The 115,343-nt window shown below is 41.8% G+C and carries 95 protein-coding genes (2 of these 95 running past the window's edge); 49 read left to right on the forward strand and 46 right to left on the reverse strand.

Features of this window, described 5'->3' with window-relative positions:
- Positions 1-1,184, reverse strand: partial view of a GWxTD domain-containing protein gene (locus AAG747_RS10265; RefSeq protein WP_346821071.1) — the 5' portion only. The gene continues 73 nt to the left of window position 1, outside the view; only the first 1,184 of its 1,257 coding nucleotides appear in the window; it begins with the start codon at positions 1,182-1,184; the stop codon falls past the left edge of the window.
- Between the two features lie 432 nt (positions 1,185-1,616).
- On the opposite strand from AAG747_RS10265, the gene AAG747_RS10270 reads away from it, so the two are divergent.
- The 11 genes from AAG747_RS10270 (at position 1,617) to serA (ending at position 13,789) form a co-directional block, all read left to right on the forward strand.
- Positions 1,617-2,393 (forward strand): class I SAM-dependent methyltransferase, encoded by a 777-nt coding sequence (locus AAG747_RS10270; protein ID WP_346821072.1) that lies wholly within the window; start codon positions 1,617-1,619, stop codon positions 2,391-2,393.
- A gap of 143 nt (positions 2,394-2,536) precedes the next feature.
- Entirely contained in the window at positions 2,537-3,517 is a 981-nt protein-coding gene (locus AAG747_RS10275) for a Gfo/Idh/MocA family protein (protein WP_346821073.1), read from the forward strand.
- A 288-nt stretch (positions 3,518-3,805) separates the two neighbouring features.
- Positions 3,806-4,732 carry an ATP-binding cassette domain-containing protein gene (locus AAG747_RS10280; protein WP_346821074.1) on the forward strand — a complete coding sequence of 309 codons (927 nt, stop codon included), beginning with the start codon at positions 3,806-3,808 and terminating at the stop codon, positions 4,730-4,732.
- An 84-nt stretch (positions 4,733-4,816) separates the two neighbouring features.
- Complete coding sequence (locus AAG747_RS10285) at positions 4,817-5,542, forward strand: ABC transporter permease subunit (RefSeq protein WP_346821075.1); 726 nt, start codon at positions 4,817-4,819, stop codon at positions 5,540-5,542.
- Positions 5,543-5,591: 49 nt separating this feature from the next.
- On the forward strand, positions 5,592-7,115 hold the full coding sequence (locus AAG747_RS10290; protein ID WP_346821076.1) for a GldG family protein: 1,524 nt from the start codon (positions 5,592-5,594) through the stop codon (positions 7,113-7,115).
- Between the two features lie 24 nt (positions 7,116-7,139).
- Entirely contained in the window at positions 7,140-8,117 is a 978-nt protein-coding gene (locus AAG747_RS10295; protein ID WP_346821077.1) for a DUF4340 domain-containing protein, read from the forward strand.
- A 263-nt stretch (positions 8,118-8,380) separates the two neighbouring features.
- Positions 8,381-9,598 carry a glycoside hydrolase family protein gene (locus AAG747_RS10300; RefSeq protein ID WP_346821078.1) on the forward strand — a complete coding sequence of 406 codons (1,218 nt, stop codon included), beginning with the start codon at positions 8,381-8,383 and terminating at the stop codon, positions 9,596-9,598.
- A 27-nt stretch (positions 9,599-9,625) separates the two neighbouring features.
- Entirely contained in the window at positions 9,626-10,252 is a 627-nt protein-coding gene (locus AAG747_RS10305) for a hypothetical protein (protein ID WP_346821079.1), read from the forward strand.
- A gap of 99 nt (positions 10,253-10,351) precedes the next feature.
- Positions 10,352-11,596: an exodeoxyribonuclease VII large subunit gene (xseA, locus tag AAG747_RS10310; RefSeq protein WP_346821080.1), complete on the forward strand. Its 1,245-nt coding sequence runs from the start codon at positions 10,352-10,354 to the stop codon at positions 11,594-11,596.
- Positions 11,580-11,789, forward strand: a complete 210-nt coding sequence (gene xseB, locus AAG747_RS10315; RefSeq protein WP_346821081.1) for an exodeoxyribonuclease VII small subunit — start codon at positions 11,580-11,582, stop codon at positions 11,787-11,789. Before xseA ends, xseB begins: the two co-directional genes overlap by 17 nt.
- 104 nt (positions 11,790-11,893) lie before the next feature.
- Positions 11,894-13,789 carry a phosphoglycerate dehydrogenase gene (serA, locus tag AAG747_RS10320; RefSeq protein WP_346821082.1) on the forward strand — a complete coding sequence of 632 codons (1,896 nt, stop codon included), beginning with the start codon at positions 11,894-11,896 and terminating at the stop codon, positions 13,787-13,789.
- 74 nt (positions 13,790-13,863) lie between these two features.
- On the opposite strand, the gene AAG747_RS10325 is transcribed toward serA, so the two are convergent.
- Positions 13,864-15,342 carry a M28 family peptidase gene (locus AAG747_RS10325; RefSeq protein ID WP_346821083.1) on the reverse strand — a complete coding sequence of 493 codons (1,479 nt, stop codon included), beginning with the start codon at positions 15,340-15,342 and terminating at the stop codon, positions 13,864-13,866.
- 294 nt (positions 15,343-15,636) lie between these two features.
- On the opposite strand from AAG747_RS10325, the gene AAG747_RS10330 reads away from it, so the two are divergent.
- Together AAG747_RS10330 and AAG747_RS10335 are read left to right on the forward strand one after the other, a co-directional pair.
- Positions 15,637-16,296, forward strand: a complete 660-nt coding sequence (locus AAG747_RS10330; RefSeq protein ID WP_346821084.1) for a hypothetical protein — start codon at positions 15,637-15,639, stop codon at positions 16,294-16,296.
- 193 nt (positions 16,297-16,489) lie between these two features.
- Positions 16,490-17,434, forward strand: a complete 945-nt coding sequence (locus AAG747_RS10335) for a metallophosphoesterase family protein (protein ID WP_346821085.1) — start codon at positions 16,490-16,492, stop codon at positions 17,432-17,434.
- Positions 17,435-17,554: 120 nt separating this feature from the next.
- Here AAG747_RS10335 and AAG747_RS10340 read toward each other — a convergent pair whose 3' ends face one another.
- Both AAG747_RS10340 and AAG747_RS10345 read right to left on the reverse strand, forming a co-directional pair.
- Positions 17,555-18,181 (reverse strand): hypothetical protein, encoded by a 627-nt coding sequence (locus AAG747_RS10340; RefSeq protein WP_346821086.1) that lies wholly within the window; start codon positions 18,179-18,181, stop codon positions 17,555-17,557.
- A 100-nt stretch (positions 18,182-18,281) separates the two neighbouring features.
- A complete protein-coding gene (locus AAG747_RS10345; RefSeq protein WP_346821087.1) occupies positions 18,282-19,094 on the reverse strand; it encodes a metallophosphoesterase family protein in 813 nt (270 codons plus the stop codon).
- Positions 19,095-19,291: 197 nt separating this feature from the next.
- On the opposite strand from AAG747_RS10345, the gene AAG747_RS10350 reads away from it, so the two are divergent.
- Positions 19,292-19,462, forward strand: a complete 171-nt coding sequence (locus AAG747_RS10350) for a hypothetical protein (RefSeq protein ID WP_346821088.1) — start codon at positions 19,292-19,294, stop codon at positions 19,460-19,462.
- A 31-nt stretch (positions 19,463-19,493) separates the two neighbouring features.
- On the opposite strand, the gene msrB is transcribed toward AAG747_RS10350, so the two are convergent.
- Positions 19,494-19,937 (reverse strand): peptide-methionine (R)-S-oxide reductase MsrB, encoded by a 444-nt coding sequence (msrB, locus tag AAG747_RS10355; protein ID WP_346821089.1) that lies wholly within the window; start codon positions 19,935-19,937, stop codon positions 19,494-19,496.
- A gap of 484 nt (positions 19,938-20,421) precedes the next feature.
- On the opposite strand from msrB, the gene AAG747_RS10360 reads away from it, so the two are divergent.
- Positions 20,422-21,654, forward strand: coding sequence for a serpin family protein (locus AAG747_RS10360; protein ID WP_346821090.1), 1,233 nt, complete (start codon positions 20,422-20,424; stop codon positions 21,652-21,654).
- Positions 21,655-21,834: 180 nt separating this feature from the next.
- Here the strand turns inward: AAG747_RS10360 and AAG747_RS10365 are convergent, their stop codons facing one another.
- The 7 genes from AAG747_RS10365 to AAG747_RS10395 all read right to left on the reverse strand — a co-directional run bounded on the left by AAG747_RS10365 (position 21,835) and on the right by AAG747_RS10395 (position 27,581).
- Positions 21,835-22,308: a GNAT family N-acetyltransferase gene (locus tag AAG747_RS10365; RefSeq protein ID WP_346821091.1), complete on the reverse strand. Its 474-nt coding sequence runs from the start codon at positions 22,306-22,308 to the stop codon at positions 21,835-21,837.
- A 247-nt stretch (positions 22,309-22,555) separates the two neighbouring features.
- A complete protein-coding gene (thrC, locus tag AAG747_RS10370; protein ID WP_346821092.1) occupies positions 22,556-23,857 on the reverse strand; it encodes a threonine synthase in 1,302 nt (433 codons plus the stop codon).
- Between the two features lie 262 nt (positions 23,858-24,119).
- Positions 24,120-24,692, reverse strand: coding sequence for a carboxymuconolactone decarboxylase family protein (locus tag AAG747_RS10375; protein ID WP_346821093.1), 573 nt, complete (start codon positions 24,690-24,692; stop codon positions 24,120-24,122).
- A 68-nt stretch (positions 24,693-24,760) separates the two neighbouring features.
- A complete protein-coding gene (locus AAG747_RS10380; protein WP_346821094.1) occupies positions 24,761-25,531 on the reverse strand; it encodes an arylamine N-acetyltransferase family protein in 771 nt (256 codons plus the stop codon).
- Positions 25,532-25,576: 45 nt separating this feature from the next.
- Positions 25,577-26,230, reverse strand: a complete 654-nt coding sequence (locus AAG747_RS10385; protein ID WP_346821095.1) for a VOC family protein — start codon at positions 26,228-26,230, stop codon at positions 25,577-25,579.
- 106 nt (positions 26,231-26,336) lie between these two features.
- Complete coding sequence (locus tag AAG747_RS10390; protein WP_346821096.1) at positions 26,337-26,891, reverse strand: peroxiredoxin; 555 nt, start codon at positions 26,889-26,891, stop codon at positions 26,337-26,339.
- 210 nt (positions 26,892-27,101) lie between these two features.
- Positions 27,102-27,581: a Dps family protein gene (locus tag AAG747_RS10395; protein ID WP_346821097.1), complete on the reverse strand. Its 480-nt coding sequence runs from the start codon at positions 27,579-27,581 to the stop codon at positions 27,102-27,104.
- A gap of 402 nt (positions 27,582-27,983) precedes the next feature.
- On the opposite strand from AAG747_RS10395, the gene AAG747_RS10400 reads away from it, so the two are divergent.
- Positions 27,984-28,844, forward strand: a complete 861-nt coding sequence (locus AAG747_RS10400) for a FecR domain-containing protein (RefSeq protein WP_346821098.1) — start codon at positions 27,984-27,986, stop codon at positions 28,842-28,844.
- A gap of 9 nt (positions 28,845-28,853) precedes the next feature.
- On the opposite strand, the gene AAG747_RS10405 is transcribed toward AAG747_RS10400, so the two are convergent.
- Both AAG747_RS10405 and AAG747_RS10410 read right to left on the reverse strand, forming a co-directional pair.
- The gene (locus tag AAG747_RS10405) at positions 28,854-30,095 is read right to left on the reverse strand and encodes a LysM peptidoglycan-binding domain-containing protein (RefSeq protein ID WP_346821099.1); all 1,242 of its coding nucleotides are present in this window, start codon (positions 30,093-30,095) and stop codon (positions 28,854-28,856) included.
- Between the two features lie 275 nt (positions 30,096-30,370).
- Positions 30,371-31,909, reverse strand: coding sequence for a YifB family Mg chelatase-like AAA ATPase (locus AAG747_RS10410; protein ID WP_346821100.1), 1,539 nt, complete (start codon positions 31,907-31,909; stop codon positions 30,371-30,373).
- Positions 31,910-32,161: 252 nt separating this feature from the next.
- Between AAG747_RS10410 and AAG747_RS10415 the strand changes: the two genes are divergently transcribed.
- On the forward strand, positions 32,162-32,755 hold the full coding sequence (locus tag AAG747_RS10415; protein ID WP_346821101.1) for an LOG family protein: 594 nt from the start codon (positions 32,162-32,164) through the stop codon (positions 32,753-32,755).
- Between the two features lie 42 nt (positions 32,756-32,797).
- Here the strand turns inward: AAG747_RS10415 and AAG747_RS10420 are convergent, their stop codons facing one another.
- The 6 genes from AAG747_RS10420 to rplM all read right to left on the reverse strand — a co-directional run bounded on the left by AAG747_RS10420 (position 32,798) and on the right by rplM (position 36,525).
- Positions 32,798-33,376 (reverse strand): SiaB family protein kinase, encoded by a 579-nt coding sequence (locus AAG747_RS10420; RefSeq protein ID WP_346821102.1) that lies wholly within the window; start codon positions 33,374-33,376, stop codon positions 32,798-32,800.
- A gap of 303 nt (positions 33,377-33,679) precedes the next feature.
- The gene (tsf, locus tag AAG747_RS10425) at positions 33,680-34,513 is read right to left on the reverse strand and encodes a translation elongation factor Ts (protein WP_346821103.1); all 834 of its coding nucleotides are present in this window, start codon (positions 34,511-34,513) and stop codon (positions 33,680-33,682) included.
- 120 nt (positions 34,514-34,633) lie between these two features.
- On the reverse strand, positions 34,634-34,795 hold the full coding sequence (locus tag AAG747_RS10430; RefSeq protein WP_346821104.1) for a hypothetical protein: 162 nt from the start codon (positions 34,793-34,795) through the stop codon (positions 34,634-34,636).
- A 64-nt stretch (positions 34,796-34,859) separates the two neighbouring features.
- Complete coding sequence (rpsB, locus tag AAG747_RS10435; RefSeq protein WP_346821105.1) at positions 34,860-35,627, reverse strand: 30S ribosomal protein S2; 768 nt, start codon at positions 35,625-35,627, stop codon at positions 34,860-34,862.
- Positions 35,628-35,695: 68 nt separating this feature from the next.
- Positions 35,696-36,082, reverse strand: coding sequence for a 30S ribosomal protein S9 (gene rpsI / locus AAG747_RS10440; RefSeq protein ID WP_346821106.1), 387 nt, complete (start codon positions 36,080-36,082; stop codon positions 35,696-35,698).
- The gene (rplM, locus tag AAG747_RS10445) at positions 36,082-36,525 is read right to left on the reverse strand and encodes a 50S ribosomal protein L13 (protein ID WP_346821107.1); all 444 of its coding nucleotides are present in this window, start codon (positions 36,523-36,525) and stop codon (positions 36,082-36,084) included. Before rplM ends, rpsI begins: the two co-directional genes overlap by 1 nt.
- A gap of 740 nt (positions 36,526-37,265) precedes the next feature.
- Here rplM and AAG747_RS10450 point away from each other — a divergent pair.
- Together AAG747_RS10450 and AAG747_RS10455 are read left to right on the forward strand one after the other, a co-directional pair.
- Positions 37,266-37,394, forward strand: coding sequence for a hypothetical protein (locus tag AAG747_RS10450; protein ID WP_346821108.1), 129 nt, complete (start codon positions 37,266-37,268; stop codon positions 37,392-37,394).
- Between the two features lie 470 nt (positions 37,395-37,864).
- Positions 37,865-38,179 (forward strand): NTF2-like N-terminal transpeptidase domain-containing protein, encoded by a 315-nt coding sequence (locus AAG747_RS10455; protein ID WP_346821109.1) that lies wholly within the window; start codon positions 37,865-37,867, stop codon positions 38,177-38,179.
- Positions 38,180-38,288: 109 nt separating this feature from the next.
- Here the strand turns inward: AAG747_RS10455 and AAG747_RS10460 are convergent, their stop codons facing one another.
- Positions 38,289-39,491 carry a 3-dehydroquinate synthase gene (locus AAG747_RS10460; protein ID WP_346821110.1) on the reverse strand — a complete coding sequence of 401 codons (1,203 nt, stop codon included), beginning with the start codon at positions 39,489-39,491 and terminating at the stop codon, positions 38,289-38,291.
- A gap of 269 nt (positions 39,492-39,760) precedes the next feature.
- Here AAG747_RS10460 and AAG747_RS10465 point away from each other — a divergent pair, with 269 nt between their 5' ends.
- The 5 genes from AAG747_RS10465 (at position 39,761) to AAG747_RS10485 (ending at position 47,705) form a co-directional block, all read left to right on the forward strand.
- A complete protein-coding gene (locus tag AAG747_RS10465) occupies positions 39,761-40,816 on the forward strand; it encodes a PA0069 family radical SAM protein (protein ID WP_346821111.1) in 1,056 nt (351 codons plus the stop codon).
- 146 nt (positions 40,817-40,962) lie between these two features.
- Positions 40,963-41,514, forward strand: coding sequence for an acyl-CoA thioesterase (locus tag AAG747_RS10470; RefSeq protein ID WP_346821112.1), 552 nt, complete (start codon positions 40,963-40,965; stop codon positions 41,512-41,514).
- Positions 41,515-41,804: 290 nt separating this feature from the next.
- On the forward strand, positions 41,805-44,084 hold the full coding sequence (locus AAG747_RS10475) for an ATP-binding protein (RefSeq protein WP_346821113.1): 2,280 nt from the start codon (positions 41,805-41,807) through the stop codon (positions 44,082-44,084).
- A gap of 189 nt (positions 44,085-44,273) precedes the next feature.
- Positions 44,274-45,326, forward strand: coding sequence for a ferrochelatase (hemH, locus tag AAG747_RS10480; protein WP_346821114.1), 1,053 nt, complete (start codon positions 44,274-44,276; stop codon positions 45,324-45,326).
- Between the two features lie 165 nt (positions 45,327-45,491).
- Positions 45,492-47,705: an FG-GAP-like repeat-containing protein gene (locus tag AAG747_RS10485; RefSeq protein WP_346821115.1), complete on the forward strand. Its 2,214-nt coding sequence runs from the start codon at positions 45,492-45,494 to the stop codon at positions 47,703-47,705.
- 108 nt (positions 47,706-47,813) lie between these two features.
- Here the strand turns inward: AAG747_RS10485 and AAG747_RS10490 are convergent, their stop codons facing one another.
- Positions 47,814-48,110: a hypothetical protein gene (locus AAG747_RS10490; protein ID WP_346821116.1), complete on the reverse strand. Its 297-nt coding sequence runs from the start codon at positions 48,108-48,110 to the stop codon at positions 47,814-47,816.
- Between the two features lie 236 nt (positions 48,111-48,346).
- The gene (locus tag AAG747_RS10495) at positions 48,347-49,102 is read right to left on the reverse strand and encodes a DUF547 domain-containing protein (RefSeq protein ID WP_346821117.1); all 756 of its coding nucleotides are present in this window, start codon (positions 49,100-49,102) and stop codon (positions 48,347-48,349) included.
- 356 nt (positions 49,103-49,458) lie between these two features.
- Between AAG747_RS10495 and AAG747_RS10500 the strand changes: the two genes are divergently transcribed.
- Both AAG747_RS10500 and AAG747_RS10505 read left to right on the forward strand, forming a co-directional pair.
- On the forward strand, positions 49,459-50,190 hold the full coding sequence (locus tag AAG747_RS10500; protein WP_346821118.1) for a hypothetical protein: 732 nt from the start codon (positions 49,459-49,461) through the stop codon (positions 50,188-50,190).
- A 228-nt stretch (positions 50,191-50,418) separates the two neighbouring features.
- Positions 50,419-50,655, forward strand: a complete 237-nt coding sequence (locus AAG747_RS10505) for a hypothetical protein (protein ID WP_346821119.1) — start codon at positions 50,419-50,421, stop codon at positions 50,653-50,655.
- Between the two features lie 22 nt (positions 50,656-50,677).
- Here the strand turns inward: AAG747_RS10505 and AAG747_RS10510 are convergent, their stop codons facing one another.
- Positions 50,678-52,522 (reverse strand): ABC transporter ATP-binding protein, encoded by a 1,845-nt coding sequence (locus tag AAG747_RS10510; protein WP_346821120.1) that lies wholly within the window; start codon positions 52,520-52,522, stop codon positions 50,678-50,680.
- A 263-nt stretch (positions 52,523-52,785) separates the two neighbouring features.
- Here AAG747_RS10510 and AAG747_RS10515 point away from each other — a divergent pair, with 263 nt between their 5' ends.
- The 5 genes from AAG747_RS10515 to AAG747_RS10535 all read left to right on the forward strand — a co-directional run bounded on the left by AAG747_RS10515 (position 52,786) and on the right by AAG747_RS10535 (position 60,405).
- A complete protein-coding gene (locus AAG747_RS10515; protein WP_346821121.1) occupies positions 52,786-53,532 on the forward strand; it encodes an arylesterase in 747 nt (248 codons plus the stop codon).
- A gap of 105 nt (positions 53,533-53,637) precedes the next feature.
- On the forward strand, positions 53,638-54,354 hold the full coding sequence (locus AAG747_RS10520; RefSeq protein WP_346821122.1) for a DUF4197 domain-containing protein: 717 nt from the start codon (positions 53,638-53,640) through the stop codon (positions 54,352-54,354).
- 305 nt (positions 54,355-54,659) lie between these two features.
- Positions 54,660-58,109, forward strand: coding sequence for a caspase family protein (locus AAG747_RS10525; RefSeq protein WP_346821123.1), 3,450 nt, complete (start codon positions 54,660-54,662; stop codon positions 58,107-58,109).
- A gap of 412 nt (positions 58,110-58,521) precedes the next feature.
- The gene (locus tag AAG747_RS10530; protein ID WP_346821124.1) at positions 58,522-59,340 is read left to right on the forward strand and encodes a mechanosensitive ion channel family protein; all 819 of its coding nucleotides are present in this window, start codon (positions 58,522-58,524) and stop codon (positions 59,338-59,340) included.
- Positions 59,341-59,511: 171 nt separating this feature from the next.
- Positions 59,512-60,405, forward strand: a complete 894-nt coding sequence (locus AAG747_RS10535; RefSeq protein WP_346821125.1) for a DUF3078 domain-containing protein — start codon at positions 59,512-59,514, stop codon at positions 60,403-60,405.
- 52 nt (positions 60,406-60,457) lie between these two features.
- Here the strand turns inward: AAG747_RS10535 and AAG747_RS10540 are convergent, their stop codons facing one another.
- Together AAG747_RS10540 and AAG747_RS10545 are read right to left on the reverse strand one after the other, a co-directional pair.
- Positions 60,458-61,477, reverse strand: a complete 1,020-nt coding sequence (locus AAG747_RS10540) for an RluA family pseudouridine synthase (protein ID WP_346821126.1) — start codon at positions 61,475-61,477, stop codon at positions 60,458-60,460.
- 337 nt (positions 61,478-61,814) lie between these two features.
- The gene (locus AAG747_RS10545) at positions 61,815-63,464 is read right to left on the reverse strand and encodes a hypothetical protein (protein WP_346821127.1); all 1,650 of its coding nucleotides are present in this window, start codon (positions 63,462-63,464) and stop codon (positions 61,815-61,817) included.
- 312 nt (positions 63,465-63,776) lie between these two features.
- On the opposite strand from AAG747_RS10545, the gene AAG747_RS10550 reads away from it, so the two are divergent.
- The 10 genes from AAG747_RS10550 (at position 63,777) to AAG747_RS10595 (ending at position 83,006) form a co-directional block, all read left to right on the forward strand.
- Positions 63,777-64,151 (forward strand): hypothetical protein, encoded by a 375-nt coding sequence (locus tag AAG747_RS10550; protein ID WP_346821128.1) that lies wholly within the window; start codon positions 63,777-63,779, stop codon positions 64,149-64,151.
- Positions 64,152-64,837: 686 nt separating this feature from the next.
- On the forward strand, positions 64,838-69,232 hold the full coding sequence (locus tag AAG747_RS10555; RefSeq protein ID WP_346821129.1) for a PAS domain S-box protein: 4,395 nt from the start codon (positions 64,838-64,840) through the stop codon (positions 69,230-69,232).
- 159 nt (positions 69,233-69,391) lie between these two features.
- Complete coding sequence (gene prmA / locus AAG747_RS10560; RefSeq protein WP_346821130.1) at positions 69,392-70,216, forward strand: 50S ribosomal protein L11 methyltransferase; 825 nt, start codon at positions 69,392-69,394, stop codon at positions 70,214-70,216.
- 112 nt (positions 70,217-70,328) lie between these two features.
- Complete coding sequence (locus AAG747_RS10565) at positions 70,329-75,269, forward strand: hypothetical protein (protein ID WP_346821131.1); 4,941 nt, start codon at positions 70,329-70,331, stop codon at positions 75,267-75,269.
- A gap of 232 nt (positions 75,270-75,501) precedes the next feature.
- The gene (locus AAG747_RS10570; RefSeq protein ID WP_346821132.1) at positions 75,502-76,386 is read left to right on the forward strand and encodes a toxin-antitoxin system YwqK family antitoxin; all 885 of its coding nucleotides are present in this window, start codon (positions 75,502-75,504) and stop codon (positions 76,384-76,386) included.
- Between the two features lie 216 nt (positions 76,387-76,602).
- The gene (gene prfA, locus AAG747_RS10575) at positions 76,603-77,688 is read left to right on the forward strand and encodes a peptide chain release factor 1 (RefSeq protein ID WP_346821133.1); all 1,086 of its coding nucleotides are present in this window, start codon (positions 76,603-76,605) and stop codon (positions 77,686-77,688) included.
- Positions 77,689-77,863: 175 nt separating this feature from the next.
- Complete coding sequence (locus tag AAG747_RS10580; RefSeq protein ID WP_346821134.1) at positions 77,864-80,230, forward strand: TonB-dependent receptor; 2,367 nt, start codon at positions 77,864-77,866, stop codon at positions 80,228-80,230.
- Between the two features lie 33 nt (positions 80,231-80,263).
- The gene (locus AAG747_RS10585; RefSeq protein WP_346821135.1) at positions 80,264-81,373 is read left to right on the forward strand and encodes a PepSY-associated TM helix domain-containing protein; all 1,110 of its coding nucleotides are present in this window, start codon (positions 80,264-80,266) and stop codon (positions 81,371-81,373) included.
- Positions 81,374-81,765: 392 nt separating this feature from the next.
- Positions 81,766-82,227 carry a PepSY-like domain-containing protein gene (locus AAG747_RS10590; RefSeq protein WP_346821136.1) on the forward strand — a complete coding sequence of 154 codons (462 nt, stop codon included), beginning with the start codon at positions 81,766-81,768 and terminating at the stop codon, positions 82,225-82,227.
- Between the two features lie 119 nt (positions 82,228-82,346).
- A complete protein-coding gene (locus tag AAG747_RS10595) occupies positions 82,347-83,006 on the forward strand; it encodes a 2OG-Fe(II) oxygenase (RefSeq protein WP_346821137.1) in 660 nt (219 codons plus the stop codon).
- A gap of 122 nt (positions 83,007-83,128) precedes the next feature.
- Here the strand turns inward: AAG747_RS10595 and AAG747_RS10600 are convergent, their stop codons facing one another.
- On the reverse strand, positions 83,129-84,067 hold the full coding sequence (locus tag AAG747_RS10600) for an isoaspartyl peptidase/L-asparaginase family protein (RefSeq protein ID WP_346821138.1): 939 nt from the start codon (positions 84,065-84,067) through the stop codon (positions 83,129-83,131).
- 227 nt (positions 84,068-84,294) lie between these two features.
- On the opposite strand from AAG747_RS10600, the gene AAG747_RS10605 reads away from it, so the two are divergent.
- Positions 84,295-85,356, forward strand: a complete 1,062-nt coding sequence (locus AAG747_RS10605; protein WP_346821139.1) for a hypothetical protein — start codon at positions 84,295-84,297, stop codon at positions 85,354-85,356.
- Positions 85,357-85,523: 167 nt separating this feature from the next.
- Here AAG747_RS10605 and AAG747_RS10610 read toward each other — a convergent pair whose 3' ends face one another.
- The 14 genes from AAG747_RS10610 to AAG747_RS10675 all read right to left on the reverse strand — a co-directional run bounded on the left by AAG747_RS10610 (position 85,524) and on the right by AAG747_RS10675 (position 98,626).
- A complete protein-coding gene (locus tag AAG747_RS10610) occupies positions 85,524-86,231 on the reverse strand; it encodes a hypothetical protein (RefSeq protein WP_346821140.1) in 708 nt (235 codons plus the stop codon).
- Positions 86,232-86,236: 5 nt separating this feature from the next.
- Entirely contained in the window at positions 86,237-86,560 is a 324-nt protein-coding gene (locus tag AAG747_RS10615; protein ID WP_346821141.1) for a hypothetical protein, read from the reverse strand.
- Positions 86,541-87,200 (reverse strand): hypothetical protein, encoded by a 660-nt coding sequence (locus tag AAG747_RS10620; protein WP_346821142.1) that lies wholly within the window; start codon positions 87,198-87,200, stop codon positions 86,541-86,543. Before AAG747_RS10620 ends, AAG747_RS10615 begins: the two co-directional genes overlap by 20 nt.
- A gap of 5 nt (positions 87,201-87,205) precedes the next feature.
- Positions 87,206-87,529: a hypothetical protein gene (locus tag AAG747_RS10625; RefSeq protein WP_346821143.1), complete on the reverse strand. Its 324-nt coding sequence runs from the start codon at positions 87,527-87,529 to the stop codon at positions 87,206-87,208.
- Positions 87,510-88,172, reverse strand: a complete 663-nt coding sequence (locus AAG747_RS10630) for a hypothetical protein (RefSeq protein WP_346821144.1) — start codon at positions 88,170-88,172, stop codon at positions 87,510-87,512. The genes AAG747_RS10625 and AAG747_RS10630 overlap by 20 nt, the downstream gene beginning before the upstream one ends.
- 3 nt (positions 88,173-88,175) lie before the next feature.
- Positions 88,176-88,499 (reverse strand): hypothetical protein, encoded by a 324-nt coding sequence (locus AAG747_RS10635; RefSeq protein WP_346821145.1) that lies wholly within the window; start codon positions 88,497-88,499, stop codon positions 88,176-88,178.
- Positions 88,480-89,148 carry a hypothetical protein gene (locus AAG747_RS10640; RefSeq protein ID WP_346821146.1) on the reverse strand — a complete coding sequence of 223 codons (669 nt, stop codon included), beginning with the start codon at positions 89,146-89,148 and terminating at the stop codon, positions 88,480-88,482. The genes AAG747_RS10635 and AAG747_RS10640 overlap by 20 nt, the downstream gene beginning before the upstream one ends.
- Before the next feature lie 5 nt (positions 89,149-89,153).
- Positions 89,154-90,566, reverse strand: coding sequence for a coiled-coil domain-containing protein (locus AAG747_RS10645; RefSeq protein ID WP_346821147.1), 1,413 nt, complete (start codon positions 90,564-90,566; stop codon positions 89,154-89,156).
- Positions 90,567-90,622: 56 nt separating this feature from the next.
- On the reverse strand, positions 90,623-91,315 hold the full coding sequence (gene tssD, locus AAG747_RS10650) for a type VI secretion system tube protein TssD (RefSeq protein ID WP_346821148.1): 693 nt from the start codon (positions 91,313-91,315) through the stop codon (positions 90,623-90,625).
- Between the two features lie 365 nt (positions 91,316-91,680).
- Complete coding sequence (locus tag AAG747_RS10655) at positions 91,681-93,198, reverse strand: MoxR family ATPase (RefSeq protein WP_346821149.1); 1,518 nt, start codon at positions 93,196-93,198, stop codon at positions 91,681-91,683.
- A 573-nt stretch (positions 93,199-93,771) separates the two neighbouring features.
- Entirely contained in the window at positions 93,772-94,839 is a 1,068-nt protein-coding gene (locus AAG747_RS10660) for a response regulator (protein ID WP_346821150.1), read from the reverse strand.
- Between the two features lie 137 nt (positions 94,840-94,976).
- Positions 94,977-96,587 (reverse strand): sensor histidine kinase, encoded by a 1,611-nt coding sequence (locus tag AAG747_RS10665; RefSeq protein ID WP_346821151.1) that lies wholly within the window; start codon positions 96,585-96,587, stop codon positions 94,977-94,979.
- 201 nt (positions 96,588-96,788) lie between these two features.
- Positions 96,789-97,256 (reverse strand): response regulator, encoded by a 468-nt coding sequence (locus tag AAG747_RS10670; protein ID WP_346821152.1) that lies wholly within the window; start codon positions 97,254-97,256, stop codon positions 96,789-96,791.
- Between the two features lie 197 nt (positions 97,257-97,453).
- Positions 97,454-98,626: a sensor histidine kinase gene (locus AAG747_RS10675; protein WP_346821153.1), complete on the reverse strand. Its 1,173-nt coding sequence runs from the start codon at positions 98,624-98,626 to the stop codon at positions 97,454-97,456.
- Between the two features lie 573 nt (positions 98,627-99,199).
- On the opposite strand from AAG747_RS10675, the gene AAG747_RS10680 reads away from it, so the two are divergent.
- Positions 99,200-100,567, forward strand: a complete 1,368-nt coding sequence (locus AAG747_RS10680) for a TrpB-like pyridoxal phosphate-dependent enzyme (protein WP_346821154.1) — start codon at positions 99,200-99,202, stop codon at positions 100,565-100,567.
- 97 nt (positions 100,568-100,664) lie between these two features.
- On the opposite strand, the gene AAG747_RS10685 is transcribed toward AAG747_RS10680, so the two are convergent.
- Entirely contained in the window at positions 100,665-102,377 is a 1,713-nt protein-coding gene (locus AAG747_RS10685; RefSeq protein ID WP_346821155.1) for a PNGase F N-terminal domain-containing protein, read from the reverse strand.
- A gap of 136 nt (positions 102,378-102,513) precedes the next feature.
- On the reverse strand, positions 102,514-103,944 hold the full coding sequence (locus AAG747_RS10690) for a M14 family zinc carboxypeptidase (protein WP_346821156.1): 1,431 nt from the start codon (positions 103,942-103,944) through the stop codon (positions 102,514-102,516).
- Positions 103,945-104,171: 227 nt separating this feature from the next.
- Between AAG747_RS10690 and AAG747_RS10695 the strand changes: the two genes are divergently transcribed.
- The 3 genes from AAG747_RS10695 (at position 104,172) to AAG747_RS10705 (ending at position 108,756) form a co-directional block, all read left to right on the forward strand.
- The gene (locus AAG747_RS10695) at positions 104,172-105,482 is read left to right on the forward strand and encodes a D-alanyl-D-alanine carboxypeptidase/D-alanyl-D-alanine-endopeptidase (protein WP_346821157.1); all 1,311 of its coding nucleotides are present in this window, start codon (positions 104,172-104,174) and stop codon (positions 105,480-105,482) included.
- 283 nt (positions 105,483-105,765) lie between these two features.
- Positions 105,766-107,916: a ribonucleoside triphosphate reductase gene (locus tag AAG747_RS10700; RefSeq protein WP_346821158.1), complete on the forward strand. Its 2,151-nt coding sequence runs from the start codon at positions 105,766-105,768 to the stop codon at positions 107,914-107,916.
- A 129-nt stretch (positions 107,917-108,045) separates the two neighbouring features.
- On the forward strand, positions 108,046-108,756 hold the full coding sequence (locus AAG747_RS10705) for an anaerobic ribonucleoside-triphosphate reductase activating protein (protein WP_346821159.1): 711 nt from the start codon (positions 108,046-108,048) through the stop codon (positions 108,754-108,756).
- A 14-nt stretch (positions 108,757-108,770) separates the two neighbouring features.
- Here AAG747_RS10705 and AAG747_RS10710 read toward each other — a convergent pair whose 3' ends face one another.
- On the reverse strand, positions 108,771-110,597 hold the full coding sequence (locus AAG747_RS10710; RefSeq protein WP_346821160.1) for a MutS-related protein: 1,827 nt from the start codon (positions 110,595-110,597) through the stop codon (positions 108,771-108,773).
- 173 nt (positions 110,598-110,770) lie between these two features.
- The gene (locus AAG747_RS10715) at positions 110,771-110,992 is read right to left on the reverse strand and encodes a hypothetical protein (RefSeq protein WP_346821161.1); all 222 of its coding nucleotides are present in this window, start codon (positions 110,990-110,992) and stop codon (positions 110,771-110,773) included.
- 334 nt (positions 110,993-111,326) lie between these two features.
- On the opposite strand from AAG747_RS10715, the gene AAG747_RS10720 reads away from it, so the two are divergent.
- Together AAG747_RS10720 and AAG747_RS10725 are read left to right on the forward strand one after the other, a co-directional pair.
- Entirely contained in the window at positions 111,327-111,971 is a 645-nt protein-coding gene (locus tag AAG747_RS10720; RefSeq protein ID WP_346821162.1) for a hypothetical protein, read from the forward strand.
- Positions 111,972-112,221: 250 nt separating this feature from the next.
- Entirely contained in the window at positions 112,222-113,874 is a 1,653-nt protein-coding gene (locus AAG747_RS10725; RefSeq protein ID WP_346821163.1) for a UxaA family hydrolase, read from the forward strand.
- A 61-nt stretch (positions 113,875-113,935) separates the two neighbouring features.
- Here AAG747_RS10725 and AAG747_RS10730 read toward each other — a convergent pair whose 3' ends face one another.
- Positions 113,936-114,856: an SMP-30/gluconolactonase/LRE family protein gene (locus AAG747_RS10730; RefSeq protein WP_346821164.1), complete on the reverse strand. Its 921-nt coding sequence runs from the start codon at positions 114,854-114,856 to the stop codon at positions 113,936-113,938.
- 76 nt (positions 114,857-114,932) lie between these two features.
- Here AAG747_RS10730 and AAG747_RS10735 point away from each other — a divergent pair, with 76 nt between their 5' ends.
- Positions 114,933-115,343 carry the 5' portion of a 5-formyltetrahydrofolate cyclo-ligase gene (locus AAG747_RS10735; RefSeq protein WP_346821165.1) on the forward strand. It continues 129 nt past the right edge of the window, so the window shows 411 of its 540 coding nt (coding positions 1-411); its start codon is at positions 114,933-114,935; the stop codon falls past the right edge of the window.

Here is a 115,343-nt window from a genome sequence, read left to right on the forward strand (position 1 = left end):
TTATTGTTCCGGGCGAGTTCGTAGTGGTTGCCACTGAATAAGTTTTCCATCTTTTTAAATGAGAAAACCACTTCCTGCCCATTGTCCCGGTACATCCAGTTTTCGCCCTCCGGTGTATTTTCAATACGTTCCGGTTTGCCAAAAATGACATAGATGATCCCCCGGTCTGTTTTCCAGCCTTCTTTATAGGTTGTGAAATTTTTATTTGCATAGCCTACCCTGCGGAAATAAATACGGATCAGCTTGGCGGCATTTTCTTGAGAACCGGCAAGATTCACCCAGAAGTTCTCAAATACAGACTTCATCTTTTTGGCTTTCAACATGGAGTTCATCTCACTTCCGGTAGAAATGTACACCATGGATTTTATCAGCTTTTCCAGTTTTTTGTATTTGGGATAATCCTTTCCAACGACTTTTATGCCGATTCCCGTAGCTCCTGTAGTGTCTTCTTGCGCCAAATACAAAGCCTCTTGCGCCAAGCTTACCGGTACATTGGTTTTAACCGTAAGTACGGAGTCTATTTTCAACTCTTTTTGCGGATTGGCATAATCTACGGCCATGGGAGGAGGAGCCGGGTTGAAGTCATGAGTAAACCGGACCAAGTAAAGAGTAGTATCCTGCGAAGAGGTAAATACCAAGCTATCGCCCACCATGGTGAAAAGAGTGTGTTGTGGGTTACTCAAATTTTTGATACCGAAATTTACCTTGGGAGTATTGGGCAGATAGTTGAACGAACGGCTTGCCTTTAGGTTTTCTACCGTATCCACCAAGTTGATATGCACCTGTAAAGGCTGATCGCTTTTGGGCAGTGCAAGAGTGTAGTAAAACAGTTCATTGACTTGTTGGGTCACTTGCTGAGACAGTTGCACCGTATCCGTAAATTGAACCACACTGTCATTGGGATTTTGAACACTATAAAGCAAGTGCATGTTTGACAGGGAGCCGTCTTCCCTCATGGAGTACGGCTTAAAAGCGATTTCTACCGCAGTAGAAGTTCCCTTTTGAATAAGCTTTAGTTGTAAAAATAATTCGTTGGAAGCTTCCTGGGCTTTGATTTCGGCACTGAGGGGAAAATAAAAGCATATCAAACAAACTATCAGTTGAAAGCGGATCATATTGGAAAATTCTTTATAAATGGATGTTTTATTGGAACAGCGGGTATCGAATTTAGACGTTGATTGCATTTTATCACAGACTTATGCCCACTTTAAAAAATGGGTTTACTAACATAAGTATTAGAAGTTAAATTTAACAATTATCCTCATAGAATCATTTTATCTGGTATATTCTCACCACGATTTCTTCTCTTAACATATACGAACACCAAACTTGAAAAGAAGTAAAAAAATCAGATGGAATTTGATTAATTCAAGCTTGGCGGGCGAATCTTCCCCACATGCCTTATCTTTGGGCGATTTTAGAGGAACGAAACGGTAAGGCAGAGGTGGATACTGTGATGAATTGATTCAAATGAATGTTTTACCTATATTCATAAATGCTCGTCAGGATACACCGGGCATTTGGCAATAACCCCAAACTTGCAACTACCAAGAGGTTTGCTTTCTGTTTGCAAACTCTCAACTATTTAGACGCATTACTAATGTTAATCGATATTTATGTTTAGTACAACAGAAATCACCTCGCACGAAGAGCAAAGTGATAATGTCATTCATCAGCGCTTGTATTTTGCCTATGTGGAAGCCGCCAAGCGGATCAAGGGCAATGTGCTGGAGATAGGTTGTGGGGCCGGAAGAGGCTTGGAAACCATTATCAAGGCCAGTGATTCGTTCACTGCCATTGACAAAAATGAAAAATTACTCACTTTGCACGGGCAACAATATTTGCATTGCCATTTTCTTCACCAATCCGTGCCCCCTTTGGAAGGCCTGGAAGATAATGAGTACGATTACGTTTTGTCTTTTCAGGTGATAGAACATATCGAAGACGATGATTTATTTGTCAAAGAAATTCACCGGGTGTTAAAACCGGGAGGGAAAGCAATTATTACTACTCCCAACATTCATATGTCCCTGACACGCAACCCTTGGCATGTACGAGAGTATACGGCCAAACAAATGAAGGATTTGATGGGGCGCTATTTTGATAAGGTGGAGGTAAAAGGCATTACCGGAAACCATAAGGTGATGAAATATTATGAAGACAACAAAGCCTCTGTAAAAAAAATCACCCGCTTTGATGTGTTCAATTTGCAATACCGCTTGCCTCGCAAGTTCCTGCAAGTTCCTTACGATTTACTCAACCGGGTGAATAGGAAAAAGCTACAAAAAGGAAATGATGAGCTGGTACTGAGTGTAAAAGTGGAGGATTATCATTTTGCCGATTATGCCGAAGACGGGTTTGACTTTTTCTGCATTGTAGAAAAAAACGGATAGGCAATCATTAGCCAATGGATAATTGTTAGTATAAATATTGAACCGGGCAATGAAAGCAAGGTACGTTTGCTAAATGGTACAATTAAATTTAAAACTTACCTTCAACCCTTCATTCCCTCAATCTGTCAAACGTTTTTAAATTTATGAGTGAAGTAATCAAGTGGGGCTTTATCGGTTGTGGGGCAGTGACAGAATTAAAAAGCGGACCGGCTTTTCATAAAATACCCGGTTCGGAGGTGATTGCGGTAATGAGGCGGAACGCCCAAAAAGCGGAAGATTACGCAAAGAGGCATGGCATTGCCAAATGGTATACGGATGCCGAAGCGTTGATTCACGACCCGGAGGTTAATGCCGTGTATATTGCGACTCCTCCAGGTTCGCATGCCGAATATTGCAAAAAGGTGGCAGCAGCCGGAAAGCATGTGTATGTGGAAAAACCCATGGCCCGCAACCATGCCGAATGCCTGGAAATGCTTGAGGCTTGTGCTAAGGCCGGGGTAAAATTGTTTGTGGCTTATTACCGGAGAACCTTGCCTCACTTTTTATGGGTGAAAGATCAATTGCAAAAAGGAGCGATTGGAGAGGTGCGTTTGGTGAACTTAAAGCTTTATAAACATATTCCTTCTATCGATCATCAAACGGGAGAATTGATGTGGCGGGTATTTCCGGATGTAGCCGGAGGCGGGCATTTCTATGACTTGGCTTCCCATCAGTTAGATTACCTTGACTTTGCCTTGGGACCTATTGCGGAAGCTTCCGGAATTAAAAGCAATCAGGCAGATTGGTATCCGGCAGAAGACATTGTCATGGGGAATTTTCGCTTTGAGTCAGGCGTGTTGGGTACCGGGGCTTGGTGTTTTACCACCCATCAAGATGACCACCTTGACGAGATAGAAATTATCGGTTCCAAAGGGAAAATTCGTTTTTCTACTTTTGGCGAACCTCTGGTAAAATTATACCGAGAGGGGCACTGTACCGAACATCGCTTTGAACTCCCGGAAAATATTCAATTCTACTTAATTAAAAGCATTGTGGAGGAGCTTCAGGGCAAGGTTGTTTCTTGCCCCAGTACCGGAATCAGCGCTGCCCGGACCAATAGGGTAATGGAACAAATCTGTAGTTGAGAAAAGGAAATGGGAGGAAACGATGTACAGGTTAGGAATTATCACGAATGGTTTACAGCTGTCATTTTTTGTTTTCCTGATGAAATCACAGGGAGAACGGTTTAGTTTGGAGAGAAACAAGATCAACCGGACCATGGCTGCCCAGTGAAAATGTATTCGTGATAATGTTTCCTATTCGGCAATTCGTGCTTTTATTCTTCTATTTTTAACATTTTTTAATACCTTTTTTCTGGATAATTAATAAACCGCCTTATAAAATTGCAATACAACCAAATACCGTAAGGGATCATGGCTATTGTAGTTGAAAATTTGACGAAATTGTATGGTTCTCAAAAGGCGGTTGACAATATCTCCTTTGAGATCAAAACCGGAGAAGTAGTTGGTTTTCTGGGTCCTAACGGGGCCGGGAAGAGTACAACTATGAAAATGATTACCTGCTACATGGCTCCCAGCCAAGGCAGTATCCGGTTAGATCGGTTTAACGCCAGCGAGCAACCTGAAGAAATCAAAAAACGCATCGGTTACCTTCCCGAAAACAACCCGCTGTACACCGATATGGCAATTGTGGACTACCTGAAGTTTTGTGCGGAATTACAAGGGGTGGAGAAGGAGCAGCTTTCACAAAGAATCCGGGCAATGATCGAACTCTGTGGCCTTACCAGAGAGCGATACAAAAAAATCCATGCGCTATCCAAAGGGTACCGGCAACGGGTAGGCCTGGCCCAGGCAATGATACACGACCCGGAAATCCTGATTTTGGATGAACCCACTACGGGACTGGACCCTAATCAACGGATCGAAATCCGGAAACTCATCAAAGAATTGGGAAAGGAAAAGACGGTTATTCTCAGTTCTCATATCCTCCCGGAAGTGGAAGCAACTTGCGATCGCATTTTGATTATCAACCGTGGTCAAATCGTAGCGGACGGTAGTGCCGTTACTTTGCGCCAACAGGCACAGGGGCAAGAGCTATTGGAGTTGAATATTGAAGCCTCCAATGGAGCCGATGTCCGGGCGGCCTTGTTGGATTTGGCACCGGTAGAAACCGTACAGCCTGTGGAAGACAAACAAGGCTTTTTCCGTCTGCAAAGCAAACCCGATACGTCCTCCCGCAAGGCCATATTCGATTTATGTGTGGAAAAGCAATGGTACTTGATGGAAATGCGGGGCATCGAAACTCGCCTGGAAGACGTCTTCAGAGAGTTGACCAATTGATAGACATATTGGGTATAATATCTAATTGGGCATGGTCTTTTTCTGTTGAAAAACTGAGGCCGTGTCCGGGAAAACAGCGATAAAATGAAAAGCATTTGGATTATCACAAAAAGAGAAATAGCGTCTTATTTTGATTCTCTGATCGCCTATGTAATGATTGTGTTGTTTTTAGGCTTCAGCGGTTTTTTTACCTGGTTGTTTGGCAATCATATCTTTATGATCAACCAGGCCAGTTTACAGGTCTTTTTCAGTATTTCTTATTGGACCTTGTTCTTTTTTATCCCGGCCATTACCATGCGTTCCCTGGCAGAAGAAACCCGCTCCGGAACCATTGAATTATTGAGTACCAAAGCGGTTTCCGATCCACAAATTGTCAGTGGGAAGTTTCTGTCTTGCCTCCTGTTGGTGATTGTGGCTTTGGGATGCACACTGCCGTATTACCTTACCCTCCTCTTTTTAGGGAAAGTAGACCATGGGGCCGTAATGGGAGGGTATTTCGGCTTGGTATTATTAAGTGCCGCTTATATCAGTATTGGCATTTTTGCCAGTAGTTTGTCTAACAACCAGGTTGTAGCCTTTTTGTTAGCGCTTACCATCGGAATCTTTTTCCATGTGTTGTTTGATGTCATGGCGGCAAGCTTTACGGGTGTAATGGGCGAAATTTTGAATTACCTCAGTGCCCGCGCCCATTTCGAATCTATTTCCCGGGGGGTGCTTGATTCGCGCGACTTGATTTATTTCTTCTCCTTGGCAGGCATGGGTTTACTGCTTTCTCAAACTATGTTGTCAAGAAGAAACTGGCAGGGATAGCTCCTCCCAATTCATCTTAACTAATCATTGTTTTGACTTGTAATAGACGATGCTGACTAAAAGAAATATCATAACAAAGTTAGGACTGTTAACCGCCATAATCGTACTGGTTAATTTAATTGCCAGTAAAGCTTTTTTGAGATTGGATTTTACGGCAGATCAGCGCTATACCTTGGACAAGGCCACAAAGGATATCCTGAGTGATTTGGAAGAGGTCATCACCATCAAAGCGTATTTTTCCGAAGATTTACCCCCTCAGCTTTTGAGCAATCGTCAGGATTTTAAAGATTTGTTGATCGAATATGAAAACCGCTCGGGAAGTCAGATTGTGTATGAATTTATCAATCCCAATGAAGATGAGGCGGCCGAACAAAAAGCCCAACAAACCGGAATCAGTCCCTTGCTAATCAATGTGCAGGACCGGGATCAGGTGAAACAAATGCGCGCATATATGGGGGCGGTGGTAGAAACCGGTGACCGGAAAGAAATCCTCCCGGTTATCCAACCGGGAGCTGCCATGGAATACGACTTGACAACTGCCATTAAGAAACTTACGGTGGTGGACAAGCCTAAAGTGGCTTTTCTACAAGGCCATGGAGAACCCTCCATGTATGCCTCTCAACAAGTAGTACAACAGTTGTCGGTATTGTTTGAGGTAGAGCCTTATACCTTATCGGATACAGCGGAAATCCCTGCTTTTTACAAGGCCATCGCTTGGGTGAGCCCTCAGGATACCGTACCGGACAGCCATTTGATGAAATTGGACAATTATTTGAAAACAGGTGGAAGTATTTATCTCGCTTACAGTGGGGTGCAGGGCAATTTGCAAAGTAATTCCCTTACCAAGGCCCCGGATATTGGTTTGAAAGGCTGGCTGGAGGATAAAGGGATTCACCTGGGAAGCAACTTTGTCATTGATGTGAGTTGCGGTTCGGTCAGTGTACAACAACAGCAAGGGCCTTTTGTCTTTAATACCCAGGTAGAGTTTCCCTATTTCCCAATGATTGCCAAGTTTGCCGATCACCCGGTGTCCAAAGGACTGGAATCGCTTTTTTTACCTTTTGTAAGCGACCTTCAGATTAATCAGGATACAAGCAATACTTTGGTGACATATACACCCTTGGCCTTTACTTCAGAGCGCTCCGGTTTAGTCCCGGCTCCTGCGATGTTGGATATAAACCGGGAATGGACGGCTCAGGATTTTAACCAGACAGCCCAGCCTGTTGCCGTGGCCTTGGAAGGACAACTGGTAGGTAATACTCCATCGAAAATAGTGATGATTGCCAACGGGCAGTTTGCGGTAAACGGGGCACAAGGAAACCAGGCAGTAAATCCGGACAATGTCAATTTCACTGTGAATGCCATTGATTGGCTGGCAGATGATACCGGGCTGATCGACTTGCGTACCAAAGGGGTTACTTCCCGTCCTTTAGATCCATTGGAAGAAGATACCAAAGCATTTTTGTCCTATGCCAACGTTCTGGCTCCGATTGCTCTGATTATCCTGTATGGAATGCTGCGCAGACAGCAGTATCTAAACAAACGAAGACGCTGGATGGAAGGAAATATTTGACCAATTAGTAACTTCTGAAATTATATGAAACTATCTAATCGTAAACTACTGGGGATTCTATTTGTGTTACTAGCCATCTATGCAGGCATCCGGTTTTGGGGAGGTACATCCCGGAGCAAAACATTGAAAGAAACTTTAGTGAATATTCAGAGGGACCGGGTAAGCCGGGTGCTGATCGATAAAGGCGGGGAACAATTGGAGTTGATAAATCAGGACAACTCATGGAAAGTGAAATTGGACAATGGGAAGTATGCCCAGGCCATGGAAAGTAGTGCAAAAGAGCTCTTGAGTAATCTGGCCTCCATTCAACCAAGCCGGCTGGTGGCGAAACGTGCAACCCAATGGAAGGACTATCAGGTAGATTCGACAGGAACCCGGGTGCAAGTGTTTGAAGGTGAAAAACGTACCTTGGATATCGTTTTAGGCCGCCTGGCCATGAAGGCCCAGCCACAAAATATACAACCGGGAATGTACGGGCGGCAACAACAGGCATTTTATAGTTTTGTACGCTTACAAGGAGACGAAAATGTGTATGCCGCAGATAATTTTATGAGCTTATCCGTCAGTACAAAAGCAGATGCTTATCGTAATAAAAAGCTGTTGACCTTCAACCGGGATTCCATTCATCGGGTAAGTTTTCTTTTGCCGGATGAGAAATCCTTTGTACTGGAAAAAACAGCAGACAAACAATGGGAAATAGAAGGTCAACAAGCCGATTCAGTCCATGTTGAGCATTATCTAAGTGAGTTGGCTTATGTAAACGGACAGGCATTTGCGGATGGGGTAAATCCGGAGGGTTTTACCAAAGCAGCGTATTCCTTATTGATTAACGAGGAAGGAAAACCCGAACCGGTACAAGTTCATATTTTTGAGCATCCCCAATACAAGTTTATTCTTAATTCCTCTGAGAATAAAGAAGCGTATTTTGCCGATCCGGATTCACTTCTTTTTAAACAGATAGTGAAGTACCCGTTAGATTTTATCAAACAGGAAACGAATTGATAACGTCCTCAGGTTATGGACAGACTGTCCGAATGAAATGTAAATATGTTCAAAGAGGATCCTCACTCAGAAAACTGCTCCACCTAATTTACTCATTGGCCATACCTTGTAACTTGAACGAATCAAGAAGTTAAAATCATTGCTTCCTCAGGCCCAATGCTATTCTACAATGAATGCCATTGGGTTCTGTTTTTTTTAAATAACTGGAAGGCTGTTCAGAAAAGAAATAATATCTTTGAAAGAGTAACGAAAACTCACTCACCATGCACTCCTATCTATTGATTGTCTTACTACTTAGTGTGAGTTACACTTGGCAAGCTTGCTATGATGTTTCCCACAGTGTACGCCCCCAACCACTTCAAGCCAAGTTAGAGCGTTTAAACGAGTCATTGGTATTGCAAGGGCCTTCCGTATTGCACGACCCTGACCGTTTTGTTTGGGGAGGGAGTGTGGTAAAAGGAAAGGATGGCCGGTATCATATGTTGTATTCCACTTGGGAGTCGGGCAGTGGCTGGCCTTCTTTTAAAGACAGTTGGGTACTCCATTCTAAAATTGGCTATGCGGTTTCGGATTATCCCGATCGCGATTTCCGGTTTCAAAAAATTGTATTGCAAGGCCGTTTGCATGAAGGGGATTCTACTGCCTGGGATGCTCAAATGGTTCATAATCCTCATGTGAAAGCATTCAATGGACGCTTTTATTTGTACTATATAGGTGCCAAAGATCCGGGCCTACAACCGGTAGGTTCCCCCGGCGAAAAATTGAGTAAGCGCAACCGGGTACAGCAATGCCAACAAATAGGCGTGATTGCATTTGACAGTTTTGAGGATTTGCTTACCGGGAATTTCGAGCGGCCTCTTCAACCCTTATTAAGTCCCAGAACCCGGGTGAAAAAAGACCAGGTGGTGAATCCCTCGCCTGCCGGTACCGAAGCGAAACCGGATAACCTGATCGTGGTAAACCCTTCGGTGGTGTTCAGGCCATCGGATGGTAAGTACTTACTGTATTTCAAAGGAAATCTTTACGATCCGCAATGGCGAGGAGTACATGGTGTGGCGGTTTCCGATACGCCTACAGGCCCATTCCGGCCTTTGGATCAATTTGTTTTCGATATGCCCACTTCAGATGGAAAAATAGCAAGTGCGGAAGACCCCTATGTTTGGTTTCACCCGGGGGATTCCCGGTTTTATGCCGTATTTAAAGACTTCACAGGGGTCATTACCGGAGTGGAACCGGGTTTGGCAATGTTGGAGTCAAAGGATGGCATCCGTTGGGAAAAACCCAAACAGGCTTTTTTTATGAAAAAGGAACTGTCATTGGCAAGTGGAAAAGCCTTAAAAGTAGACCGGTTGGAGCGGCCTCAATTATTCATTGATGAGCAAGGACATCCCGCAGTGGTGTACCTGGCTTGCTCGATAGAGCCCGCCAATCAAAAAACAGATGGCAGTACCTTTAATGTCCACATTACCTTGAAGAAATAAAACACCGAAACGTCTTTTACTTATATTATGAAAAAACTATTCACTGTATTCAGCTATGTAAAAAGCAGGGGGGGGAAGGTACTGGTTAAACTTTTGCCTGTCCTGTTTACTTTTTTCCTATTGCTAGGAATATCCTTGAGTTTCCTGTTGTATGAAGTTTGGCAATTGTTTCAACAAGATACCCCGTCTTACAATCATTTTCTGATTCAGCTCTTTCTACTCACTCTTTTGCTGCCGGGGCTGTATTGGATGTTGGGAATACGGTATTTTTATAAAACGATGTTGCTCGTGGTTTTTGAAGATGCACTGCCCCTGATGAAACAGTACCTGATGCGTTGGCTGGAAAAAAGAAAAGGTATGCAAAAATTGCAAAATGCCGGAGATTTTAAACTGACGGTGATTTTGAATGAATGGACTGAGAAACTACCCAAACTTCTTAAAAAGAGCATTGACAAGCTTTTGGAGCAAATCCCTTTTTATGATATTTACAATGAAGTTTCCTCCTCGGAAAACCGGACGGAAACGGTTGCTGACTTGGTGATGGGCAAACTGGACGAGCACATGAGGGACCTCCTGTCTAATGAATGGACGGCTTATCAATTGGCGGGTATCCATGCTATAAATTTGGGTGTTTTGCTGTATTTACATTATTGACCGCTATTCGAAGCTTCAATCATGATTCGCTTGCTTGCAGATTTTCGTACTCCTGCTTTTTTCTACCTTCGTGAAATTCTGACATTGAAATTATAACATTTGAAATATTTCACCTTATATCAGCTCAATAAAAGTATCCAAAAACACCTTCAAAGCATCCAGCGGGAAGTGTGGATTACGGCAGAGGTAGCTCAGGTGAATATTGCCGAGCATTGTTATCTGGAGCTAGTCCAAAAAGATGAGCAAACCGAAAGGATTGTGGCCCGGTCGAGAGGGATTATCTGGAGCAAGCGCTTGGATGAGTTGTATGGAAATTTGGGAGAAGATCTGGAAAACTTATTGGCTCCGGGTGTGAAAGTATTGGTCCAAGTAATGCTTAATTTTCACCAGGTACACGGCTTGTCATTGCTTATTTCGGACATCGATCCTCGGTATACGTTGGGTGAGTTAGAGTTGAAGCGGCAAGCCACACTCAAAAAATTGCAAGAGTTGGATTTATTGAACAGGCAAAAGCTCTTGACACTCCCTCCGGTACTGCAACGGATTGCTATCATTTCTTCACCGGAAGCGGCTGGTTACACAGATTTTATCAATCAATTGCAACACAACGCCTATGGGTATGATTTTCAACTGACCCTTTATCAAACGGCTGTACAAGGAGAAAGAGCTTTGCCCGAAATTGCCCGGCAGTTGCAACAAGTGCATGAAGAAGCTTATGACGTAGTAGTATTGATCAGAGGGGGAGGCTCCAAGTTGGATTTGGAGGTGTTTAATGAATTCGCCATTGCCGAGCAAATTGCCCTACTACCTTACCCGGTGTTGACGGGGATCGGGCATCACCGGGATGAAACGGTGGCAGATTTGGTAGCCTATCATGCGTTGAAAACGCCTACGGCCGTTGCCGAATTTTTGATCCAATACAACCTGGAATTTGAAATGCGCCTTCAGCAGCTTTTGGATAGGATTGTCCGCAAAGCCGATGGTGTATTGGAATATCAGTTGGAAGTGTACAGACAATTGGAAAATAATATTAAAAACCTGACTCAGAACAAGCTGCAACAAGAACATACATTCCTGCAAAATCAGAAAATGTTATTACAAACCCGGGTGGATTTTATGCTGCAAAAGACCCGGCTGCAATTAGAGGCGATGGAAAAACAAATCGAGAGTTTAAGTCCCGAACGGGTATTGGCAAGAGGCTTTTCGATTACTTTGAAAGATGGAAAAGTAGTTAAACCAGGCTTGGAAGTACTACCTGGCGATGTACTGAGCACTCATACTTCAGTACAAGTCATTGAAAGTAAGGTATTGAAAATTCAACAAAAAAATGAAAACATCGAATAGTGAGACGCTCACCTATCAAAAGGCCATTGAAGAATTGCAATCCATACAAGAAGACCTGGCTGCCAATGAAATTCCGGTAGACCAACTGGCCGAGAAGGTGAAAAGAGCACATGTATTGCTTCAATTCTGTAGGGGGAAATTGCGGAATGCAGAAAAAGAATTGAAGGATATTCTGAACGAACATGAAGAATGATGGGCTATGAATTTTACCATTTATCTAATATTTTCATGCTTCTATTGCAAAGCTTTGAAGAAATTGTTTGTTATTTTTGAATCTTAAAAATATGTCCATAAAGAATGAACAAACGAAAATACTTGGTAATCGACTTTGACAGCACCTTTACGCGAGTGGAGGCGCTGGATGAATTGTGTGATATTGCCCATGAGGGGAAATCTGACAAACAAGAAATTCTTCAAAAAGTAAAGCATATTACTGACTTGGCGATGGAGGGAAGCTTGTCGTTCCGGGAAGCTTTGGAACAGCGTGTGGATTTGTTGGTAGCTAACAAAGCACATTTGGCTCAGCTAATCAGCCGTTTGAAGGAAAAAGTGTCGGAGTCCTTTAAGCGAAACCGTGAGTTTTTCGAAAAACACAGTGATGATGTGTTGATCATTTCCAACGGGTTTAAAGATTTTATTACCCCGATCGTCACAGCGTATGGCATCAAAGAAGAAAATATTTATGCCAATACATTCATTTTTGACGAAGAAGGTAATATTACCGGTTTTGATCATACAAATCCATTGTCACAAGCCAAAGGAAAAGTGAAGTTGATGCAGGAGTTAGACCTGGCAGACGGACAAGTGTTTGTGATTGGTGATGGACATACGGATTATGAAATCAGAGAAGCCGGTTTGGCTCATAAGTTTTATGCCTTTACAGAGAATATCGAGCGGCAGAGTGTAACCCAAAAGGCTGACCATGTGGCCCCGAGTTTTGATGAAGTATTGTATGTAAATAAATTGCCCCGGTCTATTTCCTATCCCAAAAACCGCATCAAAGTACTGCTTTTGGAAAATGTACACCCCAATGCTTTTAAAGCCTTTGAAGAAGAAGGCTATCAAGTGGAGTTGTACAAAGGGGCTATGGATGAGGCTGAGTTGGCCGAGAAAATTAAAGGCGTGTCGATTTTAGGGATCCGCTCTAAAACCCAAATCACCAAAAAGGTATTGGAAAAAGCCAATCGCCTGATGCTGATCGGGGCTTTTTGTATCGGTACCAACCAGATTGACCTGGAAGCATGTATGGAAAAAGGGGTGGCTGTATTTAACGCTCCTTATAGTAATACCCGTTCGGTAGTGGAATTGGCCGTTGGCGAAGTGATTATGTTGATGCGGAATTTGCCGGATAAGATTACTGCCATGCACCAGGGAAAATGGAACAAATCGGCTACCAATAGTTTTGAAGTACGGGGAAAAAAACTGGGAATTATCGGATATGGTAATATCGGTTCTCAACTGTCAGTACTGGCTGAGTCCATGGGAATGGATGTGTATTATTATGATATTGTAGAAAAGCTTGCCCTCGGAAATGCTACCAAATGCACTTCCCTGAAAGAGTTGTTGAATACTGTGGATGTTGTGTCTCTGCACGTGGATGGTCGCTCTGAGAATAAGAATATTTTTGGGGAGAAGGAATTTGCACAAATGAAAGACGGGGCTATTTTGATTAACCTGGCCCGGGGTTCGGTGGTGCAGATACCGGCTTTGGTACATAACCTCAAAAACGGAAAACTGAAAGGGGCAGGGATTGATGTATTCCCGGAAGAACCTAAAAATAACCAGGAAGAATTTATTTCCGAATTGCGAACCATGCCGAATGTAATCCTGACACCACATATCGGAGGGAGCACCTTGGAAGCCCAGGAAAATATTGCCGACTTTGTGCCTGGTAAATTGATCGAGTATGTGAATACCGGTAATACCTTTAACAGTGTGAATTTCCCGAACTTGCAGTTGCCACAACTCGAAAATGCGCACCGTTTGTTGCATATTCATAAAAACGTATCGGGAATCATTGCGAAAATCAACGGGGTGCTGGCACAGCACAATATCAACATTGTAGGGCAATACCTGAAAACCAATGAGCAAATTGGTTATGTGATTACAGATATCGATAAAACGTATAGTGAGGAAGTGATTAAAGATCTGAAGTCTATCGAGCATACGATCAAATTCAGAATCTTGTATTAACTTTTACCAAGTTATAAAAAAAGCCCTTCCGGATTGAAATCTCCGGAAGGGCTTTTTTATAACTGTGTCTCCTCTTATTGATTATAGAGTTCTTTTCCTGCTTTATAATATTTGTCTCCCTTCTTCCAAAAAGGCGTTTGAGGGTCATTGCCAATCAGTCGGCAGGAGTATACATAAGCCCGAAAAAATTTGTACAAATAGTCATAATCCACCGTATCCGGGTTGTCCGATTGCTGGTGGTAGTATTTCATGATTTCCTGGTCAAAGGCAGTAAATCCCAAACTGAAAGTAGGGGCCGGAATGCCTTTAAGGGCAAAGTTGACATTGTCTGAGCGGTCAAATAAGCCCTGTTCCGGAGCCGGATCATCGGTGGCTTTTAAGGCATACGTTTCACATGCTTTTACGATATGATCGCTGGCGGTGGTGCGGTTAAGCCCTATGATGGTGGCAATGCTGGTATCGTTATAGCCTCCGTTATCGCTGTTAAAGCAGTAGACCATTTTATCCAAAGGCAATAAGGGGTGTTCCACATACCACTTTGAGCCTAACAGGCCCTTTTCTTCTCCGGTAAATAAAATGAATAATGCCGAGCGTTTGGTGGGGAACTTTGCCAGATTTTCAGCAGCACTTAACACCGTTACAGTCCCGATAGCATTGTCACGGGTTCCGTTGAAGATAGAATCACCTTCCGCATTGGGCTCTCCCACACCTACATGGTCGTAATGGGCTGAATAAATGATAAATTCCTCTTTTAACTTCGGGTCGGTTCCCTCTACCATTCCGACTATATTGCTCGATTGAATTTGTTCCACTACCCGTCCTTCGATTTCAATACTGACTTTTTGCCCTTGAAGGGTTTCAATTTCTTGAACCAAGGTGTTGTCCATGTCTTTTAACCAAAGATAAGGCAATTCCAATTCTTCCTTTTCTTGCAGTTGGACTTGAGATTTATGCAAATAGCCTTTCAAAAAATTCCACGGCAATTTCCTGGAATTATAAAATTCGATAACGGCCAATGCCCCATGCTGAATGGCTAATTCTTTTTTGATTTTAATTTTCTTAAACATGCTCTGAGGATTGCCCTCAGCACCACCGTGTACAAATACAATTTTGCCTTTTACATCTTTGCCTTTATAGTCATTTTCCAGCCCGTTTTGGAGGTAAACGATTTTTCCTTCTAATTTCTCGTTCTTGCCATCCAATACCAGAAAGTCCTCTTTTACTTCAAAGTTGTGCTCGGCAAAGCGAAGGGATGCGGCAGAAGCCGGCTGGGTCTTTTTCAAAGATACATGTTGAAAGTAGCCGTTTCCATTGGCACCGGGTACTGGCTGGACCCCATAGCGTTGAAAAGTGGTAGCCAAATATTTTGCTGCGATTTTCAATTCCGGAGAACCTGTATCACGGCCCCGTAGTTCATCCGAAGCCAGAAAATGAATATGTCCTTGAATCGTACTTTTTTGTACGGTTTCATCTGTTTTATCTTTGTCAGTCTTTTGCGCGAATACGTTAGGAGTAAGTAAGATGCAAAAGAACCAGATGATGAATTTGCTCATAAGTTATGTAATTATGGTGAAGTCCGTGAAGATACGATGTAGTTCCAATTTTGTAAATGAAATTCGGATGAATGGTTGCCGGAAGGGTGAAATAAGTGCATACATTTATGAGAATGTAGTGATTCCCTTAAAATGGAAAGGCCATATTGTATAGCAAGAAAGAAGCGTAATTGACCAATACAATCGTATCATTTACTTTTAAGGTTTTAATTAAAAATTCTCCTGATCCGTATACTCAATATAGATATGACTAAACATTTACAACTATTCATTTTTTTGATTACTTTCATTTTTATGTCAACTTCAAGTTTTGCTCAAAAAAAATATAAGTGGGTACAGGGCAAGGCGGAATTGTTAGATGGAGAAAAATTTGAAGGAAAGTTGATATACCGCCCGGATGATATAAGAGGCTTGATTCAATTGAAAAAGGAGGAAAGAATCTTAACATATTCTCCTTTTGATGTAAGCTTGTTTAGTTATTATGACAAGAAAACGAAGAAAAACAGAGTGTTTCATTCGCTTCCTATTTTCAACTATTCGGATGAAAGTTTCCAACCTGAATTTTTAGAACTTTTGTTTGAAGGGGAATTGATTACTGTTTTTAAACAACATGTTGCCGTAAAGCGTCCGGATCAGCCCTTAGAAGCGAAAGTAGATTGGGAATTTATCATTCTTGCGGATATGACCTCCGGAAAGATGGAATACTATTCTTATCCTAATGAAATGACTAAACGCAGAAAGGTTTCTTTTTGGGAGGCATTTGAATTCAAGAATCCATTTGCCAAATATGCTTATGACAAACGACTTTTAACAGATATGGTAGGGAATAAATCTGCAATTCTCAGAGAATATACCAAAAAAGAAGAGCTTAGAATTAAGCAAGTAGAAGGCTTGGTAAAAGTCCTTGCCAAGTACCATGAGTTGATGGAGGCAGGCTACAATTTAGTAAATTAAAGTAGCCACCTCTCTCTGTTTCCGGGAGTAGCTTTTCCCTCTGGCCTCAAAGGATTTGTGCACTTACCATAAGTTTGTGGTCCCTTCTGAAAATTCATCAAAAATTATTCATCCGGTTTCTACCTTTTTGATAAGCTTCATTATCTTTATGAATTAAAAATTAACTAACCATTCAATTAATTAATCTAACAGGATGAATTCAAGACGAAGTTTTATCAAAAAGGTCGGAGTAGCGGCAGGAGCTGCTTCATTGGCCGTCAGTACCAATGTATTGGCGGAAGCTCAAAAAAAGAAAAAAGCCAAACGGGCTTTGCGTATTGCGCATTTGACAGACGTACATTTATTGGCCGAACCCAAAGCGGAAAATGCTATGGTGACGCTATTTACGGAATTGAATTCGATGAAAGATCAACCGGATTTTATCATCAACACGGGTGATACTATCATGGATGCCAACAATCAATTGCCCGAAGTGGTGGAAGAGCGTTGGGAAGCCTGGCACCGGGTGTGCCAGCACAATTCATTGAAAATGCATCATTGCATTGGCAATCATGATGTATGGTACCTGCCCAAAGAGAAAAAGGAGCAATACAAAGGGGACAAACGCCTTGGAAAAACCTGGGTGATGGACGAACTGAAAATGAAACAACGGTATTATTCCTTCTCTCAAGGGGGCTGGCATTTTATCGGGCTGGACAGTATTAACTACGGGGACAAGGGTGTACATATCGATGAAGAGCAATTGACTTGGTTGAAAGCCGAATTGGACAAAATCGGCCCGGATGCCCCGGTTTGTGTGTATTCTCATATTCCTATTTTATCCATTACTTCTTTCACCTATTATTTGCATCGCAAACCGGCTACCGAAGTTCGTTTTCCTTGGGGCGATATGCATTCGGATTTTAACGATCTGAAAGCCTTGTTTCATAAACATAAAAATGTAAAACTGGCGCTCAGCGGCCACAACCACTACATTGACGATGTGGATTACCTAGGTACTAAGTACTTGTGCAACGGAGCGGTTTCCGGCTCTTGGTGGGGTGGTGATTTGGACGAGTTCCCTCCGGCCTATGCGTTGATCGACCTCTACGAAGACGGAACGATCGAGCATGAGATGGTATATTATAAGTGGAAATAACACAAAGGATATAACTTTAAAAAACAACCTTCCGGGTACTTTGGTACCCGGAAGGTGTTAAACACTGGTATGAAGTTGTTTTTATGACTTCATTATTTTTGCCTCTATACGGCTTCTTCTTTAAAAGGACAGTTGTACCCCTCCACTAAAGTTGAATAGCTTATGAAAAGGAAAGGTTTTTTGATTGGGTAGCCAAGAGTATATATAAAGGTCGTAGGTCCCGATCTCATAATAAACCCCGATGGATTTAATCGATGAGTTTTTGTAAGTGCGTTGGATGCGTTGCCCTATGAAAGGAGCAAACCGCCTGTTACTTGTCCACCAATAATACCCTTTGGAGTAAAGGTTTCTATCATTCAAGCGGTTAAAACGGGTTCCCCAAGCCTGGAAAATGGAAAGGCCTACCGCCAGAGGCTCTATTTGCAGAGGTTTGTTTTTCCAATCTATCCTCCAAGGGATGTATTGGGCTTTGATGCCTCCGGTGAGGATATCATCCCCGCCAATAGCTTTGGGTAAGTATCCGATAGTAATATCTAGTTCTATTCTTTTCTTTCGTAAAATCTTTTTCCCTGCACTGACAGACAAAAAACCATACCCTCCGGCAAAGTGGATTTTACTGTGGTCCGGTACAAACCATTTCCGTTTTTTAGGGCCGGTCTCCTCTTTTTCTTCTTCCTGGGCAAAGGAGTTTGAGGCAAACAGAAATATAAAAGTGAGTAGGTATATAAAAGTTTGAAATCGCCACATTGTAGGGTTCATTTTTTACAGGCACTTTACTCCTGCCGTTTTCTATAGTTTTTGTGTTCGTATTTGCTGCCGGTGAACTGTTCAGGGTTGGGGGCCTAAACTAAAAGTCGACAACAACATGGCTGAATCCCCCTTCCCATATTTTCACCACTACATAGCTTTTTTTGGATGTGGAAAAAGAATTCAGATAGGTAACGCCATCATTATAAGGCTCTCCGATAGAGTAATCGTGGTTATGTCCGTTCATGGAAAGCAGCGTTTTACCCCATTTACTCAGCGTTTGGGCATAACTGGTTTCCAGGGTATTGTCAAAATCATCATTACCCGGAGGCACATGTTGTATCACCAAGGCATTTTTATAATGGGACGTATCGGAAAGCTGTTCGTCTAACCAAGGGATGTCCGGGACTTTTCCGCTGAATCCGAATTCCCGCCCGTTGGTGTTTAACATCACAAAACGGAATCCTTTATAGGTAAAGGAATAGTCCATGGGACCGAACATCTGTTCATAGATTCTACGCCCGTTATAAATGATATCATGATTGCCGATGACGGTGAGGTAGGGGACTTTCAGTTTTCCCAGGATTTCAGCCATAAGAGAAAATTCCAAGTCCAAACCGAAGTCGGAGATGTCTCCCGAATGTATTACAAATTCGATATCCGAGCGTTTGTTCAAAACATTGACAAAGTCGGTCGATGCATCGTAGAAACGTTGGGTGTCTCCAATAAAAGCGAAGGTTACGGTATCGCTGTTACCTGTTGGGTTATCCAAGAGCCGGTTGAGGTTCTTTTGGGTCAGGTCTTTTTCATGGTCTTCCAGGGTGATTTCAAAAGGTGAGTAACTAATACATTGGCCGAAAATCATGGCTGCTATCCCTACCGCAATGAATCCCTTTAATAGTTTTTGTATCATGGAGTGTAGTAGTTGATATAATCATATTTTCTCGAACTGTTTGTAACATCCAAACAATTCTTGAAATCTGATAATTTCAAAATCAATCAGCTCTTTGGGTATATTCACCTGATGCTTGAAACTTACTTCAATTGCTACTTGTGCTTGTTCAGGAGAAGACAGAGCCTTCGTTTTTAACTGGTCTTAAAAGCAAAACTATGGAAACTACAATAGCTTTCAAAGTTTCCATAGTTTTCTTTCTGGAATTTATTCGGATTTTTGTTCTTTATATTCGTTTTAGTTCTGTTATTTTAGAACTTTATATAAAAGCAAATATAAGTACCTTTCTTGAATCCGGAAAAGAAGCGGGGAAAAGCTTATTCTTGTAAAGTCTAAAGTGAAATGAAATAAGGGATAAAATTATTCTTCAGACAACTTGATGGAAGCTGAATTGATACAGAAGCGCAAACCACTGGGGGCGGGCCCATCGGGGAAGACATGTCCAAGGTGTGCATCACATACATTGCACAATACTTCGATCCGGTGCATTCCGAAACTCAAATCTTCCAGGTAATGGATCACATTGTTTTTCACCGGTTCGGTAAAACTGGGCCAGCCGCTGTTCGATTCGAATTTTTGCCGTGAATCAAACAGAGGGGTATTACAACATTTGCAGGCGTATAGACCTGGGGTGTGTTTTTCACAATATTCACCTGTGAAAGCCCGCTCCGTACCTTTCTGGCGGGTGATCCGGAACTCCTCCGCTGTCAAAAGCTCTCTCCATTCCTCTTCACTTTTTTCTACCCTTTTGTCCGGTTGAGGGTTGCCCTGTTGGGCATAATGCATTACATCCTTCCAAGTCATGGTACCTAGTGATTAGTTTTCGCAAAGTTACAAAACCTGTTCTTCTTACAGCTATTTATTCGAGGGATTTCAGGCTATTTTCAGAGGTGGTACAACGAATTTTGAGATAAGCATGTCCTAAACTATAGACACCCTCACAAAATAAATTTTCAGGCGGATAGTTGGCAATAAGCAATTGTGATGGGATGCCGGTCCGGAGCAGGAAACCCTGAGTCATTAAAAAAAGAGCTGTTGGTGTAAAGCTATGGCCCAATGACTTTGAGAATTAAGTGGGTGTTTAGGTTTTTATTAAAGAAGTGAATTAAACTTTTTCTTTTTCCTGAAAAGGTTTCAAAAATGCCTCCTCTGTGTTACTTTTTTCAACAATAGCTTTGGCTATTTTCTTCAAAAAGTACCTTGATGAGCCGGTTTTGATTCCATTTTCGGTCAAAAATTATACGTGTAAACCACTTCAAAACAATCTTTCTACCAAATAACTATGAATATGAAAACTTTAATGCTTTATTGTCTGTGGTTACCTTTTACGATCATGGCTTGTAAAAACAATTCGATGAACCCTGAAGAAGACAATCGGCCTAATTTGAGAACCTTGTCTTCGCAAGAAAAAGAAATCGTTTCTTCTTCCAATGCATTTGCTTTTGACCTGTTCCAGGCACTTGAGGCACAGGAAGAAGGAAAAAATCTGTTTTTTTCTCCTTTGAGTGTGGGCTTCGCATTGCATATGGCGATAAACGGTGCTTCAGGAGAGACAAAAGAAAATATGAAAGAAGTACTGGGGCAACATACACTAAGTGATCTACAAGCAAATCAAGCGGTAAAAGATTTGACAGAATTACTGTTGAGTATGGATAAGAAGACTTGCCTGGATATTGCCAATTCTGTTTGGTATGATGATCAATTGACCTTACGGGATGATTTTTCAGAAAGACTGGAAGCGTATTTCGATGGTAAAATAGCCGGTTTGGATTTTAAAAGTCCCACTGCGAAAGAAACCATCAACCAATGGGTGGAGGAAAAGACACAAGAAAAAATCAAGCAATTGGTAAGTGAGGTGAAAGAATCGGACAGAATGTTTTTGATCAACGCGATTTACTTTAAAGCTCAGTGGGCCCAACAATTCGATAAAGAAAAAACTGCCCATTCGGAGTTTACTTTGGAAAACGGACAGGTGAAAGAAGTGCCCATGATGTCTGCCAAATCCACAAAACTTTCCCTTTATCAGGATGAACGCTTTCAGTTAGTGGAGATCCCTTATGGCAATGGTCAATTTTCTATGACGGTGTTATTGCCTCAGAAAGGGCACACAACCCAAGAAATAATGGAATTGTTGAATGAGGAAAGTTTGAAAAACTGGCTCAATCAAAGTACTACAGTGGAGAAAAGCTTGTATTTGCCCCGTTTCAAAATGGCGTATAAAGTGAAACTGAATACCGTATTAGAATCGATGGGGATGGCATTACCGTTTTCCGAGCAAGCAGACTTTTCCGGTTTTTTCCGAGAAGCTACCGGGCAACAATTACGAATCGACCGGGTGATTCATCAAAGTTTTATTGAGGTGGATGAAGAAGGTACGGAAGCGGCTGCTGCCACCAATACAGGTGTGGGAGTTACCTCTATTAATCTTCCGGTCATGATTAACCGGCCGTTTGTCTTTTTGATCCGGGAGAAGCACAGCGGATCGGTACTTTTTGCCGGAAAATTAATGGACCCTTCCTAAAATTTTGTGATATACGGAAGAAGTGGAAACGCAGGAGAGTATACAAATTCTCCGGTGCTTTTCTCAACTAAGCACTTGGGATAAATGCCGTACACCCGGAGAGGTAAGCGGTGGGGAAAACTCCTTTAAAAAACACCCTCCGAAAATCGTTGAACGAACCAGAGGAGGGTGTATGGCTAATTACTTTTTCAGTTTGTAAATCATATGTTCCGTAGCTGCGGTAAATCCCTGGTCTTCCCAGAAGCGGATAGCATCCCTGTTTTTTACGGATACTTGTAATTCAATATGATCCGCCCCTTTTTCCAATAGCCAGTTTTTGGCGTGATTGTACAGAAGCCTTCCCACGCCATCACTGCGGTATTCGTCTTTTACAAAGGTTTCGGCAATATACCCTCGTTGGTGAAATTTTCGAAAAGTCCCGTCTTCGGTAATCGAGACAAAGATAATCCCCAGAATTTCAGCTCCTTTTTCGGCAAGGAAACAACGTTCGTTTTTTTGCTTTAGTCGATCTGTCAAACTTGCGCGAATGGCATCGGTGGCTTGTAGATCGATTTCAAAGATATAATGTTGACCATTGTGGTGGGCATGTAAGTCTAACCACATTTTTTGGATGGTATCCAAGTCGTAGAGCGTAGCATTGCGAATATTGATCATAGGATTGATGAGTGGAAAGTGAACGAATGCATCTTAGAGCAGTAAGCAATTGTGCTTGTAATAACAAGTTATAAATTCCTGTAAGAATTGTGAAGCGGATTGGTGGGAAATCTGAAGTCGAATAAAAAAGAAAGACTTGATCAAATGAAAAAGTAAAAATATAAATCCCTTTGCGGGGTGGCCGTCCTGTTCTTGTAATAGTGATCAAGAGAGCCACCCGGAAAAAAGGGAAAGAAACGGAGTTGGATTATTTGTTTAGTAAAAATGACTTTAATCTTTCAAATTCCGGAGCCATCGCGATGGCCTCTTTGGGTTTGTTGAGGACTTGGGCGAGTAGCTCAGGTATTTCTACTTTATTTTCAATTGCCGTTTCCACTACATCTATGAATTTTGCCGGATGGGCCGTAGCCAGGAATACCCCATTCACCTCTTCGTCCAGGCTAGTCAGGTAATCTTTTAAGCCTAAGTAGCCGACCGCTCCGTGCGGGTCCAGCAAATAGCCTGTTTGTTGATAAATTTTTTGGATGGTCTGAACGGTTTCCTCATCCGTATAGGCTTTTCCTGAAATATTTGCTTTCACCTGCTCATACGCATCGTCATGCAGTGCCAGCATTCTTGGGAAGTTACTTGGATTTCCTACATCCATAGCATTGGAAAAGGTTTTGACGGAGGGCTTGGCTTGAAAAATGCCGCTGGCCAAATAGGCCGGTACGATATCATTGGCGTTGGTAGCGGCTACAAAATGCCGGATGGGCAATCCCATTTTTTGAGCGATCAAACCTCCGCATAGATTGCCGAAATTTCCACTGGGAACGGCTACTACCACTGGTTTTCCTTTTGCCTTCAGCTGAGCGTAAGCATAAAAATAGTAAAAAGACTGAGGAATCAAGCGGCAAATATTGATGGAATTGGCCGAAGTAAGGTTTAATTTTTCATTGAGTTGTGTATCCAAAAAAGCCTCTTTGACCAGCCGTTGACAATCGTCAAATGTTCCTTCAATTTCCAAGGCGGTAATATTCTGCCCGTTGGTGGTGAGTTGTTGTTCTTGAATTTTACTCACTTTGCCTTTCGGGTACAAAATATATACATGGATATTAGGCACGCCCAGGAAGCCTTGAGCTACTGCGCTGCCGGTATCACCGGAGGTGGCCACCAGGATGTTAATTTCTTGATGGTCTTTTTGTAAAAAATACGACATCAACCGGGACATAAACCGTGCACCGAAATCTTTGAAGGCAAGAGTAGGGCCATGAAATAATTCCAATACATGGATATTGTCGTGTACGGGTTTTACCGGGGCGTCAAAGTTGATTGCATCGTTGACAATCTCAGTTAACACGTTGTCCGGAATTTCCAGACCAATAAGGGTTTTGGCGACTTCCAGGGCAATTTCTTGAAAAGAGCGCGTTTCGATCGTGTCAAAAAAGGCTGGTGGTAAAGTTGGGATTTCCACAGGCATATACAAGCCATTATCTGCTGGCAACCCTTTGAAAATCGCTTCTTTCAGCGATACATTTTCCACTTGATGCTTGGTACTGTATAATTCCAATTTTGAAAAATTTTTAATGAACCCTTCAAATCTTTAAATATATCGCAAGATATCTATTTTTTTATTAAAAGAATAATGCTTTCTGATCGACCCGCATTAATGAATGAAGTTAAGAAGTTCGTATTTGTCATAGTTGGAAAAAAGGGCTTTTACAATCCAGCCGTATCATTACCTTTTCATTCCTTTTGTCAACTGCTTGAACCTAAAAAAACCGGAGACAAAGCCCCCGGTTTTTACTTTACATGAAGTGTACATTGTATGCTTAAACTATTTTGGAGAGGCTGGCAATTACTGAGGCAAGCCTCACAGCGTCAAAAATCCGCTCCTCGCTACTTCCAAGCTCCATAAGGGATTTTTCGTGTGAGTTCACACACATTTCACATCCATTGACAGCAGAAACAGCTAAGCTAATCAACTCAAAAAATTCTTTCCCCAAAACGGGTCTCATCATGATGTTCATTTTGAGGCGGGCGGGTAGCTGGTTATATTTATCTTTTCCTGTAAAGTGGCGGAAACGATACAGAATATTATTGGCACTTAATAGAGAAGCACAGCTGATCGCCTCTGCAATTTCCTCACCGCTGGCTTCCTTTTCTTTGGCTTTTTGGATAAAGACTTCTTCCAATGCCTTGTCTTTCAAAGTGAAAGCAATACTAATGCTCAACAAGGCAATCTCTTTTTCACTGATGTGGTCCGATACCAATGCATTGTTTACGTTTACCCGCAAATCTTTCAGATAGCGGTGATCGGCATTTACAATGTTGGATAAAGCCAACGTATCATAGCTAGTGTCTATCGATAATCCGTTTAATAAACTTTCTTTAGTTTCACTCATAATGATTGTTGTTTTGAATACTTTTCTTTGGAAAAGAATTATTTGATGGAGTAAAGCTGCAGCACGGGTCAATCTATCAATTGTTCCGTGTTGAGGTGAAAATACTCTTTTAAATAGGTTGAAAATGTTTTTTCCGAATGAATAGGGAATTCCGTCACCTTTCCCTGTTGGCTGATTTTGAGTTTACTTTCAGACAAGGTCACTCTTCCGTCTTCCCGGGCCAAGGTGATCACCCGCCCTTTGGTAAAATGAGAATCCGGAGATGTTTGATGAAATTCACAGCCTTCTGTAAAATAGCTCAGTGGCCGCTCCTGTAAAGTGAATATAAATTGTGTTTCAAACTGTTTTGTTGTTTCGTTTTTTGAGGAATAGGCCAGGTAGTTATCATCGTACTCTGTGATAGTATATTTCCCTTCCGTGACGGTTCCGGTTTCCAGGAGAATGGGTTTGAGAAACGAGTCGCCAAAGCCCACATCGGTCAAGTAGATATTTCCGTCAAGAATTGTCAAGATGGCTGCATGGTCGTCTTCCCGGCCAAATCCTCCTTGTGAGTTTTTTACCCTGGCTGCAATTAAGTGACTGTCAAAACCGATAGTTTGTAAGACTTGTTGGAACAAGCCATTCATTTCATAGCAAAAGCCTCCTCGCTTTTTCTCCACTAATTTCTTGAAAAGCTTTTCCGGTTCCAGACTGATCGGATTATGGTACATCACATCCAGGTTTTCAAAAGGGATGTGTGTTAAATGTAATAGATGCAATTGATGGAGCGTCTCCAAGTCAGGTTTTGCATGGCTTGTAAACCCTATCCTGTCGAAGTATTGTTGAAGTTTTGTTTTCATGGTGTTTGGAGTTTGAGTGTATAGGATGAGTTTGCCGGTTTTACCTTAATTTAAGCTTATTTCATGTACTTTGCCTTGGTCTTCCAGCAAAACATGTGTTGGGAAGACTTTTGCTTTTTTATCCGTGGGAAACCAGTTGCGTTCAGGGCTGACCAAGATCAGTAAACCCTGCTCGTCTCCTAATGCTGCAAAGTTTTCTTGGGGAGTTTGTTTGGCAAATAAGGGCAAATCGAATTGTTCGGTTAGTTGCTCGATTGATCGAGTTACATTTTCCGTTACCAAGCCTATTTCACTGATGGCAAGTAATGATGATGGGTCAAAGGTTTGGGCAGAAGCATTGGAGAGGTCGTACCGGGCAATCAGTTCCAACAGGTTGCCATTGTTATCATAAAAATAAAAGGACTTGGCATTCCAACTTTCAAAATGTGCAAATTGACTTTCTGAAGTTACTGGTAAGATTCTCACCTTCTTGTTCAAGGCCTCGTAAGCTTCCTTCAGCTGATTATTGGGAATATCAAAAGCCAGATGGTAATAAGGCTTTGCCAATTCCGAATGTTGAAAGATAAGGGTGGAAGCACCTAAAGAAAAAGCAAGGTTGTTCTTCTCTTTTCTGACAACGGACAAGCCCAAAATGTCGTGATAAAAGCTTTCGGTTTGCTGTAAATCATTGCTCAGCAAATAGACTTCTTTGATTCTCATCTGAATTGGAAATATTAGGTTTCATAGCTTTAGGTACAGACCGGGTGGGTGTGAAATGAGAAGCCAGAGGCATATGCCTGGCCCCTCATTCAGGTTGTTGTGTTGTTTAGGCCGTTAATGTTTCCTCACCTTTTTCCCAGTTACAAGGGCAAAGTTCATCGGTTTGCAAAGCATCCAGTACCCGGATTACCTCTTTGACATTCCGGCCCACATTCAGGTCATAGGCACTTACCCAGCGAATAGTACCTTGAGGATCGACAATAAACGTAGCTCTGTAAGCCACTTTTTCATTAGCTTCCAATATGCCCAGCTCTTCTGCCAATGACTTGGACGTATCGGCCAGCATCGGAAATTTTAAATCACGTAAGTCTTCGTGGTCTTTTCTCCAAGCCAAGTGAACAAACTCAGAATCGGTAGAGGCGCCTACCAATACCGCATCTCTGTCTCTGAACTCTTGGTAATTCTTATTGAACTCGGCTATCTCTGTAGGGCATACGAAGGTAAAATCTTTGGGCCACCAGAATAGCACTAACCATTCGCCCTCTTTTTTATGGTCTTCTGAAGTGATCGTTGCAAATTCTTTCCCTTTTTCCAAAGATACCACTGCAGTTTTCTCAAATTCAGGAAATTGGTTACCGATGTTTACAATTTTGTTTTCCATAATGTGTATTGAATTTTAAATTCTGGTTTAGATATTTTTATGTATTTATCTTCTTTTTTGGCAATAAGCTTCCCCTTATGGTTTTTTGACGAAAACCTTTCTGAGTACCGAATCAGAAAATGTGAAAGGAGAAATTTGGCAGGCTCACTACGAGCCTACCCAATCGAACTATATTGTATTGCTAAATAAGAGGTAATAATTTCTTGTTTTTTATTTCTGACCTAACCAAGCAGTGAACATCCAAACGGTTTTTTCTTGTTCGGAGATAAAATCACTCAGCAGAGTTACTGATCCTTCATCGTCCAGCTCAGAGGCGATTGCCAACGCTTCTCTTTCAATGGTCAGAAGGGATTTGATGTTGTCAGTGGTTAACTGTACTGCCTGCAAGCCATCTGAAATATTTTTTGATTCTTTTATCTGAGTGCTTTCCAAATAAGTGGAAAATGAATGAAATGGAGTGGAGCCCAATGTCAGGATTCGCTCGGCAATATCATCTATCTTTTGCTGAGCATCCGTATATTGTTCTTCAAACTTCGCATGAAGTTCAAAAAAATTCTGCCCTTGTATGTTCCAATGAAATCCCCTAAGGTTTTGATAGTACACTTGAAAGTTGGCTAATAATTGATTCAACTTGTTTGCAAGCTTTTCGGATTTGGCTTTATCCAAACCGATGAAATTTAAAGTACTCATGGTTGCGTGCGTTTAGATTGTTTTTGAATTGATTATGCTACAAAGGTATAGAATGGTTAAATATAGGTCAAATTGATATTATTTATTATTAAATAGTTTTTACTTATAAGTATTGCAACTCAATGAGTTATATACGAGATGCCTCTTTGTTTGACAAAAAAATATTTTCTTGACTTATTTAAAGAAAGTATATATGCTTGAAAAGACACCTTTCATCTTGTCAACAATTTGTGTAGTTTCCTTGTTTGTATGGAAAGCGGATGGTTGAGTGAGGCGATAATTGACCGTATGACAAAGGGGAATTGTTATATCTTTAAGGTGATTAGAAAACAATCTTAAAGTAAGAGCTTTGGCAGGTGACTGATAAAAATCACCTTTTTGCAAAACAAATAATATACATCCATGATGAACTCCATGGAAAATATCGAATTGATTCATCGCTACCTGAAAGGAGAATGTTCGGAGGAAGAGGAGGAGTATTTAGAACAGTGGCTGGAAGATCATCCGGAGCACCGTCATACATTTGAATATTATAAAAAGGCATATCAAGAGGAAGTAAGGCAAACTTATTCCGAGCAAAAAAAGGATGTTCTGTGGGTAAGTCACCGGAACATCAAATATGTACCCGATAGCACAAAAGGGAATAAGGGGAGAACGGAAGCCTGGTTGCACTTTACCGAACGACTACGGAAACTTTGGAAAGAAAAAAGAGCCATAAGGACCGCCCGTTTTCACAGAAGGCGCTGGCATCATTTACGAAATAGAGACGCGAATCCGGATGTATTGTTTTGGCCTAAATACCTGATGGCTTTACTTGTACTGTTATTTGGGTTGAGTTTTGCCTATTTTCATTTTTCAGGAAGCTTCTTTCCCAAAAAAGTACCTGTACTGGAAACCCAATCATCAGCCCATCCTATCGTGTTGGTATTACATGATGGCTCCCAGGTCGTACTGAAGGAAAATTCCTTACTTCGTTACCCTAAGCAGTTTTTTGGCAAGCGGCAAATAAGGTTAGAAGGGCATGCGGTTTTTGAAGTCGTTGAGAGTTTGAAAACTCCTTTTATCGTCAATATCGGAACCATAAGTATTCATGCATTGGGCTCTTCTTTTGAAGTACTTACGCTGCCAAACGGTAGTTATCAAATTCAGGCTCACAAAGGCAACTTGATTGTTTCATCCTCTGTCAATACACAGGAAAAATTCATTGTGAAAGGAGGTAATCAACTACTTATGCACAATGATAAATACACCATTGAACAATAAGGTTCTTTCTCAACGGCCTACTTTAACGATTTCCCCGATTTGTAAAGTGTAATCATTTTTTCCGTTCCAAACCATCAGCTCCCGGACGGAGATCCCGTTTTTCCGGGCTACGGAATACATGGTGTCCCCTCGTTGTATCTGATAGGTTTTCGGGTGGCCTACCCGCAGTGCATATCCTACATTAATCACATTGCCATTCAAATTATTCCACCGTTTTAAATCGGTAACGCTCACTTGGTATTTTCTGGAAATGGCAAAAAGTGTTTCCCCTCTTTGCACGGTGTGGTATTCTTGAGAGGAGGAGGCGATCTGTTTGACGGAAACGGTACGAGTGGTCACGTTTCGAATGGTCGGAGCCGGATTATATGCAGGTGGAGCGCTTTTTACAGGAGGTACTTTTTCTTGTGATTTTAAAGGTACGGTTTTAGGAGGTGCTGGAGTAGGTTTGGAAGCATTGGCAAATACGGAGATTCCTTTGGGGCTGACAATGGGAATGCCTTCGTAATCTTTGATGGCATATTCCCCTGTAGCACTGTAAAAGACCTGTGGCAGTTGCCTGGACATGTTAAAGTAATCATATGCTGCTTTTAAACTTCCCCAAAAATTCGTGAGCTGTTTGTCCCATGCATGTTCTATTTTTAACCGGTGCATATTCGTATCGGTCATTTTGGCCGGAAAGATATGCACAGGAATACGTTTTTGCCCTGACTCATAAGCTTGGACAGCCATTACATATACTTCTTTGATTTTATCGTCACTGATCGGAATGTCACTATTGGAAGTACAACCTCCTTTCAAGGTGATTTGAGCACTACCCGATTGGTGAAAACGATCTACAGGGTTGGGGTAATTGATCAATAAGGCTAAAAAATCGGCACTGTTGGGAATAAAACCTTTAAGATGGTACAGCCCTTCGGGAACAATTCCATCATTGGAGGAATGCTTCGGTCCCAATCCACCTGAACGCTCACAAAAACGATAGCTTTTCAGAGGTTTAAAACGAGTTTCATCCGGAGCCTTCACCCACAGTTCTACAATTTCCTCTTCCTTAAATACCCGGATGTAAAGGTGATTGTTAAACGTATTGAGTTTACGTTTTGCCAATATCCCTTTTAAGTAACTCGACTTATCCAGGTAAGCCGTTTTTACATTCGGGTGGTTTAACTGTTGGGTCTTAAAGCTTTGCCCTTGGCTTAACTGTATAAAGCATACCAGCCACAGTGTGCCGGTTAACCATGCTGTTAGTTTCATAGTAGTTGGTAGTTTACACGTAAACTGTAAAAAAATTTTGTGGAGAGCCTGTCAAGAAAACCACAAAAAACTGTCCCGCCCAAAGTGCTATCCTTTGCACATTCGGGGTAAGTAAACTGTTGTCTTACTTTCTCAGTAAGGGGTTAAACGTTAGTTAAAGCGGTTGCCCTATGAAGATACAAATAGATCCACAAGAAGGCAATGGTCAAAGGGGAATAAGTATAAAAAAAGCGGGGAAGGGTTGGGTAAACCCTCCAACGGGTAAATTTAAATAATTAAATGCTAAATAAGTTTCGATCCAGGCTTCGATATTGAATTGCCTCGGCAACATGCTCAAAAGTTATCTGAGTTTGCCCTGAAAGGTCGGCAATAGTTCTGGCTACTTTTAAAATACGGTCGTAGGCCCGGGCGGATACCCCCAGGCGTTCCATGGCGTTTTTTAATAAGTTTTTTCCCAGCTGATCCAAGCCACATAGTTCTTTTACCATTTGGGAGGGCATCATGGCATTGGAATATACGCCTTTACTATTTTTAAAGCGTTCGGTTTGTATGGCCCGGGCTTTTATCACCCTCTCCCGGATCTCTTCACTACTTTCTGTTTTCCTGTTGGCTGTCATTTGGTCAAAGCTAACCGGATTTACATCAATATGAATATCGATACGGTCGAGCAAAGGGCCGCTGATTTTGTTCAGGTAGCGTTGTACATCCGAAGGTGAGTCTGGGTGACTTTCACCTTGCCGGAAAAAATCCCCGGAGGGGCTGGGATTCATACTGGCTACCAACATAAAATTCGCGGGGAATTCCACTGTGGCTTTCGCTCTGGAAATGGTGACCAATCGCTCTTCCAACGGTTGCCGCATCACTTCCAATACCGTTCGCTTAAACTCAGGCAATTCATCCAAAAATAATACTCCGTTATGTGAAAGTGAGATTTCTCCGGGCTGGGGATGCCCTCCACCACCTACCAAAGCAACATCACTGATGGTATGGTGAGGGGCCCGGAAAGGACGGTTGGAAACCAAGCCTTCGTGCTTTCCCAGTTTCCCCGCTACGGAGTGAATTTTGGTAGTTTCCAGTGCTTCCTGTAGGGTGAGTGGAGGAAGAATGGAAGGAATCCTACGGGCCAACATGGTTTTACCTGAGCCCGGAGGGCCGATCATTATGACATTATGACCTCCGGCGGCTGCTATTTCCAGCGCACGCTTCACATTTTCCTGTCCCTGTACTTGCGAAAAATCAACGTCATAGTCATTTTGCGTATCAAAAAAAAGCTCCCGGGTGTCGATATTGGTGGGGAGGATAGGGCTTTTCCCTTCAAAAAAGTCAATGGCCTCATTCAGGTGTTCCACCGCCAAGACCTCCAAATTATTGACAATGGCCGCCTCATGGGCATTTTCCTTAGGAAGAACAAAGCCTTTAAATCCCGCATTACGGGCTGCGATTGCCATGGAAAGCGCCCCTTTTACCGGGCGGATTTTCCCATCTAAGGACAGTTCTCCCAAGATTAGGTATTTGTCTAACAAGCCGGTTTGTAATTGACCGGATGCTTTTAAGATGCTAAGGGCAATGGGTAGATCATAGGCAGAGCCTTCTTTACGGATATCAGCGGGGGCCAGATTAACCACTACCTTTTGACGAGGCATAAAATAGCCCGAATGTTTGATAGCGGATTCGACTCTTTGTTGGCTTTCTTTCACTGCGCTGTCGGGAAGGCCTACTAAAAAAAATTTTGTCCCGCTGATGATGTTGGCTTCCACCGTAACAATTGAGGCATCTACGCCTAATACTGAACTTCCAAAGGCTTTTGCAACCATAGCTTATTTTTAATACTGCTAAATAGGTATATAAAGGATTAACTGATTTTCTTTGTAAATAGTAGGCAAAAATAGCGACTGAAGAAGTTTTTTGGCAAAAGTCTGAAGTTTATCCTAATCTTTATGGAGACAGTCCCATTTTTTGATTTGTTTTGTTGGCTGAGATGAGTCGTCTAATTTTTTTACTTTTCGCTTAATTGAGATAAAGTCTTTGTTTTTTATTTTCCTAATTAAAAAATACTCAGAATAGTTATGCAAGAGAAAGGTCAAAAAAGCATTTGTGTTTTTTGTGGATCCAATGTAGGTTCAGATGCTTATGAAGCATTGGCGTATTCATTTGGGCAGCAGCTAGCCCTGAACGGTTATCGATTAATCTATGGAGGCGGAGGAGTTGGATTGATGGGGGCCGTGGCCAAAGGGGCTTTGTCAGAAAAAGGTGAAGTAGTGGGTATCATCCCCGATTTTTTAATGAGAAAAGAGTTAGGAGAGGTTCAAAATACTGAGTTGATTAAAGTAAAAACCATGCATCAAAGGAAAGCGCAAATGGCCGACCTCTCAGACGCCTTCGTTGCTTTGCCCGGCGGAATGGGTACGATGGATGAGCTTTGTGAAATTGTCACTTGGGCCCAATTAGGCCTGCACCAAAAACCAATTGTTTTGTACAATATGCATGGGTATTACGATCCTTTGATGGCATTTTTTGATTCGATGGAGAGCAATAAGTTCGTTTCTCCGGCAAATCGTAAGTTAGTGTTGACCGGAGCGTCCTCAGAGGAGGTCTTTAACCGGATTACTTCTTACCAACCTCAAGAAGTGGAAAATTGGTTGGACCGCACCCGTACATAATCGTTTGAGGCGGGCGTGTCTTTAAAAAAAATGCAGGGTTTTTTAAAACTCTGCATCTTCAAAATAACATTTTACTTTTACCTTGAGCATAAAGAAATAATGCTCGGAGTCCAACGGGAGAAATTGATATTGGTATTTTTCTCCGGTTTTCCGGGCAATGTCAATAATTCCTAAACCTGCACCTCCTTTTTCCGAAAGGCTCCCTTCTTTTATTTGCTTCAAGTACATTTGTTTCAGCTCCGCTTTCGATGCATTGTTGACATAGTCTATCATTTCCTTTAATTGAGGCATGCGTTCCTTTCGGATTTTATTGGAAGTGATGATAAAGTAGTTTTTTTCATTTTTTCCAATAATAAACAAGCCTTTTCCCACATGATGGTCAGAGATACTGTCTGAATGCTTGTTCATGTTTTGCAGTGTTTCCACCATCACATGATACACTTTACGTTTTACCTTGGTTTGCTCATTGTTTCTTCCCATCTCATCCTCTGCCATGGAGGTAAACATTTTGGTGATTTCCTGATTGAACTCGCCTAAGTATACCAAGGATATACCATTGTTTACCATTTCATCATAAAAAGTCAGTACGGATTTGGTAAAACTAGTATTCAACATCATCATTGTTTTAAGATTAAAAAATACACACAGTCGAAATAAATGAAAATTATTGAGATTCAATTAGTGAAAATTCCCTATTTGTATTAGTACTATGTAAAGGAATTTCCCCGAAAAAGAACATTGTTGTAGAACTATTACTCAAAGCCCCGCTTTTTGTTGTGTGATATTTCTGTTTTTTCGTGGAATTATGCTGAAAAGAGTGATAGGCCCGTGGAGGTTTTGTATTTGATGGAAGGTTGCAACAAAAAAGGTTACCATAATAAATGATAACCTTTCCAAAAACCATGAAAACTAAATTAAAAACTATTATCTTCCGATAGAGATACGGCTGAATGACTTTACTGTCAAACCTTTTTGTACACTATCTAAATATTGTTGTACGGTCAATTTGTTGTCTTTTACAAACGCTTGGTTCAGTAAAGTGTTTTCTTTGTAGAATTTCTTCACAAAACCTTCGGCAATCTTCTCCAGAATTTGCTCAGGTTTGCCTTCCTGACGCGCCTTCTCGATACCGATTTGCTTTTCTCTTTCTACTAATTCCGGATCAATTCCCTCTTCGTTAACAGCTACAGGGTTCATGGCAGCAATTTGCATGGCCACATCTTTACCTGCTTCCGTTACTTCAGCATCTCCAACGTTAGTTAACTCTACCAACACCCCGATTTTGTTGTCACCGTGGATGTAAGGAATGATTTTTTCGCCGGAAATTTTGGTATAAGAAGTGATTTCGATTTTTTCACCGATTTTTCCGATATATTCGGTGATTTGCTCGCTGATTTTCACTCCGTCAATCTCTAAAGCGGCCAATGCTTCTGCACTTTCTGCTTGGTTTTTTACGGCTTCGGCAAGGATTTTAGTACCTAAGCTTTTGAAATCCTCATTTTTGGCTACAAAGTCGGTTTCGCATTTCAATGCAAAAGCGATTGCTTCAGTGCTGTCCTCATTGATGTGGATCAATACAGTTCCTTCCGCTGCTTCTCTGTCTTCACGTTTTGCGGCAACTTTCTGCCCTTTTTTTCGAAGGGAATCAATTGCTTTTTCGATATCGCCATCTGCTTCCACCAATGCCTTTTTACAGTCCATCATACCAGCACCGGTGATTTTCCGAAGTTCGTTTACTTGTTTCGCAGTGATAGCCATTACTTTTTCAAATTTAAAATGTATTAGTAAAAAGTTTTTTCAAATATAAAAAATTGGTCACTTCTAGCGAAATGGCTGAGGGGTGACCAATTTTCCGTATAGAAATTCAAAGCTTACGGACTACTTTTTGTAAGCTTCTTTTGCTTGCGACTTCAACTCATTGAGTTCCTTGCGGATCTCTTCGATTTCACTAGGGTTACGCTCTGCTTTTTTCTTTTTGAAATAGTCAGCCTGTTTCCCTTTCAGTTCCACTATTTTTTGTTCTATTTCTTTTACATTCATTGCTTTGGAAGTTTAGCCTGATGGCCGGAACCACAGGCGTGATGAAACTAAAATACCCCGGTACTTATTGCTCCGAAGAGGTTTTCTCGTCTACCGATTTTTTCTCCTCTTCTGCGGCTTTCAGTTTTGCTTCTTCTTTTTCCTTTTTTCTCTCCATCAAACCTTCTTCGATGGACTTACCAATTGACTGGGTGATGATTGCAATTGATTTGAAGGCATCGTCATTGGCCGGGATTGGGAAATCGATGCTGTCAGGGTCAGAGTTGGTATCGACCATTGCGAAAACAGGGATGTTTAGTTTTTTCGCTTCTTTGATGGCGATGTGCTCTCTTTTTACATCTACGACAAACAAGGCTGCCGGCAGACGGGTTTGATCAGCAATACCTCCAAGCACTTTCTGTAACTTCTCTTTTTCACGAGTGATCATCAAACGCTCTCTCTTCGCCAAGTTTAAGTAAGCTTCGTCTTTCATCAACTTGTCGATAGACGACATTTTCTTCAACGACTTTCTTACCGTGGCAAAGTTGGTCAACATACCACCTAACCATCTTTCAGTGATGTAAGGCATTTTCAGACGGGCAGCTTCCTGAGCAACGATTTCTTTCGCTTGCTTTTTTGTCGCTACAAACATGATCTTCCGGCCTGATTTCACAATGTTCTTCAGGGCGGCACTTGCACTTGTCAGGCAAGCTTGGGTTTTGTTCAAATCAATGATGTGAATCCCATTGCGCTCCATGAAGATATATGGAGCCATTTTAGGGTTCCACTTTCTGGTAAGGTGTCCGAAGTGTACACCTGCATTTAAAAGTTCTTTATATTCTAATTTGCTCATTATGCTCGAATCTTAGAATGATTAGTAAAATGTAAAGTAGAGCTGGCCCGGGCCAGCCTGATGAGGAATTAACGCTTGCTAAACTGGAATCTCCTTCTTGCTTTTCTTCTACCATACTTCTTACGTTCCACCATACGAGGGTCACGAGTAAGAAAGCCTTCACCTTTCAGTTTGCCACGGTTTTCAGCGTCAATTTCCACCAAGGCACGAGAAATGGCCAAACGAATCGCTTCCGCTTGTCCGGTTACTCCTCCACCGGTTACATTTACTTTGATGTCTAAGCTGCCAGAGGCATCACAAAGTACCAAAGGCTGGTTCACTATGGTTTGCAAAATTTCTGAAGGGAAATAAGTCTTCAACTCCTTGCTGTTCACAGTGATATTTCCACTACCTTGAGAAACATAAATACGTGCGATAGATGCCTTTCTTCTTCCTATAGTGTTAAGTACTTCCATTATAATTTGATTTCTTTAGGTTGTTGTGCTTGATGAGGATGTTCGCTACCTACATAAATATGAAGGTTTTTGAAGATTTTCTTACCTAATTTGTTCTTAGGCAACATACCGCGCACAGCGCGCTCAACTAACAGGATGGGATCTTTCGCAAATAATTCTCTAGGAGTGAGAGCCCTTTGGCCTCCCGGGTAGCCAGTGTATGTGAAATACACCTTGTTGTCCCACTTTGATCCGGTAAGTTTCACCTTATCTGCATTGATTACGACTACAAAGTCTCCGCAATCTACATGAGGAGTGAAATTAGTTTTGTGCTTACCGCGGATCAACTTTGCTACTTCAGAAGCTACGCGTCCTAAAGTAGAATCCTGGGCGTCAATGATTACCCATTCTTTGTTTACAGTTCCTTGATTGGCAGAAACTGTTTTGTAACTTAAAGTATCCACTTTATACTATGTTTAATTAAGGTTGAAAAATTCATTTCAATCTTTTTGTAGGAAGGTGCTTAAAATCAATGAATTAGCCTTGCTTGTCAGCAGGAATTTGCCTTGTTTTTGAACACACTTTCCCCCAAAAAGGAGTGCAAAGATATATAGTTAATTAATCTTTGCAAAATGTTATGAATGAATTGGTTGAGTACATTCGGATAATTCCGGAAGGATTGCTTTTTAGCTTTTTTAGCATTGGTAGATTTTCAGGGTACATTCCCCCAGGTTGGCGACTTGTTCCTCAAGCATTTATGAGAAATTAAAATATATTCAATGGCTTTCTTTATATTGATAATCAGTGAGTTATAAAAAGGTATGAATTTGAAGTCTTTTTAGAAGAAGCTAAGTGAAAATTCACTTTTAACTTTAAACTAAATAAACTTCACTATGAAGTGAATTAACCCTTTTCTTTTTCCTGAAAAATCTTTCAAACACGCCTCCTCTGTGTTCCTTTTTTCAACAATAGCCTTGATGAGTCGATTTTGATTCCATTTTCGGTCATATACGTTTAAACCACTTCTATGAAAAAAGCAATGTTAATTGGATTGATCGGTGTATTTTCTTTCGGAAATTTATTAGCCACTCCTCAGCCAAGCCTTAGCATCCGGCAAAGTTTTCGTTTTACAGGATAACAAGATGGAGATGACGCCTTACCGGAAAAAGCAAAAACGGCTTATGAGGAAAGTGTTTATGCCGGTTTGTTGCTGAACAAATTGTATAAAATTTCCAAAAAGACAGGAAAAGTAGAGTACCGGTTGGTGTTGCTCAATCAAAATGGAGGAGAGGTCCAAGTGATTTTTGATACGGAAGGCAATCAACTGGATTAATGTATGGGAAAAACACCTAGGTCAACAACGGTATATTCTTCAGAGCTTAATCACATAATTCTTGTAAATTTTCAAAGGGGGCTCAGGCCCCTTTTTTATGCCCTTTGTCGAGTGAAAAAATCAGAAGAGGCAAGTTGAAACCAAATGAAGATATGAGGTAATTGTTGATATAAGTTCGGTTTCATCCGGGCCTGATCAAAAAAGGTACATCCTACTCTCTTGTTTTACTCGGGTTTTGGGTGTAAAATATTGATTTTAAATAATTTAAATAATTTTAACATTAGGGTATTTTTGATACCAAAGTGCCACAGGTTGACGATATCTTCCTCAAATTTCGATAAATCCAAAATGTATTCAATTATATATAATTAACTGGTTTTCAGTGCATAAAAGGGTTTTTAAAAAATTGGATCTTTTTTAGTGTAATGAGTAGGTAAACAAATTAATTAAACTTTAAAATAAACTTCACTATGAAAAAGACAGCGTTAATAGTATTAGTAAGTGTATTTTCATTTGCCACGGCATTTGCCACTGCATTGCCAGTAGAAAAAACTTCCGCAAACATAGTTGTCATGCAAGATGACAAAGTGGAAATCACCAAAGATGACCTACCTGAAAAAGTAAGCACAGCATTTGACGGAAGTGCATATGCAAGCTTGCAACTAAGCAAAGTTTATAAAGTATCTAAAGCTTCCGGTGAGGTGGAGTATCAGTTTGTGTTGACAAACCAAGCTGGAGAAGAGGTAGCAGTATCTTTCGATCCGGAAGGCAATGAATTGGAATAAAACAGGCAACGACTATTTGGTTTAGTAATGTAATGTTGAAAAAGGGGCGTAATGCCCCTTTTCTCGTTGGTATGTTTTTCGATGTTGCCGTTTCAGGTTGATAGCCGGATTAAGCTTTTATTCCCTGAAATTTTTTTAACTGTTTGATGGCTTCTTTCATAAGGTTGCGATCTATTTGATGAACTTCCTTGCCTTTGCCCAGTGTTTGCAACAACATAATGGTGAGCTCTCCTCCCAAATGTTCTCTGAACTCATCCAAGCCTCTGAGTACTTCCAAAGTTCCTTCTTTTTCTTGCAACAGTTCCGGAACAAAAATTTTCAACTGCAAAGCCTCCATCAGTTGCATCACCTTTTGCAGCTCTTCCTCCGAAATCAGTTGCTTCAGGTAGGAGTAAGTGACATCCAGGGCAATGCCTATGGCCACCGCTTCACCGTGCCGCAGTTGATAAGAGGTCATCTGCTCTAGTTTATGGGCTGCCCAGTGGCCAAAGTCCAAGGGGCGGGAAGAGCCCATTTCAAAGGGGTCGCCACTGGAAATATGTTGTACATGTAATTCGGCACAACGGTGGATCAGGGATTCCATGGGGGGCATTTTACGTTGCCGTAAGGCCTCAGCATTTTCACAGATGTCTTCGAAAAAGGCTTTGTCTTTAATAAGGGCTACTTTGATGGCTTCAGCGATACCGCCCCGCCAATCACGGTCGTCCAGGGTATTGAGAAACTGGCTGTCGTTAATGACGGCAAAAGGAGGGGCGAAGGTGCCCAGAAAGTTCTTTTTGCCAAAATAGTTGATACTGTTTTTTACCCCTACACCCGAGTCGTTTTGCGAAAGTACAGTCGTAGGGATACGGATCAAACGGATGCCCCGGTGAGCGATAGCAGCCGCAAACCCGGCCAAGTCTAATACGGCTCCTCCTCCGATGGCGGCCAGGTAAGAGTGCCGGTCTACCCCTTGCTTTTCGATAAGTTGCAGAAGGGTTTGTAAGTGTCTGGAATCGTTTTTAGAGGCTTCCCCACCCGGTATGATCAAAGGCTCGCCATAAAGTTCCACATGTTGTGAGTGATGCTGGAAATAAGTGGCGATTTGTCCGGAAAGTGCAGGGTGACAATGGGCTACCCCCTCGTCAATGACGAATACAATTTTGGGTTTGCCCTGTTGCTCTGATGTTGGAAACATCTGAGATAAGGTAAGGTTTTCCGGGGAAAATAGCTGCTGGGTGAATAACACGGGGTATTGAAAAGCAACGGAAAAGGATTGCTGGATAGTTTTCATTTTTTTCGTTTTATATCTTCTCGATAAATTGATAAACATTGAACGAAAAGCTACACTTCATTTCGGGTTTTCAAATGAGGTGCTACTTCTTTACGAACAAAGTTTAAACCGCCCTTATTTTTTTATATAGAAATTAATATTAGTCAAATTGACTTTAAAGATAGAAGCTATACTTTTAAAACATCACTCCTGCCCGCAGAATTTGCAAATAGGGAGCGGATGCTTAAAAAATACTTGTTTAAAATTAGTGAATTTTCATCGGATCTTATTTTTTGTATTTTTACATTAACGGTAATGTCAACAACGTCATGGATCCTACAACTCCTTACCACAAGGGCCGGGGGGCTCAGCAAAATACCCCTAACCGCTATCATAAGACTTATTATGAACAAGACCCGTGGGAGAACGCTGATGAACTGCCGGTGGCCCCTTCCACACAGCTATTTTATGAAAATCCTCAAAAAATCATTAGTGTCAACAAGAGTCCGGATATCCCTTTTGACTATTCGATTAATCCTTACCAAGGTTGTGAACACGGGTGCATTTATTGTTATGCCCGGCCGTCTCACGAGTATTGGGGGTTTAGTGCCGGTTGGGATTTTGAAAGTAAAATAGTAGTGAAGAAGGCAGCTCCTCAACTATTAGCAAAACAGCTGTCGGCAAAAAACTGGCAAGTCGCTCCCGTGATGCTTTCGGGTAATACTGATCCTTATCAACCTTTGGAGCGGCAAATGAAGATTACCCGGGAGTTGTTAAAGGTTTTTGCCCAATTTGGCAATCCCGTAGGGATTATCACTAAAAACAGCCTGGTTTTACGCGATTTGGATATCTTAAGTGATTTGGCTGTTGAAGGGTTGGTGCATGTGATGATCAGTTTGACTACGCTTGACGAATGCTTACGACAAGTCATGGAACCCCGGACTGCTACCGGGGCCAAACGTCTGGAAACCATAGAACAATTAACGGCTGCGGGTGTTCCCGTAGGAGTGATGACGGCTCCGGTGATTCCCTCCTTAAATGACCACGAACTTCCTGAGCTGGTAAAGCAGGCTGCGGCACATGGTGCCTTGACGGCCGGATATACCGTAGTACGTTTGAATGGGGCTCTTGCGGAATTATTTAAAGATTGGCTGTACAAAAATTTTCCCGATAGGGCAGACAAAGTTTGGAAGCAGATTGCGGAACTGCACGATGGAAATGTGGGGGACCAACGCTTTGGTACGCGTATGAAAGGTGAAGGGGTCATGGCTCAAAGTATCCGGCAACTTTTTATGTTGGCCAAAGGCAAGTATATGAAAGACCGCCAACTACCGGCTTTTGATTTAAACCGTTTTAGAAAAAACGGTACCTTGAGGCTGTTTTGAGTAGCTACTGAGGTTGGAAATGATAATACCTGTAGTGTATTCCTACTATAGCGCTTTATCGTCTTTTTCTCTGCTTATTATGCTGTTAATTATGGTTTCCTCTATAATTTTAAGCAACTTTATCCTAATTCAAATTATTCAAGTACATGATAGAAACTGCCAGATCACCCAAAGAGTCACAAACCACCATTACCGAATTGATGATCCCTTCATATGCTAATTTCGGTGGTAAAATTCATGGAGGAATTTTATTGTCCCTAATGGATAAGGTAGCATATGCCTGTGCAACCAAACACTCCGGGATGTATTGTGTCACCGTATCTGTGGATACCGTAGATTTTTTACAGCCGGTAGAAGTGGGAGATTTGGTTTCCCTGATGGCTTCGGTCAATTATGTAGGCAATTCTTCGATGATTATCGGAATAAAAGTAATCGCGGAAAATGTAAAACAAAGGGAAGTCAAACATACAAATACCAGTTATTTCACCATGGTAGCCAAAGGGGAAGACGACCGGCCGGTAAAGGTGCCTCCGTTGAAGCTGGAAACCGGGGAAGACATCCGGCGGTTTGCCGAAGCCATCAAACGAAAAGAACTTACCAGCACTTACCAGACAAAAATGAACCGGGAAAAATCCCACTTCCAATTGGAGAAAGACTTGGAACTGCTCAAAGGCCACCGGTGTGAAATAGATTTATAACACTGGGTACAAGCCTGTTCTTTGATTTTACCTTGCTCCTCAATGCTGGCTTCAGGATTGAGGACTATTTTTATGTGCAACTTTTAAGGTATTGATAATTACTTAACACCTTGCCAACCGGCCAGTATAACCGGAACTTTATACAAAAGAAATATGAAAAGGGGCTTTTGATAAACGGGAAATTGCATTAAATTGTAAGTCGGAATTGATGAAAAAAACGCTCTGGAATATTGCCTGTAGCACTGTGCCGGAAGGTATTTAAGAGTCAGCAATAAGCGGTTTGTACACTGATGAAAAAACTCCATTCCCTTAGCCTAAAATTCAAACTTACCCTGGTCATCTCCTTACTGATTTTCCTATCTTTTTTAGGGAACAGTGTCTTTAATTTCTATTCTGTCCGCACAAATATTCGAAAAAAAGTCTTTGAAAAAGAATTGCCCATTTTGGTGGACAATGCCTTTTTAGCGATCAACGAACATTTGAATCAGGGGGTATTGTTGTCAGAGTTTGTGTCCCGTAGCCGTTTTATCCATGATTTTATGAAAAGTGAAGTACAGGATACGGCAGTCATTTGTCCCTTTTTAAGGGAATTGGCCCGCAGTTACAATATTGAAAGTTTACACATAGTACCGGAAAATAAACGTTGGCTGTATTCCAATACCCGGCCTGCCCGAAAAGTCACCCCCAATACGGATATATGGTATTTCAATTTTAAAAATAAACTTGGAGACAAGGAATTTAACATCGATACCAATAAAGCCTTGTCGGAGATGCCCCTGACTTTTTATGTAAATCACAAAGTTTTCGATTTGAATGGGACTTTTTTGGGAATGGCAGATGTAGCCATGGACCTGCAAGATATTGTCCGCCTGGTTACTTCCCAGCCGGTGGGAAAATTTGGCAATACCTTTATGGTTGACCGGAACGGCTTTATTAAAATCCATCGGAATTCCTCTTTGATGGACACCAATAATGAACAAGACCCTGCCAAAAATATCAATCAACAGCCGGGTTTGTCTATCATCGCGCCTCAGATTCTGGCTTCTGAAATGGGAATTTACGAATATGAAAAAGCCGGAAAAAAAATGTGGTTGATGCAACGGTATATTTCAAAGTACGGTTGGTATATGCTGGTGGAAATTTCCGAAGATGAAGTGTTGGCTCCTTACTATACTTTGTTGTTACAAAATTTACTTTGGGCTTTGCTGATTACCCTGTTGATTATAGCGGTGAGTATTATCGGTGTAAACAAACTTGTATTACATCCTTTGTTTGCCTTAAAACAAGGGCTTACCGATTTTTTCCACTTTTTGAGCCGGCAAACGGATCATGTGGACCCGATTCCGGTAATCAATGACGATGAGTTCGGAAAGATGGCGGGTATTGTCAATGTAAATGTCGCTCACATCAAAGAAGGGATTGCTCAAGATAGCCGGTTGATAGCCGAAATGCGGGCCCTGACCGCCCATATTCAACAGGGAACACTTTCCGACTGTTTACAAGAGGAAGGGTATAATCCTGAACTGGTACATCTGAAAGAGGAGATTAACCGGGTGATGAAATTATTGGAGCAAAAAATTGGTAAAGATTTGAACGAAATTCTCCGGGTACTTCAGGAATACGAACGAATGGATTTTTCCAATCCGCTTTTAAATCCTTCGGGAGAAATAGAGCTGCAAGTCACCCGGATGGGGCACAATATTTATGAAAATATGGATGAAATCCAGGCCCAAAACGAAGAGCTTCGCCAACAACAAGAAGAAATCTCCCTTCAGAAAGAATACATTCAGTCGCAAAACCAGCAGCTTCAAAAGATTAACCAGCAAATGGAGCATATCAATAATAACCTGGAAAAAGAAGTGCAGGAAAGAACCGTACAGTTAAAAGTGGCCTATGAGGAGTTAGATACCTTCTTATACCGTTCTTCTCATGATTTGAGACGTCCGCTTACAACTTTATTGGGGCTGGTGGAAGTCAGTAAGCTGACACAAGACCGGAACGAATATATTGAATTATTTAAAATGATCAATCATACCATCATGGGGATGGACGGCATGTTGAAAAAACTGATAGACGTTAGCGAAAATTTGGAAGAGCAATTGCCTCCGGTATTCATTGATTTTGAGAAATTAGTGTCCGAAATTCAAAACCAATTGTTGTATCCTTTAACGAATTATAAGATTGATTTTCAGTTGGAACTATCGGAAAGGATTTCCTTTTGCGAACGTGAGCATTTAGTCCATTCCATTCTCTACAACCTCATAGAAAATGCAATTGTTTACCGAAGAGAAACCCACCCTTTTGTCAAGGTAAGAGTGGAGAATCACCTGCAAGGAGTTCAGATCCGGGTGGAAGATAATGGCCAAGGCATTGCAAAAACGTATCAAAAAAAGGTATTTGATATGTTTTTCCGGGCCAACGGACGGGTGGGAAATGGCAACGGATTGGGACTTTATGTGGTTAAAAAGGTCATTGAGAAAATCGAGGGAGCCCATATTTCATTTCAAAGCCAAGTGGATGAGGGAACCGTGTTTGAGGTGTATATTCCTACTGATAATGAAGCCTGTTAAAATTGAAAAAGTTCTCACTATCCCCCTTGCCTGAGTAGATATTGCACTCCGTATAAAATTTTGAAAACAATATCCTTTGACAATTGTTTAGCTACACTAACAGAAAAGGGCAAAGGCAATATCGCTTGTGAATTGCCCTAAGCCTAGTAACTTTGTGTGATCGCAATGGTCAATAGATATCCAAATCCAATGAAGCATAAAACAGGAGTATTATTGGTTAATCTGGGGACTCCGGACAGCCCTTCAGTAAAAAATGTCCGTAGTTATCTAAGTCAGTTTTTGAATGATCCGAGAGTTATCGATATTCCTTGGTTGATGCGAAAACTGTTAGTTAATTTAATCATCGTTCCCTTCCGGGCACCTAAGTCGGCAAAGATCTATCAGGAGTTGTGGACGGATAAGGGCTCTCCTTTATTGCACTACACCCGGTTAGCCAGTGAGCATTTGCAACAAGAGTTGGGCGATGATTTTCATGTGGAATACGCGATGCGTTATAAAAACCCCAGCATTGAATCAGTGTTGGAGCGAATGAGAAAGATGAATTTTGCACACTTGATCATCGTACCGTTATTTCCACAATATGCTTCTTCCACTACGGGATCAGCTTTGCAAAATGTAATGGAAGTCATCCGGAAATGGTGGGTGATTCCCGAAATCAGTTTCGTCAGCCAGTATTACGATCATCCGCAGTTTGTTCAGGCCTTATTGGAACGGGGCAAGCAATATCCTCATAAAGAATACGACCATGTTATGTTTAGTTTTCATGGCTTACCCGTCAGGCAAGTGGATAAAGTGTATGACGATGGCTTGTGCGAAGACCATAATTGTGAAGCGGAAGTAACGGATGACAACAAGTTTTGCTATAAAGCAGTCTGTTATGAAACGGCCCGGCAAATTGCCCGTGGCCTGGAAATCCCCGAAGAAAAATATACGGTGGCCTTTCAATCACGGCTGGGGAATGATCCTTGGCTGGAGCCTTTTGCCGATAAGGTAGTTAAAGAACAGGCAGAAAAGGGTTGTAAAAAACTTTTGGTCTTTAGTCCGGCTTTTACTGCGGATTGTTTGGAAACGATCATTGAAATCGGAGAGGAATACCAAGAGATTTTCCAAGAACACGGAGGGGAACATTTGCAATTGGTGGAAAGTTTGAATGATCATCCTTTGTGGATTCAGACATTGAAAGAGTTGGTGTTACAAAGGGCGGTTTTTCATACTCCTGCTATGGCCGAAAACCAAAACTAATCCCTTGCTATAAAGCGGCTTGTGTGAGGTAGTATTACCAATACAATGTCGAGAAAGGATAAAATGCTACCGTCCGGTTTTTTGAAATCCGGACGGTTTTTTTCTACCTTTCCCCAAGCAAGAGTGTCTAAGAAGAACAAGCAACCCTTACAAAAGCACTTGACCATGCGTATACTCTCTTTTTTACTATGTTTATTGTGGTGTAACCAACTCTTGGGGCAAACTGCTTCGCCCTTTGCTTATTACTTTACGGACTCTGTAGAAGTAAAAATAAGTGAGGAGACCTCTTTGCTAAATCCCTGGGCCGGAGGGCTGAATGCTACCCAGTTTAACACCATGGATTTGGACGGGGATGGTTTGGAAGATTTAGTGCTTTTTGATCGTACCACTAGTAAGTTTTCTACCTTTTTACAAAAAGATAAGACCTACCGGTATACACCGGAGTACGAAGTATTCTTTCCGGTAGTGGATGCCTGGATGATACTCGCTGACTTCGATGGCGATGGAAAGAAAGATTTGTTTGTACCCATCAACAATGGGGTAAAAGTTTTTAAAAATGTAAGTCCCTCTCCGGGAACGATCGAATGGGAGGTGTTTAAAGATCCTATTTTAACGACTAGTCTGGCTGGTAATCCCATTAATCTGAAAGTGGATCTTACGGATATTCCTGCGATTAGGGATGTGGACAATGATGGGGACTTGGATATTTTGACATTTATCCCTCAGGTAGGTGGGCGGGTAGAATTTCATAAGAACCTGAGTCAAGAAAAATATGGCAACAGTGAGCAATTGGAATTTGAAAAGGCTACGAACTATTGGGGGAACTTTGAAGAATGTGGTGACTGCGAAACCTATATTTTCAACGGGGAAGGGGCTTGCCGCAACGATGGAATCTTGCATGCAGGTTCGGCCATTTTAGCTACGGATTTGAATGGCGATCAGGTAACGGATTTGGTGATTGGAGAGGTGAGCTGTAATAACTTAGTGTATATGGAAAACCAAGGAAAGCCGGATGTCCCTTTGTTTGATCAGGCTAATATAAACTTTCCGGCCGGTCAACCCGTCAATTTTTACATTTTCCCGGCAGCATTTCATTTGGATCTGGATTTTGATGGAGTCAAAGATTTGTTGGTCGCTCCCAACACCTTTAAAAATGAAGCCCTTTTGATGGATTTTACGAATTCCAATCATCTTTATAAAAACCAAGGGAGCGATGAACAGCCGGATTTCCAATTGAGCCAAACGAATTTTTTGCAAGATCAAATGATTGAAGCCGGAGAGGATATACGTCCGGCCGTAGCCGATTTTGACGGGGATGGGGATCTGGATCTGTTTGTTTCCGGTAAAGGACAGCAACAGGAAGGAAACCAGTTTTATTCTACCGTACAGTTGTATGAAAATACCGGGGATAACGAACAGCCCGCCTTTACCCTGGTTAACCATGATTATCTTGATCTTTCTTTTCTGCAACTGAAATACTTGTCTGTACAATTTATAGACCTTAACCAGGATTTAGTGCCGGATTTGGTGATTTCCGGTACCAAGCCTCAATCAAACCGGGCCTCGCTTTGGTATGTGATCAATACCAATACACAAGGAGGTACCTATCAATTTGACCTGGAGCAAAGGCAAGAAATAAATCTTGCGTTGCGGCCGGATGATCATCCTTACTTCTTTGATGTAAACAAAGACGGAAAAGCCGACTTGTTGGTAGGAACTTATGGCGGGGCCTTGAAATATTATCGAAATGAAGGCAATGATACTTTTTCATTGGAAAATAACTCGCTGGGAGGGGTAAAAGATGATTTTTACAAGAAAAATTTATTTGTTAGTGTTGCCGATTTGAAAAAAGACGGCAAGCCGGAGTTAATATTGGGAAGGCAGATTCTGGCAGAATTTCAAAGTGAAAAAAGAGAGCTAGGCTTGGTCATTGTCAATGATTTTCAAGATCATTTGGATGGAGAGTTTCCGGTAACCAGTCACTTGGTTGCCAATTCCATGAAGGGAGAGCAAGTTGCTCATTATTTCGGAAGGAGTGTGGCCCCGGTAGCCTTGGATAACTATTTACTGGTGGGAACTGCCGGAGGAGGAGTTCATCTGTTAAAATCTACGACCCCTATTGACGGCCCGAATTTGGGTGAGCAGCCCAATGCTTTGATCATGCCCAATCCGGCCAATGAGCGGTTTGGGATAATAACCAATCGAGAAATGAAAGTGGCCGTTTACAGTGTCTCAGGAAAACTAATGCTCAAGAATATCCGAATCAGCAGCGGAACAACTGTTTCTATTACTACCCATCATTGGCCCTCAGGCTTGTATATCGTGCATTTTTATGGTGAAGCGGGGACTTTTTCAAAAAAAGTATTGGTACAACATTAACCGGAACGACCAGGAAGAGAAAGTGATTTATGCCAGTAGCAGGTACAAAAAAAGAGAGGCACTAACGCCTCCCTTTTTTATTTTGCTGAACGCAACGGAAAAATAGGTTTATTCTTCGATCTCGCTTCCTTCTGCATCATAAGCAGCCACGACTTCGTTACCATCGGCATCTGCTAATACAAATTGGTAAACGACTTCACCGGAATCTTTGGTTACTTTGTAAACTTTGCCCAAAGTAAGCGAAGCATACTTGCTAGCATCAAATGCAGTGCTTACTTTTTCAGGTAGCTCGTCTTTTGAAATCTCAACTTTGTCGTCTTGTACACTTACGGTAATAGCCACATCAGAAGCAGAAAAAGTAGTGGCGAATACTGAACCTAAAGTGAATACACTAACTAATAACATTAACGCTGTTTTTCTCATAAGTGAAAGTCAATTTTTAGTAGAATAATTTTCTTAATTACTTACTATAATTTCTAAAAGGATTCCAGTTTTTTGTTGATTTTTATAGTATTGAAAATCAATATGTTAGTTATTTTGGAAGGGGCTTGATGTTAACCGAAATTGGGGAATGATTCACCATTTTGTGGTAATAAAGCTATAGTTAGAGTATTTCTATGCAGGCATGGAACAACCGGAAGTCATTCATTCAAATGCCAGTTGTAGTTTAAGAAGCGGATCGGGGTTGCTGTGTTTACCGGATGTTGAGCGTAGCGGTTGATAAATTGAAGTAAGGAGCCTTGGCGGGTAAAGTCACTTTCAAACCATTGGAAAATTTTGGAAAGCCTTACCTGATCTTCGCTTAGTTGGTTTTTTTGCGGATCGTTGATAAACCGTACCGCTTGTTGGTGGAGTTGTTCTTCCAGTTGTTCAGCCGTATAGGCTTCCGGGCGAAGGTCAGGACAGGATACGGAAGCACAATTGATAGCAAAATGAATCCGGGGCTCTTCAAAGCGTTTGCGCAAAATGCCATGTTCAATATGGTTCAATGAAAGTAGTTGATCCCCTATTCGAATAAATTCGATATCAAAAACGGAGTTTACAAAAGGAATGGAAAGCTTTGGGCCAATCTCTTTAATACTCTGAACAGGATAATTTTTTAGAATCAGTTGTATGGTGAAGGCATTATAGGCATTGATCCAATAAGCAAGTTGTTCGTTTTCCGACCAGTATTTGTCGTTGGGAAAGCCGGAAGAAATCAGCGTGAGATAACGTTGGAGCCGCAGAGAATCCTGCATAAACCCCTGATAATCCACCTTGCCCTCCGGAGAGACATGTTGATGTAAGAGCGCGTTCCAAAGACTGTGCTCAACCGGTTGCGTATCGGAACCGCTGTATTTTACCTGAAAACACCCCGCCAGGCTACCGGCAAGCAACATCCATAAGATCCATCTCATAGGACTAAAGTACAAGTTTAAATCTTGGAAAGCTGTCATCGGTTTGACAATTGTGAGAACTTACTACATTTTTAGGATGTATTTAAAAAGGCAGGGTATTCAACAAAATACTCCCCAAAAACCGTCTTTCTGATGGCGGTGAGCATTTCCGATAAGGAGTAGAGAAGTGCCTAAATTCTTTGTATGTCTTCATTGTGATTGTATGTGCTTGTGATTATATTGTTATGCATATCTGACGAGTACATGTTTTTTCCCTCACCAAGAATCTCAAAACCATGAATACCCGGATATTTTTTCTCCTAATCCTATTTGTTTGCAATTATACAGTTTATGCTCAGAATCCCGAGGATAAAAAGATGCTCGGAGAATTAGTCACCCTTGCTACCACGAAGGTTTCCAGTTATAAAAGTACGGATTCCAATGTAGATGATGCTTTGCAATATTACCATCCACAGATGATCAGTGATGTCACGCGGATTAATATCAACGGGAAAATCCGCAAAGAACAAAATACCTATGAAGATTTAAAAGAGCAATTAAGTAACTTGGCTCGCAATGAACTGACCACGGTACACAATATCACCGTGTCGGATATTTTCGTACAAGCCAAAGATGTGGGTATTATCCGGTTTACCGATACGTATGAGCATAAGTACAAAGGGAAACTCATGCAGAAGGGGACGCAACTGGTGACAGCTACTGCCAAAAAACAAAAAGAGGGGTGGCGGATTCTATATATGAGTATAGTAGAAGTGGAAAATGAAAAACTGTTGAGTATTTGTCCTTGCCAACTGTTTGAAGGCCAAGGGAGTGAAGATGATTTTGTGACGAAAACCACCATTCCTCAGGGAACCACCACCAAAGATATTATGGAAAGCTTTGTGTTTCGTAACAACCAAAAACACCGCTATATCCGGGCCGGGGAAGATATATTTACCTGGACGGCTAAGAATGATGTCTGGACGATTAACGGTGAAGGAGCGAAGCTGCACAAAGTGGGCAAGGCGGAAAGCAAAGCGGAAGCCATCCAACTGATTCTTCAAAAGAAATATACCGAAAACTGTATTAACATAGTGATTAACAATTAGTCTGTATGAGTGAGAAATACTCCTTGGTATTGGCTCATCACGATTTATGCTTGGTTTTCCCTATTAGCTTCCAGGTTAAGTTTTATTAGCTTGATTTAACGCATATTAATAATCTTTGCTATTTATTTAGGAAGAATAAGTGTATACTAGTGTAAAGTCAAATAATAGAAAAAGAAGGGTGGGCTAAGGTGCAGGTTGAATTCTATTTCCTTCAAAAACCAAAATAGTATGCACATTCCTGACAAAAGTTACAAGCTGGTTCTCAGTTCTTCAATGGAAAGCCGCGAATTGGAATTTATGGATGTTTCTATGGATCAGATAGGTAAATCCATATTGGCCATGGTACAGCGCGGAAAACAAATTTACCAAAAGACCCGCAGGCCTGTAAAAGTCATCCTGTATTCTTCCGCCAATGGTGAGTACAAAAGGTTCTCTTCCTGGAACTTCGGGGTAAAACAAAAATAGTTTTGCTAACAGGTGCCGGCATTTAGTGATATCCTCGGGCTTGAAGCTGAAATAATTCGGCATATTTTCCTTTTTTGTCCAACAATTCTTCATGTGTGCCCAGCTCTTTGAGTTGTCCGTTTTCCAAAAACAAGATCCGGTCTGCCATTCTCACTGTAGAAAAACGATGAGAGATTAACACTGCGGATTTGCCTTGAATGAGCTTGGCAAAACGTAGAAATACTTCATGTTCGGCCCGGGCATCCAAGGAAGAGGTAGGTTCGTCCAAAATCAGCAATTGGGCTTCACCCATATAGGCTCTGGCCAAGGCGATTTTTTGCCATTCGCCTCCGGACAGTTCCACTCCTTGGGCAAAGCGCCTGCCTAATACTTGTTTGTAGCGGTCAGGCAATTTGTCAATTACCGTATTGGCCAGGCTTTTATATGCCGATACATTGATGCGGTGTTTGTTTTCCTGTTCTTGGATATTGCCTACGGCAATGTTTTCGGAGGCAGTCATTTGAAACCGGACATAATCTTGAAAGATCACTCCGGTGGTTTTTCTTAAGTCTTGTAAATCGTAATCTTTCAGATCAATGCCATCCAATAAAATACGTCCTTCGGTAGGGTCATACAAGCGGGCCAATAGCTTAACCAAGGTTGTCTTTCCCGCTCCGTTTTCTCCTACCAGGGCTAATTTCTCTCCGGCTTGTAAGTGAAAAGACAAGTTTCTTACGGCCCAGCGTTTATTGTTGTCATATTGGAATCCCACATTTTCAAAAGTAAATCCTTTTTGAATAGGCCGGGGAACCGGGTAGTTTTTCGTACCGGATTTGACCTGGGGTTTTATGTCAAAAAAGTCAAACAGGTCCTTAAGATAAAGGGCTCCTTCGGCTATGTCAGCAAACCGCATAACAATGCTTTGCAAGCTATTTCGCATCCGGTTAAAGGAGCCGGACAAGAAGGTTAAATCTCCCAGAGTGATGCTACCGGCTACCGTAGCCAAAAGGATAAAAACATAAGCGGCATAATAGGAGACGGTTCCCACAGCAGTGAGCAAGCTACCCCAAGTGGCTCTTTTTACGGCTAATTTTTTATTGGTTTGGTAATATTTGTCCGAAACATTTTTGAAGCGATTTGCCAGAAAACCTGCCAGGTTGAAAATTTTGATTTCCTTAGCCGTTTCGTCACTGGCCCCAACGTATCGTAAGTAATCCAGTTCTCTTCTTTCTGCCGTCCATTGCCGGGAAATGGAATATGATTTTTCATTAAAATGAGTTTCTCCGATAAAACTGGGAACTACGGCAATGATCAGAATCAGGATCAACCAAGGGTTGAACACAACCAATCCAGTGGCTAAAAACATAAGCGTGATCAGCTCTTGAATTTGAGAAAATGTGAGTGACATCAACACGACCCGGCCAACGGTTTGTCTACGGGCACGTTCTAATTTGTCATAAAAAGCTGCGTCTTCAAACTGATGCAGGTCAAGGGTAGCCGCATGGCGGATCAATTTCACGGAAGTGATGTTAGAAAACAAATCGCCTAATAAACTATCGAGTAAGGTGATGGCCCGGTTCATCAGGTCTGATACAATGGCCAGGGCAAACTCCAGGGCTAATAGCCCCCAAAGCCGGGAAAGTGGCGGATCGTCTTCTTGGCCACTTAACAGAACTACCTCGTCAATGATGAGTTTGCCTACATAGAGCATGGCCAGGGGCAACGCGGATTTGAACAGACGCAATCCCGCATTGGTCAAAGTCATCCAAGGGCTGGCTTCCCAGACCAAACGGAAAAATTGAGGCAGGTTTTTCAAGGCATCCAGTTGCTGGCGAAAAGACTGGAAGTTTGATTTTTGCCGGTTATTTGCAGCTTGAGGTTTTCGCATAAATGTTTAAAATAAGTTAGAAGGCATATTTTTACGCTTCCTCAGCTCTCAGAAGTCCATGACATTTTACCGAGGCCGTTATGGGAGTTTCCGAGTCCTGATTTTTTAGTTCCGGAATAAAATTTACACATACTCTCAAAAAATTGAAACTGATCCTCGTGAAATGTTATTGGTTTTAATAAACACCTAAGGAAACTGATATTGAGCCCTTTCAGGCTTTTTTTACTCAAAAAACCACTTTTACATTTTTCAAAATTAGCTTTATGAAGTTATATGTATCTCAAAACAATTTATCAAACCAAACAGTCTCGCTCATTTGGTTGGTATTTCTTGCACTAGCTTTTGCCTGCAATTCCCAGGTGAAAAAAGAACAGATCGCTCAAGAGAAGTCACAAGACGAACCATCCCGTCATTCTTTTGAGCATCTTCCCCCCTCCCCGGTAGCCGGTCAAGCCAGAATTATTTTTTTTGGCAATAGCATTACGGCAGGGTATGGTTTGAATGCCGATAAAGCCTTTCCTGCATTAATTCAGCAAAAAATTAGCGAGCTAGGGTTGAATAGCTTCCGAGTGGTGAATGCCGGTAATAGCGGGGAAACCACGGCCGGAGGAAAAAACCGAGTGGAATGGGTGATCCTTCACGGAGTGGATATTTTTGTGTTAGAGTTGGGGGGCAACGATGGCTTACGGGGGATTAAAACCGAAGAAACGTATCAAAATCTTTCGGAGATTATTGATATCGTTCGCAAAAAGAACGCGGAAGCAATCATTCTTTTGGCTGGTATGCAAGTGCCGCCTAATTTAGGCGAGGAATATACTACTTCATTCAAAAAAATTTATCCAAAACTGGCAAAGGAGAAGAATGTTCGGTTAATTCCCTTTATTTTGCAAGGTGTAGGGGGAAACCCGGAATACAACTTGTCAGATAAAATTCATCCAAATGAGCAAGGGCACAAAATCATTGCGGACAATGTCTGGAAATATTTGAGAAGCTACTTGATTATAGGTTAAAAGCAGATGCGTTTATTTTTTGATCAGACGGTAGTATTCGCCGGGAGTGTTCCGAGGAACTCCTTCTTCCGTATATTCGAAATGTATAACAACCATTAGATTCTTATGAAAAGCACAATTTTCGTATTGTTTTTATTTTTTATTTCAGTTCAAGCTTCTGAAGCTCAATTCTTAAAAGACTTATTTGGAGGCGGGGGGAAATCCTCTTCCAATATTTCGGAAAAAGAAGCCGAAAAGGGAATCAAAGATGCTTTGTTACAAGGAATTAAAAAAGGAGTGGACAATGTATCAGAGGTAGACGGATATTTTAAAAATACGGCCATCAAAATTCCTTTTCCCGACAATGTCAAAAAAGTGGAAACCCAGTTGAGAGCTTTGGGCATGAACGAAATGGTGGATAAGGCAATTCTGTCGATGAACCGGGCCGCAGAGCAAGCGGCAAAAGATGCTACGCCTATTTTTGTGTCAGCCATTAAGCAGTTAACCATTCAGGATGCCCTGAATATTGTCACGGGACAACAAGAAGATGCCGCTACTCAATATTTACAACGTACAACTTCCGACTCATTGACAAGGGTGTTCAAACCCACCATTTCAGCAGCATTGGAAAACGTCAATGCTACCAAATACTGGGACGATGTATTTACCCGGTACAACAAAATTCCTTTTATCAAAAAAGTGAATCCCAACTTGGAAGAGTATGTAACCGAAAAAGCGATCGAAGGGCTTTTTCATATGGTAGCCAAAGAGGAGAAATTGATCCGTAAAGATCCGGTAGCCCGTACCACTGATCTCCTTAAAAAAGTATTTGGCGGTAAATAAGCCGAACATGAAACAAGTATTTGGATAATCATTCAAACACAGTAATAGAGAAGTAATCGTTTATTTTAAGTATGTTGATTTTTTCCATTAGTTATATTCTGGCCCATGGTAACTTCACCATGGGCTTTTTATTTATGCTAAGCAGCTTGCCATTCACTTCAATTGAGTTAAGTAGGATTAACATCTCAACCTACTGCATATTTATGTAATATTTTATCTTTGACGGAGACGTATATTCAATTATAGTTCTCTTCCGGTACCTATACACAAGTTGTACTTTATTTAAGAAAAACACCTGGTAAAAGATGAAGTCGATATTATGTACTTATCTGTCAATGCTTCTTACTATTTCATACGCATTTGTTCATGCCCAATCCAATTACCAAGATTTTACGGCTCAGGATAAAACTCCGGTATTTCAAGATGAATTTTTGAATAATAACAAAGAGTGGAGCACAGGGCAGTCAGGAGAGCGGTTTGGCAAAGTAACCCATGGGTATTATGAATGGAAATCTGTTATTGAGCGCTCCGGATTGAGTTGGCAAACAGTGGAACTGAATACCCACCGGGATTTTGAAATCGAAGCCCGTGTGATGATCGCCTCCTCTGACAATATGTATGATTTTAACGGGCTCTTTTGGGGAAGAGATGAAAAGGGTGATGCTTTTACCTTAGGTTTTAATAAAAACGGAGAAAAACGCAGTGCCAGGTATAAAAACGGGAAGTATGAAAGCCTGATCCCCTGGGAAGCATCCAAGGCAATCCTTCCGGATAGCTATAATAAACTTACCGTGCGAAAATGGAAGGATACGTACTACCTCTTCATCAATGAAGAGCTTTTGAAGACCTTTCCCTTTGAACCTTTTTACGGTGAAAAAATGGGCTTGATGGTGTCAGGCAATACCGAACTCAGGGCGGATTATTTTCGTGTTTCCTATTTATCCTCTTCTTCTGTTGCCAAGGATTATTTTGCCATACCTTCCTCTCAGAAAAAAACGGTTTTCTCCGAAGAGTTCAGTGATAACCGGAACGGCTGGAGCTCAGGAACTGCAGGCAAGCGTTCCGGGAAAGTTACCGGAGGGTATTATTCCTGGAAATCGCTCAATGATAAAAATAACATCAGTAGCATGCGAGTGTCTATGGAAGAACAACAGGACTTTGAAATCGAAACCCGGATCAAACTGATTGGGGGAAGTAAAGGGTATTTGAGTGGTATTTCTTGGGGTTACGAAAGCAAAACCACCAACGGATTGAATTTTGGCTTTAACTCTTACGGGTCTTTCAAGGTCGACAAATACGAAGGGAAGTTTATTCCGTACAAAGAGTGGACAAGGAGCAATGCTATCCACCCTGATGGGTACAATACTTTGACCATCCGGAAAACAGGTAAAGTGGTCGATTTTTTTATCAATCAGGAATGGGTCTATCAGATGCCTCACCAAGCTTTTTACGATCAGCGGATTGCCTTTATGGCCGGCCCTTATGCAACGGTTCACATTGATTATTTGAGAATATATAAAATTCAAAACCAAAGTAATTTACAATCCCAACTTCCGTCAAGTTACCATGCATATTCGGCCTCTCAACAAACAGAGGTATTTTCGGAGCATTTTGATAATAATTCGAACAGTTGGCCTACCGGTGAGCATCAGGAATATACAGCCTACATCCAAAAGGGGTATTACCAATTGAATCACTTGCGGTCCTTCGGAGCTTGGAGTTGGCATTATGCAGTGGACATTGACGAGTCCAGAGATTTTGAAATTGAAACCCGGTTAAAAGTACTAACCCATGGGGAGCAAGGGTATTTAAACGGCTTGATTTGGGGAAAAGAACAAAACAGCGATTACCGTTTGGGATATAATGACTACGGAAGTCACCGGGTATGTAAAATTGACCATGATACTTGGCACTATTTTATGAACTGGAAAAAAGGGCCTGTTGATGTGGAAGGCTTTAACAAGCTAACCGTAAGAAAAGTAGGAAGGAAGTACTATTTGTTTATCAATGAAGTACTGGTCCATACCATGCCCTATGCTCCGTTTTATGGAAAGCGAATAGGTTTTTTAGCAAACCAATCTACAGAATTACAAGTAGATTACCTCACTGTTAACTACCTGAATACTACGAAGCCTGGCATTATAACGTCCAACACAACTACGACTACCCTTACCGCTCCCGCTTTTTTGAGTACGGGAAATTTGAAATTATTAGATGAGGACTCCGACAACAGCATTGATGGGGGAGAGCGTGCTCATATTACCTTTGATCTCGTCAATGAGGGAAAAGGAGAAGCCAAAGACCTGGAAGTACAATTGAAAGAACTGTCAGGTGTAGAAGGCTTGGAATATTCCTCGTCAAAATATATCGGTTCGTTAGCCCCCGGGAAACGGCTGACAGTTAAATTGCCGGTCAGTGGCAACACTACCCTTTCTTCCGGGCAAGCCGATTTTGAAATTCAAGTACTGGAGAAAAACGGGTTTGATGCGGACCCTATTCAACTGAGTATTCCGACCAGGGCTTTTTTGCCTCCGCAAATTTCCATTGTCGATCATCATTTTACCAGTGTCATGGGCGGAAAGATGCGTTTGGGAGTACCCATTACTTTGAAACTGGCCGTGCAAAATATCGGTCAGGGCAATGCGGAAAAGATTGAATTGCAGTTGGAATTGCCTCCGAATGTGTTTTCTGCCGGAGAGGCCCGTTTCAGCCTTGGTAATTTGGCCAGTGGGCAGAGTAAAGTGATCGATTTTGAATTTTTTACCAATAAACGCTACGGACAATTGACCGTTCCCGTAACGGCTAAACTCAGTGAAAAGACAGGGCAGTACGGCAGCCGGAAAGTGATGTCCGTTGAGTTAAATGAACAATTGGCAACTACTCAGTCGGTGACCCTAAACTCTAAAACGGTGGAAAAAGCGAAGGATATTCAAACGGTCAGTTTGGTTTCCGATGTAGATCGCAATATTCCCCGTACCGGCCGGCAAAATCCGGATGCCGTTGCCGTGGTGATTGGGAACCGCGATTATAAAAACAGCGATGTCCCTACAGTTGATTACGCCATTCAGGATGCGCAAGTGATGAAAAAATACTTGGTGGAAGCTTTGGGGTTTGATGAAAATAATATTTTATACCTGCCCAATGCCTCCCAAGCCGACTTTAACAGCACCTTCGGGAAAAAAGACAACCACAAGGCACGCCTTTTCAACCTGGTAAAATCGGGCAAGTCGGACGTGTTTATCTTTTACAGCGGGCATGGGGCCCCCGACCCGGAAAGCAAAGAAGGCTTCTTCGTTCCGGTAGATTGTGATCCGTCTTTGGTGGCCTTTAACGGGTATTCCATTCAGACCTTCTATGAAAACCTGGCACAAATTCCTTATCGTTCGCTCACCATTGTGATCGATGCCTGTTTTAGCGGTTCTTCCGAAAAAGGGATGTTGCTAAAAAACATCTCTCCGGTGTTTATCAATACGGAAACCCGGATTAAAAACGCCCCGAACTCGATGGTGTTTACCTCGGCATTGGGCGATCAGGTATCATCCTGGTATCCTGAGAAAAAGCATTCCTTGTTCACTTACTTTTTCTTAAAAGGTTTGCAAGGCATGGCCGATAGCAACCGGGATAAACAATTAACCTTAGCTGAGTTGCGCCAATATTTATTGGAACAAGTGCCGTATATGGCTCGCAGGTTGAATAACCGGACACAAACCCCTGAAGTCCACGGAGAAGGTCAACGTGTTGTATTGACCTATTAGAGAAAAACTACTCATCCATAAAGCGTTATTGACAAATTTTCCGGAAAGCCCTTTACTCTTGAAGTAGCGGGCTTTCCTTTTTATTGGGTATCGAGGTCCTTTTGCATCAAGTTTTTTAGGAAAAGGTATTCTTTTTATCTGAAAGAGACTTTTTGACCTGGGCAAAGAATTGATGGTAAATATTATAATGATATTAAAGCAATAATTGTTAATATTTTCTATCTTATAATAGAATTTTTACAGCACTAAATTTTGTTTTTCTACTTTTACAAAAAAAATCCACCGAAGTAATATTAGCGTTCTTTTTTGCAATACATTCCGCTGTATCAAGTACCAATTTGTACCAACAAATCAAATACGAACCTTAACTTAAAGAGACTCTTACATTTAAAACCTATAAAATGAGACTACTATGGAACAGTTGAACAATTACACAGATGAGGGCATCCGGTTATTGATGGAATATGCGCCAAAAGTATTGTTGGCCATTATTGTATTGATTGTGGGTTGGTCCATCATCAACTCTATTGTGGGGATGATGGCCAGAATATTACAGAAAAAAGAAGTAGATCCCTCCTTAACGCCCTTTCTGAAGAGTGTCTCGGGAGTATTGTTGAAGGCCGTATTGTTGATTTCCGTTGCGGAGATGGTGGGTGTGGAAACCACCTCTTTTGTGGCCATTCTCGGTGCTGCCGGTTTGGCTGTGGGCTTAGCCTTACAAGGTAGCCTTTCGAATTTTGCCGGTGGCGTCCTGATTTTAATTTTTAAACCCTTCAAAGTAGGGAATGTGATTGAAGCACAAGGGTATACAGGGAAAGTACATGAGATACAAATTTTTACTACCGTATTGAAAACCTTTGATAACAAAACGATTATCATCCCTAATGGCCCTTTGGCTTCCGGCAATATTGTAAACTATTCTACGGAGGAGTTGCGAAGAGTGGACATGTCGTTTGGTATTGGCTATGGTGACGATATCGATAAGGCCAAGCAAATTATCCTGGACCTGATTGCGGCTGATGATAGGGTGTTGGAGGAGCCGGCCGCCCCGTTTGTCAGAGTAAGTGAATTGGCCGATAGCTCTGTGAATTTTGCCGTAAGGGTATGGTGCCAAGCGGTGGATTATTGGGATATTTACTTTGATATGCAGGAAAAAGTGAAGAAGGCATTTGATGAAAAAGGAGTGAGTATTCCTTTCCCACAAGTCGATGCACATATCTATCAAAAATAATTTTTTTAATCATTTGAAGTATCTGTCGAAGTAGCCAATCGCGCTGATTGGTAGATGTAGAAGCATGTTTAAACTTTATTGCTTTTGCTCTGAAACGAGCAAAGGGGCAGTTTGCCGTAATAAGCTTTAAACATGCTCTTATTTTTTTATCATCTAAACTAGCAAATCCTTATGAAGGTAAAATTATTGGTTGTATTAATGGCATTCCTTCCTTTAATCAGTGTTGCACAAGAACAGGAAGAGGAAACCAAAAACTGGAAAACTATCCACAAGTTTACATTTGATTTGACACAGGCGGCTTTTAGTGATAATTGGAAAGGAGGAGGGGTTTCTAACGTGGCTTTGGCCAGCCGCTATAACCTTAAAGCAGGTTATAAAGAAGGGAATTTTTCTTGGGACAATGAAGTGGACCTTCGCTATGGCTTGATCAAAAACAAGGGGGAGGATATGCGCAAAAGCGAAGACCTGATTTTTATAGATTCTAAAGTCGGACATAAACTCTCCAAAGCCTGGAGCCTATTTGTCGGTCTTAATTTCCAAACCCAATTTGCCAAAGGATATAAATTTGAAGAGGTGAATGGAGAGGAAGTGAAAAACCAGGTGTCGGAATTTTTGGCCCCGGGTTTTCTGACCACCAGTATAGGTTTTGAGTACAAACCTGTCGATTACTTCTTTGTACGGCTTAGCCCCTTTGCCCCCCGCACTACGTTTGTATTAGACACTACACTTTACAAAAACGGTGTGCCTAAAAATTATGGAGTCCCTATCGGAGACAAAGTAGAATTGGAATGGTTGGCGCTAAATATTGTTGCGGACTTTGATAAAGAGATTGCCAAAAACCTCAATTTGAAATGGAAGTATCAATTGTTCAGTGAGTACGAGAATTTTGATTTTGAAACCGTGGATCACCGTTTGGATTTAACTTTATCGGCACAAGTCAATAAATTTATTCGCACCAGTATTTCCGGTATTGTACTGTACGATAATGACCAGGATTCTGGGGTCCAGTTTGGGCAGAGTCTGGCGCTGGGTTTGATTTTTACCAATGAGAAGAAAAAAGAATGATTGGTACATCGGTGATGCAGGTTGAATATAAACAAGAAGGGTAAAGGGTGTTTTACCCTTCTTGTTTATGCGTTTGTATAAAAGCTTCCCAAAGTTGGATGACCTTTTGAAAATCATCGGGAAGAGCTTGTTCGAAATAAAGAAATTTTTTGTTTGCCGGATGTTCAAAACCTAAAGACTTGGCATGAAGTGCTTGGCGGGGCATTATTTTCAAGCATTTATGAATCAGGTCGTAATACGCTTGATTGCCATTTTGCACCAATATATGATTGCCCCCGTATACTACATCGCCAAATAAAGTATGGCCCAAATGTTTCATATGTACCCGTATTTGATGGGTACGGCCAGTTTCCAGGTTACATCGTACCAAGGTTAAATAACCATATCTGCGAATCACTTTATAGTGGGTAATGGCCGGTTTGCCGTCCATACCATCTTCGTAAACGACTCTTAAACGTTTGTTATCGTGGCTGCGCCCTACATTCCATTCTATGGTTCCACTGTCTTTTTCCAAGTTGCCCCATACCAATGCATAATAGGTGCGTTCAATACTATGGTCGAAAAATTGACTGGCTAAGCTTTCCATGGCTCGGTCCGTTTTAGCGATGACCAGTAAGCCCGAAGTATCTTTGTCGATCCGGTGTACGATGCCCGGTTTATCACTCCCATTATGGTTGCTAGGCAAATCATCGTAATGGAAAGTCAGAGAGTTGACCAAGGTTCCCGTTTCATTATTGTGTCCGGGATGTACGACCATGCCCGCAGGCTTATTGACAACCAGTAAGGTATTGTCTTCATAGACTTTTTCCAATGGAATGTTTTGAGGAACAATATCAAAGGTATAGGGATCTTTGTCTAGAAGGGCGGTGATTCTGTCACCGGAAGTCAGCTCATGGTTAAGCGGAACATGCTCACCGTTAATAAGGATTTTACTGGATTTGATGCATTCCTGAATAGCTTCCAAGGTGTATTTTGGAAACCGGTCATATAAATATTCATCTATCCGGGTAAATTCCGGAAAGTTTTCCACTTCCAACCTGTAAATTTCGTAATACCGTCCTACTCTAACCATATCTACAGAAATTTGACAGTAATAATAAAGATAAGTTAATCAATTGATAAGTAAAGCCTTGGTCCTGACATATCTGTCAAATCCCGGGCTTTGGGGCAAGAGCACTGACACACATAGTTCTCAGAGATTGCCTGTTCATTTTCACTGTGAATATGCTTAAATTCTTATGACAAGAAATTAAAAACATATTATTTGCATACAAGAGCACCTATTTGTTGCTGCTATATTTATTAAATTAATATTAACAATTTTTGTTGAAAGGAACGTGGATTTTGTAAATAGAATTTCGGAAAACTGATAATTTAAGAATGAATATTTTCTCCATTACCTATCCTTGTTACTTCCAGAGTTGTCGTATTTTGGTTTTAAATGCCTCCCTTTGTTGGTCCAGTAGTTGAATCTTACTGATTTTCCATGTATGATCATCTGCTTTGAGGGTAAACAAAGCACTGTACCGATTGACTCTTTCATGGATATGCCCCCAGTGTTCTACTGTTCCTTTTACCGTCCAGGTGGCAAAATAATTAAACTGTTCGGAGGTATTTTCCCCCGAGCGGTTTTGTTGCATACCGCTGGTAATATTGATTTCTTCAATATGAGACACAGCTCCCCCTTGTTCTTGCATTACCAGGCTTTTTTGTATTTGTAAATATACTTCGGAGAGCAATTCTCCACTGACACTTATCGCCAAAGCATCGTATATCTGTTCTTCATGGCGGTAATCAAATGCCTGGTACATATTTTTGAGCAGTGTATTGAAGACTTTTCTTGCCTGTTCTTCAGTTGGGGCTTCCCCCCCTGTAAAGAAGGAAAACCAGCTGCTTTCAGTTTCCGCTTTTACCTGACTGATCGTTTGTATCGAGTACCGGCCTGCATTTTTCCAGGTATATTGGGGGCTTTTCCGGGTGAATTGTGCTTGTAAATTATCGTCAAAAGCGTACACGATACTGTTCACTTTCCTAACGGCTTTGTTGAAGAGTCCCCAGGTGAGTTGTACTGATTGAGGTACTTCTCTCAACGGATAACTTAAGATAATTCCCACACGGGCATGGGCCGTACTCAAGGGCTGTTTTTCCGGCCTTTTGGCAAAATCTTTAAAGTTCAATCCATAAAAATCAACCCTGCTGACACTCGCTTGCATTTGCCGCTGATTCACGTGTATGGGTTGATGCCGGAGGAAGAAGTCCGTGATTTTCCGAAGGGCAGAAGATTGTTCCTCGACTCCTAACATCATAGGGTCTTTCCGGGGAATTTCCAGCCAGGTTTCTAAAGTGGCTAAGGGAATTAATATCTCATGCCTGACTTCAAAAGGGGTAATGTAAATAAAGGAATATACGGAACTATAGCTGCTGATGCCCAAGGTTTCCTCTTGCTGCTTGGCTTTCATCCGGGCAAATTTGTCACTAAGGGTATTTTGAGGGGTAGGGGCTTTGCTCCAATCGAAACGAACACTTCTATGCTCTCCCTTTTTAAGTTCAAAAGGAAGATGTACTTCCACGCCTTTCTGTTTGATTTGGACCAGCATAATGGCATTGATCACATTGGCAGGTCCGCCAAACTCTTGAAAGAAGTTGAGTTGTGAAGGAGCTTGGGTCAGTGGAAACTCCAAATGATAATAAAGCGAATGTTCCATGAGGTCGCTCACGGCAATAGCTTTTATATCGGAAGAAAGAAGTTCTATACCCGTCACGTTGCTTCGAAGTGCTCTGCCGCCGGTACGTACCTGAAAATATTTCTGAAGGAATGTTTTATGTTTCTGGGCGGTGGCATTGAGTGTGGTAACCGGTATACGGTCTTCCTGGTCGGAGGCCAGACCATAGTACAAAAACAAGTCTTCGGCCAAAATACGCAACTTGACCTCTACTTTTTGTGAGTTTACATTTATTTCGGCCCAACTGACTGAAATCGGATGAGCAAGACCTGTTTGTGACGTATTCAGCCAAGTAAATAGTAGAAAGATTATATATGTATACTTCTGATTTAGCATTCGTCTGAGATTCTTGGTTTTCAGGCTTCTTTTGATACAAGCTGATCCTACAAAGTTCATAAAATTCTCTTAACTGAAAAAGCTTTCCTTTGAGAGGGGGAGTAACGAGTGGATGATTTCATGATGCATCTTCAGTCAGGTGTACAGTATCATCAAAACCTGTACAAAATCGGACAGTGTTGTGTGTCGGGTTTAGCTGGGTTTTTGTGTTTAAATACTTGATAATAAGTTGTTTGTGTCAATTGGTATCTGTTTGGTGTTTATGTTTGAAAAAACACACGATTTAACGTTATTCATCTCAATTGAAAAACCATGAAAACCCAAATTCAAATCAAAAGAAGTATTATAGAAGCAGTGATACTAATTGTTGTGATGATGCTTGCGATTACGATGAGTGCCTTTGCCGGCGAACCAGACGATAAGAAAACCACCACTATACAATTGACTTCGGAAGAACAAGCCTTACTGAAAGAGTTAGAAACAGAGGATACTTTGGGGATTGAAGAAGTGCAAGAGTGGTTGGTAACACAGGAGGAAGCGGAAGAAATCTTGCTATTTGACCAAACAGGTAACTTGCTAACGGAACAATACAAAGCTCAAGGAACGATAGATGTAACCTTACTCCCTCATAACGCAAGTTTGCTGATGAAAGAGGGAAACACCTGGGTGTATATTCTTGATAGATAAGAGTAAAAAACAGAAGGTAACGTTATACAAAGTCTCTCCACATCCTTAAAACAGCGACCGTTCTAGTAGCTTGAAAAGCAGGAAATCTTCTCCTGCTTTTTCTTTTTGAAAAGACCTGATACCAGGTCGCTTTTTTATCATTAGATCGTATTTGCCACAGGGAAGACCGATAAGTGAACATTTAACATACTCTAAACAAGAAGCCGGGATACTGTTTTCTATCTGGTGAACCGTAAATGTTTTTGGGTAAATCAAACAAAGTGTAATATTCAAAAAATTCAATTCTTTCTTAATTCTTTGCAAGTAATACGGTTTGCTTCTTTTTTTTCTTACATTAATCCTTTCTAAATCAAGGCTTATCAGCGAATAAATTGTAAAATTGTAGACAAAGTATTTACAAGACATGCATCGTTAGTAACCTTTTCGTATCAACAGGGAAAAAGAGCTATCGAAGTGAATTAACCTTTTTCTTTTTCCTGAAAAATGTTTCAAAAAACGCCTCCTCTGTGTTACTTTTTTCAACAATAGCTTTGGCTATTCTCTTCAAAAAGTGCCTTGATGAGCCGATTTTGATTCCTTTTTCGGTCAAAAACTATACGTGTAAACCACTTCATCATAAAAGAAGGGCTGGTAAGTCGTATTGTTTACTAATCTGATGGAAATTGTCCTGATATATAGCTTCTCATATGCACAAATACTATAACACACGTATTCGCACGGTCTATTTAGGATTTCTGACGGTGTTGTATCTAACAGGAACGCTCTTTTTTTCTTTACAAAACCAATGGACTTTTGTGGGGATTTTAGGTGGAGGAGCCTTGGTGGCCATTGGTATGATGAAGGTAAAACAGGGACTGTTTGGAAAATGCTTGATTTTTTTACTTTCTTACTTATTCTTGAATATCTTCTGGTTGCAATATGGGAACATGCCACAAATTCACCTGGCTTGTTTGTTTATGCTTCTGAGTGTGCTATCTCTGTTTCAAAAACGAGCGGTTTATTGGCAGTTAGGGATTATTGTTTTTTGTGCGGTTTCTTATTTATTTCTGCTGCCTTTGATGAAGGGAGAGGTTCAACCCAACGCGCTGATCGTACAATGGGGAATGGGCGTGGTGGCAAGTGGTTATTTATACCTTTGGATTTTTTTACAACTCCGGCAATCCAACTTGCAAAAAGCACAAATCCGGAATACGGAATTGTATCAAATGCTCTCTGAAAATACACTCGAATTAATTTGTTTGCATACCAAAGAAGGAGTGTTGGAGTATGTATCCCCCTCTGCCAAAAAATTATTGGGTTATGAGGTCGATGCAGTGATAGGGAGTTCTGCATTGGAATTTATGCATCCCGAAGATGCTCAAAAGTTACTTACGGAAGAAAACCGCCGGATCTTAAAAAAACGCCAGGAGTTGAAAGTTGAATGCCGCTTGAAAAATAAAGCGGGTGTGTATGGCTACTTTGAGATCAATGTCAAGCCTATATTTAACCAAGAGGGGAAAGTCATTCGCTTTCAAACTTCCTCCAGAGACATTACGGTGAAAAGGCGCATTACCGAGTCCATGAAAGATGCAATGCGCAAATTGAAAGTATCCACCAGGGAATTGGAAGAGAAATCAGGAAGGTTAAGAGCCATTTTGGACACGGCTGCGGATGCTATCATTTCGGTGAACAAGCAGGGTTGTATCCTGAATATCAACCAAGCCGGAGAGCGTTTGTTTGGTTATCAAGCCGAGCAACTTATCGGAAATTCCATGCAAAAACTAGTGGCCCCCGGTTATCAGGAACTTTTAGAGAACTTCTTGGCAAAGAATCAGGATATTGAAAGCTTGCAACATTGGGAGCCTGTCAATAACCGGGAGTTGGAAGTTTTGCACAAGGATGGAAAGAAAGTTCCGGCAGAGTTGTCCTTGGCCGCTACGGTCATTCATAATGAGGTGATATTTACCGGAATCATCCGGGACATCACCGTTAAGAAACTAGCCAATGAAAAATTAGCCAAAAGTCAAGAACGGTTCAAATTGGCAATTTCCGGCGGGTTGGTAGGCGTTTGGGATTGGGACATTGACCGGGATACGATGTACCTGTCTCCCAACCTGAAAGAAATGTTGGGTTACGGAGAAGAAGAAATTAATGACTCTTTGGCAGGATGGAGCGAACTGATTCACCCTGAAGATAAAAATACAGTTCAGTTATCGATCAATGACCATCTGAAAAATAAAAAAGTCCTTCATGAAATCGAACACCGGATGCTCCACAAAGACGGAAGTATCCGCTGGGTAATCATGCGGGGTAAGGCAATGCGCAATCACTCCGGCAAACCCTTCCGGATGGTAGGTACCATTGTAGATATTACCCAAATTAAACAACAGGAAGAAAAGCTTCGTCTTTTGGAATCGGCTGTATTGCATGCCAACGATGCAATCATGATTACACATGCACAAGGCGCTCCGGAAGAAAACAGTATTGTTTTTGCCAATCAGGCGCTTTTTGAAAAAACAGGTTATTCCAGTACGGAAGTCTTGGGCAAAACAGCCAACTTACTCAATGGACCGGAAACCGACCCTAAAACATTGGAAAAGATCAGGGAAAAAATTCAACTTTTTCAACCTGTGAATGCGGAGCTTTTGCAATATGCAAAAGATGGCAAAGCCTATTGGGTAGAACAGAGCATTATGCCGATTGCCAACGAATTGGGGCAATACACGCATTGGATCAGTATCTTGCGGGATACCACCGAACGTAGGGAGTCAGAAGAAAAATTGCGGCAAAGTGAAAGCCGGTTTCGCTCTTTGTTTGAATGGGCCGCTACCGGAGTTACCTTGAACGGTCTGGACGGCAGCTATTTGAAGGTCAATCCGGCCTTCAAACACCTTACCGGATACAGCTCCAAAGAGCTGGAAGCGAAAAAGTACCTGGATATTACCTTGGCGGAAGATCAGGACTTAAATCGCCATTATTTTACGCAATTATTGGATGGCCTGAGAGAATTTTATCAGCTTGAAAAGCGCTTTGTCACCAAAGAACAAGAGGTAATATGGGTGAGAGAAACCACTTCCTTGGTACGGGACTTGGCCGAAAACCCTGTGTATACGGTGAGTATGGTAGAAGATATTACCGCCAGAAAGCTTGCCGAACTAAAAATTAAAGAAACACAGGAGCAGTTGCAACACCTCTTGAACAACCTGGATAATGTATTTATGTCGATTGACACACTCAACCGGAAAACCATCCAGATATCTCATCAGTGCGAGAGGTTATTTGGTTTTCCCAAAGAGGAATTTGTCAAAGATCCTTATCTCTGGCATAAATGTATACACCCCGAAGACCGGAATTTGATCGGAGAATTCGAACCGGATTTGGCCACTGGAAGAAATGTAGTGGGAGAGTGCCGGATCATCTCCAAAGAAGGCATTACAAAGTGGGTAAGGATTGAAATCACTCCCTCTTTGAATGAGCAGGATATTCTCAGCCGGATGGATGCCATCATTACCGATATTACCGAGCGCAAACAAAAAGAAGATTTGATCAAAGCCAAAGAATTGGCGGAGTCCTCTTTGCAAATCCGCTCTGACTTCTTGGCGAATATGAGTCATGAAATCCGGACACCGTTGAATGGGATTATCGGTATGTCGGATGTCTTGATGGAAATGGACTTGGCTTCCGATTGTAAAGCCTATGTGGAAACGATTAAAAACTCGTCAAACAATTTATTGGTCATCATTAACGATATTTTAGACCTGTCGAAAATGGAGGCGGGTAAGATGCGTTTAAAACCGTCATTGTTTGGTTTCCGGCATTTGGTTAACAGGGTAAAAGAGCTGTTTTTGCCGATTGTCCAGCAAAAAGGGACCACTCTGGAGGTAAGTTTGGACAAGGAAATTCCCCGGTACTTGGTTGCCGATAGCACCCGCCTTACTCAAATTCTGACCAATTTGGTAAGTAATGCCACCAACTTTACCGAAAATGGCAGTATTCATATCCGGGCCAAGTTAAAAGGTGAAGGAGAAGTTCTGATCGAAGTAGAAGATACTGGAGTCGGTATTGATGAAATAGATCAGGAAAAGCTTTTTCAAAAGTTTTCTCAGTTGGATAATTCCTCTACCCGACAGCATGGCGGTACGGGTTTGGGTTTGGCTATCTGTCAGAATATGGTAGAATTGATGGGGGGTAAAATTGGCGTAGATTCCAAAAAAGGGAAAGGCAGTTTATTTTGGTTCACATTTCCTTTTGAATACAACAAAGAAGGAAAAGTTTTGACCAAAACCCAAGAAGAAAAAGCGAAAGAAAAGATCCGTTTCAATGCGAAAGTACTTTTGGTAGAAGACCAAAAGGTAAACCGGGATGTGGCCAGTATTATGTTACATAACCTGGGTTGCCAGGTCGATATCGCCAATAATGGAAAAGAAGCGTTTGAAATGGCGAAAGGTGAAGCCTATAATTTGGTGTTGATGGATATTCAAATGCCGGTAATGGATGGTGTCCAGGCAACACATATGATTAAAAATAACCTGCTTGCCCCTCCTGTGGTGATCGGCTTGAGTGCCAATGCCATGGAAGGCGATGCGGAAAAATATATACGCTTGGGGATGGACGACTACCTTGCAAAACCCATTACTTTGCAAGTATTGGCAAACAAGTTGAAAAACTGGCTGGAACCCCTGGAGGCAGAACCCGAAACGGAAGAAGTAACCGAACACTATCAGGAAACCGTACAAACAGCCGGCAAAGAGGAAATCATTGACGAAAAAATAGTCAATGACTTGAAAAACTATACCCATGGCGATCCGGAAATTATTCAAGATATGTATGCCTCTTTTATCGAAGAAAGTGCCGAGTTGTTGGAAGAAGTCATTATCAGTTGGAATGCAAAAGACTATGAAAAATTAGCTTCGGCAACGCACACCCTGAAAGGCCTGACCGGAACCATTGGGGCGAACCGGTTGTACCGGATTTCTCAGGTACTGGATGAAAAAATGAAAATAAAAGATTACAGTGATATTGCCATTTTGGTTAATCAATTAAAACCCGCCCATCAACAAGCCACAGAATATATTAAAAAAACATTGTTTGTAGCAAAGTAATCGGTGCATAAGAAAAGAGGGGAGAATAATCCTGGATAGACTTCCGGTAAAATGCTGTAATTTTGTGCATTGTCTTTACACGACAGGGGGAATACCCTTTGAGCAACTGTGCTGTAAGGAACAACAAGTGAAATTACACTAAAAATTAAATTTGGAAACATGTACCATTTGTTAAAAGTGCAATGTGAAGAGGGCGTTACCGAAATACTACAGGTAGAATTGGCCGAATTGGGTTTTGATGCTTTTCTGGAAGATGAAAAAGGCTTTGAATGCTCTATTGAGAAAGGCCAATTGGCCATTGACCAATTAGAAGCACTGATCAACCGGATGAAGGGGTTGGGGGATATAAACTACCAATTGGAAGAAGTAGAAAAACAAAACTGGAATCGGCTATGGGAAGCCAATTTTCCTTATACAATCGTAGATGATAAGGTGTTGATCCGGGCCGAATTTCATCAGGTGGAAAAATCCTTTCCTTATGAGCTAATCATCACACCGAAAATGTCTTTTGGTACAGGGCACCATGCCACTACGTCCATGATGGTAACTCATCAGCTTTCATTGGATTTTAAGGGGAAAAAAGTGCTGGATGTGGGTTGCGGTACCGGAATCCTTGCGATTATGGCCATGAAATTAGGCGCTCAGAGGGCTATCGGGGTGGATATTGAAGAGTGGTCGGTAGAAAATACCTTGGAAAATGCCCGGAATAATCAAGTGCCATTAGAGGCCTGCCAAGGTACACTTCAAGATCAGAATTTTCAGGAAGCTTTTGATATTTTATTGGCAAATATCAATAAAAATATCATCCTTCAGGATTTGAAACACTATGAAAAAAAGGTGATTTCCGGAGGGAAGATTTTGCTGAGTGGAATCTTGATCGAAGATATAAAAGAGGTGCGGGAGGAAGCTGAGCGATTGGACTTATTGTTTGAAAAAGAACTGACTCAAGACAAATGGGCGAGCCTTCTATTCAGTAAAGGATAGGTTTTTGCATAGTGTTTCATATCCATGGGGATAAAAATTTGTTATTAGAATATCTGAGGATTCAACCGGAATACCACCCTCTGAACCTATATCAAGAAACAATCCAATGAGTATGAAACGCTATTTTTTTTCATGTTGGTTGATTTTCGGGCTGTTGGCTCAGGCCCAGGCCCAGTTTGCCAATCAACCGTTTGAGAATGCCGAACATTTTTTAATCAATGTAGAGAATATTCTATTTCGCTCTTCTAGCCCTACGGCCGATTCTGTCTGGAGGGACTTTGAAGGCGTGTATCCTGCCTTAAACCCGGAGCAACAAAACAAATTATACATCATTTCCCAAAATATGTACCGGAAGGGTTTGTATGCCAACCCTCATCTGGAAAACTTATACGCTTGCGTGGCATATGGCAAGCAAAGTAGTATGTTGGGAGCGGAGGAGCTGAACCACTTTTTGGACGTTGCTGAAAAAGCTTCTGAAAAGTATAAAAAATATGTGGTTGCGAATTTCTTGAAAACTTCCCGGAGCCTATTTGAGCATGGTACTTTGTTTCAATCAAAGTTTAATGCTTTGGCTGTGCATGAAGCCAAAGTAGATTTTGAAATGTATGATGATGCTACCGCCTTGGAGGCAGTACCCGAAAAGCCAGCTCCCGAAGTATCGGAAAGTGACTTGGAGCCCGAGAAAAAAGAAGGGGAGTGGTTTGAACATTTAAAAAGCGAAGAAGAGGAAGGTTTTGACATGACGGAATCCGGCAATAAAGAGGATGATTGGACCGATGTCGGTTGGGGAGACGATGGGGACGATGGCAATTGGGGGGATGACTGGGAAGAGTATAAAGAGGAGGAAGAGGAGCCAAAAGTTGAAAAGAAAGTAAAGCCTCAGCCGGTAAAAGAAGCGTTTGACCAAGTGGAGTATTCCTATGTACCGGATCCGATGCCCATGCCTGAAATTTCCGGCCCGGTAATGAAACTGACCAATGCCAGAATGTCCATGTACTCCGTGTTTGACTCCGTGGATCTGGAAGCCAGTGAAGGTACTGTAGTGTTGAAAGACTTTAACTTTGTAGGAAAAGGAGGAAAGTTTTATTGGGAAAACTTAGGCTTCGGAAAAGAGGAGTTGTATTGTGAATTTAATGAATATGCCTTTAACCTTCGTTCCCCCAGATTAAAAGCCGATTTTGCGAAAATCTACTACAAGGCTAAGATTGATACGGTTGTAGAGGGACACTTTGTTTATGAAAGCCATCGCTACAATCATCAACCTGAACAAGCATTGTATCCCCGGTTCAAATCGTATAATAACAATATTGTAGTGAAAGACCTGGGACCTGACCTGACCTACAAAGGTGGTTTTACGTTGATTGGAAAAAAAGTCTATAGCACCTCCTATGGTAAAGGTCCGAATCAGATCGAAGTGGCATTGGAGGGGAAAAAGCGCTTTAAAGCGGTTTCCCGTGCAGGTTTTGCCTTTATGGATTCTTTGATCACCAACCCCAAAACAGACATTACTATTTACCAGAGTGAAAGCGATTCGATGTATCATGCGGCTGTGAGTGTTAAGTATGCACAACACGATTACTTTTTGCAGGCGAGAAGAGACAAAGGACAATACAAAGAAACGGCCTTTTATAATACCTTTCACGATGTGAATGTCTTTGCGGAATTTATCGAATGGGATCTCACACAAGACTCGATGAATATTGAGATCCTGAATGCAAAAGATAAAATTCCCTTAGTCATAGAATCGGCAGATTATTTTGACTTGGATCGCTTCAAAAAGCTTCACGGAATTTATACCTTCCACCCTTTGCTTTTGGCCATTCACTATGCCAATGACAAACGCTCTAATATTTTTCGCAGTGACGAACTGGCCGCTTACCGGAAACTGAATCCCAAAGTAGTGCGGGGAGCCATGATGGAATTGGAACGGCAAGGTTTTGTTTTTTACAACCAAGACAGCGACCAGTTCCGGTTAGAGCGAAAAGCATGGTTGTATTACTACGCACATATGAAGATGAACCGGATGAGCAACAAAGCCGACTTTGATAATATGACGATCCGTTCGAGAGCGGCAAATGCCACTAATGCAACCTTAAACTTTAAGGAAAACCAAATGTTGGTAAGAGGGGTACGGAATTTTGTGATTAGTGACTCGATGCGGGTGTTAGTAAAACCCAAAGACGGGGAAATTATCTTGGAAGAAGACCGGAATACACGTTTTGCCGGAGAAATGAGGGCCGGTAAGTTCATCTTCCGAGGAAAAGACTTTGTCTTTAATTACGATAGCTTTAAGGTAGTTATGACGGAATTGGATTCGGTTTCTTTCCTGGTGCCTGATTCGGTCACCGGTGAAGATGTAGAGCTTCCGAACAATATAGTGGGTACGGCAGGAACCATGTACATTTCGCGACCGAATAATAAATCGGGTTTGAAAAACTATCCGGGTTATCCGAAATTGTCTGCGACTTCCGGAGGGGAAATTCAATTCGGAGGAAGTGAAGTATTGGGAGGAGCGTATGACGAACGGGTTTCTTTTGAAATTCCACCTTTTGAAATTGACAGTATCAACAGTAGTAACCCGAACTCCATTAACTTTGCCGGAACATTTAATTCCAGCGGTATTTTTCCGGATTTTGAACAAAGAGTGGGCATTCAAAAAGACGGGTCCCTGGGGTTTACCCAGCACACACCTTCCGAAGGTTATCCTCTTTACGAAGGCAAAGCACAGTACTATGATAAAATTACCTTAAACAATCAAGGTATCCGGGGGAAAGGACGAATTGAATATTTATCCGGGGATTTTAGATCCGATGATTTTATCTTTTATTCGGACTCCTTGTTGACTGTGGGGACCGAGGGAGTCATTGAATCCGGGGTACATGAGGGTGTTTCCTTTCCGGGAGTAAAGATGACGGATTACAAGATGCGTTGGTTGATCGCACAAGACAGTATGTTGCTTACCAGCCAAGAAGGCAAACCTTTTGAAATATACGATCCCAAGTCTTCTTTTGACGGAACCTTGGCATTTACTCCTTCGGAGCTAAAGGGTAGTGGAAAGTTGGAAACGCCCATGTCCATTAACGAATCGGAAAATTATGCGTTTAACGAAACCGATTACCTGAGTAAAAACTCTACCTTCCGGATTAAGTCGGAAGATCCGGTAACGCCTGCCATGCTAGGAAAAGATGTGGAGGTGAAGTACGATTTGAAAGAGCGTATTGCGGTGATTAAAGCCGAAAATGACGAAGATTACCAGAGTTTCTCGTTTCCGTTTACACAATTCTTGAGTACTATTAACACCGTGGTTTGGAACCTGGATCAGGGCAAACTTTTGATGAGTGTGACGGGGGAAAGGGAAAATGAATTGTTTACGTTTACCTCTACCCATCGCGATCAGGATTCCTTACAGTTTCAGGCAGCCAGCTCTATTTACGATTTGAATGATAACTCTTTGAACCTCTCAGGAGTACCTAAAATCCGCGTGGCAAACGTCAATATTATTCCGGACGATGGAAACCTGGTAATTCGCGGAAATGCCGAAATCGATCCCTTGCAAAATGCTAAGATCGAAATGAACGCTACCACCAAATACCATGTGTTGACAGATGCCGAGGTGAAAATCCGTTCGAGAAGGGAGTTTGATGCCGAAGCAATTTACAATTATGTCAATGAATTGAGCGATACCTTCCCTATAAAGATCGATGATTTTCAAGTGAAGTACACCAAAGAGAAAACAAAGCAAGGAAGAGTAGAGCAAATTGTTACTACGGCAAAAGGTACCATTCAAGAGGAGCAACCGCTGAAAATTATGGCGGGAATTAAATATGTAGGAGAAGTGAAACTATTGGATAATGAGCCGTTTCCGGGCCTTTCCGGAAAAGTAGCTTTGGACATAGACCGGGAAAACAATGCCTGGTTTAGCTATGAAAAGGAGAGCGCGGAAGAAAGTAAAATGCTGTACGTAGATGAAAACCTTACAGAACATGGAATGCGCAATAAATTGCAAACCGGCTTGTACATCAGTCGTTTGGATCATGATTTATACGCCTCCTTTTTAGAATACGATAACCTGAGAGCCCCGGATATGCCGATTTTCTCAGGGAAGGGCGTCTTGAAATACAATACGGATAAAGAGGTGTATACCATTGCTCCGGAAGAAAAATACGAGGGAAGTTTTAACGGAAGTAAATTGGTATACGATCACAAAAAGAATAATATTGAGTTTGAAGGCCAGATCAATTTTATCAAGCAAAAAGAGAAATCGACCATGAACCTCCGTGCTGCGGCCACAGGTAAAATCAGCATGGATGAAAGTAGTAGTTTCAGAGCAAATGGGCTGTTCTTGTTGGATTTTGAAGGGGGAAATGCCTTTATGGAAGAAATTCGTTCCATATTGGTTGACGGCTTGGCAGATGCCAAACCTGCTATTGATAACAAACCTTTGTTTAACTTGAACTTGGCGCAATTTGCAGGAAATGACTTTCAACCCATGGCTACCGATGAGCGCCCTCCGGTTACTGATTTTATCAAAACCAGTATTTCAATTGGAGACGTACGCTTAAAGTGGTCGCCTGAGTTTAGTGCTTTTTACAGTGAAGGACAATTGGGATTGGTAAGTGTCGGCAAAACGGAAGTAGATGCCAAAGTGAACGGCTATGTGGAAATCCCCAAATTGGAACAAGACGAGGTGGCAAACTTCTTCTTTGAGTCGCCTTCGGGAGCCTGGTTCTTTTTTAGTTATCAGAAAAACAATGTTTTGGCCCTTACTTCTGACCCGCTACTCAATGAAATCATCGATAAGTCAAAAGGAGATTTGAACCTGGCAGATATCAACGAAATCAACATCTTTGTGAATACCTATCGCCTGAACTATTTGGGAAAAGACGATCCGGTGTTTATCCAAGTAAAGGAATCTCATAGCCAAAGATTGTATGAAGAAGATCAAGTGGGTGAATTTTTAGATGAAGAAGAAGGTTTACCCAAAGAGGAGAAAAAGAAGAAAAAAGAAAAGAAAGAGAAGGAGAAAGATGCCGATGATGGAGACGGCTTCTAAGAAGCCCGTACCTTTGACATACTACACGGATACAACAAACCCGGACATATCCGTCCGGGTTTGTTTGAAAATGAGCCCTTTGTAAAAAGATGTTCAATACTTTCGGCCTCCTATTTGTTCTTTGGTAGAGATTTGTATTTTATAAAAAACAACACGTTATTTAAGTTCTGTTTCTCCTTTAAAAGAATCAAAAGAATATTCGGACTACTCATAAAAACTAATAACAAACACGATGACGCAATTGCTAAAATACACGCTGTTGCTTCTTTCTTTTATCTGTTTCACACAACTGTCATACGGGCAAAAAAAGAAAGGCAAAAAGGAAACTTCATCAGATACTACTCAGACAATTATCCTCACAGAGGATTCCAAACCCACCATCGAGCTGAATCCGGGGTTAAAAGATAAAGAAGAAGAGAAGCATAAAAAGAATAAGAAAAAGAAAAACGTTTGGTATGAAATTAAAACCAAAAAACGTTTTACGGTGACGTATCAACGCAGGAGACGGGTAGTGGAGCAGTTTTATGTACTCAAAGAATACCAGGCCCCCAGCAAGCATCCCAAATATAAATACTACTACGATAGCAAAGAAAGACGCATTGTCTATACCACTGCCATCCGGGAGGATTTTATGCCTTTGCACGGCCCCTATAAAAAATTTGTGGACGGTGCATTGATTACCAATGGGATCTATTACATCGGAGTAAAACATGGACGATGGGAAGAATATACGACCGATTCTACACTCCGGGACAAAGAGTATTATTACCGCGGATTTCCCAAAGAATCCGAAATTACGTATTGGGATGGTGAACAAACCAAAATCAAAGAAGTAATGCCCATTATGTATGAGAGAAAGGACGGATACTTCAAATCGTATTATGAAAGTGGCCGTATCAAGGCAGAAGGTGAATATAAAGAAGGGGTGAAAGTAGGGCTTTGGGTGGAATATTATGACAAAGAGATCCGCAGAAATAAAAATAAAAAACGCTATATCCAATACCAGAAAAACCCATTTGAAAAAGGCGTGGAGCCAAAAGTAACCAAAGAATGGGACGAAGACGGCTTTGTAGAAGGGGAGGAAAGACGTGGAAACCGGAGGACAAGAGAGCGTTAGCCTATCGTTATTGGGAATATTGTAGAGCAACCTCTGCCTTTGCTAAAGTTTGCCCCTTTCCCTAATTAATGTTTGATAAAAACACCCCGACTTAAGTCTCTTCAGGTAGACATACATCCGGATTCCTGAGGTTTCTTTGTGTAAAGTAAAATCGGATGATAGGTTTTCATTGAAGATCAGTTAATTTTGTGAGAATTTCGAAAAATGTGAATTTCTATGATTGATAAATTAGAAGATATAAAGAAACGGTTTGAGGAGGTTAGTGAACTAATCGTACAACCGGAAACAATGGCAGACATGAAATTGTACGCCAAGTTGAATAAAGAATATAAGGACCTGGATAAAATTGTAAAAAAATACGAAGAGTATAAAAATATCCTGGATAATATAGCCAATACAAAAAATATGTTATCCACCGAAAAAGATCCTGAGTTCAGGGACATGGCTAAGATGGAACTGGAAGAGTTGGAAGAAGGGAAAAAAGCCTCGGAAGAAGAACTGAAAGTAATGCTGATTCCAAAAGATCCGAACGACAGTAAAAACGTCATTATGGAAATCAGAGCCGGAGCAGGTGGGGATGAAGCGGCTATTTTTGCCGGAGACCTTTACCGGCTTTATCAGCGCTATGCGGAGATGATGCATTGGAAAATGGATCTGATGGATTTTACCGAAGGAACTTCCGGTGGTTATAAAGAAATTGTTGTCAATGTTTCCGGTGAAGATGTTTTCGGAAAGTTAAAATACGAATCGGGCGTACACCGGGTACAAAGGGTGCCGGCTACCGAGACGCAAGGCCGTATCCATACTTCTGCAGCCAGTGTAGCCGTATTGCCTGAAATGGAAGATGTGGATGTGGAATTGAACATGAGTGAGATCAAAAAAGAAACTTATTGTTCTTCCGGACCTGGTGGGCAGTCGGTAAACACGACTTATTCTGCCGTGCGTCTGACGCACCTTCCTACGGGTATCGTAGCGCAATGTCAGGATCAAAAGTCTCAAATCAAAAACCTGGAAAAAGCCATGAATGTACTGAGAGCCCGTATTTACGAAGTGGAATTACAAAAACACAACGAAGAAGTAGGAGCTCAGCGGAAATCTATGGTAGGAAGTGGTGACCGTTCTGATAAAATTCGGACCTACAACTATCCTCAAGGCAGGGTAACAGACCACCGGATTAACTATACGGTGTACAACCTGCCCAATGTGATGGATGGCAATATCGGAGACTTTATCGAGCAACTCAGAATTGCCGATAATGCCGAACGGATGAAAGAAGGGGGCTTGGCCGCCTCAGAGAAATAAGAAACGGTTTTTACAAATTGAGAACTGGTTTTGCAAAAAATCCCAAGTGGCAGAGGCACTTGGGATTTTTTATTTAGATTTATTCTAAATAATACTTGCTTTCTTACTGTACTTGCCTTTATATTTGCTGCATAATTATTTGTATTCAGTCTAAATAAAATACTAATCAAATCTTATGCTAAGAAGTATACTATTGTTTTTATATGTCAGCCTTGGTGTATGCGTTTCCGTTTATGCGCAAGCCACAGGTCAGGTAGAAGGTAAAGTGACGACAGTGGAGGGAGAGCCCTTGCCATATATCAACATTGTAGTGAAGAAATCCTTGTTGGGAACTTCTTCCGGTGAAGATGGACGCTTTATAGTAAAAAACATACAACCGGGAACATACACGTTCATAGCGAGTGGGGTAGGATATGATGAACAAATTAAGGAAGTGACCGTGATGGCCGGTCAAACCACATCCTTGAATTTCGAACTGTATGAAACGGAGGTGAGCTTACAGGAAGTAGTAATCTCTGCGGGTAGAAGTGTGGAGAGCATCGATGAAGTCCCTTCTTCTATTTCTATTATCCAACCTAAAGAATTACAAGAAATCACCCAACATACTACTAACATCGCCGATGTATTGGTAAACGTTCCGGGTATGGCCTTGAGCAATAATACCACCAGTAGTTCAGGGCAAACCTTACGGGGGAGAAATATGCTGATCCTCATCGATGGAATTCCTCAAAATACCCCTTTGAGAACCGGTGGCCGCGAAATCAATACCATTGACCCGAATGCTATAGAGCGTATTGAAGTAATAAAAGGAGCTACGGCCATTTACGGAAACGGAGCCGATGGAGGAATTGTAAACTATATCACTAAGCGTCCGGATCGGAAAAAGCCTTTCAGTAGCACGACTACCCTCAGAAATACCGGTTCGCTTTCCGGGTTGGCTAATTCTTCGGGAGTAGGGGTTTCGCAGCAGTTTACGGGAAAACGGGAACAGTTTGATTATGTAGTAAACGGTTCGTTCACGCAAACAGGGGTAATGAAAGATGCCAACGGAGAAGTGATCTCTCCCCGCTATGGCTTAGGTGAGTCCAATATTTACAACGTTTTGGGAAAAGTAGGCTATGACTTCAATAGCGATATCCGCCTGGATGTGATGTACAACTTCTACAGTAGTAATCAACAGACCGATTACCTTGCCGAAAATGGTGTCTACGGGGAAAAGCCCGCTATCGGAGTATTGGGAGAAGCTCAAGGAGAACCGCAGGGAACCCGATATAATCATAATACTCAGTTGAATTTTTCCTACCGGAATATTTTGCATAATACGGACTTGAATGTCAACCTGTATTATCAAAAGTTCAAAACCCTTTACGGTTTCTCTGATTATTTTACCGCTCCTGGTTACGAAGAGGGTGGACAGTCAGTCCTGAAATCCGAAAAGCAAGGACTTCGTCTGAATTTTAAAACCAAGCTGTTGGCTTCTTCGACTTTACACACCGATATTGTGTACGGGCTGGATGTATTAAGGGATGTCACCAATCAGGAATTGGTAGATGGCCGGCCTTGGACACCGGACATGGATATGAGAAACATCGCTCCGTATGCCCAGTTAAAAGCAGTCTTTTGGGATGACTTGATTTTTAAAGGAGGCTTAAGGTTTGAAAACATCAATATAGATGTACCGGATTATACCACGCTTTATGTGAAGCCTTACGGAGGCGATGCCGAGCAAGGGGGAGTCAAGGTAAAAGGTGACCGTTTGGATTACAACGCTTTGGTATTTAACCTAGGCTTGAAATACAACAAAATCCCACAATTTAAACCATTCGTCAGTTATTCCCAGAGCTTCTCCGTAGCAGATGTAGGGCGTATTTTGAGAGGTATGGAAGACACGGATATCTCTTTTGAGTCGGAAGCTGTGATTGCCAATAATTATGAAGTGGGTGCAAACGGTAGCTTTGGCGTCTTTCACTATGGAGCTTCTGCTTATGCCAGTACTTCAGAGCTAGGTTCGGCTTATACTGCAGTAAATGGCGTTTATAAAGTTTTGCGCAACCCCGAATTAGTTTATGGAGTGGAAGTGACACTGGATGCCAATCTACATAAAAATATTACCCTTGGAGGTTCCTATTCTTATGTAGAAGGAAAGTTGGATATGGACGATGATGGGGACTTTTTTGATTCGGAAGACGAGTACATGACCGGAAGAAGAATTCCACCACAAAAAGCCATTGCCTATGCCAAATACCAATTGGGTGATAAGTTTACTATTAAGTTACAGGGTATCTACTCTTTTGAACGAGACAAGTTTGATAAAAATGAAGCTGGCAAATACGAGAGAGATAAAGGGATTGTGAATAGTTTTAAAATATTCAATTTATATTCTTCCTTAAAGCTTACCCGGGCCACTCGTTTGAAACTGGGTGTTGAAAACTTATTTAACGAGGACTATTACACCCCGGTCTCTCAATGGTCCGTGGTGAACAGTTCTTATGTCAAAGGAAACGGGGCCCGTTATAACCTCTCCTTGACTGTGAGTATTTAATTTATGGCTTGAATACCGGCACTTAATGAGCGTATGAGTAAAAAGATACTATATACCTGGCATAAATACTTGGGATTGTTTTCGGGCCTGCTCTTGCTGGTAGTAGGCCTCAGCGGAACGGTGCTGGTGTTTCATCAGGAAATTGATGAGGCAGAGTTTGCGCCTTATTTGAAAGTGGAAAATACGCAAAAAGTATCGATTGATAGAGCTCTGAAAAGTGTAAAGGCGCAATTTCCCGAATATGCAGTGCGCGTACGGCAGTTTTCCGAAGAGCCGACAAGTGCATTATGGTTGGGCTTGCGCAAACCGGACGACCGGAAGTTTGTACTTGTGCATCCCTCCAATGGCCAAATCCTGTATACGGTAGATACATACAGTACCATTTCCGCCTGGATGTTGAAATTGCATTATGCCTTGCATGCCGGGGTAGCCGGTAGAATACTGGTATTTCTGACAGGAATATTGTTCTTAGGCTCGTTGATCACGGGTTTGATCGTTTACCGTAAATCTTTGGTAAAAGTATTTTTATGGAAAGTCAAACCCAACTTCAAGTCTTGGAGAGCCACTTCCTCGTATTTGCACCGGGTTGTAGGCGTATGGGCCCTCTTGTTTAATCTGATGATGGCCATTACAGGAGTATGGTTAAGTTATTCGGTGGTGACGCACGGAATTAAAACTTTTGGAAAAGGGCAAGCAAGCCCGGAGCCGCCTGCTATGAGCACCTCGGTAGATGGAGTGTTAGCAGATCTGAAACAAATGTATCCGGATTTTCATCCTTCGTATATAATGTGGCCGAAGAGCGAAAATGCTTCCATCAGGATTTTTGGCCGGAGACAAGAAGACAGTCCCTTGTGGAGCCGGTTTGCCAACATTGTATCGGTAAACCACCTTACAGGGAAAGTAGAAAAAGCTTCCTGGATCAAAGACGAAGGAATAGGAAAACAACTATTGAGTATGGTCCGGCCGCTGCATTATGTGGAATACGGTGGTTGGTTGGTCAAGCTCATCTATTGCCTGGGAGGACTGACACCCCCTCTATTATCAATTACGGGTTTTTTACTGTGGAAATACCGCAGACAAGCGCGAAAAAACAAACAGGTACAACAACAGCGGAAAGTCGCTGTGATGGCTACCGGTTTTTAAGATAATAAGCTAAGTATTTGTATCCGTGTGTGTATACTTCGTTTCCAATTGTGTTTAATATATCGAATCAGCCAAACTAAACTAAGTAATCCACAAACGCTAATCTAAAGAAAACGGATATTGTTTATGCGCAATTCGTGCATTGCAAACACTTGTGGGAGCTTCTCCTTCAAGTGTTTTTTTTGTATCTATTTCTCTTCTTCCCAGCTTCCAACACTTTATAAAACGTAGAAATCCACGGTGCTTATTTGTGTAAAAAAAGGACTTCCGGTCTCCCGAAAATGAAACTCTCGACAGCTTGAATAACCCCTGTAAAATAATTCTTCTTTTTCCAGGTGACTTTTCTTCAAGGCTTCGTCACACAGAAGAAAATTTTTAATTATAGGAACCATATGAAACACGTAATTTCTGTTGCCCTTCTGATGTTATTTGCCGGAATAGCAAATGCTCAAGACCCTCCTCAAGCAGTGCAAAAAGCCGTAAAAGCATTGTTTGGAAATGCGGAAGTATTGCAATGGGAACACAATCCCAAGGCCTATGTGGCTTTTTTGGAAAATGGTGAAGAATATCATTATTGCAGGGTGGAGTCCAATGGAGTATGGACCGACAAAGGCGTTTATGCCTTCTTGGAAGATCTGCCTGAAGCCGTGCAAAACAGCATCGAAAACCTATCCGGTATCGCTGCCGAAACAGGTGAGTTTTATACTGCTTCTTTAAAGAATGGAGATACTGCCTATATGGTGTTTGTAGATGATGGCTTGGCCAAAAGTAGCTTTTTAGTAAATGCCGAGGGAAAAGTACTGAGGAAAGAAAGTTTTCCGATGCAGATGGAGGCAGATGAAGATTATGAATAAGGCCTGACCCGGTTTGGAAAAAACACACAATTGAAGGTATCAATTTATACGGCAAAAGGCAAAAAGGAAGAGTTGGTCTTTTTGCCTTTTTCCGATTCGCATTATTTGAACTGTACATAATGGAAGAGGAATTGTTGCCAAATGAAAATACACTGGCAAATTTAACCGGCGATTTTTTTGATTCGCTGGCCTTTCAAGGGTATGCCCTAGTCAAAGATTTTTTGACTCCTGAAGAAGTCCAAGGCTTACAAAAAGGAATTTTTGCGCAATATGAGCAAGGCTTACTGGATAAAGCCGGAATTGGGAAGGATGGTGAACATCATGTAAACAAACAGGTAAGAGGAGATCTGATTCAATGGATTGACTCTTCGGTAGACATGAAAGAATTATTGCCGGTACAAGAAAAACTGAAGGCTCTTCGCGAAAGGCTGAACCGTGAGTGTTTTTTAAGTTTAAAAGAGGTGGAAATGCATTTTGCCATGTATCCGGAGGGCACATTTTACAAAAGGCATAAAGATCAATTTAAACAAGATGACCACCGGAAAATTACCTTTATTTGCTATCTGAATCCGTATTGGGAAGCCATGTACGGAGGAGCACTTCAACTGTATCTACCTCAAAAAGACGGAACGGAACAAACCATCCAAGTGCTTCCGGAAGCAGGGAAATTAATCTGTTTTCGAAGCGACTTGCTGGAGCATGAAGTCTTGCCAACCAACCGGCAACGTTACAGTCTGACAGGTTGGTTTTTGGATCAGTTGAAAGAAGTATATCTTTAAGCTCAGTCACGTATCAAGAGGGTGGAAACCCATAAAGTATTCCACCCCCTCAATCCTTCAATCCTTCAATCCTTCAATCCTTCAACCCTTCAATCCTTCAACCCTTCAATCCCTCCACCCCTTTAGTCCTTGTAAATACCTACATAAGCTTCTTCCCCTTCTTTGAGACAAGCCCGGTACATGCCTTTCGAGTTGAACACCATTTGAATATTGCTGTCTTTATCAATGGCAATAAGGCCTCCTCTTCCTCCCATTTTGCTTAGCTTTTGATGCACTACCCGTTCACAGGCTTCTTGCAGGGAAAGTTGGGCATATTCCATCAAGTTAGAGATCTCATGTGCGACTACGAGCCGGAGAAAATATTCGCCATGACCGGTACAGGAGATGGCGCATGTTTGATTGTTGGCATAAGTACCGGATCCGATCACCGGGCTGTCACCGATTCGTCCGAAACGCTTATTGGTCATTCCTCCGGTAGAAGTCGCGGCGGCCAGGTTGCCTCTCCGGTCTATGGCCACTGCACCTACGGTACCGAATTTTTTATCGGTAACCGCAATATCATGGTCCAGGGCGATATGATCATGACTGCGGGCCTTGAGCCATTGTTTGTAGCGGAGTTCGTTAAAAAAGTATTCTTTGGTTTCCAGTTCTATCTCATTGCCAATAGCAAATTCCATAGCCCCTTCTCCCGAAAGAAAAACATGTTTGGATTTCAACATGACTGCTTTGGCCAACAGAATAGGATTTTTCACCAGTTTTACACTGGTGACTGCCCCGGCTTTAAGGTTTTTTCCCTCCATTAAAGAAGCATCCATCTCGTGTTCCCCATCATGGGTGAAGACGGAGCCCTTGCCGGCATTAAAGAGTTCGTTGTCTTCCAAATTAACGACTGCTTCGGTAACCGCATCGATGGCAGTGCCACCTTTCTGTAACACGCGATAGCCTTTTTGTAAAGCGGTCTGTAAGCTTAGTTGATAAGCTTTTTCCTTCTTGGAGGAAAAATGTGACCGGGAAAGTGTCCCGGCTCCCCCATGGATCGCAAGTGCAATTTTTCTTTTCAAGTTTGAAGCATTCATTAATTTTTAATAAGTAGTAAATTTATATAAAAAAATATTCTACTTTTAGCCCGGAGAAAAAGTTCTCTTGTGGAAATAAGGAGTTGACATACAGGAGCGGGCAGTTGAATTCTTATCTCAAAGCAAAGGGCTGTTCTCCAACCAAATCTTTAAAACTTAATCATTAAGAAACTCTTTCATTTTTGTTTAACTTTTTTCGGATTTTGTAAAGAATGAAAAAACTGTCAAAGGGGTATATTATACCCAGCGCAGCCTTGACCATTTCGAAGAAGCAGATTAAAGGATATATTCCTATGGAAAAGGCTCCGGAGATCGGAGATGTGATCTACGGCAGTATTGATTTGATTGGTCAACATCCTTCCTTGGAGAATGGCTCCGGGCGGATTCACAATGTACACCAAGGCACTAAAGCACTTTTCGTATTCGGCAACCGTTATGCACCGGACTATTACGAAGGCGTCATTCCTTCCGAACCGGTAGAAGCGGTGGACTTGCTGGCTCGTTCCGGGCTGGTAGGAATGGTAAAGACCCGAAGTACTAAAGTAATTGATCCTACCCGGGTAAAAGTATTAGGCTATGCCTGTGATGCGGAAGGACAGATCTTAAATACTACGAATTTTCCCATTATTATTCCTAAAAATAATGAGAAGAAATTTCCCCGGGCAAAAATGATTCTGGTCGTAGGTACGGCTATGAATTCCGGAAAGAGCATGGCGGCAGTGTCTTGTTGTTGGGCGCTTTCGGCAGGGGGAGCTACCGTTAGGGCCTCCAAAGTGACCGGAACGGCCAGCTTGAAAGATATTTTGCATATGAACGATGCCGGAGCCAGCCCGTATGCGGATTTTACCTTTTTGGGATACCCTTCTACTTACTTGCTGAAGGAAGAAGAGATGCTCAAAATATTTAATTCCTTGGATCTGAAGTACGCCAACAACCGGGAAAATTATTGGGTGGTAGAGCTGGCCGATGGAATTAACCAACGGGAAACAGCTATGCTACTGAACTCCCCGGAAGTCCGTTGCCGGATTCATAAATTGATCTTTTGTGCTGCCGATGCTTTTGGAGCGATCGGTGGGTTAAATGTATTGAAAAATAAGTTTGACCTGGTGCCGGATGCTATCTCAGGTGTGTGTTCCAGCTCCCCATTGCACGTACAGGAGTTGCAGGAGTTTACCGATATCCCTGTGTTTAACAGTATGGATATTGATTCTGCTTATCTGATGCGCTTGTTGGGAGGAAAAAAGAACAGCCGTAGGAAGAAAGAAGTAGTATAAACTAGTGCGGGATCCCATGTCTTCAACTCTTGGGATCCCATTGATACAAAGTTTGGTGTATAATGCCTGAAAAAATCCGTTGAGGAGCTGAGTTTTTAATTTTGAAAAGAGTGCTTTCATTGTATAAAATGACGTTTATTATGTATTTCATTCAAGTAGAAAAATAGCTATCTTTCCTCCTTTTTCCTGTCCGAAAAAGTATCATCATGCCCCTGTATCAACTGCATTTTGCGCAGCAATTTTCCTGTTTGTGCATCAATACGGTAAATCCAGGCATCGCCTAAAGTAGGCTCGTCTTTATCAGGTTTGGGTTCTTGCACAAACACTTCCCAATAGTAAAGGGTATCCGTGACGGTAGCCTCCCACTCCCTATCAATACCAAAGATACTGTCTTTCTTGGGCTTGAGTTTTTCAGCGATCATCAAAGCTTCTTTGAAACAAATTGGATAGTTGTTCGCATGTCGATGATCGATTACTTGGGTGATATTACCCAAGGAGTCGTAATTCTTTACTTCGACAAGAAAATTTCCATCAACAGAAAAAGAAGAGCTTTTAATTGAACCATTTGTTCTATATATCATTGTTTTTGAAATAAAGTTCTTTTTATCTGTTATGCTTCTAATTACCTTCAACTCTTTATCATTAAGAGATTTAGTTACAAAAACCATATCTTGAAAATTATCACCTTCTTTTGACATGATTACCCTTGAAAAAGGGTAATCAGGTTCTTTGATATTGGCAAATAGTTGTGGATCGATCCTTTTCTCTTCCTCTGTAATCATCATATCAAAACCACAAATATCATCCGTTTTTAGATAAGACTTGTAAGGAATGCAACCTGTGAGAAACACCAAAAATATTGCTATTTTTTTCATCGCTATTATTGGGTTAAGTTGCTGTTATGTAATCGTTGCCACTGCCATTTGTAAGTATGTTTAGCTGTATTATTGTAATCTATATAATTATCCGTCTTGGTGTAAGTAAACTTATGACTTGCTTCCTTAACAAAAGTATGGGCAAGCCCTATAGCATGCATTACTTCATGAGGAATTTCCTGGAATGATTTATCTGAGAAATTTGGGGTAGTATTTAAACCATAAGTGGAACGGTAAGAGCTGGCAAACTCATAAAAACGGATCAAGGTTTTAGGCCTTAATCCGTTTTTGTTATCCGAAAAGGAATCATCATGGAGCTGTATCATCATGCCCCTGTATCAACTGCATTTTGCGAAGCAATTTTCCTGTTTGCGCATCAATTCGGTAAATCCAGCCATCGCCTAAAGTAGGCTCGTCTTTATCAGGTTTGGGTTCTTTCACAAACACTTCCCAATAGTAAAGGGTATCCGTGACGGTAGCCTCCCACTCCCTATCAATACCTAAGATACTGTCTTTCTTGGGCTTGAGTTTTTCAGCGATCATCAACGCTTCTTTGTAACAGATTGGGTATTTATCTACTTGTCGGTGATCGATTACTTGGGTGATATTACCCAAGGAGTCGTAATGAGTTTCCTTGCCAACTATTAATCCCCCCATTTCATAAACAAAATATATTAAAGAAACCCGTCCGTTTGAATCGTAATTAATCCACTTGCTTATTTGAGACGTTTTATTAGTCCTAGAAAGAAAATACCCACCTAGTTTATCTTGATATTTATAAGTAACTAAGGTGAAGCCCCCACTATCTATCTTAATACCTTGTGTTAAATCCCCATAAATACTAGGGTTATAGCTTTTCTCTTCTTCTGTAATTGTCATATCAAAACCACAAATATCATCCGTTTTTAGATAAGACTTGTAAGGAATGCAACCTGTAAGAAACACCAAAAATATTGCTATTTTTTTCATCGCTATTATTGGGTTAAGTTGCTGTTATGTAATCGTTGCCACTGCCATTTGTAAGTATGTTTAGCTGTATTATTGTAATCCATATAATTATCCGTCTTGGTGTAAGTAAACCGATGACTTGCTTCCTGCACAAGAGTATGGAGAAGCCCTATGGCGTGCATTACTTCATGAGGAATTACCTGGAATGATTTACCTGAGAAATTTGGGGTAGTATTTAAACCATAAGCGGAACGGTAAGAGCTGGTAAACTCATAAAAACGGATCAAGGTTTTAGGCCTTAATCCGTTTTTGTTATCCGAAAAGGAATCATCATGGAGCTGTATCATCATGCCCCTGTATCAACTGCATTTTGCGCAGCAATTTTCCAGTTTGTGCATCAATACGGTAAATCCAGGCATCGCCTAAAGTAGGCTCGTCTTTATCCGGTTTAGGTTCTTCTATACACACATCCCAATAGTAAAGCGTATCTCCTGTCGAGTTTATTTTCCTTCCACGGTCGATGGATAAGATACTATCCTTCTTGGATTTGAGCTTTTCGGCAATCAATAAAGCTTCTTTATAACAGATTGGGTATTTATCGGCTTGCCGGTGATCAATGACTTGGGTGATATTTCCCAGTGAATCGTAATAGGTTTCTTGGCCTATTTCAAAACCACCTTTTAATGGTTGAAAGTAGACATGTTTAATACTACCATTAATTGAATATCTAATTATTTTAGATACTTTACTCTGTTTATCAGTTTTATCAACCACATATCCTTGATTACCTGGATATTTATATATCTTCAAAATAAAGTTACTACTATCAATTTGATGTAATTCTTGCAAGTTTTTGTATTTCTGTACATCAAACTTTTTTTCACCTTCTGCAATCGTCATATCAAACTGACAAATCATGTCATTGTTGATATACGATTTATATGTGATACAACCAGTCAGAAAAAACAAGCATACTACACTGATATATTTCATAGGTTAATTGCTTAAGTTACTATCATGAAGTCTTTTCCATTGCCATTTGTAAGTATGTTTAGCAGTATTATTATAATCCATATAATTATCCGTCTTAGTGTAAGTAAACTCATGACTTGCTTCCTTAACAAAAGTATGGGGAAGCCCTATAGCATGCATTACTTCATGAGGAATTTCCTGGAATGATTTACCTGAGAAATTTGGGGTAGTATTTAAACCATAAGCGGAACGGTAAGAGCTGGCAAACTCATAAAAACGGATCAAGGTTTTAGGCCTTAATCCGTTTTTGTTATCCGAAAAGGAATCATCATGGAGCTGTATCATCATGCCCCTGTATCAACTGCATTTTGCGCAGCAATTTTCCTGTTTGTGCATCAATACGGTAAATCCAGGCATCGCCTAAAGTAGGCTCGTCTTTATCAGGTTTGGGTTCTTGCACAAACACTTCCCAATAGTAAAGGGTATCCGTGACGGTAGCCTCCCACTCCCTATCAATACCAAAGATACTGTCTTTCTTGGGCTTGAGTTTTTCAGCGATCATCAAAGCTTCTTTGAAACAAATTGGATAGTTGTTCGCATGTCGATGATCGATTACTTGGGTGATGTTACCCAAGGAGTCGAAATAGATACCTTGACCTATTTTTAGGCCTCCATTGACATATGTAAAATAAACGTATCTTATATGTCCATGTGCATTATATTTCGTCCATTTAGAAATATTTGTTGGCTTATCAACTTGCTTTATTACATATGTATATTTGTTATTACTGTACTTTCTATATTCTTTTAAAATACTTTCATTATCCGTTATAGTTAAATTACCCTTAGTTAAAAGACTATCATACTTTGTGAAATCTAAGCATTTTTCTTCTTCTGTAATTGTCATATCAAAACCACAAATATCATCCGTTTTTAGATAAGACTTGTAAGGAATGCAACCTGTAAGAAACACCAAAAATATTGCTATTTTTTTCATCGCTATTATTGGGTTAAGTTGCTGTTATGTAATCGTTGCCACTGCCATTTGTAAGTATGTTTAGCTGTATTATTATAATCCATATAATTATCCGTTTTTGTTTGTTTAAAGATATGATCCTTACTTACATCTTTTTCCGTATTTTCCGGAAAAGTATGCGGTAGCCCTAGTGAATGCATCACCTCATGAGGAACCTCTTTATACGGTTTGTTTTCATTGTTTCCCAGGAAAAGTACACAAACATTACCTTTCGAAATCCCATTTTTATAATTTACCTTTTCTTGATTAGTTGTATTAGGTTCATTACACTCCAAATTGGTAAGGTAGACATAAATGACATTGTCATTAATTTGCTGTCCATTTTCACGTTGATGTAAGATTTTTAAACGCTCTAATAATATCTCTCTACCAACAAAACTGGTTTGTATTTTATTTGGCTGCCCACCTACGTAAATTCTATCATCATTATAGTTAACCACTCCAAAGTCTGAGTCTAACTTAAGTTTTGTAACATTAAGTTCTGAAACCTGGCTTTCCAGTTGGCTAATGGTTTGAGTAAGCTCGCTTACATCAGCTTCCGGATTTTCTTTGGCAACTCTTAACTCTTCTTGTTTTTCCGCCAAGGTTGTTTCTACTTCTGACAGTTCTTGAGTACGAGTGGTCTTTTCCTGAGCCATTTGTTGCCGGATAGTCGCCAGGTTACTAATATCCAAGCCTTCCAAATCTTGTGCATTATTATGAAAATTGACATCCAACAACATAGGATTAAAAGCTGCTTGAAAAGAAGCTCTTAGTTGTTGGATATCAGCCACGTCGTCTATTTCATCTCTATCACTTCCATCCGTTTTCGTTTCCACTGCCACAAACTGTACATTAAAAGATTTTGGATCGGGATAAAACACATTCAACACACCCACTACTTGGCTACTACCTCTCACATGGGCTTTGATCTTCAGGCGGGCAGGGGCTGTATTGGTGGCATTACAGGTAATCCGGATTTCCTTGAGGCCTTTCTTAAAATCTTTAGTAGCATCTCTCAGTTCATCTGGTTCGGAGAAGGTAAAATCATCATGTGGATCAAAAGCAATCCTGTCGTACTCTTCCAACACACTTTCCTTTTTCCATTTGAGTTTGAGGGTAATGGTTTGTCCCTGCCGGATGCTGATCCAGGAAGGGTAGTATTCGTCTCCTTCTATTTCCAAGGGAACAGGGGTAAATTCCCGTTTAAGAGCCTCTACATCGGATTCGCAGTTTTGTATCAAGCTATTGCTCAATTCGGTAAAACCAAAAACCCCGTCTTTATAGTCACTGCTCTGAGGGGTGAACTCAATCCGGCATTGTCTTACTCTTATAGGAAGTTCTAAATCCGGAATGACCAAACAGTTGTCCGGATTGCCTGATTCATAGATAATTGCCATGTTTAACTCTAGTTTAAAGGTGGTACCATTCAAAAAAATACAGGAGAAGATGAAGGTTAAGCCTTTTTCCTTTCCACTTCAAGTTCTATTTTAAGAACATCACTCGTGATGGAAACCCCACGTAAAATATCGTCCTGGAGCAGTTGCCCCCGGTGTTTGAACTGATGTTTCTCATTAGCCAGGTTCAAATCCAACGTTTTACCAATATTGTCCCGGGTTTCGATTACCAGGTACACCGTCCCGTTTTCGATTGCTTTCAAGTGCTTCCCATCCACATCTTCGTAATGAGCGGAGATCAAACGCAATTCTTCCTCCGGGGCAATAGTCGTCACCGGGGTATTCTGGGCACTCAGGTCGGTTTCCTTCCAGTAATGCTCCAGGATTTTATATCCTCCATCGTAGAGGATGGCCGGGGAGAGCTTGATTTGGGTAGTCATCGGTTCGCCATTTACCCCGTTAAAGTGGTTTTTGAAAAAGACGCAGTGTACATCGTAGAGTTCGAAGACCCGGCTTTTGCTGTCTTGCGTCACCGGGGAAACGACAATTTTTACTTTTTTCACCATGTCCATGCCTACCGACCAGGCAAAAAAGCTTTGATCGGAAGTGGTTTCGAAGGTGATGTCAAATAAGGTACCGTTGGGTTTTCCCATCGGTTTGCCGTGTTCGTCTACCGAACGGGTAAAGCGGAATTTGAAGTCAAGAATGTTAATTTCCTTATCCTCAACATACATTTTAGCAATGAGGCTCATTGGATTACTTGATTTAACGTTTCAACATTTATTTAGGCGAAGGGTACTGTATTTTAAATACCTTAAATATTGGTAGTATCCCTCAAATGTAGCAAAGGTTTTCCTAAATGTAATTGCCTAATAAAAGGTAGGGAGTATGCCCGATTAAAATTGCCTCAAACGCTGAGAGGCAATCACGGATTGGGGGAGGTGAAAATAGCGATTGTAATAGTGTCCGCGTTGAGGGTATGAAGTTCCGGATGCAGGTTGGTTCGGTGGAGCTCTTCATGTGAAGATACCGGTAAAGCATGTTTAAATTTCATCTTGTAATAGCAAAAACGAATTTTAAACATGCTCTCACGATACCCACCGTTTGTATGAATTATTTAACGCCAATCGTCATCTTCGTCCTCGTCATTGTCTTCAAAATCTTTTGGCATGGAAAACATGCTACTCAACAGGTCTTTGAACTCGACTTTGGCTTCCAGTACACTTTTGCTTAGCAGTGAATATTCGGCTAAACCATGTAAGGCAAACTCCATCAGGAAATATTGCTCTTCTTCCGGGTAGTTAGGAAATTTTTTCCGGATCAATTCCGCGAGTCCCGGCACCTTTGATATAATATTCCGGTACTCTTGGTTAGAGGCATCATTGAGCAAATCAATTTTTTCGCCATCGCCAAACCAATCGATAATGGTTTTATAACTATTGGATTTGCTCTTCTTTTCCTGTTCGGGATTGGGAAAATAATTGGCAAACTGTGTGCGAATGGCCTTGCCGATCAGGTTTTGGGCCACTATGCCGGCCCCCTCTTGTTCCCCCTCGTAGACGAGTTCCACCTTTCCGGTGATGGCGGGAATCACTCCCCAAAAGTCCGATACCCGTACATGCGTTGAAGCCTCTCCATTCACCAGAGCCCTGCGTTCTGCGGCACTGATCAGGTTTTCGTAGGCCGTGATGGTAAGCCGTGCCGACACACCGCTTTTTTCATCAATGTACTCACTATTTCTGGCTTCGAAGGCAATTTGCTCGATCAGGTCTTTGGCCAGCTCATTGGCACTTACCCGTTGTGTTTGTTCTGGGTGCAATTCGGCTTCCTGTCCGGTGATCCTTTTTCCGATTTCAATACTTTGAGGGTAGTGGGTAATGATCTGGCTGTCGATCCGGTCTTTAAGCGGGGTGACAATACTGCCCCGGTTGGTATAATCTTCGGGGTTGGCAGTGAAAATAAACTGAATGTCCAAGGGAAGGCGCAATTTGAACCCCCGGATTTGAATATCGCCTTCTTGCAAAATATTGAACAAAGCTACCTGTATGCGGGCTTGCAAGTCGGGTAACTCATTGATAACGAATAAGCAACGGTTGGAACGGGGGATTAAGCCATAGTGAATGACCCGCTCATCGGAATAGGGAAGTTTTAAACTTGCCGCTTTGATAGGGTCCACATCTCCGATCAGGTCCGCTACGGACACATCCGGAGTGGCGAGCTTTTCGGTATAGCGCTCGTCCCTGTGGAGCCAGCTCACCGGAGTTTCATCGCCTTTTTCCTCCACCAAGTCCCTGCCATACCGCGACAAAGGTTGTAAAGGGTCATCGTTAAGCTCGGAGCCTTCAATCACAGGAATGTATTCATCCAGCAATTGGGTCATCATACGGGCCAGCCGGGTTTTAGCCTGACCGCGAAGGCCTAACAAATTAATATCGTGCTTGGATAAAATAGCTCTTTGCAAATCGGGAATGACCGTATCTTCAAAGCCGAAAATTCCTGAAAATACTTCCTTATTTTGCTGCAATTTATAAATTAAATTATCCCTTAACTCTTGCTTGATGGGCTTTGACCGGTAGCCCGTCTTCTTGAGTTGGCCTAAGGTGTGAACAGTCGATCTCAATTCAGCGTAATTCATTTAGTTTACAGTTTTGTGGGCAACTATAGTAGAAGAAACATTTGAGTAATTGTAGTGTTTTTCTTAGGGCAGTAAATCCATGCTTTCAGTGTGTGTTTACTTGAAGGCAGGCGGATTTGCGAACTTTTACCAACCCCATGACAACCTTTTACAACTTCAATAAAAATTTGCAAAATGCAAAATAGACGGCTCTCCTTAAGCACAGGAAATGTACCGGAGATGAATGCCGCCATGCTACCCATTGCGCGCTTATTTTTCAAATCTAAAAAATACCATTTCCTGTTTCCTTTTATGAGTAGCAGTATACTACTCGGGAGAGATGTTTTTTCGCTTGTGATGTATCATTTTTCAATGGATTAGGGTGGTATTTTGCCGGGAAAATTTTTACCGGAACACCTGTTTGATAAAGTTAGCTACTTTGCATTTCAGCTACTTAAATGTATGGAAAAGTTTATAGAAACCATGGTGTTTGACTAAAAAAACAAAATGAAGAAACCCCAAAACACGCTGTTAGAAAAGTGCTTTGGGGTTGTATATAATGTATCCGGATGGTTAAATATTAGAGCGTAACCGTCAGATATTCAATCGTTCCAGTTTTTCTTGGTTGATAATGGTAATTCCCCGCCCGCTGATTTCAATCAGTTTTTCATCTTTAAAATCTGACAAAGTACGGATCAGCGTTTCTTTGGCCGTACCCACAATTTTTGCCAGGTCGTCCCGGGTGATATACATTTTAAAGTCCGGTTTGTTGTCCGGGTTTTCACGGGAGCTGATGTACAACAAGGCTTCAGCCACTCTTTGTCTTACTGAGCTGTAAGCGAGCTTTAATAGTTTTTGTTCGTTGGCCATCACTTCATTGGATAGCATTTTGATAAATTTATTGGCAATGTCCCGGTTGGATTCCAGCAAGGTAAAGAAATCTGATTTGGGAATGATGCTCAACTCACAATCTTCCATGGCCATGGCCGATTCGGGATGTTCGCTGTTTTCCAAAAGAGCGATGTAGCCCATAAAGTCCCCTTCGTTGTGAATTCCGGTGATGTATTCTTTGCCATCGTCATTGGTTTTATAGGTTTTGACCTTCCCCTGATTGACAAAGTACATGGCATTGGCATAATCCCCTTCGTAGAAGATAATATCCCGCTTTTTATAATGGCGTTGTTTGCGGTCTTTGGCCAGCTCTTCCATGCCCGTTTGGCTTTGGGCATCTTGCAAAAAGGAATCAAAGCCTTCCTTACTTTTAGAATACGTATTTTTTAAAATATCACTTTTGCGTAAGCGGCTTTCAATGGCATCCAGAAGCTCTACATCGTCAAACGGTTTGGTGAGGTAATCATCGGCTCCCAGGTTCATCCCTTTGCGAAAGTCAGTTTTTTCGGCCTTGGCAGTGAGAAAAATAAAGGGAATACTGGCGGTTTCGGGTTCTTTGCTCAAAATAAATAAGACGCCAAAACCATCCAATTCCGGCATCATAATGTCACAGATGATCAAATCCGGTTTTACTTTTTTGGCGGATTCTACCCCCACTTTTCCATTTTCAGCCGTAATCACTTCAAAGTTGGAGAGTTCGAGGATTTCTGCCGTATTTTCCCGCATTTCCGGGTTATCTTCTATCAATAATATCTTTTTCTTAGCTTCCATACGATTCGGATTAATGATTTGCCCAAAGTTGACCGGCAAATCAGGCCATATGTCGATTGAATGTAAATTTATAAAACTAAAACCTTATTTAAGGAAAGGAGCCTTGATAAGGGAGCAAATCCCTTTGTTTGCCGGCATTATTGACAAGGAAGCGTTACCATAAAGGTAGTGCCTTGGTTCAATTTGCTTTGGTATGAAATACTTCCACCCAACATGTCTACATATTTTTTAACAATGTGAAGCCCCAATCCAGTCCCTTGGATATTGATTGCATTCTCAGCCCGGAAAAAACGACTGAAAAGATGTTGTTGTTCTTCTTCGGGAATGCCAATGCCTTTGTCCGAAATACGGATGACTAATTGCTGTTTTTCCAGGGTGGAAACAAAATCAATTTTTTTGTCTTCCGGAGAGTATTTGATGGCATTGGAAAGTAAGTTGATCAGGATGTTTTTCAAAATCTGCCGGTCGAGGCAAATTTCCAGTCCATTGGTTGGGTGGGAATAAGCAATCTGTTGTCCTCTTTTTGCCACCGCTTGCATATCTTCAGTGATCTCACCGCAGAGCTCCTCGATCTGAAAACAAGCCGGATGGAGTTCCATTTTGCCTTCTTCCAGTTTACTGATGGACAGAAAATCGTTGAGGATTTGGGTGAGATGGTTGACATTGGATTTGACCCGGTTGATATGTTTGAGGCGCTTCTCACCATGCTCTGAGCCGGTATAGCGGGATATCAGCGAAACCGATGACATGATTGTGCTTAATGGAGTCCGGAATTCATGAGAGGCCATGGATACAAAGCGGGATTTGAGTTCATTGAGCTCTTTTTCTTTTTGTAAAGCATTCCGGATGTCTTCTTCCGCTTTCTTTTGCTCGGTAATATTGTTGGCTACTACCAACACTTGTTCTACTTTGCCTTCCAAGTCGTATAAAGGAACCCCATTGACCTCAAACTGGTGGAGGTTATAAGTGAATTCCAGCTTTACTTGTTCGTTTTTAAAGATGCGTTGGAATTGCTGGGTAACATTTGCTTTCTCTTGAGGGCTTAAATGGGCCGACTGATAAAAGATATCCACAAAACATTTGTCTTTCAGTTCTTGTCTGGAAAAACCCAGGTTTTCTAGTTCTTTTCCGTCAATAAAGATGATGTTCAAGTCCGTATCCAAAACGGCAATCGCTCCTTTGGGAAAGTTATGAGCAATTGTGCTGTAGAGTTTTTGCGATTGGCGTAAAGCTTTTTCCGTTTTGCGCCTTACTTCAATTTCCTTTTGCAGGTTTTCATTGGTTTGTTGTAATTGCCGGGTTCTTTCTTGTACTCTTTGCTCTAAGTCTTGATTCAGGGTGTTGATCTTCCGGATATTTTTGGTGATTTCCATACTGTGCCGGATAGAGCGCTCCAGAATAGAAGCATCAATTTTTCCTTTCACCAGATAATCCGTAGCCCCAATCCGCATTGCTTGTCGGTCAATTTCCAAATCGCCTTGTCCCGTGAGCAGGATAAAGGGCAAGTCAGAACCGCCTTCAATGGATTTCCGGATAATTTCCAATCCATTATGCGCTCCAAAACGGTAATCTACCAGGTAGACATCATGCTCTTTTTTCCCGATCAGTTCGGTGGCTTGATGGTAGTCAGAAATCCAATCTATCGCATATTTTTGATAGGTAATTTCATCGAGGATGTCCCGAGTGATGATATAATCGTCTTCGTCATCCTCTATAAGTAATATTTTGATGATTGATTTCTCTTTCATTGTTAGCTGAATTATAATTTAGGAGTTCCCCGCCCTTGTTAGGGAGCAAATGTTTCTGTTATTGAAATTTCTCCCCGGAAAATGACGTGTAGTATGCCACCCATATAAAAGCCATGTGAGAAAGTACTACCTGATACTTCTCTCAAAGTATTGGAGCTTTCAGCGTTCCAAAGAAACATCCTCGAAAATGCCGGTTATGGTTCAAGAATGCAATTGTTTGGTTTCGGGCAATGCCACTACTTCGAACCAATATTTCCCCAGGGTTTTCATTATTTCTACCAGACCGTCAAAAGTAACAGGTTTGGTAATAAACGAGCTGACACCAAGTTCATACGTTTGTTGGATGTCTTCTCTGTCTGAGGAAGTGGTAAGGACTACTACAGGGATTTTCTTGAGCTTATCATCTTTTTTCATCTCCTTCAGTACATCAATACCGTTTTTCTTTGGCATGTTCAAATCCAATAAAATAAGGGCAGGGGTGGGGTACTTTTTCCTGTCCTGGTATTTCCCCTTGTTTTGCAAATATTCCATAAGTTCTTCCCCATCCTCTACAAAATTTACCGGATTGAGGATCCGGCTCTCTTCCAATGCATCTTTGGCCAACATACGGTCTTCCGGGTCGTCATCGGCATATACAATGGAAACTGGGATATAGTTTTTTTGTGTCATGATAGTAAAGCAATTGTAGTCAACTTGTTAATAGTGCAACACCTCTTGGATCCTTTCCGGATCCTTGAATGTGTAATCATCATATGCCTCGGCCTACACCACGATAGATATATGGACTGAATGACCGAATCATTTGGAAGGGTTATTTTCAAACCTTTCCTGTGTATTAGGTATAATATAATTAATGTATAAAGTATTTACAATGGATTTTGATACTTTGCTTGGTCCGGACTGACTAACAAAGTGGTGATGAATTTACTGCCTTCTCCCGGAGTACTTTGGGCGGTGATGTCCCCGCCATGGCGCAAGGCTATTTTCTTGCAAATGGACAAGCCTATACCGGAGCCTTCGTATTTTCTTCCTTCCAGGCGTTGAAAGATGTTAAAAATCCTGTCCAAATACTTTTCATCAAAGCCAATCCCGTTGTCTTCCACCACAATGCGTATGGCTTGGTCCTGATCAATGGTCAGGAGTTCTCCGGTTATTTTTACCCGTGGCGTGATTCCGGGCTTTTGAAATTTGATGGCATTACTGACCAGGTTTTGAAACAACTGCCGTATTTGTAGTTCATCGGCTTTAATATCCGGAAGTACAGTGGTTTCTATGATTGCATTGCTTTTTTCAATGGCTACTTCCAAGTCCATCAATACCCCACTCAGTACTTCATTCAGGTCGGTGATTTCAAAGGGCCGGGCTTTGGACGTGACCCGGGAAAAGGCCAACAGGTCATTGATCAACTTCTGCATACGGCTGGCCGAGTTCAGCATACGGCTTAGATAGTCCTGACTGGTTTCACTAAGTTTCCCCCCGTCTTTATGTTGAATACGGTCACCGAAGGTCTGTATTTTTCGAAGCGGTTCTTGCAAATCATGCGAAGAAACATAGGCAAAATCCTCCAGCTCCCGGTTACTTCGTTCCAGCCGTAAGGTGTATTCTTTTAGCTTTTTCTGGCTGGCTTTTAAAGCGCTTTCCGCTTTTTTGCGGGTCGTAATATCAATGACAAATGCCAGGGTAAAGGTTTCTTCCTTAATGTCTACTTGACTTAAACTCACCTCTATCGGAAATTCACTATTGTCTTTCCGGACAGCAAATAAGTCCCGGCCCATGCCCATAGGACGAGGTGCCGGGCATTTCATATACTCTTTACGGTGGGTGATATGCGCTTTGTGAAACCGGGATGGGATCAATAATTCAATCGAACTCCCAATGAGTTCTTCCCGGGTATAGCCAAACATTTTGGTAGCACTCTGGTTGGCAAATACAATCTGTCCGTTGGCATCCGAGATGAATAACCCTTCATTGGAATTTTCAAAAATAGCCTTAAATACCTGGGCATTTTCGAAGACGTCAAGGGGAGTTTGCTCTTTCATGTTGCTAGCCGGTTATTTGCTGAATATGTAACTACTCCTAAAATTAGAGTAGAAATAAAATCTAAAGTATATTGTCGGAAATTTTTTATAGCTGGAAAAATTATCCTGTGCACTTTCAAGCAGGCAAAGTTAATCAATAACCTTTAACAAATACCTAACATAGGTTGCGATCTGTCATCCATATCATGAGAAGTTTTGACGGATGAAAGAGGGACAAAGTGAAATAGGGAGTATGTGACTAAAAAGCCTGAGGGAGAAAAGGTAAATAGCAGTTTTCTATAGTATTGATTTTCTTTTTATAAAGAATGAAAACAATGGCGTGAAGCCGTTTTGGGCTTTTGGTTCGGGTATTCGTCATCGCACTTATTCACTACACTTCAAAAGTAATGCTTTCTCAGGTTCCAATCACCTTTACCACAGCCTTTCAAACAAAACTTTTCTCACCCTCAGCGCCTGTAATTTCCTTTTTGGGTTTGGCAAATGAATCTTTCGTTTTTTTTAATAAAGGCGAATTTTTTTAGCGAAATTCTTCTTAACTTCAAGGGATTAACTAACATAATTTACATAAAGCTTATGAGTAAAGTACGAAAGATTTTATTGAATGAGAATGAAATTCCAGAACAATGGTATAATATCCAGGCGGATATGCCAAATCCATTGTTGCCGCCCCTGCACCCTGGTACCCAACAACCGATCGGACCGGAGGACTTAGCGCCTTTGTTTCCTATGGAATTGATCAAACAGGAAGTTTCCAAAGAAGCCTGGATTGATATTCCTGAGGAAGTCCGGGACGTGTATAAAATCTGGCGACCTACTCCTATGATCCGGGCATATAACCTGGAGAAAAAGCTGGACACCCCTGCGAAGATCTATTATAAGTTTGAAGGTACCAGTCCTTCAGGCTCTCACAAACCGAATACCGCTGTACCTCAAGCATATTACAACAAACAAGAAGGCGTCAAACGGATTACTACCGAAACCGGAGCCGGACAATGGGGAAGTGCCCTGAGTTTTGCTTGTAACCTTTTCGACATCGATTTAGAGGTATATATGGTAAAAATCAGCTATCACCACAAGCCTTATCGCAAAGTGATGATGAACTCTTGGGGAGCAAAAGTGCATCCTTCACCCACCGACCTGACCGAGGCCGGAAGAAAAGTGTTGGCAGATAACCCCGACTCTCCGGGAAGCTTGGGGATTGCCATTTCCGAAGCGGTAGAACGGGCGGCCACCAATGGCGATACCAAATATGCTTTGGGAAGTGTACTCAACCACGTATTGATGCACCAAACCATTATCGGCCTGGAGGCCGTAAAGCAAATGGAAAAAGCCGGAGATTTTCCCGATGTAGTGATTGCACCGTTTGGGGGCGGGTCGAATTTTGCCGGACTGGCTTTCCCGTTCTTGCGCTACAATTTGTTGGAAGGTAAGAACGTCCGTTGTTTGGCCAGTGAGCCTGCTTCTTGTCCTAAATTGACCAAAGGGGACTTCCGTTACGATTTTGGCGATATGGTAGGAATGACTCCGTTGATTCCAATGTACACCTTAGGGCATAATTTTGTGCCTGCCCCGGTACATGCCGGAGGCTTACGCTATCATGGTGCCGGAGCTGTCGTAAGTCAGTTGTTAAAAGATGACTTGATTGAAGCGCAGGCATTACACCAATTGGAGTGCTTTGAAGCCGGTATCACCTTTGCCAAAGCCGAGGGCATCATCCCGGCACCGGAGGCAACCCATGCCATTGCTTCGGCTATTCGAGAAGCGAATCAAGCAAAAGAGGAAGGAAAGTCCAGAACCATTTTGTTTAACTTATGTGGACATGGCAACTTTGATATGCAAGCTTATGCCGACTACTTTGATGGCAAATTGCAAGATCATCACTTTACCGATGACGAATTGCGGGCAAATCTGAAAACGTTGGATACTCCTGAAATCAAATAAATGAGGGTAGTAAAATAAGTTTTTTAGAGATGAAATAAATAAAAAAGCCATCCGGGTTTTGTGACTCCGGATGGCTTTTGCTTTTTATCGCTGAAGTTTATTCATACTCTCCTACCAATACCCCTGAAATATTCCAGGCACTGAAACTACTCCCTTCTCTTTGTCCTAACGGAATGGCCACTTGCAATTGATGTGTACCCGCTTCCATATCGAATAAAGGAATCGTTACCGGATTGGTGGCGGAACCCGGGCACCAACCGGAACGGCTTAAATCGGAAGAGGAAATCCCGTTCCAGAAATTCCCCGAAGCCGGGTTGTATTTCCGGAAGGCAGCACAGTCAGACCGCCAAGGGATATGGGTAAACACTTTTTGGCCGTCTATAAAGAGTTCGTTGGATTTTTGATTGAACTCATCGCCACCACCCCAGCCGCCATGGCCAGTAGATATATATTGTAGACGTACGTTTTTAACGCCCTCAGGAACGTTAAAAGTAACTTTTAAGGAATCTCCGTCAAACATGGTTCCGTATTCCTGTCCGGCCATTTCCATCAGGTTCAAGGTATTGAAGATAGGTTGTACCCAATATTTTTTCGTTTGTTCGCGTACCACAGAGCTTCCCGGGTAATATTTCAAATCCAAACTTAGAATATGGCCTCCTTTATCGTAGTTGCCAATAAAGGCTCCAATCCAGGCTTCTCCCTGTAATTCCGGCAGCAAATAAGAAATGTCCTGTTTGTACACCGTAGAATCTTCCCAGTTTACCTCAGCCACTTTGCGTTTTTCATTGAAATGGCGGATACCGAATGGAGTGAAAAAGCGCACTAATTCCAAAGCCGGAGTATACTCGTCCGTTACGATGACTCCTTGGTATTCTTTGCCTTGCGTATCAAGGTATTTGGGAAGCGACTTGGCTCCGTTTTTCAAGCCTTCCAAAAAAGAAAGCTTTTTATCGGTAGGGATCATAAACACAGACCCTGTGCGGTCGTAGGCATCCCCATTAGAGTATTGAACTATTTTGGCAAATACCGAATAATCATCGGTGACCTCCGGTAATTTCACTTTCTTCAAAATCACCGTTCCTCCGGCAAAGTGGTAGGTTTCTCCACTTACATCTCCTTCGGGGTTATTGATTTCATTGCCCCAGCTGATTTGCTCCCGGTCAAACACATTGACGGTCGTTACATAGTTGTCTACAATGCGTGCCCGGTATTGAACTTTGTCCACTTCTTCTCCCAGGTTTTCCGGCAAAAGCGCAGGCATTTTCTTAGGCTTGATAAATTCAATTGCATCCGCCACCAATTCGTAGCTGCCATTGCGTACCATTTTCAGCACTACGCCCTCTGTGAGGCCACCTTGAGGATAAGGGGTTCCTCTCAGGCCGGTTTCGGTGGTGAACCACAAATCAATACGATTGGAAAACAGAAGTAAGGTAGCTTTTTTGCAAGTGTATCCCAATATTTCCTGCGTCTCTTCGGTGATCTCAACTTCGGGCAAATCGGCAATTGCACTGGCCGTATGAAACCGGTTACCGGTATTGAGAATGGCCAGGTCAAAGATTTTTTCCTGGGTTAAGTCGATATAAGTAGCTTCATCGGGAGTGGTAGGAATTTGCTGGGCGTTCCCGCTTCGCACCTTTTGGATTTTTACCACATTTTGATGATAATGGAGTTCCGTGTAGCCATAACGCGACCTTTCTTCCCCATTGACCACTACTTTGTACTTGATTGTTCCTGATTTCTCTTTTGCTTTGGCAACCGCTCCATAGGCAAAAGTCCAGGTGAATAGAAAGAGAAATAGATAGTTTTTCATGTTAATTGATTTGATTATAGGAATTAGAAGTCCATTGCAAAAATAGAAGTTCAGATGCATTAAAAAGGAGGATAAGAGAAATTAAACGTCATTCCCTCTTATCCTCCGTTCCCTCAATCCTCCATTCCTTCAATCTTCAACCTTTATAAATCACTCCATTGAGAATTTCATTTCTCCCTTGAGTCAAATCATAGATAAAGCCGTTGACAATGGCATAACAAGGACTGCCTTGTTTCACTAGTAAAAAGTTGGCCGTACTGCCCAAGGTGATGTCTATGGGAGGAAGCGGTCTTTGATAGGCTATCCAGTTGATCGGGACGTTGGTAAACGATTTATCCCTTTCCAGCTGATGTACTTTTACAAAAAGATAACCGGCCTTCAGTAATTCATTAAAGTCGATTTGCTGGGCTTCTTTCCAACTGTGTAGCGGACGGGGGTATACTTTGCCGGGAACAACTGTCATACCGCTTGCATCTATTTCTTCATAGCCGTAAAACGTGGATAAATCTCCCAGGTCTTCAATACTGGCCGTAAACTTGAGAGGGAGTTCTTCAGCTTCATGATCCGATTCATGATTGATTCCAATGTCCATTGTATACGATCCGTCTTCCTTATTGACCGTGGCATTGCGGATAAGCAAGTGGAATAGGGACTCTTCATTGTTAGGAATGGCATAGTAATCCTCCAACTTATTTTGCAAATAATCCTCTTCGATGATGGCTTTCAAAGCGGACAAAATAGCCACAAAATTCATTTTACGCACCTCTTGCCGTTCGGGGTCTTTTCGGTTGCCTCCCGATTCGATCAGCACCAGGCTGGTACCCCATTTTTGAATATTGTCACCAAAGGCCCTTGGTTCAAAATCATCATTGAATTTACCGATCCGCCCGGGGATATATTTTTGCAATATCCGGTTCAATGAGATAATTAATTTCATTGATTTTTCCCGTACTTCGTTGATTTCTTTGGCCTCATTAAAAGCCGTAGCCAAAAAGGAAACCGAAGCGGGCTGGTTACTTTTTCCGGCTGACCAAAGGGAGTTCTGATCGTGCAAGTTAAACCCGAAATCGGCATCGAGCTTGTCGCGCATTTGCTTGAGAAGACGGGATTCGGGAGCTTGTAAGTGCAAAGCATCCCTGTTTAAATCGATGCCCAAAGCATTTCTTCGTTCATGTACTTCCGCTCCGTCGGGGTTGAGCATAGGGATGAACGTTAACGTCACTTTTTCCAACAAAGCTTTTTTGAATTCCGGAAAAGCTTCTTCATCTTTAAAAAAATGAAACATATCAAACAAGGCCATGGTGGCAGTTGCTTCATTGCCATGCATCTGCGACCACATCAATACATTGACAGGCCCTTTTCCAACCGTGACGGAATAGATTTCCCTGCCTTGTACGGATTTTCCGATTTCTCTCAGGTCAAACAATGGGTTTTGAGCGAATTGTTGTAGCAAGGGAACCACGTCCCGGTGCCTTACTCGCTGAAAGTGTAAACTGGGTTCTTTATACTTGGAATAGACTTCTAACAGTGCATCGCTGAAATCCTGTGCTGCTGATCCTTTTGCCATAGTCGGTAAAGTTAATTTGTGTATTCTCCAACATCATCCTTGTGAAAGGGGGACGGAAAGAAAGATAATCCTATGGGGATTTCAAAATTTACCTGATTCAATTATTTTGAAATCAAGAAAAAGGTTTAGAAATTCAAAGCAGGATTTCTTAGGGAAATTGAAAGGAGGTATTCACTTTCGAGAATACGATGCCTTTTGGGAATTCTAATTTTAGCAATGACTCAGATATGATATTACGGTTTTTCATAGCAATGGTGTGGGTACTACTTGTGGCTTGTGCCCCCAGTCAAAAACTATCCAAATACCAAGTAGCCTCACATTTAGAGAAACTGGACAAGCGCCTTCGCTGCTTTAGCGGTATGGTGGTGTACGACCCTCAAGCCGACAAGTATTTGATAGAAAAAAATGCCGACCGCTATTTTACCCCAGCTTCCAATACCAAATTGTTTACATTTTATGCCGGATGGAAGATGTTAGGCGATTCGCTACCGGCCTTAAAATATGCCGAACAGGGAGATTCTTTGATCTTTTGGGGAACCGGAAACCCCACCTTGTTACATAAAAAACTCCCCGATTCCCTGGCTTTGCAGTTTCTTTGTTCACAAAAGGGAAAAAAAGTATTCTATGCAGACATTCCCATGCGAGATCAACGGTTAGGTCCCGGGTGGGCATGGGACGATTATCCGTATTATTTTTCTACGGAAAAGGCCAGTTTTCCCATTTATGGAAATAATGTTTGGATACACTTGAACGGAACACAACACAAGCCTGTGGTAGAACCTCATTATTTCGAAACATTATTAGATAGCGGTTATGATGCAAAAGGAGAGTATTTGACCATCCGGAGAGCCGAACATCACAACCGTTTTGTGTATCAACCTGAGCTGGACGTTATGCAAAGCGAAGAATCCCTGCCATTTCGCTACGACACAAATTTGATGCTCCGTTTGTTGAAAGACACCTTACACTTTCCTATATCTTCCTATCAAGAAAAGGAGTTGCCCCCGGCTAAAATTTTGAGAAGTCTTCCGGCGGATTCACTGTACAAACATATGCTGCAACCAAGCGATAATTTTTACGCTGAACAAATAATGTTGATGTGTTCGGCCATGTTGGGTGATACGCTGGATTCTAAAAAAGCCATCGGGTATGTGACGGAAAATTTTCTGGGGGATCTATCGGCTCCTCCTATATGGGAGGATGGCTCAGGCTTATCCCGGTACAATTTGTTTACCCCACGCAGTATCGTAGACCTATTGCGAAAAATTCATAAGGAGGTACCTCAAGAGCGACTTTTTGATATGCTTCCGGCAGGAGGCCGCAACGGAACGCTTAAATACTGGTACGATTCTAACGAGCCGTTCGTCTTTGCTAAAACCGGAACTTTGCGCAATAACCACTGTCTTAGCGGGTATCTGTTGACCCGTAAGGGAAAGGTGCTGATTTTCAGTATGATGTTTAATCATTATACCGTGCCAACCACAAACGTTAAAAAAGAAATGGAAAAAATACTTTGGGGGCTAAGAATGAGGTATTAAAATCCTTGATCGGTAATTTGATACTCTTCCATGTGATGTATGCATAAATACTCTAGCCCTGGTTCAAATGAAAAAAAACAGAAGATGGGACTGTCGGTTTTACTCGTAATTCAGCATTTCAAATTCAAGATATTGTCTCTCTTTCTTTCCAATGCGTGTTCTCATACTTTTGCCTTTCCAAATCACTTTCCAACGTTGATTTTGCTCATTTCAAAAGACTGATTTTTTAGCTAATATTCGGAGTAAATACAGGCTTATTTCAAACCACTAAAACCCTCCGTATATGCTCCGGGAACAAACTTTAGCAAAGCAAACTATTCGCAAAAGAAATGGGCTTTTGGAAAATTTTCAAGCTCAAAAAATTACTCTTGCCATTCGGAAGGCCTTGGTCGCGGTGGGGCAAGAAAACAGCCGTTTAGCCGGGGAGTTGACCGGAAAAGTGCTGGAACAAATTGATTTTACAAAAGGAACACCTACGGTAGAAGACGTTCAGGATCTTGTTGAACGCTCTTTGTTTGCCGCCAGCTTGTTTGATGTGATGAAGGCGTATATCCTCTATCGTAAACAACATGAAAACCTGCGGAACACAAAAGAGTTGTTTTCCAATATTGAATTGATAGACCGGTACTTGGATTTGGAAGATTGGCGTGTTCGGGAGAGTGCCAATTCCTCCTATTCTTTACAGGGATTGAATCAGCATATTTCCACCATGGTCAGTTCACAATATTGGCTGAATAAAATTTATTCGAAGGAAGTCGCTCAAATGCACAAATCGGGTAGCCTCCACCTTCACGATCTGGGCTGTTTGAGCGTATATTGTGTCGGGTGGGATCTGCAAGAAGTGTTACTTTCCGGGTTCAAGGGAGTGGAAGGAAAATTGGAAAGTTCTCCGGCACGTCATTTCCGTTCTGCATTAGGTCAAATCGTCAATTTCTTTTATACGCTGCAAGGGGAAGCGGCCGGGGCTCAGGCATTTTCCAATTTTGATACATATTTGGCCCCTTTTATCCGCTACGATGGTTTGTCTTACCCGGAAGTAAAGCAAGCCTTACAGGAGTTTCTGTTTAATATCAATGTGCCTACCAGGGTGGGTTTCCAAACGCCCTTTACCAATATCACCATGGATTTGCAGGTTCCTGAGTTTATGAAAACCCAGGCGGTAATTATCGGAGGGGAAATGCAGAAGGAAACCTATGAAGACTTTCAACAAGAAATGGACCTCTTTAACAAAGCTTTTGCGGAAGTGATGATGGAAGGAGACGCCAAAGGCAGGGTGTTCTCGTTTCCGATTCCTACTTATAACATTACCAAAGATTTTGACTGGGACAATCCTAAATACCAAGCGATTTGGGAAATTACGGCCAAATACGGGATTCCTTATTTTTCCAATTTTGTGAATTCGGATATGCAACCGGACGATGTGCGAAGTATGTGTTGTCGACTGCGCCTGGACAAACGTGAGTTGCAAAAACGGGGCGGTGGACTTTTCGGTGCAAATCCCTTGACCGGGTCCGTAGGAGTGGTCACCATCAATTTGCCGAGGCTGGGCTATGAAGCCAAAACGGAAGAAGAATTTTTCCAAAGACTGGACAAGCTGATGGAACTGGCGAAAGATAGTCTGGAAACCAAGCGCAAGGTAATTGAAAATCTGACCGAAAAAGGCCTATTCCCCTATTCCCGTTTTTATCTGCGCCATCTTAAGGAAACGAATGGACACTATTGGGACAATCACTTTTCTACCATTGGGCTGATTGGTATGAACGAATGTTGTTTGAATTTTATGGGGGTTAACCTGATAGAAAAGGAGGGGCATCAATTTGCCGGAAAAGTGCTGGATCATATGCGGGGAAAACTCAGTGAATTTCAGGGAACTACGGGTAATTATTATAACCTGGAAGCGACTCCGGCCGAAGGAACTTCGTATCGTTTGGCGCGACTGGACAAAAAGCAGTACCCGGGCATTCTTGTGGCCAATGAACAAGCCGTTTCCCGGGGTGCCGAGCCGTATTATACGAATTCCACGCATTTGCCTGTCTATTATACCGAAGATTTATGGGAGGCGCTGCGTCTGCAGGATTCTTTGCAAGTAAAATACACCGGAGGTACGGTCTTCCATACATTTATCGGAGAGAAACAAGTGCCACAGGATGCGGTCAAACGGATGATCCGGAAGATTACGCATCATTTCCATTTACCCTATATCACGGTGACTCCTACTTTTAGTATTTGTTCAGAACATGGGTATTTGTATGGCGAGCATCGCGAATGCCCAAAATGTAAAGAAAAGGGACTGCATACGGAATGTGAAGTATTTTCCAGAATTGTGGGATATCTGCGCCCGGTAAAGCAATGGAACGATGGGAAAAAGGCGGAGTTTGACCAACGGAAACTGTACGACTTGCGATTTCGGGAAGAGGCCGCTACACTCATCTGATTGACCGGGGAAATCAAGATTGGGTGAATGAGTGTTTCCGGGTTGAAACATGCAACAACGAACAGGTTTTTCAATAGGCACTCATTCACCTGTTTTTTTAAGATAGAGAGGAAAGTTAACTACAGACTCATGGTAATAGGAGGATTAATTAAACAAACCTTGACAGATTTTCCGGGAAAACTGGCCGCCATTGTTTTTACACAAGGTTGTAATTTCCGCTGTCCGTATTGTCATAATCCGGATCTGGTGTTACCGGAATGCTTTGACCGGGTTCAGCCGATAACAGAAAAGGCATTTTTTTCTTTTTTGTGTAGGAATAAGGGCTTGGTAGAAGGAGTGGTGGTGACAGGAGGGGAGCCTACCGTACAAAAAGACTTGCCGGAATTTATTGAACGGCTTAAAACCATGGGCCTGGCTGTGAAGCTGGATACTAACGGTACCAATTACAAGAGGTTGGAAAGTTTGTTAGAAAGAAAGTTATTGGATTATGTGGCGATGGACCTGAAGGCCCCACTCATCTTGGAAGATTACCAGCGTATTGCCGGAGTCCGTCTTTCTCCCAATATGATGGCGAATATATTGGAAAGTAAAGATTTGTTGCTACAGCAGAATATTCCTTATGAGTTTCGCAGTACCCTGATCAGAGAATGCCATGAACCTGAAGATGTTGTCAACATTGCCGAAGAAATTGAAGGGGCACGTTTGTACTGTTTACAACAGTATGCCCCTGAGGATGCGTTGAATGTCGATTTCCGTAAATTCACCCCTTATACCATAGAAGAAATGAATTCTTTTGCCGGCTTGATTTGCGATAAAGTGAATCAGGTGTTAGTGCGTTAATGAAACAACTTGTATTACTCCTCCACGTCTAATTCTATCCCGATTTCCTTCATCAATGCGCTGGCGCTAAAGCTAAAGCATGGGCCTTTGTGAAGGTGATAATCGAAGTGTAGCTTTCCGTTTTGTAGCGAACTGTTGAAACTATAATTGATTAAGTGTTCGGGAAAATGCTTTTCCATTCCTACTAATTCAAGGTCGTGGGTAGAAATACAACCGGTGGCTTGAGCTTGAAGCAGTTGCCGGGTCAATGCCTTGATTCCCTGGTGCCGGTCTTTCGAGTTGGTACCTTTTAGCAACTCGTCCAACAGATAAAAAACAGGTTCTCCTTGCTTGATCTGACTTAATAATTGTTGAATACGTTGAAGTTCGGCATAAAACGAGGATACATGATCGTGCAGGGAGTCTTTGGTACGCATACTGGTAAACACCTGAAAAGGAGAAAGCCGTAGCCGCTTGGCACAAACCGGAGCTCCGGTAAAGGCAAGTACGGCATTGATCCCTAAGGTTCTTAAAAAGGTACTTTTCCCGGACATGTTGGATCCGGTGATTAAAATACATTTTCCTTTTCCACTGATTTCGCAGTCGTTAACCACCCGCTCTCCGGTATTGATGAGAGGATGCCCCAATGCTTCGGTTTGGTATATGAAAGGGGCTTCCTGATTTTCTATTTCAGGAAAGGCATTTTCAGGGTTGGAAAAACAGTAGCCGGCTAAACTTAAGGCCGCTTCGATATTTCCCACTACTTCTATCCAGTCCTGGATATGGGATTGGTGTCGGGCTTTCCACTTTTCCAAACCGATCATCATATGGACTTCAAACAAAGTGACCCAATTCACAAAAACAAAAAACCAAGGGTTTTGCCGGTACTCCAAACGTTCCAGTAAGGTAGCTAACCGCTTGATTTCGGCAGAAACAAGATATTTCTTAGAACTCAGTTTTGCTTGTTGCTCCTGTAGCCAAGGAGCTTGGAAGGATTGATTTTCAATTTTCCGGATGGTTTTTTCAAATACCTTTAGAACTTGAATGCTTTGGCTGGTTTCTTCCAGGGTTTGAGAAACCGTTTTAAAATTTTTGCCTAGCAACAATGACTGAATCAGAAAAAATGTGACGGGCAAAATATTAGGTACATATTCCCAATAGGCCAATCCTACACTGATAAGAAGGGCAAAGGGTAAAAGTTTGGCCATCACCTTTAAGGCAGGCTTTTGAAAAACCCCTTCGGAAGTGCTAGTCCAGGCGTATAGCTTGGGTAAATCACCGGCATCATTTAATGTAGAAGATCGCCCGCTTGCTTGTACCTCCTGGCACCAGTGGATGTTGTCGGCCAACTCTTTTATCGCTTTTTGCCGGGCAGTAATTTCCTGCGAACTGGCTGCATGTTTAAGCCAACTGGCCAAGGTTGCTTGTCCGGGTAAAGTGGTAGCCCGGTTGAGGTATTGGAAAAGGGAATACTTACCAAAAATATCCAGATCACCGGTGTAGGGGTGCTGTTCTTTGTCAAAAGCTTCCCCTTTGGCAGCTAGAAGCTCAAACTGAAAGTTGCACCGGTGTTTTTCTTCCTGGTTAATCTGCAATAAGTTTTGATAAACATCCCGGCTTTCACCAATTTTCCGGTGACGTTTGATCATTAAAATAAATACCAAGGCGCCCACAAACAAGCAAGTAAACATTAAGGCAGCTTGTCGCTCATTGGCAAAATATACAATGCCGATACCGATGGCTAAAAACCACAGGGTACGCAACACTGACAGGCGGTTGTATTGTGCCTGAGCCGTAGTAAAAAGTCCCTGGTACTGGTCTATATTTTTTGTAAAAAAATCGAGTGCTGTATTTGGGTTCATTCCTTTTTTCAAATTTCTCAAAAATTAAAAGAAGTATTTTAGGCATTGGTATTTCATGCCGGAAAAGAGCCTCTTACTCTCGAAGGGTAAGTTGCTACACTTTCAATTACTTCGATTCAAATTAAACAGGCTTATTCAGTTTTTTTAGTATTGAAAAGTTGCCTGGAATTAAATTATGCTCCTAAAAATACTTCAGGAAAATGAGAAAGCATGGAAAAATATCCGTTTGCCATGGATATTTGTATATTTCTGTGATTGAAGTGAATTAAACTTTTTCTTTTTCCTGAAAAATGTTTCAAAAACGCCTCCTCTGTCTTACTTTTTGCAACAATAGCGTTGGCTATTTTTTTCAAAAAGTGCCTTGATGAGCCGATTTTGATTCCATCTTCGGTCAAAAACTATAGGTGTAAACCATTTCATTTCCTATTATATTGATGCAGTCGTACCGGAGTTCATTTTTATAAAAAGACAGGGGGGATATTTTTGCAGAAATAATCTTTCCGGTTGGAGTGGGTGACTGCCAGGAATACAATGATGGAGTCAATAATTTAGTCGGAGGCGGGTTATGTAAGTAAGTAATTTTTTGAAAGGAAGGGTCAATTTTTTGGATTTTAGCCCCCTCAATATCTAAAATAAAGGAACCTCTAAACTTATTAGTGATAGATTTTGAAAGTGCAGTTAACAATATATCATATACATAGAAGAGCCTTTTGCGCGATCGCAATGATAATGGCCGGTTTGCTTGTAAGCCCCTCAGGCACCTTGGCACAAAGCAAAAGCAAAGGGATGCGGATGAACCATCCTGACAAAAAGCTGCATAAGACCCGGCCCAAAAGTCATAGAAGTTATGCCAACGCAGATAGAATGGCTAAGCCATTACACAAAGTGAAACATAAGACTCGCCGGAATAAACGCAAACAAGCTCGTAGGATAGCCGATTATTCCGGGGATGTTTGGATGTCGAGTTTGCGAAGACGGTCTTCGTTTCAACAATCCGGGCGGAAGTTTAAAGGGGGGTACTCCATCGCCAAACTCCGGGCACGTAATCGCAGTATTCAACGAAGCATCAGTAATTTCAGAGGGCATTCCTCCAGACGGGGAGCCTACAGGCAAAAGGGAAGAGGTATGGCTTTGTTCCGGGGGGATTTGTTCCGAAAGCGCGGGCCTAATATGAATCGAAAAATTGCCCGGTATTCCGGTGGGCGGATTCGCAATTCTTACCGGAAGAAACAATGGAAATTACGCTTGTTTATGAGAGCGCCAAAACGTTACAGTCCCGATACATTGGAAAAACCGAATCATCTCAAAAAGAAAAAACCGAAATTAAAATACGATTCGCGGGAAGGAAAAATTTGGGAAACGGAAGAACGCTAAAGGAAGCCTGGCTAAAACAGCCGGGCTTTTTTGTTTGTCAACGAATGCTTTTGCAAACGTTTGTTGTTGAGATGCGCGAGAAAACTCACATTTTTGGTCTTTGTGGGAAGAGGTATATCAAGCTAACCTCTTGAGTAATACCCGCTTTCCTGTGAATAATCGTAAATTTGCGAACGGATAATTGTTCGATTCAGGAAGTGTATGTATTGAGCTTTTATCTGATTGGATCCACCGTAAATACAGAAGCAAAATGAAAAATAAAGTTCTGAAAGTACATCCGTCTGACGATGCCATTGTAGCGTTAACAGATTTGAAAAAAGGAGAGCGTATTGAATTCGAAGGGCAGGTTTACTTGCTCAAGAACGATGTGCCTGTCAAACATAAATTTGCAGGCAAAACGTATCAGGTAGGAGACCCGGTGATCATGTATGGGATTTTGGTAGGAAAAGCAACTCAGGTAATTGAAAAGGGAGATTGCCTTACCATCAACAATGTGAAACATGCTGCGGCTGAGTTTACGGGAAAAACAGAGCAGGTCAGTTGGCAAACTCCGGATATCTCCAGGTTTCAGGGCCGGACTTTTCAAGGATACCATCGTCCGGATGGAAAAGTGGGGACAGCCAATTATTGGTTGATGGTGCCTATGGTATTTTGTGAAAACAGAAACCTTAATTTCATCAAAGAAGCGCTGTTAAAAGAGTTGGGCTATGCCAAAGGTGCCAAGTACCAACAACACTCACGAAAGCTGGTGGAAATGTATCAATCCGGCAAGTCCACGGACGAAATCCTCGCGGAAGAGTTGTTGGTAGAAGAAGAATCCGATATGGCACAACGCATTTTTCCGAATGTAGACGGTATTAAATTTTTAAATCACGAAGGAGGCTGCGGAGGTACCCGGGAAGATTCGGACACACTTTGCAGTTTGTTGGCAGGGTATATTACCCATCCTAATGTAGCAGGGGTCACGGTATTGAGCTTAGGGTGCCAACATGCACAGGTAGATATTTTGAAAAAGGAAATCGAGAAGAGAGATCCTGACTTCAGCAAACCCATTTACATCTTTGAACAACAGGAAATCGGTTCGGAGGAAAAGTTAGTCACCGAAGCTATTAAAAAAACGTTTGTGGGCTTGATTCAGGCCAATGAGATTATACGGCAGCCCGCGCCTCTCAACAAATTGACGATTGGCTTGGAGTGCGGAGGTTCGGACGGTTTCTCCGGGATTTCGGCAAATCCTGCTTTAGGGTATGTCTCCGACTTGCTTTCTACTTTGGGAGGGACTGTGATTTTATCAGAATTTCCCGAGTTGTGTGGAGTTGAACAAGAATTGATTAACCGGTGTACTTCGGAAGCGCTGGCCAATAAATTCCGTTCAATCCAGGGTGCGTATGCCGCCAAAGCGGAGGCAGTCGGATCGGGATTTGATATGAACCCTTCTCCCGGCAATATTAAGGACGGCTTAATTACCGATGCGATTAAATCGGCCGGAGCTGCCAAAAAAGGCGGTACCAGCCCGGTGACCGATGTGCTGGACTATACCGAGCCTGCTACCCAACCGGGACTGAGTTTATTATGCACTCCCGGAAACGATGTGGAATCCACTACCGGATTGGCCGGCAGTTGGGCCAACCTGATTTTATTTACTACCGGATTGGGAACTCCTACAGGGAATCCGGTGACCCCGGTAATTAAAGTGGCTAGCAATACCCGCTTGGCTGAACGGATGCCGGACATCATTGATGTGAGTACCGGAAGCATCATTACCGGGGAAGAAACGATACAAGAAATGGGAGAGAGACTGTTGGAATATTGTATAAAAGTGGCCAGTGGTGAAATCAGTACCAAAGCCATGCAATTAGGGCAAGATGACTTTATTCCCTGGAAGCGTGGAGTGTCTTTATAAAAAAAGATGAGGCATGAAAAAAAGACCTTCCAGGTTTTCGAAAACCTGGAAGGTCTTTTTTTTAGTTTGCAGAATGCCAAAGCTTCCAGGCTCTTCCCGCACTCAAACCTTCAAAGGTCTCTACCAGCTTCCGGTCTTGTAAAGTGATGTAACACGTTTTTCCCTCTTTGCCTCCAAAAGCAATATTGGAAGGTTTTTTTCCTTTCAGTTGGATTTCTTGAATAAGTTTTCCTTCCGGAGATAAAATTGCAACGGTTCCTTTATCGTAACGACAAACGTATAAATTCCCCTTTTCATCACAGCGCATTCCATCCATACCAAAGTCGGAAAATTTGTGAAAAAGACGTTTGTTGGACACCTTGCCTTCTTCATCCAAATCATATGCCCATACGTTGCGTTGTATACTTTCATTGACATACAAAGTACGGTTGTCAGAACTCACTTCAATGCCATTGGTAGTACCCATGTTGGCTTCAAGTAATGTGGTTTCCCCTTCCGGTGAGATGCGCCATAGTTGCCCGGTAGAAGCTTGCCAGTTGGGGTCGGAGGCAAATAGAATTCCGTTGTCCATAATGGCCAAGTCATTGGGTTGGTTCATGGAATCATTGTGGGCAAACACCTCTATGGCTCTGGTTTCCGGGTCAATTTTTAATACATTGTGTTGTGGATAGTCGGCGACAAACATCGCTCCTTCTCGGTTAAACCGGATACCGTTACCGATCGAACCTTCGGGTAAGGTGACAAACAATCCGGCTTGTCCGTTAGGTTGAACTTGCCCGATGGTACCTTCTTGTTCGAAATTGACCAAATACAATATTCCGTCTTTGGCGACTGCAGGGCCTTCGATGCCTCCGGTAAAGACGGGTGAAGTAAAATCCTTGGAATCCATAGTCTGTTCTTTCGTTTCTTCTTGTTTCTTTTGTTCTTTAGGTGTTTGGCAAGCTAAGGCCAAACCGGTAAAAAGGATAATTAATTTTTTCATACGAAACTGATACCGTTATTTTGGTTGTGAAATTCAGATTTGATTTGGCAATTTCTAATAAAAAAAATAATAATCCATGGCAAAGGACAAACAATTGATTCGGAAAGAGTTGTTAGCAAACCGGGCATCACTTAGTCAAGAGGAAATAACCCTCCGCTCTCAACGCATTGTCGAACAGCTCTGGCAAATAATAGCCACAAATGACTTTGAGGTAGTTCATACCTTTTTGCCTATTGGAAACGAAGTGAACACTTGGTTGTTGGTGGAACAGGCCTTGACCAACGGGGTAAAAGTGGTGATCCCTAAAACGCTTGGGAAATTGAAGTTAAAACATTTGCTTTTGGAAGATACGCAAGGCATGGTGGAGGGGAAGTTTGGAACTTTATATCCCGAAAAAGAAATGGAGTATACCGGTGCGTATGACCTGATTGTAGTGCCTGGCTTGGCTTTTGACCAATATCATCACCGGATAGGCTACGGAGCCGGC

Origin of the sequence: Rapidithrix thailandica (genome assembly GCF_039710355.1) — a bacterium.
Classification (GTDB): domain Bacteria; phylum Bacteroidota; class Bacteroidia; order Cytophagales; family Flammeovirgaceae; genus Rapidithrix; species Rapidithrix thailandica.

What these genes read in the sequence shown, in the direction of transcription:
- AAG747_RS10580 (WP_346821134.1), top strand. Translation starts at nt 77,864, where the DNA reads ATGCTAAGAAGTATACTATTGTTTTTATATGTCAGCCTTGGTGTATGC.
- AAG747_RS10455 (WP_346821109.1), top strand. Translation starts at nt 37,865, where the DNA reads ATGAAAAAGACAGCGTTAATAGTATTAGTAAGTGTATTTTCATTTGCC.
- AAG747_RS10675 (WP_346821153.1), bottom strand. Translation starts at nt 98,626, where the DNA reads ATGAAAGAGCAAACTCCCCTTGACGTCTTCGAAAATGCCCAGGTATTT.
- prmA (WP_346821130.1), top strand. Translation starts at nt 69,392, where the DNA reads ATGTACCATTTGTTAAAAGTGCAATGTGAAGAGGGCGTTACCGAAATA.
- AAG747_RS10605 (WP_346821139.1), top strand. Translation starts at nt 84,295, where the DNA reads ATGAAAAAACTGTCAAAGGGGTATATTATACCCAGCGCAGCCTTGACC.
- AAG747_RS10510 (WP_346821120.1), bottom strand. Translation starts at nt 52,522, where the DNA reads ATGCGAAAACCTCAAGCTGCAAATAACCGGCAAAAATCAAACTTCCAG.
- AAG747_RS10350 (WP_346821088.1), top strand. Translation starts at nt 19,292, where the DNA reads ATGGAAACTACAATAGCTTTCAAAGTTTCCATAGTTTTCTTTCTGGAA.
- serA (WP_346821082.1), top strand. Translation starts at nt 11,894, where the DNA reads ATGAACAAACGAAAATACTTGGTAATCGACTTTGACAGCACCTTTACG.
- AAG747_RS10720 (WP_346821162.1), top strand. Translation starts at nt 111,327, where the DNA reads ATGGCCGGTTTGCTTGTAAGCCCCTCAGGCACCTTGGCACAAAGCAAA.
- AAG747_RS10465 (WP_346821111.1), top strand. Translation starts at nt 39,761, where the DNA reads ATGGATCCTACAACTCCTTACCACAAGGGCCGGGGGGCTCAGCAAAAT.
- AAG747_RS10585 (WP_346821135.1), top strand. Translation starts at nt 80,264, where the DNA reads ATGAGTAAAAAGATACTATATACCTGGCATAAATACTTGGGATTGTTT.
- AAG747_RS10670 (WP_346821152.1), bottom strand. Translation starts at nt 97,256, where the DNA reads ATGACACAAAAAAACTATATCCCAGTTTCCATTGTATATGCCGATGAC.
- AAG747_RS10400 (WP_346821098.1), top strand. Translation starts at nt 27,984, where the DNA reads ATGATGAACTCCATGGAAAATATCGAATTGATTCATCGCTACCTGAAA.
- AAG747_RS10430 (WP_346821104.1), bottom strand. Translation starts at nt 34,795, where the DNA reads ATGAATGTAAAAGAAATAGAACAAAAAATAGTGGAACTGAAAGGGAAA.
- AAG747_RS10630 (WP_346821144.1), bottom strand. Translation starts at nt 88,172, where the DNA reads ATGAAATATATCAGTGTAGTATGCTTGTTTTTTCTGACTGGTTGTATC.
- AAG747_RS10530 (WP_346821124.1), top strand. Translation starts at nt 58,522, where the DNA reads ATGGAACAGTTGAACAATTACACAGATGAGGGCATCCGGTTATTGATG.
- AAG747_RS10375 (WP_346821093.1), bottom strand. Translation starts at nt 24,692, where the DNA reads ATGAGTGAAACTAAAGAAAGTTTATTAAACGGATTATCGATAGACACT.
- rpsI (WP_346821106.1), bottom strand. Translation starts at nt 36,082, where the DNA reads ATGGAAGTACTTAACACTATAGGAAGAAGAAAGGCATCTATCGCACGT.
- msrB (WP_346821089.1), bottom strand. Translation starts at nt 19,937, where the DNA reads ATGACTTGGAAGGATGTAATGCATTATGCCCAACAGGGCAACCCTCAA.
- rpsB (WP_346821105.1), bottom strand. Translation starts at nt 35,627, where the DNA reads ATGAGCAAATTAGAATATAAAGAACTTTTAAATGCAGGTGTACACTTC.
- AAG747_RS10570 (WP_346821132.1), top strand. Translation starts at nt 75,502, where the DNA reads ATGACGCAATTGCTAAAATACACGCTGTTGCTTCTTTCTTTTATCTGT.
- AAG747_RS10475 (WP_346821113.1), top strand. Translation starts at nt 41,805, where the DNA reads ATGAAAAAACTCCATTCCCTTAGCCTAAAATTCAAACTTACCCTGGTC.
- AAG747_RS10275 (WP_346821073.1), top strand. Translation starts at nt 2,537, where the DNA reads ATGAGTGAAGTAATCAAGTGGGGCTTTATCGGTTGTGGGGCAGTGACA.
- AAG747_RS10595 (WP_346821137.1), top strand. Translation starts at nt 82,347, where the DNA reads ATGGAAGAGGAATTGTTGCCAAATGAAAATACACTGGCAAATTTAACC.
- AAG747_RS10645 (WP_346821147.1), bottom strand. Translation starts at nt 90,566, where the DNA reads ATGGCAATTATCTATGAATCAGGCAATCCGGACAACTGTTTGGTCATT.
- AAG747_RS10515 (WP_346821121.1), top strand. Translation starts at nt 52,786, where the DNA reads ATGAAGTTATATGTATCTCAAAACAATTTATCAAACCAAACAGTCTCG.
- AAG747_RS10695 (WP_346821157.1), top strand. Translation starts at nt 104,172, where the DNA reads ATGATATTACGGTTTTTCATAGCAATGGTGTGGGTACTACTTGTGGCT.
- AAG747_RS10365 (WP_346821091.1), bottom strand. Translation starts at nt 22,308, where the DNA reads ATGATCAATATTCGCAATGCTACGCTCTACGACTTGGATACCATCCAA.
- AAG747_RS10330 (WP_346821084.1), top strand. Translation starts at nt 15,637, where the DNA reads ATGTCAACTTCAAGTTTTGCTCAAAAAAAATATAAGTGGGTACAGGGC.
- AAG747_RS10690 (WP_346821156.1), bottom strand. Translation starts at nt 103,944, where the DNA reads ATGGCAAAAGGATCAGCAGCACAGGATTTCAGCGATGCACTGTTAGAA.
- AAG747_RS10335 (WP_346821085.1), top strand. Translation starts at nt 16,490, where the DNA reads ATGAATTCAAGACGAAGTTTTATCAAAAAGGTCGGAGTAGCGGCAGGA.
- AAG747_RS10495 (WP_346821117.1), bottom strand. Translation starts at nt 49,102, where the DNA reads ATGAGATGGATCTTATGGATGTTGCTTGCCGGTAGCCTGGCGGGGTGT.
- AAG747_RS10485 (WP_346821115.1), top strand. Translation starts at nt 45,492, where the DNA reads ATGCGTATACTCTCTTTTTTACTATGTTTATTGTGGTGTAACCAACTC.
- AAG747_RS10540 (WP_346821126.1), bottom strand. Translation starts at nt 61,477, where the DNA reads ATGGTTAGAGTAGGACGGTATTACGAAATTTACAGGTTGGAAGTGGAA.
- AAG747_RS10420 (WP_346821102.1), bottom strand. Translation starts at nt 33,376, where the DNA reads ATGATGATGTTGAATACTAGTTTTACCAAATCCGTACTGACTTTTTAT.
- AAG747_RS10305 (WP_346821079.1), top strand. Translation starts at nt 9,626, where the DNA reads ATGAAAAAACTATTCACTGTATTCAGCTATGTAAAAAGCAGGGGGGGG.
- AAG747_RS10395 (WP_346821097.1), bottom strand. Translation starts at nt 27,581, where the DNA reads ATGAGTACTTTAAATTTCATCGGTTTGGATAAAGCCAAATCCGAAAAG.
- AAG747_RS10520 (WP_346821122.1), top strand. Translation starts at nt 53,638, where the DNA reads ATGAAAAGCACAATTTTCGTATTGTTTTTATTTTTTATTTCAGTTCAA.
- AAG747_RS10590 (WP_346821136.1), top strand. Translation starts at nt 81,766, where the DNA reads ATGAAACACGTAATTTCTGTTGCCCTTCTGATGTTATTTGCCGGAATA.
- AAG747_RS10535 (WP_346821125.1), top strand. Translation starts at nt 59,512, where the DNA reads ATGAAGGTAAAATTATTGGTTGTATTAATGGCATTCCTTCCTTTAATC.
- AAG747_RS10405 (WP_346821099.1), bottom strand. Translation starts at nt 30,095, where the DNA reads ATGAAACTAACAGCATGGTTAACCGGCACACTGTGGCTGGTATGCTTT.
- AAG747_RS10680 (WP_346821154.1), top strand. Translation starts at nt 99,200, where the DNA reads ATGAGTAAAGTACGAAAGATTTTATTGAATGAGAATGAAATTCCAGAA.
- AAG747_RS10700 (WP_346821158.1), top strand. Translation starts at nt 105,766, where the DNA reads ATGCTCCGGGAACAAACTTTAGCAAAGCAAACTATTCGCAAAAGAAAT.
- tsf (WP_346821103.1), bottom strand. Translation starts at nt 34,513, where the DNA reads ATGGCTATCACTGCGAAACAAGTAAACGAACTTCGGAAAATCACCGGT.
- AAG747_RS10625 (WP_346821143.1), bottom strand. Translation starts at nt 87,529, where the DNA reads ATGATGATACAGCTCCATGATGATTCCTTTTCGGATAACAAAAACGGA.
- AAG747_RS10710 (WP_346821160.1), bottom strand. Translation starts at nt 110,597, where the DNA reads ATGAACCCAAATACAGCACTCGATTTTTTTACAAAAAATATAGACCAG.
- AAG747_RS10685 (WP_346821155.1), bottom strand. Translation starts at nt 102,377, where the DNA reads ATGAAAAACTATCTATTTCTCTTTCTATTCACCTGGACTTTTGCCTAT.
- AAG747_RS10380 (WP_346821094.1), bottom strand. Translation starts at nt 25,531, where the DNA reads ATGAAAACAAAACTTCAACAATACTTCGACAGGATAGGGTTTACAAGC.
- AAG747_RS10730 (WP_346821164.1), bottom strand. Translation starts at nt 114,856, where the DNA reads ATGAAAAAATTAATTATCCTTTTTACCGGTTTGGCCTTAGCTTGCCAA.
- AAG747_RS10270 (WP_346821072.1), top strand. Translation starts at nt 1,617, where the DNA reads ATGTTTAGTACAACAGAAATCACCTCGCACGAAGAGCAAAGTGATAAT.
- AAG747_RS10550 (WP_346821128.1), top strand. Translation starts at nt 63,777, where the DNA reads ATGAAAACCCAAATTCAAATCAAAAGAAGTATTATAGAAGCAGTGATA.
- AAG747_RS10665 (WP_346821151.1), bottom strand. Translation starts at nt 96,587, where the DNA reads ATGAAAGAGAAATCAATCATCAAAATATTACTTATAGAGGATGACGAA.
- AAG747_RS10505 (WP_346821119.1), top strand. Translation starts at nt 50,419, where the DNA reads ATGCACATTCCTGACAAAAGTTACAAGCTGGTTCTCAGTTCTTCAATG.
- AAG747_RS10415 (WP_346821101.1), top strand. Translation starts at nt 32,162, where the DNA reads ATGCAAGAGAAAGGTCAAAAAAGCATTTGTGTTTTTTGTGGATCCAAT.
- AAG747_RS10555 (WP_346821129.1), top strand. Translation starts at nt 64,838, where the DNA reads ATGCACAAATACTATAACACACGTATTCGCACGGTCTATTTAGGATTT.
- AAG747_RS10340 (WP_346821086.1), bottom strand. Translation starts at nt 18,181, where the DNA reads ATGTGGCGATTTCAAACTTTTATATACCTACTCACTTTTATATTTCTG.
- AAG747_RS10565 (WP_346821131.1), top strand. Translation starts at nt 70,329, where the DNA reads ATGAAACGCTATTTTTTTTCATGTTGGTTGATTTTCGGGCTGTTGGCT.
- xseB (WP_346821081.1), top strand. Translation starts at nt 11,580, where the DNA reads ATGAAAACATCGAATAGTGAGACGCTCACCTATCAAAAGGCCATTGAA.
- AAG747_RS10410 (WP_346821100.1), bottom strand. Translation starts at nt 31,909, where the DNA reads ATGGTTGCAAAAGCCTTTGGAAGTTCAGTATTAGGCGTAGATGCCTCA.
- AAG747_RS10290 (WP_346821076.1), top strand. Translation starts at nt 5,592, where the DNA reads ATGCTGACTAAAAGAAATATCATAACAAAGTTAGGACTGTTAACCGCC.
- AAG747_RS10345 (WP_346821087.1), bottom strand. Translation starts at nt 19,094, where the DNA reads ATGATACAAAAACTATTAAAGGGATTCATTGCGGTAGGGATAGCAGCC.
- prfA (WP_346821133.1), top strand. Translation starts at nt 76,603, where the DNA reads ATGATTGATAAATTAGAAGATATAAAGAAACGGTTTGAGGAGGTTAGT.
- AAG747_RS10295 (WP_346821077.1), top strand. Translation starts at nt 7,140, where the DNA reads ATGAAACTATCTAATCGTAAACTACTGGGGATTCTATTTGTGTTACTA.
- AAG747_RS10525 (WP_346821123.1), top strand. Translation starts at nt 54,660, where the DNA reads ATGAAGTCGATATTATGTACTTATCTGTCAATGCTTCTTACTATTTCA.
- AAG747_RS10470 (WP_346821112.1), top strand. Translation starts at nt 40,963, where the DNA reads ATGATAGAAACTGCCAGATCACCCAAAGAGTCACAAACCACCATTACC.
- hemH (WP_346821114.1), top strand. Translation starts at nt 44,274, where the DNA reads ATGAAGCATAAAACAGGAGTATTATTGGTTAATCTGGGGACTCCGGAC.
- AAG747_RS10500 (WP_346821118.1), top strand. Translation starts at nt 49,459, where the DNA reads ATGCTCGGAGAATTAGTCACCCTTGCTACCACGAAGGTTTCCAGTTAT.
- AAG747_RS10610 (WP_346821140.1), bottom strand. Translation starts at nt 86,231, where the DNA reads ATGAAAAAAATAGCAATATTTTTGGTGTTTCTCACAGGTTGCATTCCT.
- AAG747_RS10660 (WP_346821150.1), bottom strand. Translation starts at nt 94,839, where the DNA reads ATGGAAGCTAAGAAAAAGATATTATTGATAGAAGATAACCCGGAAATG.
- AAG747_RS10615 (WP_346821141.1), bottom strand. Translation starts at nt 86,560, where the DNA reads ATGATGATACAGCTCCATGATGATTCCTTTTCGGATAACAAAAACGGA.
- AAG747_RS10640 (WP_346821146.1), bottom strand. Translation starts at nt 89,148, where the DNA reads ATGAAAAAAATAGCAATATTTTTGGTGTTTCTTACAGGTTGCATTCCT.
- tssD (WP_346821148.1), bottom strand. Translation starts at nt 91,315, where the DNA reads ATGAGCCTCATTGCTAAAATGTATGTTGAGGATAAGGAAATTAACATT.
- AAG747_RS10705 (WP_346821159.1), top strand. Translation starts at nt 108,046, where the DNA reads ATGGTAATAGGAGGATTAATTAAACAAACCTTGACAGATTTTCCGGGA.
- AAG747_RS10285 (WP_346821075.1), top strand. Translation starts at nt 4,817, where the DNA reads ATGAAAAGCATTTGGATTATCACAAAAAGAGAAATAGCGTCTTATTTT.
- AAG747_RS10490 (WP_346821116.1), bottom strand. Translation starts at nt 48,110, where the DNA reads ATGTTATTAGTTAGTGTATTCACTTTAGGTTCAGTATTCGCCACTACT.
- AAG747_RS10385 (WP_346821095.1), bottom strand. Translation starts at nt 26,230, where the DNA reads ATGAGAATCAAAGAAGTCTATTTGCTGAGCAATGATTTACAGCAAACC.
- AAG747_RS10655 (WP_346821149.1), bottom strand. Translation starts at nt 93,198, where the DNA reads ATGAATTACGCTGAATTGAGATCGACTGTTCACACCTTAGGCCAACTC.
- AAG747_RS10620 (WP_346821142.1), bottom strand. Translation starts at nt 87,200, where the DNA reads ATGAAAAAAATAGCAATATTTTTGGTGTTTCTTACAGGTTGCATTCCT.
- AAG747_RS10460 (WP_346821110.1), bottom strand. Translation starts at nt 39,491, where the DNA reads ATGTTTATCAATTTATCGAGAAGATATAAAACGAAAAAAATGAAAACT.
- AAG747_RS10280 (WP_346821074.1), top strand. Translation starts at nt 3,806, where the DNA reads ATGGCTATTGTAGTTGAAAATTTGACGAAATTGTATGGTTCTCAAAAG.
- AAG747_RS10545 (WP_346821127.1), bottom strand. Translation starts at nt 63,464, where the DNA reads ATGCTAAATCAGAAGTATACATATATAATCTTTCTACTATTTACTTGG.
- AAG747_RS10300 (WP_346821078.1), top strand. Translation starts at nt 8,381, where the DNA reads ATGCACTCCTATCTATTGATTGTCTTACTACTTAGTGTGAGTTACACT.
- AAG747_RS10725 (WP_346821163.1), top strand. Translation starts at nt 112,222, where the DNA reads ATGAAAAATAAAGTTCTGAAAGTACATCCGTCTGACGATGCCATTGTA.
- AAG747_RS10635 (WP_346821145.1), bottom strand. Translation starts at nt 88,499, where the DNA reads ATGATGATACAGCTCCATGATGATTCCTTTTCGGATAACAAAAACGGA.
- AAG747_RS10390 (WP_346821096.1), bottom strand. Translation starts at nt 26,891, where the DNA reads ATGGAAAACAAAATTGTAAACATCGGTAACCAATTTCCTGAATTTGAG.
- AAG747_RS10325 (WP_346821083.1), bottom strand. Translation starts at nt 15,342, where the DNA reads ATGAGCAAATTCATCATCTGGTTCTTTTGCATCTTACTTACTCCTAAC.
- AAG747_RS10360 (WP_346821090.1), top strand. Translation starts at nt 20,422, where the DNA reads ATGAAAACTTTAATGCTTTATTGTCTGTGGTTACCTTTTACGATCATG.